The organism is Nocardia sputorum (assembly GCF_027924405.1).
Taxonomy (GTDB): domain Bacteria; phylum Actinomycetota; class Actinomycetes; order Mycobacteriales; family Mycobacteriaceae; genus Nocardia; species Nocardia sputorum.
In genome coordinates, this window is sequence record NZ_AP026978.1 from 5376733 (window position 1) to 5492075 (window position 115343).

General features: G+C 68.3%; 79 protein-coding genes and 3 tRNA genes (2 of these 82 only partly in view). 23 read left to right on the top strand and 59 right to left on the bottom strand.

Going from position 1 to position 115343, the window contains the following annotated elements:
* The 10 genes from QMG86_RS24330 to QMG86_RS24375 form a co-directional block, all read right to left on the bottom strand.
* Nucleotides 1-437, bottom strand: partial view of an ESX secretion-associated protein EspG gene (locus QMG86_RS24330; RefSeq protein ID WP_281874988.1) — the 5' end (the start) only. Its footprint begins 454 nt before the window's first position; the window shows 437 of its 891 coding nt (coding positions 1-437); it begins with the start codon at nt 435-437; the stop codon falls past the left edge of the window.
* Nucleotides 434-1798, bottom strand: a complete 1365-nt coding sequence (locus QMG86_RS24335; RefSeq protein ID WP_281874990.1) for a PPE domain-containing protein — start codon at nt 1796-1798, stop codon at nt 434-436. Before QMG86_RS24335 ends, QMG86_RS24330 begins: the two co-directional genes overlap by 4 nt.
* A gap of 30 nt (nt 1799-1828) precedes the next feature.
* Entirely contained in the window at nt 1829-2140 is a 312-nt protein-coding gene (locus QMG86_RS24340) for a hypothetical protein (RefSeq protein WP_281874991.1), read from the bottom strand.
* Between the two features lie 369 nt (nt 2141-2509).
* On the bottom strand, nt 2510-2827 hold the full coding sequence (locus QMG86_RS24345; protein ID WP_281874992.1) for a hypothetical protein: 318 nt from the start codon (nt 2825-2827) through the stop codon (nt 2510-2512).
* Nucleotides 2828-2870: 43 nt separating this feature from the next.
* Nucleotides 2871-3179, bottom strand: a complete 309-nt coding sequence (locus QMG86_RS24350) for a WXG100 family type VII secretion target (RefSeq protein ID WP_281874993.1) — start codon at nt 3177-3179, stop codon at nt 2871-2873.
* A 453-nt stretch (nt 3180-3632) separates the two neighbouring features.
* Nucleotides 3633-7640 (bottom strand): type VII secretion protein EccCa, encoded by a 4008-nt coding sequence (gene eccCa / locus QMG86_RS24355; protein WP_281874994.1) that lies wholly within the window; start codon nt 7638-7640, stop codon nt 3633-3635.
* A complete protein-coding gene (gene eccB / locus QMG86_RS24360; RefSeq protein WP_281874995.1) occupies nt 7637-9190 on the bottom strand; it encodes a type VII secretion protein EccB in 1554 nt (517 codons plus the stop codon). The genes eccCa and eccB overlap by 4 nt, the downstream gene beginning before the upstream one ends.
* Nucleotides 9191-9293: 103 nt before the next feature.
* On the bottom strand, nt 9294-11054 hold the full coding sequence (gene eccA / locus QMG86_RS24365) for a type VII secretion AAA-ATPase EccA (protein WP_281874996.1): 1761 nt from the start codon (nt 11052-11054) through the stop codon (nt 9294-9296).
* 583 nt (nt 11055-11637) lie between these two features.
* The gene (locus tag QMG86_RS24370; protein WP_281874997.1) at nt 11638-13305 is read right to left on the bottom strand and encodes a WXG100-like domain-containing protein; all 1668 of its coding nucleotides are present in this window, start codon (nt 13303-13305) and stop codon (nt 11638-11640) included.
* A gap of 24 nt (nt 13306-13329) precedes the next feature.
* A complete protein-coding gene (locus tag QMG86_RS24375; protein WP_281874999.1) occupies nt 13330-14280 on the bottom strand; it encodes a C40 family peptidase in 951 nt (316 codons plus the stop codon).
* A 245-nt stretch (nt 14281-14525) separates the two neighbouring features.
* On the opposite strand from QMG86_RS24375, the gene QMG86_RS24380 reads away from it, so the two are divergent.
* Entirely contained in the window at nt 14526-15593 is a 1068-nt protein-coding gene (locus QMG86_RS24380; RefSeq protein WP_281875000.1) for a hypothetical protein, read from the top strand.
* A 456-nt stretch (nt 15594-16049) separates the two neighbouring features.
* On the opposite strand, the gene QMG86_RS24385 is transcribed toward QMG86_RS24380, so the two are convergent.
* The 8 genes from QMG86_RS24385 to QMG86_RS24420 form a co-directional block, all read right to left on the bottom strand.
* Nucleotides 16050-17966: a type VII secretion target gene (locus QMG86_RS24385; protein WP_281875001.1), complete on the bottom strand. Its 1917-nt coding sequence runs from the start codon at nt 17964-17966 to the stop codon at nt 16050-16052.
* A 146-nt stretch (nt 17967-18112) separates the two neighbouring features.
* Nucleotides 18113-20683, bottom strand: coding sequence for a hypothetical protein (locus QMG86_RS24390; RefSeq protein WP_281875002.1), 2571 nt, complete (start codon nt 20681-20683; stop codon nt 18113-18115).
* 7 nt (nt 20684-20690) lie between these two features.
* Entirely contained in the window at nt 20691-21011 is a 321-nt protein-coding gene (locus QMG86_RS24395; protein ID WP_281875003.1) for a hypothetical protein, read from the bottom strand.
* A gap of 36 nt (nt 21012-21047) precedes the next feature.
* Nucleotides 21048-21431 carry a hypothetical protein gene (locus QMG86_RS24400; protein WP_281875004.1) on the bottom strand — a complete coding sequence of 128 codons (384 nt, stop codon included), beginning with the start codon at nt 21429-21431 and terminating at the stop codon, nt 21048-21050.
* The gene (locus tag QMG86_RS24405; protein WP_281875005.1) at nt 21428-22153 is read right to left on the bottom strand and encodes a hypothetical protein; all 726 of its coding nucleotides are present in this window, start codon (nt 22151-22153) and stop codon (nt 21428-21430) included. The genes QMG86_RS24400 and QMG86_RS24405 overlap by 4 nt, the downstream gene beginning before the upstream one ends.
* On the bottom strand, nt 22153-22488 hold the full coding sequence (locus QMG86_RS24410) for a YbaB/EbfC family nucleoid-associated protein (protein WP_281875006.1): 336 nt from the start codon (nt 22486-22488) through the stop codon (nt 22153-22155). Before QMG86_RS24410 ends, QMG86_RS24405 begins: the two co-directional genes overlap by 1 nt.
* 22 nt (nt 22489-22510) lie before the next feature.
* Entirely contained in the window at nt 22511-23980 is a 1470-nt protein-coding gene (locus QMG86_RS24415; protein ID WP_281875007.1) for a PPE domain-containing protein, read from the bottom strand.
* A gap of 39 nt (nt 23981-24019) precedes the next feature.
* A complete protein-coding gene (locus QMG86_RS24420) occupies nt 24020-25642 on the bottom strand; it encodes a hypothetical protein (protein ID WP_281875008.1) in 1623 nt (540 codons plus the stop codon).
* A gap of 1433 nt (nt 25643-27075) precedes the next feature.
* Between QMG86_RS24420 and QMG86_RS24425 the strand changes: the two genes are divergently transcribed.
* Entirely contained in the window at nt 27076-28128 is a 1053-nt protein-coding gene (locus tag QMG86_RS24425) for a C40 family peptidase (protein WP_281875009.1), read from the top strand.
* A 130-nt stretch (nt 28129-28258) separates the two neighbouring features.
* Here the strand turns inward: QMG86_RS24425 and QMG86_RS24430 are convergent, their stop codons facing one another.
* A complete protein-coding gene (locus QMG86_RS24430; RefSeq protein WP_281875010.1) occupies nt 28259-29200 on the bottom strand; it encodes a transglycosylase SLT domain-containing protein in 942 nt (313 codons plus the stop codon).
* 312 nt (nt 29201-29512) lie between these two features.
* Here QMG86_RS24430 and QMG86_RS24435 point away from each other — a divergent pair, with 312 nt between their 5' ends.
* Nucleotides 29513-29659: a hypothetical protein gene (locus QMG86_RS24435; RefSeq protein ID WP_281875011.1), complete on the top strand. Its 147-nt coding sequence runs from the start codon at nt 29513-29515 to the stop codon at nt 29657-29659.
* A 230-nt stretch (nt 29660-29889) separates the two neighbouring features.
* On the opposite strand, the gene QMG86_RS24440 is transcribed toward QMG86_RS24435, so the two are convergent.
* From QMG86_RS24440 to QMG86_RS24485, 10 genes are all read right to left on the bottom strand, one after another.
* Nucleotides 29890-31026, bottom strand: a complete 1137-nt coding sequence (locus tag QMG86_RS24440; RefSeq protein ID WP_281875012.1) for a phage tail tip lysozyme — start codon at nt 31024-31026, stop codon at nt 29890-29892.
* A gap of 448 nt (nt 31027-31474) precedes the next feature.
* Nucleotides 31475-32335, bottom strand: a complete 861-nt coding sequence (locus QMG86_RS24445; RefSeq protein ID WP_281875013.1) for an NlpC/P60 family protein — start codon at nt 32333-32335, stop codon at nt 31475-31477.
* 83 nt (nt 32336-32418) lie between these two features.
* Nucleotides 32419-34830, bottom strand: a complete 2412-nt coding sequence (locus tag QMG86_RS24450) for a hypothetical protein (protein WP_281875014.1) — start codon at nt 34828-34830, stop codon at nt 32419-32421.
* Between the two features lie 47 nt (nt 34831-34877).
* A complete protein-coding gene (locus tag QMG86_RS24455) occupies nt 34878-37403 on the bottom strand; it encodes an ATP-binding protein (protein ID WP_281875015.1) in 2526 nt (841 codons plus the stop codon).
* A complete protein-coding gene (locus QMG86_RS24460) occupies nt 37403-37948 on the bottom strand; it encodes a hypothetical protein (protein ID WP_281875016.1) in 546 nt (181 codons plus the stop codon). Before QMG86_RS24460 ends, QMG86_RS24455 begins: the two co-directional genes overlap by 1 nt.
* Nucleotides 37945-38205, bottom strand: a complete 261-nt coding sequence (locus QMG86_RS24465; RefSeq protein ID WP_039796594.1) for a hypothetical protein — start codon at nt 38203-38205, stop codon at nt 37945-37947. Before QMG86_RS24465 ends, QMG86_RS24460 begins: the two co-directional genes overlap by 4 nt.
* Nucleotides 38206-38221: 16 nt before the next feature.
* The gene (locus QMG86_RS24470; protein ID WP_281875017.1) at nt 38222-39226 is read right to left on the bottom strand and encodes a conjugal transfer protein; all 1005 of its coding nucleotides are present in this window, start codon (nt 39224-39226) and stop codon (nt 38222-38224) included.
* A 67-nt stretch (nt 39227-39293) separates the two neighbouring features.
* Nucleotides 39294-40418 carry a GAF domain-containing protein gene (locus QMG86_RS24475; RefSeq protein WP_281875018.1) on the bottom strand — a complete coding sequence of 375 codons (1125 nt, stop codon included), beginning with the start codon at nt 40416-40418 and terminating at the stop codon, nt 39294-39296.
* A gap of 377 nt (nt 40419-40795) precedes the next feature.
* Nucleotides 40796-41689, bottom strand: coding sequence for an ROK family protein (locus QMG86_RS24480; protein WP_281875019.1), 894 nt, complete (start codon nt 41687-41689; stop codon nt 40796-40798).
* A gap of 50 nt (nt 41690-41739) precedes the next feature.
* Nucleotides 41740-42072, bottom strand: a complete 333-nt coding sequence (locus QMG86_RS24485; RefSeq protein ID WP_281875020.1) for a hypothetical protein — start codon at nt 42070-42072, stop codon at nt 41740-41742.
* A gap of 387 nt (nt 42073-42459) precedes the next feature.
* Between QMG86_RS24485 and QMG86_RS24490 the strand changes: the two genes are divergently transcribed.
* Nucleotides 42460-43182, top strand: coding sequence for a MerR family transcriptional regulator (locus QMG86_RS24490; protein ID WP_281875021.1), 723 nt, complete (start codon nt 42460-42462; stop codon nt 43180-43182).
* A gap of 398 nt (nt 43183-43580) precedes the next feature.
* On the opposite strand, the gene QMG86_RS24495 is transcribed toward QMG86_RS24490, so the two are convergent.
* Together QMG86_RS24495 and QMG86_RS24500 are read right to left on the bottom strand one after the other, a co-directional pair.
* A tRNA-Pro gene (locus QMG86_RS24495) sits at nt 43581-43657 on the bottom strand.
* 49 nt (nt 43658-43706) lie between these two features.
* Nucleotides 43707-43780: transfer RNA gene (locus QMG86_RS24500), tRNA-Gly, on the bottom strand.
* 1039 nt (nt 43781-44819) lie between these two features.
* Here QMG86_RS24500 and QMG86_RS24505 point away from each other — a divergent pair.
* Nucleotides 44820-45770 carry a GGDEF domain-containing protein gene (locus QMG86_RS24505; protein WP_281875022.1) on the top strand — a complete coding sequence of 317 codons (951 nt, stop codon included), beginning with the start codon at nt 44820-44822 and terminating at the stop codon, nt 45768-45770.
* Between the two features lie 27 nt (nt 45771-45797).
* On the opposite strand, the gene QMG86_RS24510 is transcribed toward QMG86_RS24505, so the two are convergent.
* A complete protein-coding gene (locus QMG86_RS24510) occupies nt 45798-46610 on the bottom strand; it encodes an Fpg/Nei family DNA glycosylase (protein WP_281875023.1) in 813 nt (270 codons plus the stop codon).
* 23 nt (nt 46611-46633) lie between these two features.
* A complete protein-coding gene (locus QMG86_RS24515; RefSeq protein ID WP_159842340.1) occupies nt 46634-47107 on the bottom strand; it encodes a ribose-5-phosphate isomerase in 474 nt (157 codons plus the stop codon).
* A gap of 175 nt (nt 47108-47282) precedes the next feature.
* On the opposite strand from QMG86_RS24515, the gene QMG86_RS24520 reads away from it, so the two are divergent.
* Nucleotides 47283-48389, top strand: coding sequence for a M48 family metallopeptidase (locus QMG86_RS24520; RefSeq protein WP_281875025.1), 1107 nt, complete (start codon nt 47283-47285; stop codon nt 48387-48389).
* Between the two features lie 39 nt (nt 48390-48428).
* Here QMG86_RS24520 and QMG86_RS24525 read toward each other — a convergent pair whose 3' ends face one another.
* Nucleotides 48429-49070 (bottom strand): mycothiol-dependent nitroreductase Rv2466c family protein, encoded by a 642-nt coding sequence (locus tag QMG86_RS24525; RefSeq protein ID WP_281875026.1) that lies wholly within the window; start codon nt 49068-49070, stop codon nt 48429-48431.
* Between the two features lie 182 nt (nt 49071-49252).
* Here QMG86_RS24525 and QMG86_RS24530 point away from each other — a divergent pair, with 182 nt between their 5' ends.
* From QMG86_RS24530 to QMG86_RS24545, 4 genes are all read left to right on the top strand, one after another.
* Complete coding sequence (locus tag QMG86_RS24530) at nt 49253-50488, top strand: NAD(P)/FAD-dependent oxidoreductase (protein WP_281875027.1); 1236 nt, start codon at nt 49253-49255, stop codon at nt 50486-50488.
* Between the two features lie 106 nt (nt 50489-50594).
* Nucleotides 50595-50996, top strand: a complete 402-nt coding sequence (locus tag QMG86_RS24535; RefSeq protein WP_201298038.1) for a YciI family protein — start codon at nt 50595-50597, stop codon at nt 50994-50996.
* Nucleotides 50993-52258 (top strand): RNA polymerase sigma factor, encoded by a 1266-nt coding sequence (locus tag QMG86_RS24540; protein ID WP_281875028.1) that lies wholly within the window; start codon nt 50993-50995, stop codon nt 52256-52258. The genes QMG86_RS24535 and QMG86_RS24540 overlap by 4 nt, the downstream gene beginning before the upstream one ends.
* Before the next feature lie 83 nt (nt 52259-52341).
* Nucleotides 52342-52818: an NUDIX hydrolase gene (locus QMG86_RS24545; RefSeq protein WP_281875029.1), complete on the top strand. Its 477-nt coding sequence runs from the start codon at nt 52342-52344 to the stop codon at nt 52816-52818.
* A 3-nt stretch (nt 52819-52821) separates the two neighbouring features.
* On the opposite strand, the gene QMG86_RS24550 is transcribed toward QMG86_RS24545, so the two are convergent.
* On the bottom strand, nt 52822-53658 hold the full coding sequence (locus QMG86_RS24550; protein ID WP_281875030.1) for a phosphoribosylaminoimidazolesuccinocarboxamide synthase: 837 nt from the start codon (nt 53656-53658) through the stop codon (nt 52822-52824).
* A gap of 208 nt (nt 53659-53866) precedes the next feature.
* Here QMG86_RS24550 and pepN point away from each other — a divergent pair, with 208 nt between their 5' ends.
* Complete coding sequence (gene pepN, locus QMG86_RS24555; RefSeq protein WP_281875031.1) at nt 53867-56449, top strand: aminopeptidase N; 2583 nt, start codon at nt 53867-53869, stop codon at nt 56447-56449.
* Nucleotides 56450-56504: 55 nt separating this feature from the next.
* Here the strand turns inward: pepN and QMG86_RS24560 are convergent, their stop codons facing one another.
* The 4 genes from QMG86_RS24560 to QMG86_RS24575 form a co-directional block, all read right to left on the bottom strand.
* Entirely contained in the window at nt 56505-56969 is a 465-nt protein-coding gene (locus QMG86_RS24560) for a DUF5130 domain-containing protein (RefSeq protein WP_281875032.1), read from the bottom strand.
* Nucleotides 56956-57234, bottom strand: a complete 279-nt coding sequence (gene ctaJ, locus QMG86_RS24565; protein WP_063025042.1) for an aa3-type cytochrome oxidase subunit CtaJ — start codon at nt 57232-57234, stop codon at nt 56956-56958. The genes QMG86_RS24560 and ctaJ overlap by 14 nt, the downstream gene beginning before the upstream one ends.
* A 104-nt stretch (nt 57235-57338) precedes the next feature.
* Nucleotides 57339-58943, bottom strand: coding sequence for a glycoside hydrolase family 13 protein (locus tag QMG86_RS24570; RefSeq protein WP_281875033.1), 1605 nt, complete (start codon nt 58941-58943; stop codon nt 57339-57341).
* Between the two features lie 205 nt (nt 58944-59148).
* The gene (locus tag QMG86_RS24575; protein WP_281875034.1) at nt 59149-59553 is read right to left on the bottom strand and encodes a globin; all 405 of its coding nucleotides are present in this window, start codon (nt 59551-59553) and stop codon (nt 59149-59151) included.
* A gap of 243 nt (nt 59554-59796) precedes the next feature.
* Here QMG86_RS24575 and QMG86_RS24580 point away from each other — a divergent pair, with 243 nt between their 5' ends.
* Entirely contained in the window at nt 59797-60501 is a 705-nt protein-coding gene (locus QMG86_RS24580) for an HNH endonuclease (RefSeq protein ID WP_281875035.1), read from the top strand.
* 4 nt (nt 60502-60505) lie between these two features.
* On the opposite strand, the gene QMG86_RS24585 is transcribed toward QMG86_RS24580, so the two are convergent.
* Nucleotides 60506-61072: a helix-turn-helix domain-containing protein gene (locus tag QMG86_RS24585; protein ID WP_281875036.1), complete on the bottom strand. Its 567-nt coding sequence runs from the start codon at nt 61070-61072 to the stop codon at nt 60506-60508.
* A gap of 676 nt (nt 61073-61748) precedes the next feature.
* Between QMG86_RS24585 and QMG86_RS24590 the strand changes: the two genes are divergently transcribed.
* Nucleotides 61749-62444 (top strand): AzlC family ABC transporter permease, encoded by a 696-nt coding sequence (locus QMG86_RS24590; protein ID WP_281875037.1) that lies wholly within the window; start codon nt 61749-61751, stop codon nt 62442-62444.
* Nucleotides 62444-62752, top strand: coding sequence for an AzlD domain-containing protein (locus QMG86_RS24595; protein WP_281875038.1), 309 nt, complete (start codon nt 62444-62446; stop codon nt 62750-62752). Before QMG86_RS24590 ends, QMG86_RS24595 begins: the two co-directional genes overlap by 1 nt.
* 155 nt (nt 62753-62907) lie before the next feature.
* Here the strand turns inward: QMG86_RS24595 and QMG86_RS24600 are convergent, their stop codons facing one another.
* The 8 genes from QMG86_RS24600 to QMG86_RS24635 form a co-directional block, all read right to left on the bottom strand.
* Nucleotides 62908-63573 carry a DUF8185 domain-containing protein gene (locus tag QMG86_RS24600; RefSeq protein ID WP_281875039.1) on the bottom strand — a complete coding sequence of 222 codons (666 nt, stop codon included), beginning with the start codon at nt 63571-63573 and terminating at the stop codon, nt 62908-62910.
* A 40-nt stretch (nt 63574-63613) separates the two neighbouring features.
* The gene (locus tag QMG86_RS24605) at nt 63614-64066 is read right to left on the bottom strand and encodes an acyl-CoA thioesterase (protein ID WP_063025023.1); all 453 of its coding nucleotides are present in this window, start codon (nt 64064-64066) and stop codon (nt 63614-63616) included.
* An 8-nt stretch (nt 64067-64074) separates the two neighbouring features.
* Entirely contained in the window at nt 64075-69015 is a 4941-nt protein-coding gene (locus QMG86_RS24610) for an NAD-glutamate dehydrogenase (protein WP_281875040.1), read from the bottom strand.
* A gap of 193 nt (nt 69016-69208) precedes the next feature.
* On the bottom strand, nt 69209-69331 hold the full coding sequence (locus QMG86_RS24615; RefSeq protein WP_281875041.1) for a hypothetical protein: 123 nt from the start codon (nt 69329-69331) through the stop codon (nt 69209-69211).
* A gap of 326 nt (nt 69332-69657) precedes the next feature.
* A complete protein-coding gene (ettA, locus tag QMG86_RS24620; RefSeq protein ID WP_159842372.1) occupies nt 69658-71334 on the bottom strand; it encodes an energy-dependent translational throttle protein EttA in 1677 nt (558 codons plus the stop codon).
* 80 nt (nt 71335-71414) lie between these two features.
* The gene (locus QMG86_RS24625) at nt 71415-71912 is read right to left on the bottom strand and encodes a single-stranded DNA-binding protein (protein WP_281875042.1); all 498 of its coding nucleotides are present in this window, start codon (nt 71910-71912) and stop codon (nt 71415-71417) included.
* Nucleotides 71913-72071: 159 nt separating this feature from the next.
* Nucleotides 72072-73022 (bottom strand): serine/threonine dehydratase, encoded by a 951-nt coding sequence (locus QMG86_RS24630; RefSeq protein WP_281881113.1) that lies wholly within the window; start codon nt 73020-73022, stop codon nt 72072-72074.
* Nucleotides 73023-73036: 14 nt separating this feature from the next.
* Nucleotides 73037-75070 (bottom strand): bifunctional copper resistance protein CopD/cytochrome c oxidase assembly protein, encoded by a 2034-nt coding sequence (locus QMG86_RS24635; protein WP_281875043.1) that lies wholly within the window; start codon nt 75068-75070, stop codon nt 73037-73039.
* 201 nt (nt 75071-75271) lie between these two features.
* Between QMG86_RS24635 and QMG86_RS24640 the strand changes: the two genes are divergently transcribed.
* Nucleotides 75272-75345: transfer RNA gene (locus QMG86_RS24640), tRNA-Arg, on the top strand.
* 363 nt (nt 75346-75708) lie between these two features.
* Here the strand turns inward: QMG86_RS24640 and QMG86_RS24645 are convergent.
* The 5 genes from QMG86_RS24645 to QMG86_RS24665 form a co-directional block, all read right to left on the bottom strand.
* Nucleotides 75709-95769, bottom strand: a complete 20061-nt coding sequence (locus QMG86_RS24645) for a CdiA C-terminal domain-containing protein (protein ID WP_281875044.1) — start codon at nt 95767-95769, stop codon at nt 75709-75711.
* Between the two features lie 9 nt (nt 95770-95778).
* On the bottom strand, nt 95779-96429 hold the full coding sequence (locus QMG86_RS24650; protein WP_281875045.1) for a hypothetical protein: 651 nt from the start codon (nt 96427-96429) through the stop codon (nt 95779-95781).
* Nucleotides 96430-97406: 977 nt separating this feature from the next.
* On the bottom strand, nt 97407-98816 hold the full coding sequence (locus QMG86_RS24655) for a hypothetical protein (RefSeq protein ID WP_281875046.1): 1410 nt from the start codon (nt 98814-98816) through the stop codon (nt 97407-97409).
* A 534-nt stretch (nt 98817-99350) separates the two neighbouring features.
* Entirely contained in the window at nt 99351-100607 is a 1257-nt protein-coding gene (ectB, locus tag QMG86_RS24660; RefSeq protein ID WP_281875047.1) for a diaminobutyrate--2-oxoglutarate transaminase, read from the bottom strand.
* A 170-nt stretch (nt 100608-100777) separates the two neighbouring features.
* On the bottom strand, nt 100778-101455 hold the full coding sequence (locus QMG86_RS24665; protein ID WP_281875048.1) for a DUF4389 domain-containing protein: 678 nt from the start codon (nt 101453-101455) through the stop codon (nt 100778-100780).
* Nucleotides 101456-101684: 229 nt separating this feature from the next.
* Here QMG86_RS24665 and lpqS point away from each other — a divergent pair, with 229 nt between their 5' ends.
* From lpqS to QMG86_RS24680, 3 genes are all read left to right on the top strand, one after another.
* Entirely contained in the window at nt 101685-102101 is a 417-nt protein-coding gene (gene lpqS / locus QMG86_RS24670; protein ID WP_281875049.1) for a putative copper homeostasis (lipo)protein LpqS, read from the top strand.
* A gap of 233 nt (nt 102102-102334) precedes the next feature.
* A complete protein-coding gene (locus QMG86_RS24675; protein ID WP_281881115.1) occupies nt 102335-103387 on the top strand; it encodes a PLP-dependent cysteine synthase family protein in 1053 nt (350 codons plus the stop codon).
* Nucleotides 103384-104622 carry an MFS transporter gene (locus QMG86_RS24680; RefSeq protein ID WP_281875050.1) on the top strand — a complete coding sequence of 413 codons (1239 nt, stop codon included), beginning with the start codon at nt 103384-103386 and terminating at the stop codon, nt 104620-104622. Before QMG86_RS24675 ends, QMG86_RS24680 begins: the two co-directional genes overlap by 4 nt.
* Nucleotides 104623-104665: 43 nt before the next feature.
* Here QMG86_RS24680 and QMG86_RS24685 read toward each other — a convergent pair whose 3' ends face one another.
* Nucleotides 104666-104986 (bottom strand): hypothetical protein, encoded by a 321-nt coding sequence (locus tag QMG86_RS24685; RefSeq protein ID WP_281875051.1) that lies wholly within the window; start codon nt 104984-104986, stop codon nt 104666-104668.
* 389 nt (nt 104987-105375) lie between these two features.
* Here QMG86_RS24685 and QMG86_RS24690 point away from each other — a divergent pair, with 389 nt between their 5' ends.
* A complete protein-coding gene (locus QMG86_RS24690; protein WP_281875052.1) occupies nt 105376-105906 on the top strand; it encodes a DUF4254 domain-containing protein in 531 nt (176 codons plus the stop codon).
* Here QMG86_RS24690 and QMG86_RS24695 read toward each other — a convergent pair whose 3' ends face one another.
* The 3 genes from QMG86_RS24695 to QMG86_RS24705 are packed head-to-tail and all read right to left on the bottom strand — an operon-like array spanning nt 105907 to nt 108530.
* Nucleotides 105907-106242 (bottom strand): hypothetical protein, encoded by a 336-nt coding sequence (locus QMG86_RS24695; RefSeq protein WP_281875053.1) that lies wholly within the window; start codon nt 106240-106242, stop codon nt 105907-105909.
* On the bottom strand, nt 106243-107391 hold the full coding sequence (locus QMG86_RS24700; RefSeq protein ID WP_281875054.1) for a fatty acid desaturase family protein: 1149 nt from the start codon (nt 107389-107391) through the stop codon (nt 106243-106245).
* A 20-nt stretch (nt 107392-107411) separates the two neighbouring features.
* Nucleotides 107412-108530 (bottom strand): ferredoxin reductase, encoded by a 1119-nt coding sequence (locus QMG86_RS24705; protein WP_281875055.1) that lies wholly within the window; start codon nt 108528-108530, stop codon nt 107412-107414.
* A 171-nt stretch (nt 108531-108701) separates the two neighbouring features.
* Between QMG86_RS24705 and QMG86_RS24710 the strand changes: the two genes are divergently transcribed.
* On the top strand, nt 108702-109322 hold the full coding sequence (locus QMG86_RS24710; protein WP_281875056.1) for a TetR family transcriptional regulator: 621 nt from the start codon (nt 108702-108704) through the stop codon (nt 109320-109322).
* A 19-nt stretch (nt 109323-109341) separates the two neighbouring features.
* On the opposite strand, the gene QMG86_RS24715 is transcribed toward QMG86_RS24710, so the two are convergent.
* On the bottom strand, nt 109342-110706 hold the full coding sequence (locus QMG86_RS24715; RefSeq protein WP_281875057.1) for an MFS transporter: 1365 nt from the start codon (nt 110704-110706) through the stop codon (nt 109342-109344).
* Nucleotides 110707-110829: 123 nt separating this feature from the next.
* On the opposite strand from QMG86_RS24715, the gene QMG86_RS24720 reads away from it, so the two are divergent.
* The 3 genes from QMG86_RS24720 (at nt 110830) to cmrA (ending at nt 114313) form a co-directional block, all read left to right on the top strand.
* Nucleotides 110830-111411, top strand: a complete 582-nt coding sequence (locus tag QMG86_RS24720) for a PadR family transcriptional regulator (protein WP_281875058.1) — start codon at nt 110830-110832, stop codon at nt 111409-111411.
* Nucleotides 111408-113438, top strand: a complete 2031-nt coding sequence (locus tag QMG86_RS24725; protein ID WP_281875059.1) for an NADPH-dependent 2,4-dienoyl-CoA reductase — start codon at nt 111408-111410, stop codon at nt 113436-113438. Before QMG86_RS24720 ends, QMG86_RS24725 begins: the two co-directional genes overlap by 4 nt.
* 71 nt (nt 113439-113509) lie before the next feature.
* Nucleotides 113510-114313, top strand: coding sequence for a mycolate reductase (gene cmrA, locus QMG86_RS24730; protein WP_281875060.1), 804 nt, complete (start codon nt 113510-113512; stop codon nt 114311-114313).
* A gap of 25 nt (nt 114314-114338) precedes the next feature.
* On the opposite strand, the gene QMG86_RS24735 is transcribed toward cmrA, so the two are convergent.
* Nucleotides 114339-115343, bottom strand: the 3' portion of a protein-coding gene (locus QMG86_RS24735) for a helicase HerA-like domain-containing protein (RefSeq protein WP_281875061.1). The gene runs 690 nt beyond the window's last position; only the last 1005 of its 1695 coding nucleotides appear in the window; its start codon lies beyond the right edge, outside the window — the gene reads right to left on this strand; the stop codon is at nt 114339-114341.

Genomic DNA, 115343 nt, shown 5'->3' on the forward strand with positions numbered 1-115343 from the left:
ACCGACTGGATGACGACATGATCGTCGGAGCGCACCGCGAGTACATGGGTCTCGCCCGCGCGCACCAGTGACATCCGCAGCATTCCTTTCGGCTCGCCGTCCAAGCCGGTGTCCAGGATCCGTACCGCCATTTCCACGTCCGGCCGGTACAGGCACTGCAGCCAATGCTCGACGACCGGGTGCACGCGTCCGTCCTCGAGCACGCCCACTTCGGTGAGCTGCTCGGCGACCACGGCATATACCCGATCCCGATCCTCGATGCGGTAGATGTTCGGCAACAGCGCCAATACCGGCGGATAGGACTCGAAACCGACCAGATGCTGTAACAGCAGGGCGGCATCGACATTCAGGTCGATTGCGACCGGATCGTCTTCCACACCTTCCTCGAATGCATTGATCATCTCCTTCGACTGGATATCGACCTCGGTGCGCTTCACCGAGGACGTTCTGCGGAGGCGAGGACCGCTTCGTCTTCGTTGTCGTTTCGCTCGATAATGCCCACCGCCGGCACCGATTCGAGCATCGGCTCGTCTCGGCCGTCCCGGTCCTCGTACTCGATTACCCCGATGACGGGAGGTTGCTCGAGTACCGGGACATCCTGCGGTTCGCCCGGGACGAATACCTTCGACGACCTCTTCTCGTCGTCGCGGCGTCGTCGCATTCGAGCCTTGGGCGCGACCGCACCGCGCGGCGGTCCCTTCCGGGCCATCGGCCCGGATCCCGCTTGCTGCGGCATGGCGCCGAATGCCCGTCCGGCTCCTGGATTCCAGCTGGCGGGCAACCGGAAACCGGTCGCGGCGCCCGGCATCGATCCGAGGCCGCCGCGGGCCATATTGAGCGCGACGAGACTCCCGGCCCCACCACTCAACGCGGCCAACGTCGGCGAGCTCTGCGACGTGCCGTACAACCAGGACTGGTCCGTGGCTCCGTCTCCCATGCCGTTCATTCCCGAATCCCCGGACCAGCCATTGGCGTTCGGGTCCGGCGACAATTGCTCGGGATTGGTGGCGGGGTCCAGCGTATCCGCCGGCTGGGTCGGATCCGCAGGCTGAGTGGGATCCGTCGGCTGGGTCGTATCACTGGGTTGCGTGGTATCGCCGCCGGGTTTTTGATCGCCCGTCCCGGTGTTGTCCGATCCGGTCGACCCATCGCCCGTCGACGTGTTCGATATATCCGTCTGCTGGGTGAAGTCGCTACCGTTGTAGTCGGTCGGGTTGTCGTAGGACACGTTTTGCGTCTGCGGGCCCGGCCCTGGTCCGCCGGTCACAATCGGCGGCGCCTCGAGCGGTGGCGGCAATGCGGCCAGTGTGGGCACCAGCGCGTTGGCGTAAGCTCCCATCACACCTAGCGCAGCCCCTCTGAGCGCGAGCAACTCGGCTTCGGCTTCGAGTAGGGCCGCCCCGCTCAACGGCCCGAAGCCGCCGCCGAGCGCGATACCCTCTTGGACCCGGACCTGGGCGGCCTTGGCGGCGAGGACCGCCATGGCGGCCTTCGCCGCGGTGGAGATATCAGCCGCTCGGTCCAGCAACTGGCCGGTCGCCTCAGCCACTGCCGCCTGCTCACGCAACCATGCCGCATGTTTCCGGAACGCCGCCTGCGCCTGGTCGGCGGTGAGCGCTTGGAACGTCGCACTCATCTGGAGCATCGAACTGTCGGTGTTGGCCGCGGCGGCGTTCAATCGCGCGGCCATTGCCGTATAAACCTTGGCGGTCGCCCGCGTCGTGGCGACCCCATCGCCGGCGAGCACCGGGGCGATGATCCCCTCCGGCCCCAGCGCGCCGAGTACCACAGCAAGCATCTCGTCAGCTTTCGCTCGCGCTGTCCGCGTCTAGAACGCGGCTACTCTGCTGATCACCTGGGCATGGCCGATCACGTCGCCGGCTGCGAAAGCGGCACCTATCTCCGGTAGAGCGACCGCACCATCGGTGCCGAGGGCGATTCCGTTTGCCGTGGTGGGGAAGAACAACCCCGCCTGCTTGGCGCAGGCGACGGGGATGAGCGCGCTCACGTCATCGAGACCCGGCGGGGCCGGGACAGCGGCGGGAGCGGCCGCACCCAGCATCAGCATCAGATCCTCCGCGCTGACGCCCAGTTGCGAAGCGATAACCGGGAGATGATCCCAATCGACAGCGAGATGCATGGAAGTCTCCTAACGACCAGTACCCACTCTTGGCGAGTAGTACATCGACATCGAGCGGTGCAATCAGAACGTTAGGCTATTCCCAGAGATGGGGATGCGGCGCGGAACTCGTACTCGCCCTGCCGATCACCTCCCTCGGCGCCTGCAGAAGACACTTGGCACACGAGTGGACGCGTCACGTGACATGAGTCGTCCGCCCATACCGCCAACCGGCATCCCGGACATGCGATCGCCCTCGACGATGTTCGCGAACGAATTCGTCGAGGGCGATTGCATTCGATTTCCGACCGGCTGCGGCACCGGCACAACCCGAGCGCCGCGTCCGTGCTCGATCGACAATCCCCGGACCGGAGATGGCGATCTCGGCTACTACATAGCCCCGCCGGTTCCGATCTGCGAGAACCGCATCGCCTGACCCGTATCGACGACACGGAACTCACCGTCGATGCCGGACACGACCTTCGTGGCCGCCTTGAGATCGGTCAGTGCCGAGTTGTACTGTTCGATCAACTTCATGATGCGAACCTGCAGGGCATAGTTCTCACTACCGGCGTCACCCTGGAAGTTCTCCGCGAGCAGCTTGGCGAGCGCGTCCCGCTCGCCCGCGTCGATGGTCATGTCGCTGAGCACCTTGTCGGTCCGGATGACCAGGCCCTCAACCGCATCGTAATCATTCTTCAAAGCCATTTTTCGAAACCTTTCCCGGTTGCATTCTGGCGTGAACCGCGAATCAGAAATTCATGTTGTATTTGTTGACCTGCGCCGCGTTTTCTTGGTCTTTGCTATCGAAGTTCGCGCCGGCGGAATTCAGCACGTCGACGATCTCCATGAAGGTCTGGTGCAGCTTGCCGCCCTTGTCGAGAGCACCCTGCATGGCCGTCTGAATGGCGTTTCCGGTTGCGCCCTGAACGGCGGGCGCATACTCCATCTTGATGCCTTCGAGAATACCCAAGTGGTTTCGGAAGGTGTCGGCGTGCGTGAAGAACTTCTTCGCGGCTGCGGTGATCTCGGCCGGGTCGCCGGTGTATCCGGTTGCCATATCTATTCCTATCCTGTAGGCGTTTACCATGCCTCGGACGGATTCGCCGAGGACGTTGACAGCGTGTGTGCCGAAAGCGTCGATGCGCGACTCAGGCCATCGACCGCCTCGGCCACACCGATTACCGGGGGTTTCTCCAGTACCGGCACCTCCTGGGTTTCTCCGGGAACGACTGCCGCCGCCGGATCTCGGATTCCCGTCGTTTCGGTGACGTCCCGATGCGGGGCGGTAGCACCGTGCGGTCCGTAGCCTCCCGGCAGAACGGCGGCGCCCTCACCGACTTCCAATGGCGTCCGGAATGGGTCGGTCGCGGCCTCCCGCACGTCCGGCGGCGCGATGCCGAGATCCGGGAGTGCCATGGTGAGACTCCAATCGAGCGTGACTACCAGCTCGGATCGAGCGGCTGCTAAGGAAAACGGTAATTTATTCCCAACCTTGGGATGGGCGCCCAAGTCACATCTGCTGGGGCACCCAGGCCACCTGGACGAGATCTCGGCGAGAAGACATGGGCTCCACGAAGATTCCCCGGCCCGGCGGCTGCTTGGTGGGGCGCACATCGCCGATCAGGATGCCGTCGAGCTTCGAGCCGTCCATGATCAGACCCGAGGAATTGAGGTTTTTCATCTGGCCGATCACGTTGTCGTACAACGCCGTGTCCGCTTGGGCGATGTTGCGCGCCGCGATGACGTGCAAGCCGGTATCGCGACCGTCGACGATGATCTCCTTCAACGGTTCCAGCGGATTCATCCCGCCACGTTGCACCACCATGTGGTAGTCGTCGATCACGACGAAGACCTCGGGCCCGGACCACCAGGAGCGCTCCGCGAGCTGTCTGGGCGTCACGTTCTCCGGTGGGCGCCGCGAGCGCATCTTCTCCACCAGCGCCGGCAGCGCCTCCCGCACATCCCGCTCGCTGGTCACATGGCCGATGAGCATCTCCTGCGGCACCGTCTCCAAATGCCTGCGCCGGTAGTCGATCAGCAACACGCGCGCCTGCGACGGGTCGTACTGGCGTCGAATGGATTCCAGCAGTGCGGCCAGGGTGGTGGACTTCCCCGATCCCGTCGAGCCGAGCACGATGAAATGGGTCGACACACTGAAATCGATCGTCGCCGGGCTGAGATCGGATTCCCGGACGCCGAACGGCACGACCAGTCGCTGAGCGAGCGTTTGCGGCACCGGCCATCCGGCACGCACTTCGTCCATGCCCACCTGTGGCGGCAGCAATTTCACCTGCGGCGCACGCCTGCCCGGATAGCGCTGCGTGATCTCGGCGGCCGCGGCGGCGAGGCCCTCGGCGGCCGAATTCGGATCGCCCACCCCATCGATGCGAGGCAATGCCGTGAGCATGTGCAGGCCCTCGGTCGAGATACAGCGACCCGGCCGATTGGCGGGGATCGCCGCGACAACGTTCCGGTGGGTATTGAACGTCGTATCGGCCAGGTCACCCAGCCGCATCTCGACGCGGGTCTGCATCAGGTCCTTGATCGCGGGGCGAATCGCGATCCAGCGCGAACTGCTGACCACCAGGTGGATGCCGTAGTTCAAGCCCTGGAGGGCGATCGACTCCATCACCGGGGTGTATTCGTCGTAGTACGGACCGTTCGTACCGAACCCGACGTCCCATCCGTCGATGACCAGGAAGACGTCACCGTAGGGATCGCGATCCTGCCACGGCGGCGTGCCCCCGCCGTCGCGCAGCGTGCGGAACTTCCGGATCGAGTCGATGCCGAACTCGGTGAACATCGACTGCCTGCTCTCGAGCAGGTTCGTCACCAACGCGATCGTGCGCCGGATGCGGTCGCCGTCCCGAGCCGCGGCGACCGATCCCACGTGCGGGAGGTTCGTCAGCGCCGCCAAGCCGCCGCCGGAGAAGTCCAGGCAGTAGAACTGCACCTGTTCGGGGGTGTGGGTCAGCGCCGCCGACAGGATGAAGGACTGTAGCGCAGTCGATTTGCCGGACTGCGTACCGCCGACGATGGCCATGTGCCCGCCCGCGCCCGACATGTCGACCGACCAGACGTCCTGACGCTGCTGCCGTGGCTTGTCGACCAGCGCGACCGGCATCTGCAACGCTCCCTGCGGCACCGCGCGGATCATCCGCTCCAGGGTCGGCGGCGTAACCAGCGGCGGCAGCCACATCTTGTGGGCGGGCTGGCCGTGCCGAGCCAACTGCTGCAACACCGCTTCCATCACCGTGATCGACTCGCCGTCGGCGGCCTCGGGCGTCTCCTGCGCCACCATCGGCTCGACCACAGCGGGCCGGGTGTCGGCGATGTGGCCGGTGGTGAAGCGCTGCGGCGGCCGGTATCCGCCACCGGGTCGTCGCGCGCGCTGCGCGGAGGCCGCGGAGACCTGCGCGGGCGGAGTGTATTTCTCGCCCACATACGCGGCTTGGAAGCGCTGGAGGTCACCGGAGCCGACTCGCAGGTAACCAGACCCCGGCTTTTTCGGCAGGTGGTAGGCGTCCGCGGTACCGATCGCGTCACGTGAGTCACTGGTTTGGTTGGTTCGCAGGGCAACTCGGTAGGAGAGGTGCGCTTCCAACTCGCCCATGCGGTTGGCGGGTACCTTCTGCGACGCGAGCAGCAGGTGGATGCGCAGTGATCGGCCCAACCGGCCGATGGCCACGAAGAGCTTCGAAAAGTTCGGATGCTGCTCGAGCAGTTCGGCGAACTCGTCCAGGATGATCAGCAGTGTCGGCAGCGGTCGCAGGTCCGCGCCCTGCTCCCGGGCACGCTCGTAATCGGCGACGCTGGCGAAATTGCCCGCGTCGCGCAGAATTCGCTGCCGCCGCGCCATTTCACCGTTGATGACGTCTTCCATACGGGTGACCAGGTCGGCTTCCTCTTCCATGTTCGTCACGATGGCCGTCACATGCGACAGCCGTTCGAAACCGAGGAAGGTCGCGCCACCTTTGAAGTCGACGAGCAGCAGGTTCAAGACATCCGGCGAATGGGTCGCCACCGCGGAGAGCACCAGCGTGCGCAGGAATTCCGATTTACCCGATCCGGTCGCGCCGATGCACATGCCGTGCGGGCCCATGCCTTCTTCGGCCGATTCCTTGATGTCGAGATAGACGAGGCTACCGGCCGGATCGTGTCCGAACGGAATATTCAACCGAGCCCGATCCTCGTCGCGCCGCCGGACCCACACCTGCTCGACGCGGATGTTGCCGGGGTCGGCGATGCCGACCATCTCCTCCCACGACGTCCCACCGCTGGCCTGCTCGGCGGCCACCGCTTCGACCACCGTGGACAACCGGTACGGCGAGAGGCTGCGCGCCATCGCCGTCATCGCCGCCGTGGACAGCGAGTCGGCCACGCCGACCCGACGCAGCCCGCGCACGGTCACCTCGTTCAGCGATCCGTCCTCGGACACGGCGAAACGCAGCGCGCGCGGCAGATTCTGCTCCGTGGCCCCCAGCCGTAGCCACGTGCAACCATCGATGCCGGAGATGTCACGGTCGCTCGCGGGCCCGGCCACGTCGACGATCAGCAAGTAGTGCGTGCGGTCCAGGGTGGGCTGCGAATTGGCGGAGAACGGACCGCGATTGAGCCCGGCGAGCACCTTGGTGCGGAGCTCCGCGACGGTGCGGTACACCATCCGGCTGGAGCCGATCGCGTCGTTGTCGCTGGGATGCTGGCTGTGCGGCAACCACTTCAGCCAGGACCATTCCGGCGCGTCCGGGTCCGACAGCACCGCGGCGACCGCCACCTGGTCCGGTCCGTGCAGCACCGCCACCTCGGCGATCATCGCACGGACCAACCCGGCCACGAGTTCCGGATCGCCGTCGATGCCGACTTGCGGCGCCGACAGCAGATTGATCGCGACCGGCATTCCGCCGACCGTGGAATAGGCCTTGGCGAAGCGAGTCAGCTCGACGACGCCGACCGGGTCCAGATCGGAGGTGGGCGCGGCTTCCGGAACGATCACGCGCACCTGGTTGGCGATGCGCCCGCGACCGACCCGCACGCGCAGGAACTGCGGGCTCGCGACCTGCACCTCCCACATCCGCTTGCCGCCGATCAGCCGGGCGATCTCGTCCGGGCCGGGATGGGTGTAGCGCAGGAAGGCATGGAGTTCGGCTTCCGCCGCGTGCACCGTCTTGCGGTTGTCGGTGATGCTGCGCAGGTAATCCTTGCGTTCCTCGTTCAGGCCGGCCGCGCCGCCGCTGGAGTTGCCCGCGAACGCGCCGCCCATCATGCCGAACATCGACACCAGCATCATGGCGGGGAACATGAGCATCATCGGGTTCATGGCTCCGCCGCCGCGGAACATCATGACCATCATGCCGCACATGGCGGCGACCATGACCACGGGCATGATCATCCGCATCCGCGACGGCGGGACCGGCTTGGGCAGCTCGGTCGGTGGTTGCAGCCGCAGCTCGGTCACCGCGGGGGCCTTGGGGCCGCGCACCATCCGGGCGGGTCGTACGAACCGGCGAGTCGTGGTCACTGCGTACCACCGAGCCCGGCGACGATCTTGTTGTTCGGGATTCCGTCGTGTTGGATGCGAGCTTCCTTCTGGGACAGGGCGGGCCCGACCGCGAACAGCGAGATGATGCTCCACGGCGCGGGAACCGGTGTACGCATCCCGAGCGCGGTCAGGGTGGGATCGGTGCCCCCGCCGTTCGGATCGGTGATGATGCCGTAGCGCACCCCGCTGTCGGAGACCCAGTAGAGCGATTCGCGCAGCGGCGATCCCGGTTCGGCGCCGGTCACCTGCACGAAACGCCCGGTGTCCCTCGGCAGGTACGCCGCGTCCGCGGTGGTGCCGCGCGAAGCGGAGGAGGTCACCAGATCGACCGCGCGGCCCTGCTCGTCCTGCGTGAGCGGCAACTGCCTGCCCACCAGCAGTTCGGTGGTCGCGTTCGGATCGTTCCCGGAGCGCGACCAGTGCAAGCAGGTGACGCCGGACCGTTCCGGGTCGACCAGGCGAATGGGACGGGTCGGGTAGGTCGCGGTGCCGGGCCACTGTCCAGGGCGTAGATTCGCCGCGATCACGTTGGGTCCTACGGTGCGAGTGGTCACCGAGCCTTGGGCGTCCGCATTGCGGACCATCGCCGCCAGCACCGAACTGATCCGCACCAGCCCGGACTGGGAGACGAGGTAGTACGAGACGCCCTGATCCGGTGTCGACACGGTGACCACCGACCCGACCGGTGTGGTGAAGCCGTTGTTGAGCGAGATGGTCTCGCCCTTGCCCGGCACGTCGGGGACCCGGAGCGGCGGCGCTTCGGGAATCGCGTTGACCAAGCCCTTGGAGGCCGCCATCACCGGAGCGGTCGAGTCGATGCCGAGCGCCATGGCCACCGCGGTGTTCGCGAGATCGATCGCGGCGCGCACCACACCTTTCTCGGCGTCCGCGTACACCAGCCAGGTCGTGGTGTCGTCGCGTAGCAGGCGGGCCTCGCCGTCACCCAGCGGGCGGTTGGCGTCGCCGTCGATGGTGAGCGGGCCGCCGATCGCCGTCGTCCGCACCGCGGAGCGACTCACGGTCGGCAGACCGGTCGCCGGGTTCACCGGCGCCGCCGCACCCGTGCGCGCCGTATCGCACACCGTCCACGAGGAATCCTTCTCGTTGTTGTCGACGATGCTGCCGGGCGCACCGGGAATGCCGACCCACGGCCCACGCGGATATTTCGACAGCTCGTCCCGGGACACCTGCACCGGATTGTCGGGGGAACCGACGATGAGCCGAGCCGACGTCAGGTTCAGCGCGGGGAACAGCCGGTTGTTCAGGCGCACGAACAGCGCCCCGGTGTCCTTCTCCGCGACGATCTTCGAATCTCCCACTTTCTTGGCGGGTTTGAAGAACGCCAGCACGGCGGCGCCCGCGATGATCACGCAGGCGAGCGCGATGCCGATGGACAGCGCGGTCGAACGACCGCGCTGTGGGTCATCGATCATCGACGCGTCTCGGCGGACCAGCGCGTGCTCGATCCGTCGCAGCAGAAAACGCCAGCCGGAAATCTGGTGTTTGGTCACAACCCGGAAGCGCGCCACCGGTTCTCGTTCCTTCCGCCGCCCTCACCAAACCGTAACCAGCGGTCACAGCATGAATACGACCGCTATTCCCAGCACCGGGGATAGCGGACCAGCGGACGCCTCACACCCGCGTGCTCGGCGCCAAACCCTCCAGCGCCGCGGTGACGTCGAACGCGTCGATCGTCATGAGCTCCTCGTCGCTCATCGCGGCGATATCGGCGTTCTCCCTGGTGAAGCGATAATCACGCTCGGCTTCGGCGGCCTCGACCACGTTGCGCACGAAACGGCCGTTGCCGGCCAGATCGATCAGCCGCCTGCCGTTCTTGGTCTGTCCCGCCAGCTCCTCGCACCTCAGGCGCAACACCTCCCGCGCCTGCTCGGACAGGATCGAGTCCTTCTTCCGCGCGATGTGTTCGGCGATCTGCACCAGTTCGTCGGCGTCGTAACTGGCGAAACGGATGCGCTTGGTGAAACGGGAGGCGAGGCCGTCGTTGGACGCCAGGAACCGGTCGATCTGGTCCTCGTATCCCGCGATGATCACGACGAGCTTGTCGCGATCGTTCTCCATGCGAGCCAGCAGCGTGTCGACCGCCTCCTTGCCGAACGCGTCCCCGCCGGAAAGGCCTTCCTGGATCAGCGTGTACGCCTCGTCGATGAACAGCACCCCGCCGAGCGCCGAGTCGATCAGCGCGTTGGTCTTGGGCGCCGTATGGCCCAGGTGGGTGCCGACCATGTCGTTGCGGGAGACCTCGATGACCTCGGCGTTCTCCACGACACCCAGGCCGGCGAAGATCTTGGCGATCACCCGGGCGATGGTCGTCTTACCGGTGCCGGGCGGGCCGGAGAAGATCAGGTGCTGCGACTTCGAATCCACGGCGAGCCCGCGCTTGGCGCGCACCTGGTCCATCAGCACGCCGGACTTGAGCCGGTCGACCTGCTCCTTGACCGAATCCATGCCGATCTGCGCCTGCAGCAGATCGGAGGCTTCCGCGAGGAGACTCTCGCGCTCCGCGCGCGCCGCGCTGGCAGCCGCCTCGCGCGGATCGTCGCCCGTCTTGGGATCCCACCTGTTCGTCCGGGAGGCGATGAGTTCCGCGGTGACGACCTCGAATCGGTACGCTTTATCGCGCACCGCGCGCTGCCATTCCTCGCGGTCCGGCCAGAGGGCCGAGCCCTGCAGCCCTTTGAGAACCTTGTCGGCGGCGTCGTGATCACCGTTGTGCCGCATCAGCATGCCGAGCAGGAAGTGCGCATCGGCCCAGATGTAGGACAGACTGCCCGAGGAGCTGTCCTCCACGATTCGCTGCGCGCGCGGCATGGCTTCGCCGAAGCGGCCCAGGTGCGCCAGCGACTGCGCGGTCATCAGCTCCGCGGCGATGTCCAGCAGGCCGTCCTCCAGCACCGGCCGCGCGTTGCGCAACGCGAGCACCTCCGGCCATTGCTTCGTCCGGAAATACAGCGACATGCGCACGAAATCGGAGACGTCGTCGCGCGGGACCTCGTCGAGTATCGCCGCGGCTTCCTGCCACTCACCGCCTTCGGCGTACGAGCACGCCTGTGCGATGGCGATCTGATCGCGATCGGCCATCGCGACGCGCAGGCCGTACATGCCGATCTCGACCTGGCACCACAGGGCCCGGTCGACCAGACCCGCCCGCTGCTGGTCGCGGTAGAGGTTGTGCACCGAGCGGTAGGCGCCGTAGATCACCTCCGAGGTGACCTCCCCGGCCATGGCACGCCCGAGCCAGGCATCGCACATGTCCGGGTCGAGATCGGTGGCAGCCCGAAACGCCGCCGCCGCGTGCTGGTCGTTGCGCACGCCACCCGCGACCAACCCAAGATTCTGAACACCCGTGTAGAACGCGTCCTCGGCCGCTGACACTCGGACTTCCCTTCCGCCGATCTAGCCTGCTCGAACGATAGATTCCGGGGGTCACACCCAGGACTCGGTCACTTCCCATCCATGGGAAGCAATCGGGGCGGGCATCACGGCCGACCGACATGCCAATTTTGAACGTGCCGTCAGTTAACGGTATGTTCACCTCGGGGTCGGCAATCATCCGCCTGCAGACGGCCCCTTCGGCGGCGGCTGGCCAGCCGCGATCCGGTCCACCAGCCGCCGCGCAGCAGGCCGGAGCCCGAACGAAAATTTCTTGCCGCTATTTAGGTGCACGCTATTGAACGTTCCGACAGAAGAGGGTACTGTCTGAACACAGATCGTCAGTCCCTCATCCTGACGATCTGAACCCAATAAGCAACGGCCGGTGGCACCGGCAGGCCACCGGCCGTTGTGGGGGGAAGGACACCCCGGGCGGTAGCGTGTTCTTCTACGTCTACCACTCCGGCCACCTCCACTCCGCAACCCATTCCCGCGCTTGGGAATGGGTTTTCTTGTCGGAGTTCCTTTTTCGGTCGATGGCCCGTGACCCGCGCGCGAGGGCGGCAGGGTCCGTTCCGATCGCCCGTCAGCCGTGCGAAGGCGGCGAATCCGTGCGATCGGATGCCGGAGCCGTCACCCGCGCCGGCGCGGGTGACGCGTCGGCGAGACCGGTGCTGTTCGCTTCGGACTCCTTCTCCCGGACCAACCGCAGTGGCGGCCGCGTCGCCGGAGCGTGCACCACGGCCGGGACATCCCGGGTACGACGAGTTTTGGTCCACGGAGTGACCGCGGGCCTGCGCGCTTTCGACGTGGCCTTCGCCGGACGCTCGGACTTCGGTGGCGCGGGGTCCGGCCTGCCCGGCTGCGGCACGGCTCGGCCCCACGGGGTGGACGCCGCGCCCGGACTCTGCCGCGCAGGAGGCGGCACTCCCAGCGAATCTCCCAGGTCTGGGCCCGCCACTGCGGGCACGTCCGCTGCCCGCACACGGTCAGCGGGTCCAGCCGCTTCGGACGACCAGCCGGACCGGTGAGCCTCGGAGTCGACGACCTGCCGCGCCGCAACCTCGGACGCCGCGCCGCGGGCAGCGACCGGTCCGGCATCCGCTCCAGCGTGCGCGGACAGCGCGGATGGGCGCTCGACTCCTGCCGGTCGGTCCGCCGCGTTCACGTCCACACCGTTCGGTACGGGCCCCACTGCCGCAGTCCTTTTCGCGGACTCCCAGACAGACTCGCGAGGTTCGGACCCAGCCGGCGAGGGAGATCGCTCGCCGGTCGGGACCGGCGTACCTGCGCCGGCGGGGAATCCGTTTCGATCCACCGGCCGTTCCGCGGCGCCGGCCGCGTTCGGGGCATCGCGCAGCCCGACCGGGACGCGCGCGTCTTTTGGGGGTCCTTCGAGACCGGTGTTCGCCGCCGATGCGTTCGGACCGAAGGGCGGCACCGGCTGTTCGCCGCGCTGGAACGGATTTTCGCGCTCTCGCACGGCGGGACCATGCGGAGCGTTCGCGTCCGTCGCGGTGGGCGGCGCCGCGTCGAACGGTGTCGATGTCGTGAAATCGAGTGTCGAGACGTTCTCGGCGAATGTCGCCGCGTGCCGCATGATGTCGTCGGCGTGATCGTCGAGCACCTTCGCGAAGTGCTGCACCGCGTCGGGATCGATGCGCAGCGGCGCCGGCCGGCCCGACGACGGGATGTCGAGCGCGTCCCGGGTCGCGTCGTAGACGATCCCCTTGACCATGTCGTCGATGGCCTTTTCGAGCGGTTCGATCGCCTTGCCGATGACTTCGGCGACGATGTAGCCGATCAGATACTGCGCCATCTCCTCGCACAGCCTGCGAGCCGCCGCGGCGACCAGCGGCGCGGAGGGCGCCAGCGGCGGCGTGATCATCATCGAGGCATAGGCCGCGGCCAAGGCGGCGAGTTCGGCCAGCACGGCGACCTTCACCACAGTGATCACCGTCGCCGCGGCGTCGAGCGCTTGCCCCACGATCTTGCACGCGCTGTCGAGTTGCTGCATGTGGCTGGCGCTCATGCCCGCCCAGGTGGCGACCAGTTGCTGATAGGACTCACCCGAGTAGAAGGCGCCCATCTGATCGATCACGCCGGTCGCCGAGTCGTGCGTGTCCCGCACTTGGGCGGCGAAGGTGCGCACATGCCCGGCGAGGGCGCGGACATCGTCCTCGTTGATATCCGGGTAGGGGATGCCGCAGATGTTGAGAAACAGCGCGACCTCGCTGGGGATGTTTATGGCCACGCGATCCTCCCCCTGGTCACCGCGTCACAGCACCCGCACGACGACGGAGTTGCTGTCCATGCGCGACCACTTCACCGTCGAACCAGTGTAGGGCGCCTCGATGACCATGCCGTTGCCCGCGGCCAGCTGCACGTGCTCCGGCCCTCTGGTGCTGAAGGAGGAGCCTGGAAACACCAGGTCGCCGGGACGTACGTCGTCGGGGTGCACCCGGACCCCGCTGTAGATCTGCTCGTATGTGGTCCGGGGCAGCACCACTTCGCCGTTGCTCGCCTGGGCGATGGCGTACTGCGTGAGACCCGAGCAGTCGAATCCGCCGCCGCTCGGACCGCCCGCGCCGCCACCGCCCCACACGTAGGGGGTGCCGAGCCAGTTGCTCGCGGCCAGCACCGCGTTGCCGCCCCTGGTCCCGTCCGAGCGCACGGCGCTCTTGCGGCGCAGCCGGGACGAGGAGCTGGACCTGGAGCGCGTCCGTCGCCGCCTGCGTGGCGCCGTACCGTGCCTGGCCTGCCGGGTCGCCGGCGTCGCGGGCGGCATGATCTGCGCGGCCTGCTGCCGTGCGGCGGCGACATCGGCGTCGACCTGTTTGGTGGCATTCGAGATGGTGGTCTGTGCGGCATCCAGCAGCGCGGGCCCGCTGAAGCGGGTGTCGGCCACCGAAGCGATCGCCTGTATCCGGCTCTGGAAATCCGCGATGTGGTTGTTCAGACGACCGCGGCCGTTGACCGTTCCATCACCGGACTCGCCCACGGCTTTGCCGACGATGCTGTCCTTGCCCGCATGGGATTCCGCGATCGACATCTGCATGCCGTGCGCCTCGCCGTACCGTTGTAGCGCCACCGCCCCGGACTGGGGACGCAGATCGGCGGCGAGAGCCTGGGTGGTGGTCGCCGCCTGGCCGGCGGGCTGGCCGTCGCCGTACAGCGCGAGCAGCGATCGGAGTACTCCGTCCAGGTCGTTCGTCAGTGCCGGTGCCATTCGACCGACTCGCCATCGCTCATCACCGACCGCCTCTCACACTCTCCAGCTATTGTGTCGCCCGAACCGAATCGGTCGTATTCCCATCCGTGGGTGGGTAATCGAACTATGCGCCACTTCCCATAATCGGGAAGCCGAGACAATGGGTGTGACTTCTGGAAGGCGGTGGCGACGGTATGGCCCCAACGGCAGCGGAGACCAAAGCCAAAAAAGCATCGGCGCTGGCGTCCAGCCCTCTGGCCAGTGTGGCCTCCGAGGTCAAGCATTTCTGGCCGGTCGACCTGCATTGCCCGCCCGGAGCCTCGGAGGGGCTGCGCGCCTATATCGCGATGGCGGACACGGCCATTCAGACCGCCGTAGACCTACTCGGCCGCGGCATGACCACTCCCCCGCCGAAAGTCTCCGACCTGCTCGAGCCCGAATTCTACAAAGCGCTCGGCAAGGGCGAGGCGGACGACGAATACCGCAAGACGATCGACAAGGTCGAGGCCAGGCAACTGCAGTTGCTGCAGATGGACGACAAGGTGGTCAAGACCTCTGTCACGGTGGCCGCCGAACAAGTGTCGGCGCTGCGGTCCATCAAAACCATCGTGGCCGAGCTCAACACCAAGCTGAAGGCCGCGGGCACCGGCAAACTGAAGCCCGCGCAGGAGCTTCCGTTGCTCGAGGCGGTCGCCGCCGCCGTGGAGGCGGTGTACGACAAAGTCACCGCGATCGCCGACCTCAACGAGGATATGGCCAACGGCAAAGGGAACGGCAACTCGAACGGCGGCGGCCAGAACGCCGGGGGCGGCACGGCCGGTGGCACCAGCGGCGGCGGTGGCGGCGGTGACGGTGGCCTTTCCTCGCTGCTGCCGATGCTCGCGATGCTGCCGATGGCCGCGATGCCGCTGATCTCCCAGATACCTGAGATGTTGCAGAACGCCGAAGAGGACAAGGCGAAGAAGGCCGAGGAGAACCAGAATCACGGGGCCCCGGGTCAGCCCGGGCAGGCGCCGCCGCCCGGCAATCAAGGCCAGCCCGCGGCCGCGCCGCCGCAGGGCGATCCGAATGCGCAACCGGCCGCCGCGCAGCCGGCCGCCGCGCAGCCGGAAACCGCGCCGCCCGGCGGCATCACCGCGGCACCGGCAGCCAATACCGCGCCGCCCGCCGAGCAGGATGGAGCTCCGGCCGCTACCGCGTCACCCAGCGTGATCCCGGCTCGGCGGACCAGGGACGGTTCCGCGACCGCCCGGACGGGCAGCGAGACCGCTCAGGAGGCGGAGGCCGAGGGCGAACCGACTCCGGAAGAAACGCCCGTCATCGAGGCGTAGCCGCGTCGAGCCGCCGTCGGAGAGCACTCGAAGAGGTCGAGTCCGTCGGCGGGTTCGGCATGTCGAGGCTCGGCTGCCACGCTCACCGCGTGCATCGATCACCCGATCGGGTACCGGCAGCCCGGTAGCAACGTGGTGCCGCCGTGCGGATCGCCCGCTCTATCAACGCTGCCGAATCGGCGGCGGTGACCGTGCGCATGATGTGCGCTCTCGTACACGATTGCGGTACCCAGTAGCCGTCCGGGGCCGGAATCCCGCCGAACCTGGTGAACGGCCGCCACGCTCCGGTCAGTGTCCGTGGACCAGCCCGAGGCGATGTGTGGTCCCCAGGCAATGGCCCGACTCCCCGGAAGAACCCTCAGCGACAGACCTACCGACGTCCGGCACGCGGCGCGGCGGGATCGCACCCACCACGCCGCGCCCGGATCAATGAAATGACCTACGCTCGTGGCGCTTTCACGACTGCTCCGGAGGCGCCACCGGCGGCGGGGTCGAAGGCGCGGCCACGACGGTGGGCGGCGGTCCTCCGGCGACCTCCGGCGCGGTGACCGAAGGAACCACTGCGGGCGGGGCGACACGCTCGGGCTGCACGGCGGTGGACACCGGCGCCGGCGTCGAGACGAACTGTGGATGCAGCGTGACCTGTTCGTGGGCGTAGACGGCGTCGCGCAGGGTCTGCCTGCTCGTCTCGTTCGCCAGCAGCAGCACCAATTCGTTGCAACGCCGCTCGAAAACCATGCTACGCAAGGGGGATGCCCCTTCCAGCCGCAGCTGCCCGATCTCCACCCGGCCCACGTCGACCCGCTGCCCCAGCATCGAGGCCGCCAGGAGATCGTCGGCGTCCCGCAGTTCGTCCCACAGCTCGCGCGGCACCGGCCTTCCGGCTTGCAGCTCGGCGAGAATCCGTTCCCGGACCCGGCGCGAAGTCGCGGCTTCGACGGGCGCCGGTCCGGAGCGCCCGACCTGCCCGTGGGCGTCGAGGGCCAGTTCCACGCACCGCGATCGCACCTGCGCGTCGGGTACCGACGAGACTTGTTCCAGGCCGGCGATCGAACCGGCAAGGCCGAGCCGGTCGGCCGTATCCGGGGTGAACTCGCGCAGATCGACGTCATAGGACGGAGCGACGAGCCCCTCCATCGCGGCTTCACCGAAGCGGTTGCGCAACCCCGGATCGATCGGGCCGGAGGACACGAGGGCAGACAGACTCGCGTTCGCCTTCGCACCCCAGGCCAACCCGAATTCCGCCAGAACCCGGGCCGGATCGGTGACTCCTTCCCACGGCGATCCGGCGCCGTCGTCGGCGGCGAGCAACTCGTCCCAGTTCCACGGCGTGGAAACCTCACGTGGCAGGAACAATCCGGCGGGCAACCACCCGCGTCCTTCGTTCGACGTGATGAAGACACCCGTTCCACCGGGACCCCGCATCACCGAGACGGCCCAGGCCATGCCCACCGGGGAGTCCACCGCGGCGAGCACGCTCCCGAGCAGCGTCCTGGCCAGCACGAGATCGTCGTTCACCTGGCCGCCCACCACGTACGCGGGTTCGGCCTCCTTGTCCTTCGCCGACGCCACGGCGGCGGCGAACGGGCTCGCCACCGGCATCGGCATGGGCGGCAGGTCCGACCGGCCCGTCGCGCCGGTGGGCGGCTGCGTGGCGCCTCGATCGTCCGGGGCCCCGTTGAGCGGGCCGACCCCGGCGGGCGGCATGCCGGCCGCCGACGGCGCTGTCACGCCGGTGCTCGACGGGCCACCCGGTGTCGTCGTTCCCGTCGCGTTCGGCGTGCCGGTGCCGTTGGTGCTCACCGGGTCCGTCGACGCGGCGGTCGCGCCGGGCACGCCCGCTCCGGTCGGGGACGCCTCGCCGGGTTTGCCTTGCGAAGCGGCGAGCGGGTCGGTCTGCGTGGCGTCGGGGGCGGCCGAATCGCGACCGGAGGAAGCGGGACCGGCCGTCACCGGGCCGGCATCGGGCGACGAACCGGGCGTGGACACGGACGGTGTCGTGGGGCGGTCCGTGCCGAGCGGATCGGGCGAGCTTCCCGGCACCGGAGACGGTTGATCGGTGAGGCCGGCCACCTGCCGGATGTACTGGGCGAAATCGTCGTCGGATTGCTCGTAGGCGTCCGCGGACGCACGCAACGACTCCGCGGTGCGATCGTGTTCACTGGCCAGCGCCTCGCCCGCGCGCTGCCGTGCGTCGTAGTATCGCTCCAGCGCTTCATAGACCGGGTAGGCGATCTTGCCGTAGGTGGGCAGGAAGTTCGCCAGCCAATCCGTCGGCGGTTTGGCCCATTCCCTGGTGTCGGCGGCGACCCGACTGTGTTGGTCGGCCAGCTGACGCAAAACCGCAGGGTCGATTTCCATGCTGTTCGGCATGCTCGATCAGATCCTTTCCCACCACACGTCCCCCTATTGTCGATCCTTCCCAGGAATGGGGAGCGCGGTGCGGTCACCCGAATCTGCACTTGCGCAGCGGCATCGGGTGGCGACGCTTCTCGACGATGGCGGTGTCCAGCTACTGATCAGCGGCCTGGCCCCGCGGTGATGGTCGGGCGGCGCGGCGGAGCCGCGGCGGGCGCGGGAGCCGGTGCGACGAAGCCTGGATGACCCACGATCTGCGTGTGCGCGTACATCGCGTCGCGCAGCGCCTGTCGTGTCGCCGCCTCCGCCAGCAGCAGCACGAGTTCGTCGCAACGCCGTTCGAAGACCATGGCGCGCAGGCCGCTCATCTCCGACGCGTACCGGCCGTCACCTTGGTCGGCGCGCAACTCGCCCAGCGCGACCCGCGAGACATCGGCGCGCCGCGACAGCATCGTCGCGGTGAGCAGATCGTCGGCATCCCGGAGCTCCTCCCACCACTCCTGTGGCACTTCCCGGCGCTGCCGCAGCGCGCCGAGGATCCGCTCGCGTGCCGCGGGCGCTCCCAGCGCGGCCGGGGAACCCAGACCGGCGCTGCGCACCCGAACGTGCGCGTCGGAGGCCAATTCCCAGCATCGCAGCCCGATCTCCGACTCCGGCGTGGCCGCGGCCCGCTGCACCAGCGCCGGGGCCGCCACCAGTTCGAGGCGGTCGACCAGACTGGGTCGCGGCGCGCTGAAATCCATCGCCGACGAGGCGGCCACTTCCCCTTCGATCGGCACCTCGCCCAACTGCCGTCGCAGTTCGGCGTCGATCCCTTCGGAGGAGACGACGGCGGTCAGCCGAGCACCGGACTTGCGCCCCCAGGCGAGGCCGAACTCGGCCAGCACGCGCGCGGGGTCGGCGACGCCCTCCCACGCGCTTTCGGCCACCTCCCACACCCACGGCGTGGACATCTCACGCGGCAGGTACAACCCGGCGGGTATCCAGCCGCGTCCCTCGTTCGAGGTGACGAACGCGGTGATCCCGCTCTGGTGGCGCATCACCGACACCGCCCACCCGAGTCCGAGGACCGCGTCGCCGCCCGCGGCCAGGACGCCCGCGAGCAGCGTGCGGGCCAGCACCAGGTCCCCGTCCACTCGCGCGCCCAAAACGAACGCGGGAGCCGCCGCCGAGGTCATGGCCGCACCGACGACATTGCGCATCGAATCGTCGCTGTCGTCCGCCTCGTCCTTGCCCGCGTCCGCGCGCTGCTCGGTCCGCTCGGGCGGCTGTGTCTTGCCCACCGCGCCCGCGCCGGGGGGCGGTCCCGCGCTCACCGCCGTGACCTTGGGCGCGGCTGCCGGTCCGCGCGATTCGCCGGGTGGAACCGTGGTCTGCTTCGCCTGCACTTGCGGCGGAACCGAGCCCGCCTGTGCCGCTGGAGCGGAGACCGCCGGTCCGGACGGACTGCTCGGGGCCGCCGCCGCGGCGGCGGGCGCCGGTGCCGGTGGCGCCAGGTAACCCGGCGTCACCCCGGGCGGAGGAAGGACGAAGGGCGGTGCCACCGACGCCGCCGGGTCGGCCGCGGACACAGAGACATCGGTGATCCGCTCGGGTGCCGCGGCGTCGTGCGTTTCCGCCACCGAAGCGGTGGTGGAGCGGTCATGGGTTCCGGACTCGGCCTCGTCGGCCGAGACATCCGAGCCTCTTCCGTGCGGATCCTGCGCGTCCGAACCGGGCGCATCGTGGTCACCGCCGTCCGCAGGGGCTCCCTGATCCGATGCGATGGGCTCGGTATCCGTGAGCTGTCCGCGAGGCGGGCCGCCCGCGGCGGTCAAGCCGGGTCCCGCGTCGGAGGTTCCGCCGGGCGTATTGCTCACGGGGACGGTCGTCGTTCCGCCGGGCGGGTACTGGCCGGGCACCGGGCCCGTAGCCGGAGATTCGGTCGAAGTGTCCTGGCTCGTGCGGGGATCCGGCTGCCGCCCGACTTCGTCTCCGGGCGACGACGGGTCGGCGGTATCGACGACCGGCTGCTCGTCCACGTTCTCCGGGAACACCACAACGGGCGTATCGTCCTTCGGCCGATCGGTCCGCGGCGATCCGTTGTGCCGTGGATCGCCGGAGTGGTCGGTCGCGGGCCGGTGCTGTCCCCGGTCGTCTCCACCGTGGTCGTTTCCGCTGTGGTCGTGCGCATTACGATGGCCCGGCTCCCAGGGCCCCGGCTGTCCCAGCGCGTCGGCGATCAAGCCCAAACTGGGCAGCCCCTGGGGGCTGATCGAATTGAGCGCCGCCCGGACGACATCCTCCACGTCTTCCCTCGCGGCGGCGATCATTCCGGGAATCCGGCTGCGGATGGCCTGAGCGTCGGATTCGTCGTCCTCCGCCGCGGCCGCGCGCTTGGTCGCGTTGACCCGCGCCGTAGCCTCCTCGACGATGTCGAGGATCTTGTTGCGGGTCCGGTACACCAGGTCGGAGAAGTCCCGGAAAGTATCCGCCGCGGCCTCCAGCGCGTCGGCGAATGCCTGCGGGTTCATCCGCTGGCGCACCATATCGTCCTTGACCGGTTGCAGCCCGGCACTGGAACGGGCCCGTTCGTCGAATTCGCGTCGTCTGCGGTCTGCGTCGAGCAGGTCCAACGCCCCCGCACCGTCCCGCGCGAGACGTTCCAGCGCACTCCAGTCCCCCGGCGAGATCGCCGGCCAGTTGTCGCCGACGATGGCGTCCCAGTACGGACTGTCGCGCTCCGGTTCCATCAGCGAGTCAGACGAACTCGGTACGGCTGCGCACCGCCGCGGCGCCCGCACGATCGGCGTCACCGTGGGTGTACGACACTTGGGCGGTGACCGCTGTCGTCGCGTCCACACGGCGGCCGTTGGCCCGCACCGCACGCTCGAACGTGGTCTTGATCCACTGCGTGTGCGCCACCAGTCGCCGATCGATCTCCGATTCCGGTCGCCGTGGCGCGACGAAACCACCGCTGATCTGCTGGACTTGGCCGCCGACCGTGGTGATCGCGGTCCGGAACTTCTGCGCGGCGGCGACGACCTCGTGCGGATCGTCGGTATCGAATTTGTCGGTCATGTCGCTGTCCTGTCTCGCCGTTGCGGCGGTCGGCACTCAGGTGTCGCGTCGGAACTCGGCTTCCTCCATGGCGCGATACGACGCCTCGGTCGGAAGGTCGAACGAATCGATCGTGTAGGAGCGGGTGCCCTTGTACTCCATCTCCGCCCGCAGACCCACGCGCGACTTCGCGTGCGCCAGCCGCGCGAGCTTGACGATCTGCGACGCCAACCACTCGTCGCCGTTCTCGCGGGCGTCATCGGTGAGGTACAAGCCGATGATCTCGCCATCCCGGTCGCATCCGACGCCGACGGTGTGGTCGGGGTTGAACACCTCGTAGGTCATCTTCCGCCAGTCCGGCGCGACGGCTTCCCGCTCGTCGACCTCATCGACATCGTCGACGTCGTAATCGTCCATGTGGATCGGATGTATGTCGGTCATCGGCTGCTCTCCGAGAATCGTTCACCGGGCTGCGGATTGATCAAGTAGTCGGCGTCGTCGGTCATGGATTCCAGGCGCTCGGCAAGCGCGGACCAGGCGGCGTCCTCGATGCGCATGATCTGGCGCATCTGCCAGAACCGGGCCCCGAGGTACAACTCGCCGGTGCCGTCCGGGGCCACGTCGAGATGGTCGGGGCCTTCCGTGGCGGGGTTCAACGTCACCGCCGTCACCGGCGGCCGGGTGTCGTCGACGTTCACCAGCGTCGCGCCGCCGCCCGGGATGAAACTCTGCCGCAGCCTGGCACTGCTGCCGATCGCGACGCCGGCGCTGTTGGTGGTGATGGTGACCTCCGGATTCAACAGCAGTTGCAGCACCCACGAGCGGGCCGTCTGCTCAGGATGGTCGGCGTTGATCGCGATCGTCAACGTCGCGGCCAGGTCGATCACCAGGACCGCGTCGGTAGTGGTGACACCGGCGATCACCAGACGGCGGGCGGTGCCCGTCGGATACGGCAGGTCGTCGGCGGCCAGGGACACCACGTCCGCGCCGGCGCCGCCACCGGTGGCGGGATGCGCGGAGACGGTTCCGGTGGCGACATCGATCGTGTAGGCGACGATGATCTCCGAGATGCCGTCCGCCACCCCGGCCAGCCGGACCAGCCCCTCGTCGTGCAGCCACCGCACCGTATCCGCGACGGTGACCTCCGGTGCGGGCTCGGTCATCAGGCCTGCCCCGAAGCGGTGCCGACCGGCTCGTCGGCGTCGATGGGGTTCTCCATGACGCTCTGATACTGCCGCGCCGCGTCGGCGGTGCTCTCCCGGATCGCGGCCATGATCTCGGTGACCAGTTCGGGGCAGGTGAGCCGGTCGGCCGTGCCCGGCGCGAGGTAGAGATCGGTCAGCCTGCCCATCGCGTCGACCTCCGGGATGACCGCGCCGCTGGGCGACGGCCTGCGGGCGCGAATGTTGTCGATCTTCTCTCGCATCTCGGCGATCCGGTGCCGCAGATCCCGGGCGGCGTCCAAGGCCGCCTGCACGTCCGGGTGGATGGAACTCACGACGCCACCTCGCTGCGCTCACTCATGCGTTACCTCCGGGTTGGGAAGGGGTTTGATTGCTCGGCGCGGGCGTCGGCGGCGTCACGGTCGGGGCAATGGTCGGCCGTTCACCGATCACCGCTTCGGTGTGCGGCGTGTCGTCCACGTACATCAAGCGGTCGGGATGCCACGCCACGACGCGGTTGCGGTCGTTGTTGCCACCCGAGTTGCCCATGCCGGGCGCCATCGGCATGTACGGCATCATCGGCGATCCGCCGCGCGCGGCGGCGGCGTTGGCCGCCGACGACGTACCGAGAGGTTCGATCACCGGTGTGCGCGGCATGCCCGAACCCAGGCTGGCCGCGGCGGCCACCGGCAAGGCGCTCGCCGCCGCAACGGTTTCCGCTTCGACATCCGGGATGCCGAGGCCAGGACTGCCTGCGGGCATCCCGCTCGGGCTGCCCGTACCGAGTCCGCTGGGGATGCCGAGGTCGTCGTAACCGTAGTCGTCGAGGCCGTAGTCGTCGTAGGCGTCCGACGTATCCGACTGTCCGAGCTGACTCAGCGGCATCCCGGCCGAAGCCATCGCGCTCATCAGGGCGGGCAGCATCTGGGTCAACGCGCTGCTGTCACCGCTGCCGCTGCCCTTTCCAGCGCTTTCGCTGGTTCCTTCGCTCGCGCCCACCTTCGAGCCGACCTCGGTGGAGTAGCCGGTGATCGTCTCCGCCGAACGCGCGTTCTGCTCGTTGAACTTCGCCAGGGCGGCCTGGATGCCGACCTCGTTCTTGGAGCGCATCGCCGCGATGAGCTCCTTGCGCGCGGCGATGATCTCCTCCGGCGTGGGGTGTTTGGCTTTCGCGGTCCGGAATGCGTCGCTGTAGGTATCGATTCCGTCGGCCAGCATCCCGAGGCCGAGGCCGAGCTGGTCCAGCCACCCGCGGCGCTGGCCGAGCTCCGCTGCGGCCGCGGAGCCGACCGGTTCCCAGTTCTGCATCGACTTCGCCGCCGAGGTCACGCCCTCGATCGCCGCGAGATGCGGACCGCCGGCGAACTTGCGCAGCGCGTCCGCGAATCCCTTCGCCGCACCCGGTCCGGGGCCCGAGTGCAGCTGCTGCGCGAACGTCAACGGGTCGACCGCGCCGCCCGCGGCAGGGAACCGCAGACCGGGCGGGCGTCGTTGGCCGATCTCCTGCACTTCGCCGACCGGGTTGGCGAGGAGTTCACCGCCGCTGCCGTTGATGGTCCGAGCGCCGTCGTCGTCGGCCGCGGTGTAATCGGCGGCGGCCGCGCCGATGTTGTACGCGGTCCGCTGGATATCGGTGAGAACGCCCGCCATCCCGTTGAACAACGACGCGGCCTGCGCGTTGAGTTGCGGCACCGCGGCGGCGGAAATCGGGTCAGCCCCCGCGGGCACGACCCAACCCCCAGGCATCGCCGCGCCGGTATCGCGCGCCATCGCGGCGAGTTTCGACGCCGCAGCGACGAGTTCCTGCGGATCCACCTTCAGCGCCATCGCGACCTCCTCTCCTCATCTGCCGCACTGCTCGCGCGATCAGCCCGCGGGTGTCGCGACAACCGGCATTGCCGCGGCCGCGGACTGATCGGCCGACCCCGGCGTACCCGAGGGCGCGCCCCCGTCCGCCGGCGCGGTCACTTCAATGCCGTTCGGGTGCGCGAAGCCCTCGAAAGTGTTCGTCTCCGACGCGATCTCGGGCATCTTCGGGTCGAAGGGCTTCAGCTCGCCCTTGACGATGACCTCCAATGTGCCACCTTGGTCGGAAGGGAACACAACCAGGATCGCGGTCGAGTTCGTCCACGTGGCGACGTCGCCGGTCATCAGCTGGTAATCACCCACACGTTGGCCGATCTGCTTCTTGTCCGACCACTTCGCCGGCGTCTTCTCGTATGCCTTCTGCCCGTCGGTGCTCGCGTGGTTGCCGAACGCCGCGTCGAGGACTTGGGCGACCATGGCGGACACCTTCTGCGTACGTCCGTCGGGGAAGGTGTAGGTCACGCTGCCGTCCGCGTCCGGTGTTCGTCCGGGCGCGACCGCGGGCTGGGTGGACGTCGTGCCGGTGGGGGCCGTGGCGTGCTGCGTCGCCGGGGCCGTCGTGGACGGCTGCGCGACGGCGGGCTGGGCCGTGACCGGCGGCGCGACCGGCGGCGGGGCCACCGCATCGAGCTCGTCGTCGTAGCGGCTCGGGTCCAGGTCCCTGCGGCGACTGTTCAAGTCCTGGTCGGCCATGTTCCGCATCATCGCCTGCTGCATCATCATCGGCAGCATGGAACTCATCAGGTCCATGCCGGAGCCCATCGGTGACGTGGCGGGGGTCACCGGCACGCTCGGCGTGGTGGGTGTCGTCACGCCCGGCGTGGTCCCGCTGGGGTCGAGGCTGCTCGGCGTCTGGCCGGTCGAGCCGGGGCTGCCGGGGGTGTCCAGATCGGGCAGCGTCGTACTGGGACTCGTCGGATCGTCGAGACCGTCCAGGCCAGGGGGGAAGTCACTGTTGTCCACGGCGGGGGGGACAGTCGGGTCGGTGACACCGGGAGTCGTCGGCCAGTTCGATGTGTCGACGGGAGGCGGAGTGCCCGCCGGGTTGTTCGCCGCCGCCTCCAGCTTCTTTATCTGATCTTGTAGTTCCTTGATCATCTTGGTCTGATCATCGATGTCCCTGGCCACGCCGCTCTGCCCCTGCCTGACGGTATCTATCTCGGTAGCAAGGGAATCGTTGGCGGCCGTCACCCAAGTCAAGATGAAACTGTCGATCTGTATGCCCTGGGGCGGTGCGGTAGGCGCCATCGCCACAATTTTCTCGTCGATCACCTTGTTGGTCACCTGCTGTCCCGCCTCGGACCATTTTCCGGATTCTCGTATCGAGTTCACCAGTTCGGTGACGTTGCTGTTCAGGTCGCTGTACGACCGCTTCAGTTGCACCGCCACTTCCGCGTAGTTCGTGAAACTGCCGATATTCGCAGGGGCGACCTGTGGCACATCCGGGGCTTTGGGGGGATCACTCTTCGAATCTTTTCCGAGACTCTTCCAGATCCCATCGAAGTTTTGATACAGGCTCTTGAAGCAGGAATCGGTGAAAACCGAGAAGACCCATTCGGCCGGATAATTGCCCTCCTGGATCTTCTTCCGGTCGGGCATCAGCATCGGGTGCATGTCCACCATAGAACTGCCCCTCAGCTAGTGCTGAATGTTGTCGATGCATTGAGTGGCTTGGTCGGCAACGTCGCCGGATATGACTGCCCTTGTCCCGGGGCCGACCCCGGACCCCCGGAATGCCCGGCGCTCGAAAGACCGGCACCTACGCCGGCACCGGCCAACCAACCGCGAGCCGCATTCAAGGACGCGCCTCGCGCGGTCCATGCGGCTCCGACGTTCGCGGCCGGGTTTCGAACAGCCGGGTGAATCGCACCGTCGAGCATCCGCCTCGCCAGATTGCGCCCACCCAGCGTCGCGAACGCACCCCGGGCGGCACCACCGGCCCCGCCTCCGAGCAATGCCAAGGCGCCGGATTCGGCGCCATTACTCGCTGCCTCGCCCCAGTCGCCAGTGGCGAAGCCGTCCCACAGCGTCTCCGACAGGAAGGCCCCCGCCGAAGCGCCTAACGCGGTGCCGACGCCTGGAATGGGAATAAGCGACCCGACCGCGCCACCAGCAACGGTGGCAGTTGTGGTCAACGCGAACTTGGCGACATTCGTCCAAGGAATACCGAAGAAGCCCATGAGATCACCTCCCGGTTGCTAGGCGGCACGCCGGTGCGCGGCGGTCGACCGGTCATCACTTGCGTCCATTGCGGCCGACACCACCTGGGTCAGAGGCTCGCAAGGCTCGTGCCTCACCACGGCAAAGTCCGCCTTTCGATCGAACTCCCCATCGTCGAACGGAGCGGGTGTACGCGACGATCGACCATGAGTGAGACCTACTTTCGACGTCTTCATTGTCGAGGCTTCCCAACTGCGGGAAGCGCGGCGCTGGCAGAACCGGGGAGGCCGGTCCGGATCCATCTACACTGACATGCGCGAATTGTCCAGGCTGCCAGATCAGTTCACAGCGACTTGTGAGGACGGGTTGGATGAACGTCTGCGACCCATTGCTCGAACCTACCGCTCGGGCATCCTCCACCTGCCGACGGCACCGACAACCGGGGGACGATCATGACCTCTGCTGAAATCTGGCCCACCGAGGTCGAGGTAGCAGCGCAAGAGCCGGAAACGGCGGAAGATCAGCAGACCGGCCCGGCGACGCCGTGGTCGAGCCGGCCGGATCAGCAGCGGTCACGGCCGGGTACGGGCGTACCGGGACAACCGGCTGTTTCCGCTCCGCCGGGGCAAGTGGGCGCTCCGGCACCCGGTCAATCCAATGGCGCCGGGCAGTCGAATCCGTCCAACTCGCCGGGTGTTTCGGGTTCGCCTGTGCCTGGTCAGGTCGTGCCTGGTCAGGCGGGTCAGCCGGGTGGTGTGCCGGGTCAGCCTGGTGTGGGTGTGCCTGGTGGGCCGGTGCCGGGTGGTCCGGGTGGTGTGGTGGCTCCGCGGGTGGAGTCGGCGCCGGGTCGGGGTGGGGGTGCGGGTCGGGAGGAGGAGCGGGAGCCGGAGCCGTTGGTGGATCCGGAGGTGGTGGCGGGTGTGCTGCCGATGGCGGGGATGATGGCGATGGGGATGTTGCCGATGATCGCCTCGGCGTTGGCGGGTTTGGGTGGTGGGGGTGATGGTGGGGGTTCGGCGCCGGTGGCCTCGGGTGTGGGGAGTGATGGTTCGGGTGCGGTCGCGGGGGGTATGTCGCCGGAGGCGGCGCGGGCGATGGATGTGTTGAAGCAGTTGGAGGGGGTGTACGGGGAGGGGGAACCGGTTGATCCGCAGGCGCGGGAGTTGCCGCAGCAGTCCGGCGGTGTCTCGGGTAGTGGTGCGACGACGCGGGCGATTCGGGCCAAGCGGTTGTTCCAGCGCAACGCGGCGAAGGCGTTCAACAATGTGGACAACCAGTTGGTGTCGTATGTCCAGGGTTTGAAGGGGTCGAACAAGGTCGACAAGAAGGCGATCATCAAGCTGGTGCGTGAGGTGAACGTGGCGTTGGCGGAGTTGGGGCCGCAGGCGTACACGAAGGCCGGGCAGCAGAAGGTGCATCAGATCCTGACCGCGGCGTTGCTGAAAGCGCAGTCGATCGTCTCCGGTGGCAGCGCCACCTCCAGTGACACCGCTGCCGCGATCAACCGGTTGACCAAGCAGTACCTGTACAACATCGCGGGCAAGAACTACACACCACCCACCGGCACCAACGGCAGCACCGGCGCGACCGGAGCCGCCGCCAAAGCCATCCAGGTGGCACTCGCCCAACTCGGCGACCCCTACGTCTACGGTGCGGAAGGGCCGAACGCTTTCGACTGCTCGGGCCTGATGCAATACGCGGCGGCAGCCGCCGGGGTCCGGATTCCCCGAGTCGCGGCCGACCAATACCGCACCCTGCCCAAGGTGAATCCGCGAGACATCAAGCCCGGCGATCTCATCTTCCCCTCGAGTTCGTTCAAGGGGCCGAACAATCCGGGCCACGTCATCATGTACATCGGCAACGGCATGTGTGTCGAAGCTCCCCGTACCGGCGGCCACGTCCAGTACCGGAAACTGCCCAGCAGTTACGCGGCCGCGCGGTGGGCGTGATCGGCAGTCGATCGCGCCCGGCGGACACCTCGCGCGAACGAAGCCTCGCGCGTGCCGCATTCTTCCGATCAGCTGGACCCGCGTGCGCTGCGTTCCCGGCCCGATCGGACGTGATTCGCCGCAACCGGCATCAATACCCCACGTACGAGCCGCCGCCGCGCATCTGCACGATTCCCGGCACATTGCTGACCGACCCGTAACGTTCGATGGCATACCGAACGCCCGCGACGATATTGTCCACCGGATTCCAGATATCACGATGCCCCGGAACGGAATACGCGTTGAACGTCGGATCGATCGTCTGCATCAGGCCTTTCGACGGAATTCCGGCCGCGGCGTTGCTGTCCCAGAGATTGATCGCGTTCGGGTTGCCGCCGGACTCGTGCTGGATGATCGCCGCGATGTCGGCCGGATCGATCTGGCGCGTGTCGTAGCCGTGCTGGCGCAACACCTGCAAGGCTTCGTTGATCCATTGCCCCTGTTGGCCGGACGGCCGCGAGCGTGGCGGACCGCCGCTGGGCCCGTGCACGCCGGAGTGCGCCGTGCGGCGGGGCCGCCGCGGCTGGACGGGACGCGACTCACGCAGGTAGCGGTCGGCCAGGGCAGCCACCCGATCGGCGGTGAGCACTGCCGCGGCCTGCCCCTGGCCGAGCACGGTTCCCGCCCGTTGCAAGGCGTTGTCCAAGGTGGAGATCACCAACTGCCTGCTCGCGTTGGCGTCCTGGACATTGCCGAGCGCGGTCAGGGCGGTGTTCACCTCGGCGATGATCGAGCCGATCGCGGCGCGTCCCTGCGTGCTGTTGTCCACCGCGCCGCCGAGGATGCGTTCCAACTCGGCGTTCATCGACTGTGTGGCATCGCCGTGGCGTGCTCGATTCAGATTGCTGTCGGCGTACCGGGAACCGAGCGCACCGTCCCACACGACGGGTCCGCTCGGCCGTGCCGCGTCGAGATCGGGCGGCGCGTACGGTTGTCCCGTCACGGCAGTCGGCGGGCCGTCACCGTATTGGGCGGCGATGGCCGCCAACGCGCCCATCGCCGCGGCCGCCATGGGCGTGGACGAGCCCCCCATGCCGAGCGCGTCCGAGCGCGGAACGGAGGTGGAACCCGAAGCCGGGGAAGTCGTCTCGGATGCCTGCGGTGCATTCTGCGCGCGCCCCTGAGCCGTCGCACTGGTCGGCGCCGCGGCAGCCGCACCTGGCTGTGGCCGCGGGATCGGGGTGGGAGCGCCGCGCGTCGCGGACTTGGCGGGGCGGTGCGGCGCGGTGGTAGTGGCGCTCGCGCGCACGTCGCGAGGATCGCCGGGATCATGGGGATCTCGCTCGGGGCCAGTACGATCCGTCGGAGCCATCAGTTTCCCCGATGCGCGCGGACACTACGCACGGTGACCACAGAGGCAGCCATGATTCACCTTCCGCCGGATGCCCCGGTACGCGCACTGCCGATCGCCGGACACGATCAGTGCGTGCTGGAGCCGGAGGAGTGCACAGCCGACGCGGCAGCGACGTCGCTATCCGCGCCGATGCGGTGAACTCATGCCGCCTTGCCCGGCTGTCGGCTCATCCGACTCGGAATGCCTCTTCCCCGGCACCCGCCCTGGAGCGTATCCGCAGCTTAACGTAAGTATCTCCGGAGCACGCCTATTCTGTTCCCGCTTACGGGAATACCGGGCGTCCCGCGTCCCGGCAGCGGCCGGGCGACAACCGCGAGGCGCCTTGGTGGGAAAAAGGCACCGAGCGACCGGGCGAAGGCCGGGCGGCGTCAAACGGCGACGTTGCGCATCGCCGAGGCGATGCTGTTGGCGTAGGCGATGCGCTGCCCTCTCGCCTCACCGGAGCTTCTTTCGTAATACTGATCGAAGACGGCCGCCGCGTAGGCGGGCGTCTGCGCGGCCCGGAGATATCCGTACGCGGTGGATTCGTTGCTGCGCAATTCGGCCATCATGAAATCGACCTGAGTCTTCCAGTCGGTGACCGGCTTACCGCGAGCTGCCGCGAATCGCTCCAGGGCCTGCCGTCGCCCACCCCGCCATTGGCACAGACCGATAGCGCCTTCGCCCGAGTTGTACGCGCTGGTCTTGAACCCCGACTCGACCTGAATATTGCCCACGATCCCCGCGGCCTGTGCGGGCGTGAGTCCGTGTTTCGAGATGAGGTAGCGATAGATGTCCGCCGGGTTGGCGTTCGAGCCCCCGGGAATGTTGTCGGCGCTGCCACTCGTGCCGTTGGTGCCGGTGGGTGGTGTGTAGTTCTTGCCCGCGATGTTGTACAGGTACTGCTTGGTCAACCGGTTGATCGCGGCAGCGGTGTCACTGGAGGTGGCGCTGCCACCGGAGACGATCGACTGCGCTTTCAGCAACGCCGCGGTCAGGATCTGATGCACCTTCTGCTGCCCGGCCTTCGTGTACGCCTGCGGCCCCAACTCCGCCAACGCCACGTTCACCTCACGCACCAGCTTGATGATCGCCTTCTTGTCGACCTTGTTCGACCCCTTCAAACCCTGGACATACGACACCAACTGGTTGTCCACATTGTTGAACGCCTTCGCCGCGTTGCGCTGGAACAACCGCTTGGCCCGAATCGCCCGCGTCGTCGCACCACTACCCGAGACACCGCCGGACTGCTGCGGCAACTCCCGCGCCTGCGGATCAACCGGTTCCCCCTCCCCGTACACCCCCTCCAACTGCTTCAACACATCCATCGCCCGCGCCGCCTCCGGCGACATACCCCCCGCGACCGCACCCGAACCATCACTCCCCACACCCGAGGCCACCGGCGCCGAACCCCCACCATCACCCCCACCACCCAAACCCGCCAACGCCGAGGCGATCATCGGCAACATCCCCATCGCCATCATCCCCGCCATCGGCAGCACACCCGCCACCACCTCCGGATCCACCAACGGCTCCGGCTCCCGCTCCTCCTCCCGACCCGCACCCCCACCCCGACCCGGCGCCGACTCCACCCGCGGAGCCACCACACCACCCGGACCACCCGGCACCGGCCCACCAGGCACACCCACACCAGGCTGACCCGGCACACCACCCGGCTGACCCGCCTGACCAGGCGCCGCCGCACCCGGCACGGTCGGACTACCAGGCACCCCAGCCGAACCCGGAACCCCGGCGTCACCGCCACCATTCGGCTGACCGGATCCTGGCTGACCTGCTCCGGGAGGCTGCCCCGTCCCGGGAGAAGGACTGCCGGGCGATCCCGGCACCCCACCCTGCCGCGGCCGCTGCTGATCGGGCCGGTTGGACCACGGCGTCACCGGTACCGGCGGCGCCTCGGCATCCTCGCCGGCTTCTATCTGGGGCTCTACCTCTGTTGGCGGCATCGCTTACTCATCACATCCCGCTGCCGAGTACTCGTTTCACCCGCACGTCGTTCACGCTCGGGATGCTCAGTTCGACGAATTCACCGGTCGTCGCATCGGTGGTGACGAGCCGCGTGTCACTGACCGCGATGCCGACCTGGGTCGGCGCGTTGTTTCGGTAATTCCAGAACACCAGATCGCCGGGCGATACCGCGACGGGATCCACTCGCTGGCCGCACGCGGCCTGTGCCGCAATGGTGTTCGGCAACACGACTACCGATGCTTCGCCGAGCTGTCCGCATGCCCGCCGCGCCGGAACGCTCGGCTGAACCGCGCCGTCCCCAACCGACGGCTGCGCCACCGCCGCCTCGGTAGTCGCGCATCGACCCGTTATCTGCGCGGCCGATGCCTGGTAGATCACAGATCTGGTGAACTCCGTGGCGCCGGCTCGGCTACCGGAGCCGGTGCCGGCCCCGCTCGCCGTCAGCTGTGCCAGAGCGAGCTGACGCGCACACTCCACACCGATGCCCCCGTTGACGTACAGCAAGGCAGGATCCTGGCGTGGCGCGTACTTCATCGCCGTGGCGCAGGCACGATCCCAATCGGAGGCGTGGGTGTCGTCCGGTGCGATGGTCAGCTCGGCGTACGGATTCGTGGTGGGAGTGGAGGTCGTTCCACCCACCGGTGCGCTCTTCGCGGTCGGCCGCGCCGCTGTCGTCGCGCGGCTGGGGGTCACTGTCTGCGAGGGGTCGGGCCCCACCGCACTGTCGCACTGATAGTGCAGGTCGGAGGCGATCGCCGACGTCGCGCCGCCGATGACCACTAGCAAAACCATCATCGACACGAGCAGGACGCCCACGCCCCCCAGCACTACCCATACCCAGATCGGCATGAGTACGAGCGTTAGAAGACGACCGATCATCGCGTGCCTCTCTGTGATATCTGCCCCACTGTCTTGCCCTTATCGAGGGATGATCAGCGGCCGCGCGGGTTCCTGAGGGGATTCAGGATCCGGTCCGGGATGTCGGGCAGCGGATTCGCCGCGGGGTCCGGCTGCGGGAGCGAGACAGCACCGGTGATATTGCGGCCCGCCTGCCATTGGTCGGTCTGGGCAGCTTTGTCGATTTCGGAACGCAGTCTTCGAATCCGATCGAAGTCCTGTGGATTCTCGGCGACCCAGTTGGTGGCCGCCTGGATCCGCAGCGCATGCTCGTTCGCGATCCACTGCCTCAACCTGTCCGCATCGTTCTGAGAGAGGTCCTGGCCATTGACCCGCAGCCGCGCGGCTGACGCGTCCCTGATCGGCCCCGATGCATGGGCCTGCAACGCATCAATCCATTCTCTGGTCGGATTGTCGATGTAATCCCTGCCGAGCTGGGCCAGTTCATCCGAAATTCGCACACCGCCCTGGTAATCACCTCGATACCGATCGACGCTGGCCTCCAACCCGTGGAACCTGGCCATCATCATTCTCGGATTCGTATGGAAGTCCCGCTCGAAGTGCTTGTGCGCCGCGACGACCCGGCCGAGGTGCTTCGATGCGAGCGGCTCGTCGTCCGCGTGCCGGATGATATCCGCGCGCGCGATCGTCGCCCGTTGTCCTCGAGTCCAACCGATACCGGCCATACGGAGGGCGTACTGCACGCTGCCCATCATGCCTGTCATATGCGCGACATTCTCCGCGGCGTAGGCGGCAGACCTTTCACTATTCCGGCGCGACCCGGACCTGGTTATCCCCTCCCGGGCATAATTGGCAGCAGCCACACGATCGTATGCCGAGGCGTGCGCGGCCTCCCTCAGGTCGCGAGTCCTCAGGCCCCTCGCTTTGTTCCTCTTGTCGATCTGGTCTACCCGGGAGAAAGGATTGAGGGGATTGAGGCGGCCACCGGCCATCCACGCCGTGACCGGCGAGCTGTTTATGGTGCTGATCGCGCCGAGCATGGCGAGCGGGGTCATCGAGTTGGCCGCGCCCGAGTTGCCCATGCCCAAACCCATACCCAATGGGGCGCCGCCAGCGGCACCCTGCGCCGTTCCGGGGTTCTGGATCGCCGCGCCGATGCGGTGGGTCACCCAATCGTTGGCCTCGTCGATATTCCTGCTCAGACGCCGCACCTGGACGATGGCGACGATCTCGACGCCCGCCCCGATCACGAACACCACCATGATCTGACCGTTCGCCGCTCGGAACAGACTGCCCAGCAACAGCTCGTAGATGCCGAGGCCGATGACGAAAAAGGCCATTTTCCCACCGGCGATGAAGCCGTGTACCACACAACGCACGGTGAATGTCTGCGTGGGACCGTAGATGTAGCCCCCGGCGGCGAACCCGAAGATCGACGCGAACCCGTAGTAGATGAGGTCGAGCGCGGCCCACATGATCTTGAAGGACAGGTACGCGGCGAAGGCCAGGAGAATGAGCGCGCACAGCAACAGCAGCAGTCCGGCTCCGATCTGACCGACGCTCGGATCCCCCATCGCGGCATACGCGGCGCTGTCACCGCACGACTTCATCCCGTTCCGCACCCGGTCTTCGCTGCCCGCCGCCATGCCGGCGGACCACGCAGCCCGGCAAGAAGGGTTGTTGTCCACTACGTGCCCGGTATTCCAGACCTGCAACCCGAGCCGGATGATATTGGTTGCCATGGTCGCTTGCAGCGTGCCGACCAACTGGTCCGGATTCGGGTTGTTGTCCCCGTTCAGACCCGCCGCGACCGAAAGCCCCACGTTACGGCCTTGCACCAGCACGCCGTGGTCGGACAACGCCTCCGCAAGCGGGTTGGTCAGGAAGAACACGCCCGCGATCGCGAAGGCAATCATCGTCACGACCTGTGCAACGGCCTTCGCGTATAAGGCGCGAACGATGAAATAGCCCACGAAGAACGCACCGATCGCAAGCGCCGTCGACGCCAGCAGCGGCGTCGCGATCTGCGCCGTCAGGTTGCGGGCCATCGCTTGCAGCGGCGCGCTGATCAGATTCAGCCACTGGAAGTCCAGCGCCTTGCCAGGCAGCCAGACCCCGGTGATCGTCAAGAGTTGCCATACCGCGAACAGCGGCATGAGGATGATCCACAGCGCGAAATTCCCGATGTTCAGCACTCCGCCGCGATCGACCACCAACATGTAGCTCGACACATTGACGCCATAGGAGTCCTTGACATTCATCCAGCTCGTCGCGCTGTTGGGAGCGGCCCCTTGGGTCGCTGTGCCTGTCTGCGCAATGGACACCGCGTGGACGAGGCCCGGGAAGACGAACAGCACGAAGAGGGCCACGACGATCCACGCGATTCGCCTACGACGGCGCGACGCGGCGATCCAAGCGCGGAATCGCCGGAACACCATCTGCGGTCGCCAACGGTCGGCGTCCCAGAACTGCGGTTCCCAAGGCATCCCGAAAGACTGTTCGGTGCGAATTCTGGAGCCGAGTATCGCTCTCATCAGCGTCCCAATCGCTCGGGCAGGGCCGAACGCGCATTGTTGACGCTGGTCGGCGTACTGGTGATCGCCGCGGCTCGGTCCGGCCGCGCCGGACCGAGCACCTTGCCGCGGCCGATGCGGTTCAGCGCGTCACGCATGAACATCTCGCCACGACGCTCCTCGGGAATCTGACGACCCGGACCGATGGGAGGCGAGGTCTCCTCGCGGAGAATCTGCAAGAGGAACGGGGCTTCCTCCAGATCGACGCCCAGCCACTCCAAGCTGTTGCGCGCCAACGTCTCGTCGCGCTGCCGGAAGACGAATCGGTTCGGGATCAGGTTGTGGGCCGCGCCCTGGAAGTCGGTGGCCGGGTCGTGCGAGGCCAGCCCGATCGCGGCCAGGTGCTTACGGCCGTCGCGGCTGAAATCCGAGGTGACCGCCGAGCCGACCTGCGTCTGCGTGAAGTGGTGCGCCTCGTCGCCGACCAGCAGGCCGAACCTGCCGTTGTCGGAGAGAAACGCCTCTCGCGCCGCCACGCCGACCAGTTCGTACAGCGCCGTGCCGAGCCGCTTCGTCAGCGGCAACCGGTTGTACAGGTGCGGCGTGGTGAGTTCCTCGGCACTCGGCAGTTGCAGATTGTGACTGCGGACGACGGTCGCGGCGGCGTCGAGGCGCAGCGGTCGCAACTTGGGGTCGAACAGCACCGGCACCCGCTCCACCACGGTGCCGAGTCGCGCCGCGAGATCGGCGTACTCCTCGCCGCGCTCGGGATGCTCCCGTAACCGGCGCACCACTTGGTATAGATCGAGCAGGCTCTTGATCTTGTGCTCGGCCATGCCTCTGGGTGACAGCAGATTGCTCGCCGCGGCGCCCGCGCCGGAGGTCGGCGACAGATCCAGCAGCGGAAGGATCGAGTCCAGCGCGCGTTCACCCGCAATCCGCGGGTTGAACAAACGCAACGGATCCAGCGACACCGTGGGATTGGCCAAGTCGATGATGACCGCGTCGTCGATCGACCGCGCGAAGTGCTCCCACTCACCGACCTGACTGCGGTCGATGGCGAGGAACTGCCCGCCCATGTCGTGGACGAGCACCGCCATCAGTTTCAGGAAATACGACTTGCCCGAGCCGAGTTCGCCGGTCACGGCGAACGAGGCGGACAGATCGTGCAGCGCGGCCTCCATGATGCCGAAGTGGATCGGCTCGAAATGGCCCGACAGCAGGTTGACACCGATCACCGGCCCGCTGTCGTCGCCGATCTGGCTGGTGGTGAACGGCACGAAACCGGCCCACATGTCCGAGGGAAGGATATGGGCGAAGTCGTCGAAGGCACGCCGCGGTGGGCTGCCGGGAATCAGCATCGACCACAGGTCGACCTGCGCGCCGACCGGGGCGGTCATGTCGACCTGGAACCGCTTGTAGCGCCGCTTGAGCGTGTTGACCGCGTCCATGGTGGCGTCCCGCGTCGGTCCGCCGATGGCGATGACCGTGGTGAACGAGACCTCCGATTCCCCGCCGTTGACCTCGAAGTGCTGGTTGTACTCGCCGAGCATGCGGGCTTTCGAGGCCAACGTGTTCTGTGCGAACGAGACCTCCTGGTCCCGCTGATCCATCTGCTCGCCGAGCCTGCGCAAACTGAGTTCGTTGTTCTTCAACACCTGTTCGGCGGGCTTGGTCGAGATCCGCATGCCCCAGTCGACGGTGACGTCGCCGAGACCCTCGAGCACGTTGAGGAACTCGCTGCCGCCGGGAAAGGTCATGCCCGCGTAGGGGAAGGAGTGCGGCGTCAGCATCGCCTGGTAGGACGGGCGGTACTCGAAATCCGGCTGTACCACCTTGATGACGGGAACGAACGAGGGACGGATACGCCGATTGCTGTCGGCCTGTGCTCCCTCGTCGAGCGCGGCGGAGCGGAACACCGCCGCCGTCGCGTCGTCCAGTGCGCCCGCACGCGTGGGCGCCACCGGGTCCCCTGCGGCGCCGCGCGAGAGATAGTGCTCCCACAGCCATTGGAACAGGGCCGCCGGCACCGGAGCCGGATCGAAGTCACCGCCGATCCTGGACAGGATCTCGTTCGCCTTCTCGTCGTATTCGTCCAGGTCGGCGCGCGAGATCGCGGTCGCATCGATCGTGGGGGTGCTGCCACGCCACAGGCGCGACAGCGCGGACATGCTGGAGTTGCTGGCTCCGACCGGGATCGACAACAGGAAGATGCGGGTCTGCGGCATGATCGCGTGCACGCGTTCGTAGGAGGCCACCACCTCGTCGGCGTAGTCCTCGCACTCGTCCAGGTCGACACCCTCCACCATCTTGGTGAGCACGTCGATCGTGTTCAGCCGCGCCTGGATGCCCAGCAACAGCGATCCGCTCGGCAAATTGGTGACCAGCGCGTGATGCGCCATCTTCACGTCGTACTTGTCACCGGCCTTGCGCAAGCCGTAGCCGAGCGGGTTGATGAAGTAGGTCGCGGTGACCAGACCCGAATGGGTGAATTGAAGATTGCCGCGAATCGCCGCGGTGGGCTGTAGATCTCGTCCGAGTGCCATCAGGGGCGTCCTCCGGAGGCTGTGCCGTTGCTGTCGCCGTTGTCGTTGCCGTTCAGTCGCCGCCACAGGTCGGTGGCCTTACCGCCTCCACTCACCACCTCGAGCAGGCGGATGCCGGATTTCGGCTCGGCGGCCACCGCTGCGCCCGGGCGATCGGGCAGAAGGAGGACCACGGTCTCCTCGATGAACATGGTGTGGCGCACGGAGTCACTGGTGATCGGCATCCCCGAGGCCGACACCGGCTTGCGGTACACGATGAGCCTGCTGAGCCAGAAAGCTCGCGAGAGCATCCGGACGCCCGTGTACGGCACGAGCCCGAGCACGAAGACCGCCAGGATGGTGATTGCCAGACCCGTGATGAAAGTGACGGCCGGGTTCAGCGGCAACGCCATCGCGCCCACCGACGTCACCGACATCATCGCCACGGCGGCGGCGACCTGCGGCAGGGTGTAGGGGCCGAACGGCAGCTTCTGCCCGTTCTGCGCCTTGCCGATCATCGTGGGCACACGTTTGATCGGCGTGAACACCTTGATCACTTGGGTCATCGATAGCCACCGATGGGGTGATCAGGAACGATGAGGTTCGCGTCCGTTCGCGCGTAATTGATGGTCGTGGGCAGAATCCAGATCACCACCCCGGCCATCAACCCCGATCCGAAGACGACGATGATCCGCGCCGGCGACAGCCTGGATTTCGCCGCCTCGGAGATCACCACACCGATCGTGACGATGGCGATGATGATCATCCCACCCCATCGGACAAAGATCAGAATGCCATAGAGGATGTTGCTCAGATTACCCATCGGGCTGCCTCTCGGATCAGTTCTGTGTCGCCGGCGGAATCGTCACCGACGGCGAGGAAGACGAGGTGGAGGTGGGCGGCGCTCCGCCGCGCGAATCCTGACCGACGACCACCGCCAGCGGACTCGCCAAGGCGGGAATCGGATCGATGGACACCACTTGCCACTGGCCCGCGTTGCGAATCATGGTGAGCGGGTAGGCCAGTGTCGAGGTGGCGCCCGTGTCGGCTTTGGGGTTGACGGTGGCCAGCACTTGGGCCTTCGCACCACCGGAGCCGCAGCTCGAATCGTCCGTGGTGAGCGAGGTCAGCTCGACGGCGGTGAATGGCGGCGGCTTCAGCGCGGCCAGCCCGGCATCCGGGGTGGTGTAGCGCGCCACATCGCCATTCCCGGCCAGCATGGCACTCAGGAAGCCCGCGGCTACCTGCCCGAGGGGCGTATCCGGTGCGCAAGGCGCGCCATAGGCGAGTTTGAGGTCGACGCCCTTGCCGGGCGGCTGGACCACCGCCGGCGTCGACAGCGCGCGCAACCGCCCGTCGGAGAACGAGACCGCGACACGATAGAACTGACGCTGGTCGGACGGAGCGGCGGTCGCGGCTTTGCCGACTCGGACCGACACGGTCACCGACCAGACCTCGAGCCCGCCCGCCGCGAGCGCACGCGAGACATAGACGACCGACGGGTCGGAGACGTGGCGCGCGGACGACGGCAGCGTGATCTGCTGATTGGAGCCGACGAATTCGCCGAGCCGATCCTGCTGTCCCGCAGTGGCGGTCAGATAGGTGACGACGAACTGCTCGGCGAAAGACCCGGCCAATTGCGCATGCCCGACAATAGCCGTCGTCGAATCATCCGACGGCGCGGGCGGACCCGAATCGAAGACGCTGAGAATCGCGTGGCCGCCACCGAGTACGGCGAGTACCGCGAGCACGGCGACTACGATGTTGTCGCGACGGCGGCGGGCGGCCATCCGGCGAAGCAGTGCCTCACCCGAATCTGCCGGTCCCCGAACCACTGTCCTCACTCCCGAAATGGTAGAGAGCACAGGCGTTCTTAACCGGCCGGTAGTTCCCAGTCGTGGGAATCAATCGTCAGCAGGCCGGGCTGCTTTTCATCCGCCCCGCAAGCCAATGCCGCAATTGTTCGTCATAGCCGATCGGCGCGCTGCGCTGCCGCGGTTCCAGGACCTGACGATGGGTTTCCAGCAGCGGAACGTCGTCGGCGACCCGGACCAGCTGAGCGATCGCCAGCTGTCTGCTGGAGTACCCGGGATAGGGATAGAGGAGCAACGAGGTGGGCGTGTAGCCACCGCCGTAGTTGAGTACTCGCAACGTCACGCCGCAACTGTCGCCCGACCGCAGCCGATCGCCGAGTTCCGCCAGCTTGGGACGGTCTTCCGGATGGAAGACGTCGACGGGCCGGAAGAGATAGTCCCACCGCACCCACGGCGCGGGGTCCGTCAGCCAGTGCGAGATGCTGGTGTGCTCGAGCTGGACCACGGCCAGATGCGTACCCGCCCGGCGATGCGCCTCACGCAATCCGATGCGCTCCAAGGTGGGCCACGCCGCGGGCGCGTTCTCCGAGGTCACATCCTCGATCAGCCACCACGCACCGCGCGTGCGCTCGTCGTCGCGGGCCCGGATGGTGATCCGCCACTGGGCCGGGCGTCCGAATCCGTGCACCACGGTGGTGTCGAACTGCATCCGCTCACCGGGCTTGGGGTCGTAGAGGAGATCGAGGACCTCCGCGTGCCGATCGAAGCTCGAGACCCGGTGGAACAGTTCCGCGATCGACATCCGAGGGACGTACTGTTCGACGGTGCTGCCGGACAGTCGCGTGATACCGCTGGGCTGCTGGATCGTCTGACTGCTCAGGTCCCAGATGGCGCCCACCGCGGGGCGCGGCGCGGCAACGCGCTCGGATGCCGGTCCGAGCCACAGTCGGACCGCGTGCACGTCGCCGGCCGGGCCGAAGATCGGGCGGATGAGTAGCTGGTGCCGTCCCGCGCGCGTCTGAATGGCCAGATCGACATCCTGCGCCTGGTCGTGCGCGGTATGGATCGCCTCGGTCAGGCCCGCGGTCGTCAGCTTGTCGTACAACGCGGGCGTTTTGGACAGCGTCCGCTGCAACACCCGCTGCCAGCTCGCGAACTCACGCGGTGCGTCCCCCACCGAGGCCACGGACATGCCGTCCGGCGCCAACGTCTCGATCGTCACCCAAGGAATCACTGCGCCACTTCGCTTCGCACTTGCCCGACCAGCCGTTCCTCCGGGTCCGCCTCAACCCGGATGAGACATCTTGTGACTCAGGCAATGTACCGTTATTTAGCGGCTCAATCAACCCGTGAGAGAACCGTCCGTTCTCATGAAGTCTCCGTCATGTTCATGGGACACACGCAGGCGTGTTCATTTTGTTCACGTTAAGTTCGGCCGAGGCCCCCTCATACCGGCGCGCAACGCGACGGCACATCCGCCGCAAACCAGCGCACAAGATCAACAGCAGCCGCCATCCGAGGCCCGTAGCATTCTCGTGGCTAGTTTGGCCCGCAACCGGAACCCTTTCTCGCCCAGGGCTTGTGCCGCAGCGCGAAAGATCAGGCGTTCCTTCCAGCCAGCGCCAGCACACCTGCACCCAAGACCGTCGCGATGTCCCCGAGCTGCGAAGGAATCACGCGCAATCCGGGCAGGAAGCTCAGCCTGGCGTGCGTGGCGACGGCTTCGCCCAGCGGTTTCCACAACACGGGTCCGGCTCCGGCGAGCGAGCCGCCGAGCACCACGAGGTCGATATCGAGCAATGCCGCCACCGAGGCGATCGCCCGGCCGAGCGCCGTGCCCGCCCGCCCGAGCGCCGCGGCCGGTATGTCCTCGCCCACGCGCGCGGCATCCAGCAATTCCGGCACCGACGTGCCCGCCCAGCCCTGCTCCCGCGCCCAGCGCACCACGGCCAAGCCGCCGGCGACCGCCTCCAGACATCCGCGGCCGCCACAGGAGCACCGATCGTCGAAGCCGGGAACCAGGACATGACCTACGTGCCCCGCGTTGCCGGTACGCCCCACCAAGCTGAAGCCGCCAACCACGACCCCGCCGGTGATGCGATCGGAGACCCCGATCGCCAGGCTGTCCATCACTCCGCTCGTCGCGCCGAAACCTCGCTCCGCCAACGCCAGGCAGACGCCGTCCAGCGCGAGCGGAACCTGCGCGTCCGGGAACAGCTTCCGCGCGGCTTGCACGATCCCGAAACCCGCTCGCCACTCCGGAACATCGGCGGGAGCGATCACCCCGGCCGCCATGTCGATCGGCCCGGCCGAAGCGATGCCGAGGGCGGTGACCTGGTCACCGCCCGCGACCTCGAGCAGCAGCTCCTGGCATCGGTCCCAGGCGCCCGTCGCCGGGATCGGGATCCTGCGGATGTCGTCGGTGTCGACATCGTCGGCGACCCTGGTCGCCGCGAAGCCCGACGACCCGATCTCCAATGCCAGCACTGTCATGAGTTACACACCACCGAAGGACTCGACGCGAAAAGGTGCACGCAGCATAGTCACAGACCGTCGGTGCCGGTCGGTTTCAGCGGTTGCCCGAGCACGATGTGCCGACGGGGCGCGGGAAGAGTGGAGACGGTGCGCAGCGGACGCGGTCCGGTACGGATGATCCGCATGGGGCGCTTGTGGTCGATCGGCGCGGCGCGGTGGCGGTCCAGGTTCTCGATGACGCCGCCGGAGTTGTCATAGGCGACGCCGGCCCAGATCATCGCGCGGGGGCCGTCACCGCGGGAGGTCAGCGCCTGCGCCAGCTGTTGGCACTGCACGAGCAAAGGGCAACTCTGGCAGGTGCGCACCGCTGCTCGCCAGGCATCCGGATTCCCGGTGTCCATGTCCCAGTTGTCGGGGACGTCGGCGCACGGGGGCCGCTGGTTCGACTTTGCCGGAATCGACGAGACCTTTGCTGACGCAATGGATCCCGTGTCCATCGGAAGGGTTCGCGTAATGCTCATAGCCATCTCCGGGGATGCCGAGCACACACCTCTGGCAGGTGCGTGGCCCATGGATCGGACGGTCATCAGGGCTGCTCAACAGTCCCCGGAACCCAGCCGCGATAAGCTGGTCTACGCACGGTAGCCCACTGTTGCCCAGCACACAACCTCTTGTGCCGCTATGTAACGGCTCGTTGACCTTGAAGCAACACCCAGCTACCGTCTTTAACGGCACGTTATGAAACGGACCGTTTTCCACGGGGGCCCGACTATGGTTTCCTTTTAAACATGGCTGCAGACTCTGAATTCACGATCGACGAACTGGCACGGGCAGCCGACACCACCGTGCGCAGCGTCCGCGTGTACCACGAGCGAGGGCTCCTGCCCTCGCCGGAGGTGCGCGGGCGGATCGGGTATTACGGGTCGGACCACCTCAACCGGCTGCAAACGATCAGCCGCCTGCTGGGGCGTGGCATGAAGCTGAACGGGATCAGGGAGCTGCTCGAGGCCTGGGACCGCGGCGACGGACTCGCCGATGTACTCGGCGTCAAGAACGCGAACGCAGCCGAACCGGATCCGGAAGCCACCACCGAGCCACAGGACAGCTACGCCGAGTTGCCGGACTACGCGAAGCAGGCGCTGGCCTCCAGCGAAGACCCGCTCGAGGCGTACCGGGTCACCAATCCGCGGTGCTGCGATCTGGCCACCCGGCTCGCCGACACCGGGCTGCCGATGCAGGACACGTTCCAATTGGTCGAGCGACTGCGCGCGGACTGCGATCGCATCGCCGACCGCTTCGCCACCGAACTGTTCTACCGTCTCGCCGGGCAGACCTACGAAGAATCCGCACGGACCCCCCGCGATCGCACGAAGCTGGAGACCGATCTGGCGATCGCCCGGTTGATCGTCACCCGGGCCACGTCGGAGCTGATCGACCAGGCGTTCGCCCGGCACTCCGAGCTGCCGCCGCCCACGGTGGCCTCCAGCCCGCAGATGCAAGCGGAGCAGTGACGGCACGGCCGCGAACCGACCGTTCTCCTATTTCCATCCGGCACTGTCCAATACTTAGGTAGATAAATCCGTTCGGCTCTTTCGAGCGGTGCGCCGACAGTGCCGGAGCGAAAATCCGGTGCGCTCGCCTTTTGCGCATCGAACTCGGCTCCCCGCGAACCTGTGCGCATACCCGGGCTTGACCAGTGCCGAAGAGTTGCCAGGAGGTGCCCGGCGGCGGCTTCCCGGGACCGGAGCGGTGAACCCACACTCCCGCGGCGGCGCGAGCGTCCGCGCCTCCGCAGAGGCGAAACCTACTGAGATACGTAGGTATATCGATGCGCCGAACGAAGACGGCGGAGTGATGCGACCACCCCGGCGTCGAACGAGATTCGGTCCCGAACCAGCCCCCCGAACGATGGTCGGGGTGACAGGATTTGAACCTGCGACCCTCCGCTCCCAAAGCGGATGCGCTACCAAGCTGCGCTACACCCCGTGGCCCTCGCGGCGACCGGGGCGGGCCGCCGACGAGGATGAATACTCCGTGGAGCGGGTGACGGGAATCGAACCCGCACCATCAGCTTGGAAGGCTGAGGTTCTACCATTGAACTACACCCGCAGGCATACGACACCGATGGGATCGCCACGATGTCGTGTGCGATCCGACTGTACCGAACCCGGCTTCCGAAACGCCAATCAGCCCCCCGCGCAGCACGATCTCGCAGGTTGCCCGCCGGAGCGCTCCGGGGTTGCCGCACCCAGTGTCGCACGACGGGGCCACCGGAGCCCGGCGGCGCGCTCACACGAAATTTTAAAGGCTGTTTTTCATTGAAACTCTGGCGTGTCGGATTCCGGTGGGCGAAACTCGAATGACACACCTGTCACCCCAGGAACTTCGCTCGAGGGAATTCCGATGAGGACCGCACGACTCGCCGTTACGGCCGACGCGCTCGGCATGTCGCCGAGCCACGGCCGATGGACCCGGAGGGAGTCGATGCGGTGCGCTCCGGGAGCGAGTCCCTCGCATGGTCCCCCGGCCGATCGCGCCCCGACTCCGCCTCCGGAGGCGCCTGCGCTCCCGCGACCCGGCCGGACGCTCATCGCCCACCCGGGCGGGCCGTGCACCGACATCCCGCCCGCGAGCGGTGGCCTACCGGAGCCGCGCCGCCGCGGGCGGATAGCGAGTAGGCGCCTGCCACCGGAACGCTCGGCACCATCATCCGGAACTCGACAGGGAAGACAAGGACGTCGCGTGCGAGAACAGATCCTCGTGAAGCGGGCGGCACTGGGCCGGTCCGGGCCGTCCCCGCGACTCGCGCACCACTCGCCGCTCACTTCGTACCGCGTGTCGCCAGCGCGTCGCGGCGCGATTTTGCGGCAAACCGGAATCGGGTGTAACACCAACGCGACGGGAACGATCACATACCCGATCGCCATTCGCCTGGCATCGAGAACACGTTGCAAATCGCCACTTTTCGATGCCGAGTGGCTTGCTAGGATCCTTTTTGCCGGACGGGGGTATCTGGAAAGGGGGCGGTGAGCGTGCGCCGAACCAGGTGGACACAACCGCGTAGCAGTGGGAACGATCAGGGTGACGCCGGCACCTGTGCGCGTACAGGGCACCCGGGTACCGACGTCGCTCACACCGGGTGAGTCCGATGTCGGCCGATATCGAGCCCCCGGTAGCCGCCATGGCCCGCGCCTGGGCCCGTGCGGTCTGCGCCGAGCCCGGGGCGGGCGCGGCGCCCCAGCAGTTGGAACCCGTGCTGATCGAGATCGTCGAGCGCCTGCTGACGCTAGCCAGGTCGGAGCCGTTCCCGGTGCCCGAAGCGCGGATGCTCGGGGCCCGGCTCGCCGAGGCGCCATTCGACCGGATCCGGATGCTGGCACAGGCCACGCGCTGGCTGCTCGGTTTCCCATCCGGCGCGCCCGGTTCGCTGGTGGCCACCCGCTGGCCGTTCATCGCCAGTCAGGCCATCGACAGTTACGCCCAGGCGCTGCAGGAGCGCGCTCTGGCGCAACAGGAGCAAAACCTGTCGGCCAAGGTGTCGCTGCGGGTGCAGGAGATCGCCGCGTTGCAGCACCGACTGCGCCACGAGGCCACCCACGACGCGCTCACCGACCTGGCCAATAGGACGCTGCTGCAGGACAAGGTCCGCCTGATGGCCACCGACCCGACCCGCGGCGTCGGGCTGCTGCTGATCGACCTGGACCGGTTCAAGCAGATCAACGACGGATACGGCCATGCGATCGGCGACGAGGTGCTGGTCGAACTGGCCGGCCGGTTGCGCGAAGCCTGCCCGCCGGACACGGTGATCTGCCGGTACGGCGGCGACGAATTCGTGCTCGCGACCAATCCGCACCACAACAACCTCGGTGATCTCGCGCACCGGATCGTGGCCGCACTGCGTGACCCGGTCTGGTCGTCGGCGGGGCCGGTACCCGTGTCGGCCAGCGTCGGGACCGCCTACAACCCGCCGGGCAGCCCGCTGGATTTCACCGATCTGCTCCGCCGCGCCGACCGGGCGATGTACTCGGCGAAGACGGCCGGTGGCCGCCGCTTCGCCCTCGCGGACGAGCCGGACATCGACACCGCCGTCGCCGGCTGACCGGACCGCCGCACGGCGGCGGTACGGTCAGCCGGGTTGGCAGCTGGGGCACCAGAACAGATTCCTGGCCTGCATCACCTGGTGGGCGATCGGCGTTCCGCACAGCCGGCACGGGGCGCCCTGGCGGCGGTAGACGTAGGTGCGCGGACGATCCGGGGCATAGGAGGGCTCGCCGTGATCGTGTTCGGGTCGCACCACGACCATCTTCCCGACGCGCACGCCCACCCGCATCAGCGCGACGAGATCAGCCCACATGTCGGCCCATTCACCCGCGGACAGATCCGTTCCGGGACGATGCGGCGAGATCTCATGCCGGAACAGCAGTTCCGCCCGATAGACGTTACCGACCCCGGCGATCACCTGCTGGTCCATCAGCAGCGCACCGATCGGCCTGCGGGAACGACGGATGCGCTGCCACGCCCGGTCCGGATCGGCGCCGCGCCGCAGCGGATCCGGGCCCAGCCGGTCGGTGAGCGCGGCGACCTCCGGCGGCAGCAGGATCTCGCACGCGGTGGGTCCGCGCAGGTCGGTGCCGAAGCCCGGCTGTCCGTCCGGCCCGCCGAACATGCGCATCCGCACCTGCCCGACCGGCTCTCCCATCGGCAGCGCGGACTCGGTGAATGTGCCGTACAAACCCAGATGCACGTGCACGACCAGGCCCGAGTCGTAGTGATGCAGCAGGTGTTTGCCCCACGCCTCGGATTTCGTCAGCACCTGCCCGTCCACCCGGGCCGCGCCCGCGGCGAACTTGCCCTGCGGGCTCGACACGCGCACCACACCGCCCACGAGCCGACGCTGATGCAGCCGCGCGAGACGGTGCAGTGTATGTCCCTCCGGCACAGCCGGTTACAACCTCCGTGCGCTCAGTACGCGGGAACCGCCGGGGCGATGCCGGTCTTCTCGTACTCTGCCAGGATGTCGATGCGCCGCTGGTGGCGCTCCTCGTCCGACCACGGGGTGGACACGAACGCGTCCACGATGGCCAGCGCCTCCTCGGTCGAGTGCATGCGGCCGCCGATGCCGATCAGCTGCGCGTTGTTGTGCTCGCGGGCCAGCTTCGCGGTCTCCACGCTCCAGGCCAGCGCGCAGCGGGCGCCGGGCACCTTGTTGGCGGCGATCTGCTCGCCGTTGCCGCTGCCGCCGAACACCAGACCGAGGCTGCCGGGGTCGGCGACCGTCCGGCGGGCCGCCTCGATGCAGAAGGCGGGGTAGTCGTCGAGCGCGTCGTACTCGAGCGCGCCGCAGTCGACGACCTCGTGGCCCGCCTGCTCGAGATGGGCCTTGACGTGATTCTTCAGTTCGAAACCGGCATGGTCGGCACCCAGGTAAACGCGCATGGCAGGCATTGTGTCAGGCGTCCGCGACGCGACGGCAACAGGGCACGCCCCGCGATTAACACCGCGGTGGGCCCGCGCGAATCGACCGGTACGACAGCTGTGTTCGCGGCCACAGGGCCCGGTGACACGGCCGACGCGCCAACCCCGTTCCCGGCAACTGAATAGAGTTCATCGCATGCAGCCGTTCGAACCCCAGCCGCCCGACCAGGCGGGCCGACAGGCCGACCCGTACGCCCCGCAGGGCGGGTGGGTCCCGGCTCCGGACACGCCTGCCGCATCCTACGGCCAGCAGTACACCTCGGGCTCACATCCGGCCGCTCCCCCGATCGGGTACCCGGCGCCGTACGGCTCCTACCCCGGTCTCCCGGTGCCGCCCCCAGCGCCGCCGCAGCGGCAGCCCCGCGGCCTGTCGCCGTTCGGCATGCCCGCCCGGCACAGCTGGGAGATCCCGATGCTGGTCGTGGTGGTGGTGCTGACCGTGTTCGCGTACCTGATCGCGCTGGTGCTGCTCGCGACCGGCAACTTCGACCAGTACGTGCTGGCGTTCGCGGCCGCCCCCCTGCTGCTGTGGTTCGGCCGCGGCATCAACTACGCCGGTCAGCGGGTCAACGGCGTGAAGATGTCGCCGACCCAGTTCCCCGAGGGCTATCAGATGGTGGTGGACGCCGCCGCCCGCTTCGGCATGGCGAAGGTGCCCGACGCGTATGTCGTGCTCGGCAACGGCCAGATCAACGCGTTCGCCAGCGGCCACGGCTTCCGGCGCTACGTGGTGGTCTACAGCGATCTGTTCGAGATCGGCGGCGCCGCACGCGAACCCGACGCGCTGGCGTTCATCATCGGCCACGAGGTCGGCCACATCGCGGCCGGGCACGCGTCGTACTGGCGGCAGCTGGGCATGTTCCTCGTCCCGTTCCTGCCGATCATCGGCAACAGCCTGATCCGCGCGCAGGAGTACACCGCGGACAACCACGGTTACTGCAACCGGCACACCGGGGCCTCCGCCGCCATGGGCACCCTGGCCGCGGGCAAGTACATGAACCGGCTGATCGGCTTCGACGAGATGGCCGATCGCGCGGCTGTCGAGAAGGGATTCTTCGTCTGGATGGTGAACGCCCTGTCCAGCCACCCGGTGCTCACCTGGCGGATGTGGGCGCTGCGCGACCGCAGCAGGCACGGGAAGCTGTTCCTGCGCCCGGCGCCGCCCGCGGGCGCGGGCGTGCCCGCGGGCTACGCGAGCTCCTACGGTCAAGTACCCGCGAGCCCGCCGAAGTCCGTGCTCTGACCGATGCGGGTGCCGCCCGGCGGCACCCGCGCACACTGCTCAGTCGAACGACGGATCTTCCGTCCGCGTGCGCTTCAGCTCGAAGAAGTGCGGGTAGGACGCCAACGCCACGGCGCCGTCCCAGAGCTTGCCCGCCTCCTCTCCGCGCGGGATCCGGGACAGGACCGGACCGAAGAACGCGGTCCCGTTGATGTGGATGGTCGGGGTGCCGACGTCCGGGCCCACCTTGTCCATCCCCTCGTGGTGGCTCTTGCGCAGCGCCTCGTCGTAGTCGGTGCTCTCCGCGGCCGCGGCCAGCTCGGCGGGCAGGCCGACCTCCGCCAGCGAGTCGGCGATCACCGCGGCGAGGCTTTCCTTGCGGTTGTCGCGTTCGTACTCGGCACGGCGGTTGTGGATGCGCGTGCCCATCGCGGTGTAGAGCGGCAACAGCACTTTGTCGCCGTGCTCCTGCGCCGCGGCGATCGCGACCCGGACCGGGCCCCAGCCCGTGTCGAGCAGCTCCTGGTACTGCGGCGGCACATCCTTGCCTTCGTTCAGCACCGACAGGCTCATCACGTGGAACCGGGCTTCGATGTCGCGCACCTGCTGGACCTCGAGAATCCAGCGGGACGTGATCCAGCACCACGGGCACAGCGGGTCGAACCAGAAATCGGCGACGTCCTTGGTGACTTCGTCGGTCACGGGCGGCTTCCTCTCGATCGCATGCGGACGGACGGCGCGCACACTTCGCCGCCCTACCTCGACCAACCACGGCGGCTGCCGATTCGTTCCCACCCGGGGAGCCGTTTTCCACCAGCCGCGCGCACGGCGGCCAGTAGGGTTGATCGGCAGGAGCTTGGTTCCCTTCGGAGAAGGAGTCCGCTATGAGTCCTGACCAGCGTTTCGTCATCGTCGGCGGCGGACTGGGCGCGGCCAAGCTCGCGGAAGCGTTGCGCGCCAAGGATTTCGACGGAAGCGTGACGCTGATCGGCGCCGAGGAGCAGCTGCCCTACGACCGGCCGCCGCTGTCGAAGGAGCATCTCGCCGGGAAGAAGGCGCTGCCGGAGTTCACCGTCGTTCCCGCGCAGTGGTACCGCGACCACCACGTCGACGTCCGCCTCGGTACCACCGTCACCGGGCTCGACCCCGCGGCGAAGACGATCACCCTGCCCGACGATTCCACCCTGCCCTACGACAAGCTCGCGCTGGCCACCGGTTCGACGCCCCGGACGCTGCCGGTCCCCGGCGCCGACGCGCCCAACGTGTACACGCTGCGGACCATCGAGGATTCCGACACCTTGATCGAGCTGTTCGCCAACGCGACGCGCCGGATCGTCATCATCGGAGCGGGCTGGATCGGCCTGGAGGTCGCGGCGGCGGCGCGGGCGGCGGGCGTCGAGGTGACCATCGTCGAGCGCGCCGATCTGCCGCTGCTGGCGGTGCTCGGGCCGGAGATGGGCCAGGTGTTCGCCGACCTGCACCGGGCCAACGGCGTGGATTTCCGGTTCGGCGCCCAGGTCGAGGCGATCACCACCGAGGACGCCATCGCCACGGCGGTCGCCAACGGCGTCCGGCTCGCCGACGGCAGCACGATCGAGGCCGACGCCGTCCTGGTCGCCGTCGGCGCGCGCCCGAACGTGGAACTGGCCGCCGACGCCGGGCTCGCGGTGGACGACGGCGTGCTCGTCGACGAGCGGCTGGCCACCAGCGACCCGGACATCGTGGCGGTGGGCGACATCGCCGCGCAGCAGCATCCGGTCCTGCGCCGGCGGATCCGGGTCGAGCACTGGGCGAACGCGCTCAACCAACCCGCGGTCGCCGCCGCGACCATGCTCGGCCACGAGGCCATCTACGATCGGCTGCCGTACTTCTTCACCGACCAATACGACCTGGGCATGGAATACACGGGGTTCGCCGCGCCGGACGAGTGCGCCAGGGTCGTCGTCCGGGGTGACACGGCGAAGCGCGAGTTCGTAACCTTCTGGCTGGACGCGGACAACCGCGTGCTCGCCGGGATGAACGTGAACGTGTGGGACGTGACCGACCGGATCAAGGAACTGATCCTGTCCGGCGATCCGGTCGACCCGGACCGGCTGGCAGACGCCACGGCGCAGCTGTGATGTGGATCACTGACTGGACATGTCGAATCCGCGCGCTGGGCTCCGACCTCTTCGCGAGCGCCACCGGGGCGCTCCACGCGACCGAACGCAGGAGAGGAAACGAATCATGAAGTACATGCTGCTGAAGACCTACGGACCCACCGCGTACTGCGACACACCGATCAACGAATGGTCCCCGGAAGAGATCCAGGCGCACATAGACTTCCAGCGCGCGCTGGGTGCGCAGCTGGCCGAGGCGGGCGAGCTGGTGGACGCGCAGGGTTTGGCCGGGCCGGAAGAGGCGCGGATCGTCAGTTCGGACGGTCGATCGGCGCCGGTGGTCACCGACGGGCCGTTCCCGGAGACCAAAGAGTTCTTGGCGGGATACTGGATCGTCGACGTGGACAGTCCCGAACGGGCCTACGAGATCGCCGCGCAGGCCTCCGCCGCACCCGGCCCCGGCGGTAAACCGATCGGCGAGTACATCGAAGTGCGCGCGGTGATGGGCGCCCCCGCCACCGAGCAATGAGCGACCGGCGTGCGGTGCCCGACGACACACCGCTCCCGGCGAGCACCGAGGACCTGCTGCGCGCACTGGCGCCGCAGGTCCTCGGAACGCTCGTTCGCCGGTTCGGCGACTTCGACACCGCCGAGGACGCGCTGCAGGAGGCGCTGCTGGCGGCCGCGACCCAGTGGCCGCGGGACGGCCTGCCGGACAATCCGCGGGCCTGGCTGATCCAGGTCGCGCAGCGCCGCATGGCCGACGCCGTGCGCGCGGAGGTGGCCCGGCGGCGCAGGGAGACCACGGCCTTCGACCGCGAGGTGACCGACGCGGTCCCGGTGGACCACGACGACACCCTCACCATGCTGTTCCTGTGCTGTCATCCGGCGCTGTCGCCCGCCGCCGCCATCGCGCTGACGCTGCGCGCGGTGGGCGGACTCGGCACCGAACAGATCGCCCGCGCCTTCCTGCTGCCGGAAGCGACGATGGCGCAACGGATCACGCGGGCGAAGAAGAAGCTGGCCACGGTCGAGCGGCCCTTCGCGCAGCCGGGTGACCGGCACTGGCGGGAACGACTCGGCGCGGTCCTGCACGTGCTGTACCTGATCTTCAACGAGGGCCATACCAGCAGTTCCGGGCCCGCGTTGCAGCGGACCGATCTGTCCGACGAGGCGATCCGGCTCACCAGGGCCGTGCACCGGCTGCTCCCCGACGACTCCGAGGTCACCGGCCTGCTCGCGTTGATGCTGCTCACCGACGCCCGCCGCGCGGCACGCACCGGCGCGCACGGCGAACTCATCCCGCTGGCCGAACAGCGCCGCGCGCTGTGGGATCGGACGCTGATCACCGAAGGGACGACCCTCGTCACCGGCACGCTCGCGGGCGGACTGCGCGGCCCCTATCAGATCCAGGCGGCCATCGCGGTTCTGCACGCGCAGGCGCCGCGGGCCGAGGACACCGACTGGACCAAGATCCTGGCGCTGTACGAGCGGCTCGAACAGCTCTCGGACAATCCGATGGTGACGCTCAACCGGGCGGTGGCGACGGCGATGGTGTCGGGCCCCGAAGCCGGTCTCGCGCTGATCGAGACGCTCGACGACCGGCTGCAGGGGACCCACCGGCTCGACGCCGTGCGCGGACACCTGCACGAGATGGCCGGCGCGGTGGACGCGGCCATCGGTTGCTACACCAGGGCCGCCGCCCGCACGACGAGCGTCCCGGAGCGGGACTATCTCACCATTCGCGCGGCGCGGCTGCGCCACGAAGCGCGTGCGAATCTCGCTGGGTGAACCTGCCTTCCGGTGCTCCGGCGACGCGCCGGGCGATAGCGGGCGAGGACGCTCGCCGATCGCGACCGGGCAGACTACGCGGTGTGGCAGGCAAACACAGTGCGGGAGTCCTTCTCTTCCGCCGGACCCCGGACCGCGCCGTCGAGGTGTTGCTCGGGCATATGGGCGGTCCGTTCTGGGCGCGAAAAGATCTGGGCGCTTGGTCGATTCCGAAGGGCGAGTACGAGCCGGAGGCCGAGGACGCGCGGACGGCGGCGCGCCGCGAGTTCACCGAGGAGCTCGGACTGCCGGTCCCGGACGGCGCGTGGCTGCCGCTGGGCGAGACGCGCTACAGCGGCGGCAAGAAGATCCTCACGGTCTGGGCCGTCGAAGGCGACCTCGACCCCGCCGCCGTGGTGCCGGGGACCTTCGAGCTCGAATGGCCGCCGCGCTCCGGCCGGTTCGCGCAGTTCCCGGAGATCGATCGCGCGGAGTGGTTCGACGCGCCCACCGCGCGAGCGAAGCTGGTCGCCGGCCAGCGGCCCTGTGTGGACCGGCTGGCCGAGTTGCTCGCGGACTGACCGTCAGCGCGGCACGGCGGCCCAGGCCCGGCCGGTGATGAGTTCGTAGGCCTCGACGTACTTCTGGCGCGTCGCGTCGACGACGTCCGGGGGGATCTCCGGGCCGGGCGCCTCCTTGTTCCAGCCCGTGGAGGTGGACCAGTCGCGGACGAACTGCTTGTCGAAGGAGCGCTGCGCGCGGCCGGGCTCCCACTCGTCGGCGGGCCAGAACCGCGACGAATCGGAGGTCAGCACTTCGTCGCCGAGGGTGAGCACGTCGCCGTCCCAGCCGAATTCGACCTTGGTGTCGGCGACGATGACACCACGTTCGGCGGCGTGCGCGGCGCCCCGGGCGTAGATGTGCAGGGTCAGGTCGCGCAGCCGCTCCGCGACCTCGCGCCCCTCCTGGTTCACCACGTCCGCGAAGGTGATCGACTCGTCGTGGCCCTCGGACGCTTTGGTGGTGGGTGTGAAGATCGGCTCCGGCAGCTTGTCGCCCTCGCGCAGTCCGGGCGGCAGCTCGACCCCGCACACCGAGCCCGTCCGCCGGTATTCCACCAGCCCCGACCCGGTCAGGTAACCGCGCGCGATGCACTCCACCTGGACCATCTTCAGCGGCTTGACCCGGATGCCACGACCAGCGAACTCGGCGGGCACGTCGGTGGCGGAGACCACGTGGTTGGGCACGTCGGTGAAGTACTCGAACCACCAGTTCGACAGCTGGGTCAGCAGCGCGCCCTTGTCCGGGATGGGCGTCGGCAGCACCACGTCGTACACCGAGACCCGGTCGGAGGCGACCAGCAGCAGCGTGTCGCCGTCCTCGTACAGGTCACGCACCTTCCCGGCGTGCACATGCTTCAACGTCGAGCCTCCGAATCCGTGCTGGTGAACCGTGCTGTACCAGGCACAATACCGCCGGCCCCGAGCGCGGCCGTCGCGCCGTCCGCCGTCCCGGCGCGCAGGGGCCGACGGACATCGGGGTTTCTCGGGAAAGTCCCGCGCGGCCCGCCGCACCGAAGTGGCATTGTGGGTGTCGCCCGTGCCAGTTCTTCGACCCCGAAGGAGCCTTATGTCCGCACCCAATCTCACTCGCGACCAGGCGATCGAACGCGCCGCGACGGTGTCGGTCGAGAACTACCGCGTCGAGCTGGACCTCACCGACGGTGCGGGCGCCCCGGGCGAGCAGACTTTCTTCTCCCGCAGCACCGTCACCTTCACCGCGACGCCGGGCGCGAGCACGTTCATCGACATCGTGGCGCGCGGCGTGCGCTCCGCGGTGCTCAACGGCACCGCGCTGGACGTCTCCGGCTACGACGAGTCGACCGGGATCACGCTGACCGACCTGGCCGAGCGCAACGAGCTGGTGGTGGAGGCCGACTGCGAGTACTCGCACACCGGCGAGGGCCTGCACCGGTTCGTCGACCCCACCGACGACGCCGTGTACCTGTACTCGCAGTTCGAGACGGCCGACGCCAAACGGATGTTCGCCTGCTTCGACCAGCCCGACCTCAAAGCCACGTTCGATCTCGCGGTCACCGCACCGGAGGACTGGCAGGTGATCTCCAACGCCGCCGTCGTGCAGACCGTCGCGCCGGAGCCGGGCAAGCACGTCTTCCGCACTACCCCGCGGATGAGCACCTACCTGGTCGCGCTCATCGCCGGCCCGTACGCGCAGTGGACCGACGTCTACACCGACGACCACGGCGACATCCCCCTCGGCATCTACTGCCGCGCCTCGCTGGCCGAGTACATGGACGCCGAGCGGCTGTTCACCGAGACCAAGCAGGGTTTCGGCTTCTACCACCGCAACTTCGGCGTCCCGTACGCGTTCGGCAAGTACGACCAGCTGTTCGTCCCGGAGTTCAACGCGGGAGCGATGGAGAACGCGGGCGCGGTGACCTTCCTGGAGGACTACGTCTTCCGGTCCAAGGTCACCCGGGCGTCCTACGAGCGCCGCGCCGAGACCGTGCTGCACGAGATGGCGCACATGTGGTTCGGCGACCTGGTCACCATGAAGTGGTGGGACGATCTGTGGCTGAACGAGTCGTTCGCCACCTTCGCCTCGGTGCTGTGCCAGTCCGAGGCCACCGAATACGCCAACGCCTGGACCACGTTCGCGAACGTGGAGAAGTCGTGGGCCTACCGGCAGGACCAGCTGCCGTCCACGCACCCGATCGCCGCGGACATCCCCGATCTGGCCGCGGTCGAGGTGAACTTCGACGGCATCACCTACGCCAAGGGCGCCAGCGTTCTGAAGCAGCTGGTCGCCTACGTCGGCCTGGAACCGTTCCTGGCCGGTCTGCGCGCGTACTTCGCCGACCACGCCTACGGCAACGCCACCTTCGACGATCTGCTGTCGGCGCTGGAGAAGTCGTCCGGACGCGACCTGTCCACCTGGGGCGCGCAGTGGCTCAAGACCACCGGGCTGAACATCCTGCGCCCGGAGTTCGAGGTCGACGGCGACGGGAAGTTCAGCTCGTTCGCGGTGGTGCAGGAGGGCGCGCAGCCGGGCGCGGGCGAGCGGCGCGTGCACCGTCTGGCGATCGGCGTGTACGACGAGCGGGACGGAAAGCTGGTGCGCACCGAGCGGGTCGAACTCGACCTCGAGGCTGCCGAGCGCACCGAGGTGCCCGCTCTGGTCGGCGTGCCGCGCGGCCAGTTCGTGCTGGTCAACGACGACGACCTCACCTACTGCTCGATCCGTCTGGACGCCGATTCGCTCGACGTGCTGGTCAACCGCATCGCCGACATCGCGGAGCCGCTGCCGCGCACGCTGGCCTGGTCGGCGGCCTGGGAGATGACGCGCCAAGCCGAGTTCCGCGCCCGCGATTTCGTCGCGCTGGTCGAGCGTGGTGTCGGCGCCGAGAGCGAGATCGGCGTGGTGCAGCGGCTGCTGATGCAAGCCAATACCGCGCTGAGCAGTTACGCCGATCCGGAATGGGCCGCGACCACCGGCTGGCCGGAATTCGCCAATCGGCTGCTGGAGCTGGCGCGTGAGGCGGAGCCGGGTTCGGACCACCAGCTCGCCTTCGTCAACGCGCTGACCGGCGCGAAGCTGTCGGCCTGGCACACCGAGGTGCTCGGCGAACTGCTCGACGGCGACCCGGCCAAGGTCGGGCTGCCCGGCCTGGTGATCGATACCGACCTGCGCTGGCGAATCGTCTCCGCACTCGCCGCCGCGGGCGAGCTGGACGCCGAGGGCCTGGACACGCCGGTCATCGACCAGGAACTGGCCAACGACCCCACGGCCGCGGGCAAGCGGCAGGCGGCCGCCGCGGCGACGGCGCGTCCGATCGCCGAGGTGAAGGAGCAGGCGTGGGCGACGGTGATGGGCGACGACACGGTGCCCAACGTCACCGCTCGCTCGATCGTCGGCGGCTTCGCGCCCGCAGGTCAGGGTGAGCTGCTCGCCCCCTACGTGGAGCGGTACTTCGCGGAGGTCCCCGGCGTCTGGGAGCGTCGCTCCAGCGAGGTCGCCCAGACCGTGGTGGTCGGCCTCTACCCGCACTGGGCGATCAGCGAGGACGCGGTGGCCGTCGCCGACAAGTTCCTCGCCGGCGACCATCCTCCGGCGCTGCGCCGCCTGGTCAGCGAGGGCAAGGCGGGCATCGAACGCTCGCTGCGCGCCCGCGCGTTCGACGCACAGCCGTGAACGAAACCGGCGCGTCCACCCGGTTCGGGTGGACGCGCCGGTGCGGCGTTCCTTATTACCTTCCGATGGCGGCGGCCATCACGCGGACCGCGGAGACCACGCCGTCGATCAGCTGTCCCTGCCGGAACGAGCTCAGCGCGGCGGTGACGCCGAGCTGGCAGACGCGGTCGTTCGCGCGGTCGGCGACCGCCCGGCCCGAGCGCACCTCGATCGCCTTGTCGTTGGGCGAGACGGCGATGAGCACCGAGTGCGCCGCCTCTGGCGTACCGGGGAAGATCGCGTCCGCACCCGCGGCCGGATCCTCACCCAGATCGCCGATGTAGACGTTGAAGCGCACCTTGGTCGCGCGGGTGGCCTCGGTGAGCACGTTGTCCATGGTGAGCCGCTCTTCATCGTTGAACGGCGCTTCCTTGAACACGTCGCCCGCCTCGTGCACGCCGGAGACGCGGCCACTGCTGGTGATCGCGTATCCGTGCGGCAAATCGGCTTCGACCACCGCGGGCCACTTAGAACCTGCCACTTGCCCGTCCTCCGATCAGCTCCACCTCGGTGGACTCGATGGCCGCATGCAGTCCATGCGGGGTTTCCGCGAAGTGGTGACCGGAGCCGATCACCTCTTCGGTGGCACTCCACAGCACCGGCTGCTGGGTCCACTTCTGACCGAGGGCGAAGTGGACCGGCTTCTCGCCAGGCAGTGGCTTACCGAGGAACGACAATCCGGCGATCACGCCGTAGATCACCAGCGGGATGCCGGCGAAGATCAGCACTGTCTCGAGAATGCTCACGGATCAAAGGTAGACGATCCTCTGTAGTAGTTCTCCGCCCGGTCGAGCCGGACCGCCGTCCGTGTCGGTCGAACCCGTGCCGAGCTGGGGTTTTCCGTCGTAGCTCAGACCAACCAGGCGGCCGCGTTCGGCGGCAGCTGGCCTCCCTCGGCCTGCGCACTGGCCAGCAGCAGGTCTCCCGGCGGTAGCTGGATGGGTGCGTCGGAGGCGTTGAGCACGCAGACCAGCCCGCCCGGGCGGCGGAACGCCAGACAACCCGCCGGGCTGCCGTACCACTCGATCCGGTCCCCCGCGAACTCCGGCCGCAGTGCGCGCAGTTCGATCGCCAGGCGATACAGCGACAAGGTCGACCCCAGCTCCTCGAGCTGCGCCTCGACGGTCAGCGGCGCCCAGTCGGGCGGAATCGGCAGCCACGGTGTCCCGGTGGTGAACCCGAACGGCGGCGCGACGCCCTCCCACGGCAGCGGCACCCGGCAGCCGTCGCGGCCGCGCTGGGTGTGCCCCGACCGTTCCCACACCGGATCCTGCAGCACGTCGTCCGGCAGGTCGTCGACGTTGGGCAGCCCCAGTTCGGAGCCGTTGTAGATGAAGACCGCACCCGGCAGCGCGAGTTCCACCAGAACCATCGCCCGTGCCCGCGCGACGCCGAGCGCGCCGCCGCCGTACCGGGTGACCTCCCGCTCGATGTCGTGGTTGGACAGCGTCCAGGTGGGCACGGCGAAGACCGGCGCCACGGCGGCGAGCGAGTTGTCGATCGCGTCGCGCACGGCGTCGGCGTCGAACGCCGATTCGGCGAGCCGGAAGTTGAACGCCAAATGCAGTTCGTCCGGGCGCACGTACTCGCCGAAGCGGGTGTTGTCGTTCACCCAGACTTCGCCGATGGTCACGGCGTCCGGATACTCGTCGACCACCTTGCGGATCCTGCGGTGAATGTCGTGCACGGCGGGATTGTTGAAGCGGGGGTCGCTGTCGTCGTGCGCGAGCAGGGCCGAGACGGACAACTCGGGCATGTCCGGCAGACCGTCGGGCTTGGCCATGCCGTGCGCGACGTCGATCCGGAAACCGTCCACACCGCGGTCGAGCCAGAACCGTAGCGTCTGCTCGAAATCGGCGGCGACCTCGGGATCTGCCCAGTTCAGGTCGGGTTGCTCGCGGGCGAAGATGTGCAGGTACCACTGGCCGGGCCTGCCGTCGGGTTCGGTGATCCTGGTCCACGCGGGACCGCCGAAGATGCTCGGCCAATTGTTCGGCGGCAAAGCGCCATCGGGGCCACGGCCGTCGCGGAAGATGTACCGGTCGCGTTCCGGGCTGCCGGGAGCCGCCGCCAGCGCCGCCCGGAACCATGGGTGCTGGTCGCTGGTGTGGTTGGGCACCAGGTCCATGGTGACCTTGATCCGGCGGGCATGCGCCTCGGCGATCAGCGCGTCCATCGCGGCGAGCCCGCCGAAGAGCTGGTCGATGTCGCGCGGGTCGGCAACGTCGTAGCCACCGTCGGCCATCGGCGAACGCATCACGGGGCAGATCCACAGGGCGTCGACGCCGAGCAGTTCGAGATAGCCCAGTTTGTCCCGGACTCCGCCGAGATCGCCGACCCCGTCGCCGCTCGAGTCCGCGAAGGATCTGGGATAAACCTGGTAGAACACGGCGGACCGCCACCACGACGGGGTGGTGGGATCCGCCGGCGCCGTTAAGGCTGGTGCATCACTCACATCGCAATAGTGCCAAAGTTTCGACGGTCGAGTGCTCGCGCACTATGACGATTCAGAGCATTGGCAAATGATCAGCACTGCCAGCTGTCCAAGCGAAAAGCACTGCTCCACCACGTTTCTCACGCGCGAGGGTCCGGTCACCGGCTGGCGATCAGCGAATCCGCCGCCACCACAACGCGGTAGAAAACACACCGGCGCCACACGGTCAGAAGGGGGCGTTCACCAGCGAATTGGCCGCCATCTCCAGGTAGTCGAGCAGCGCCTTGCGATGCTCGTCGTCCAGGATGTCGGGCTCGATCTCGGCGACCGCGATGCGCATACACCGCAACCACGCGTCCCGCTCGATCGGGCCTATGGTGAACGGCATGTGCCGCATGCGCAGGCGGGGATGGCCGCGTTCGTCGGAGTAGGTGCGCGGACCACCCCAATACTGCTCCAGGAACATCCGCAGACGACGCTCCGCCGGGCCGAGATCTTCCTCCGGATACAGCGGGCGCAGCACCTCGTCGGTGGCCACCTCCCGATAGAAGGTCGCGACGAGCCGCCGGAACGTCTCCGCCCCGCCGACCGCTTCGTAGAACGACGTCGCCGTTTGCTCGCCCGAAGTCATAGACCCTCTCGATTCACCGGATGCGTCGCCGTCCATTGTGCCCGCGCCGGGTCACTGCCGCCGCACCACCCATCCGCCGCCGCTCGGCAGCCGGAACATCGCGCCGGAATGGCACTTCAGCCACAGTTAACCGGACATTGTCGAAAATCACCGTGCAATGCCCGACATTCCATGGTCAACTGGGTGACAGTCTCTGCTTTGCAGATACCACATGATCCTGCCAATCATGAAATCGAGGTCGAGATGAAGCAGCGGCACGGCGCCCGATCACACGAGGCGCGAGCGCACCGACAACTCGAGCCCGCCGACGTCCACAATCGTGGGTCGGGGGCTACTCCGCTGCACATCTTGTCCGAACGATATCCGGGTGGACATCGTGGCCATCACGACCACGGCCCCCGCCCCACCGCCCCGCCCGCCGAGGGCACGAACTGGCTCAAGAGCCGGGTGCTGCTGTTGAACGCCACCTACGAGCCGCTCACCGCTTTGTCCGCGCGCCGCGCGATCGTCCTGCTCATCTGTGACAAGGCCGACGCGATTCATCACAACGACGAAGGCCCGGTAGTGCACTCCGCCGAGACGTCGGTGGCCATTCCTTCGGTGATCCGTCTGCGCACCTACGTCCACGTCCCGTACCGCGCCCGGGTGCCGATGACCCGCGCCGCCCTCATGCACCGGGATCGCTACCGCTGCGGATACTGCGGCGGCAAGGCCGAGACCATCGACCACGTCATCCCGCGCAGCCGCGGCGGAGCACATTCCTGGGAGAACTGCGTCGCCAGCTGCGCGCCGTGCAACCATCGCAAAGCCGACAAGCTGCTCAGCGAGCTGGGCTGGACGCTGCGGGCCCCACTGGTCTCCCCGAAGGGACCGCACTGGCGCCTTTTGTCCACCACCGCCGAACTCGACCCGGTGTGGTTGCAGTACCTCGGCGAAGGCGCCGCCTGACGGATCAGGTGTACTCCACCACCAGCGTCGCCCAAGTCGGCGACGCCAATGCCTCGAACACGTGCGGCCGATCACCCGGGTAGGCGATGTAGTCGCCCGGGTGCAGCTCGACCGGTGCGTCGACCGGCCCGACCAGCGCGCGGCCTTCGGCGAGCAGCACGTGCTCGACCACACCGGCGATATGCGGATCCGATCGGCGTGCATGTCCCGGTTCCGCGGTGATGCGGAACAGGTCACGGCGGGAGTTGGCCGGCCCGGCCGCCAGCAGGGTCGCCCGGTATTCCGATTGCTCGGCTGCCACCACCGGGCCTTCACCGGCGCGGATCACGTGGACTTTCGGGCGCGGCGGGTCGAGCAGCCGGGAGAACGGCATGTCCAGTGCGACGCACAACGCCCACAATGTCTCCAGGCTCGGGTTCCCCGCTCCCGATTCCAGTTGCGACAGCGTGGACTTAGCGATGCCCGCGCGGCCTGCGACCTCGCTCAACGACAATCCGGCCCGAGTGCGCTCGCGGCGCAGCGCGGCGGCGATCACCGCCTGCGGTGTTGTCGTCGCGTCCGGCTGCGTCATTCCCACCTCTGTTGTTCGGCCGCGACTGCGTCGCGGCGTGTTCGCGGCCCCTTTATGGCTCGCGGGCCGCGAACGGACGATGCTAGGTCTCGCTTCGCTCGAAACCTGTGATCGGGCCGTGTGGTTGCGTCCGGCGGTTTCGCCAGCAACCACGTTTCAGCGGGTGACGCCGCCTGCTCGCGTTCCCGTAGCTGTGCGCGCGGCTTGCGTTGCCGCTGTTGCGCTGCCTACCGACATTGCCACGGTGTACCCCACCTGCTGACGTTGCCATGGTGCCGCGGTACGGCGTTACCACCATCGCGCCGCCTGCCGACATTGCCACGGTGTACCCACCTGCGCGCGTTGCCATAGTGCCGCGCGGTACGCCATTACGCCTTGCGCCGCCTACTGACGGTGCCACGGTTGCGCCGTCCGCTTGGTTCGGCCGTGGCGCTACCCCGATCAGGCTGTCGCCGTTGGTCCGCCTGGTTGCTTGCCGTGATTGTGCCGTCCGATCGCGTCCCCAGGGTTGTTTACGTGTTCTGCTGCCGTGATTATGCCCTGCTTTCGGGGGCTGTCGGCGGGGTGGGCTGCTGGATGGTTTGTGGTATAGGCCCTGTCGCGACGTCGTTTGCCCGGCCGAACCGGGACAGAAAGCGGGTTGACGAAGCACTCCGCCGTGTTCACCATAAACAACATGCGTTCGACATGGCGAACACTCGGCCGGTACGAACTGGCCGGCATCGGAGCGGTGTGCCTCGCTGTCGGTGTCATCGGGATCTCTTATGGGGCGACCGCGGTCGCGGCGGGCTTCCCGGTCTGGCTGCCCGTCCTGCTCGGGTGCGTGGTGCTCGCGGGGAGCTCGGAGTTCCTCTTCCTCGGGATAGTCGCCGCGGGTGGCAGTCCGATCGCGGCGGTGCTGGCGGGACTGCTGGTGAACGCGCGGCATGTGCCGTACGGACTGTCGGTTCCGGACGCGGTCGGGACCGGGTGGCGCCGTTCGCTCGGCGTTCATCTGATGAACGACGAGTCCGTCGCGATGACCATCGCGCAGCCCGACGCGCCACGCAGGCGGGCGGCCTACTGGATCACCGGCGCGGGTGTGCTGCTCGCCTGGCCCGGCGGCGCTGCCATCGGGGCGATACTCGGGTCCGTAGTCACCGACACCTCGGCGCTCGGCCTCGATGCGGTGTTCCCGGCAGTCCTGCTCGCGCTGGTGCTGCCCGCGCTGCGCGATCGGACCACGCTCGCAGCGGTCGGTGCGGGCAGCTCGATCGCGCTGCTGAGCGCTCCTTTTCTGCCCACGGGGCTGCCCGTCCTGCTCGCCTTGGCCGGAGTGCTCGTCGCGGCGCGGGAAAAGCCCGAACCCGCGACCGCGCTGGGAGCGGCGTGATGCTGGCGGCCGGAATCGTCGCACTCGCCGCGGGCACTTACGCGTTTCGCTGGGCCGGGCCCGCGCTGCGCGACCGAGTGCGCCTTCCGACGCGGGTGGTGCGTCTGCTGGAGATCGGCGCTGTCGTCTTGCTCACCGCCCTCGTGGCCGTGACCACCCTGCCGCTCGGCACCGCGGACCTCGGATACGCCATGCCCGCAGGGGTTCTCGTCGGCGGAGCGGTGGCGTGGTTCCGACGACCCATTCTGTTGGTCATTGTCGCGGCCGCCGCGACAACGGCGCTCCTGCGCGTGCTCGGCGTCTCGTGAACGCCCCGAATCTGCGCCGCAACCGGTTCCACCACTGAGGCGGCGCCGTCCCCTCCTGCCGACGGCGCCGCCCGACCTATCGATCGCACCCGTGCACGTTTGTGCTACTTCGGATTTCAGTCCGTGATCCGGCGACGTTCGTCGGATCCGCGCGGTCAGTGCGGCAGCAGCGGGATTGCTCCGCCCAGACGGCGAGCCACCGAACCGTAGCGAGCGTCGAGCCGCAGCCACGTCTTCGTCGCCCGGACGCGCACGATCTCGGACGGCGGGATGCGGCGGGGGTCGGCCTTCTCCCCCGAATGCGGGATGAAGTCCATCGCCGTGAGCGCGAAGACGACTCGCATCGGCACCTCCACCCGGGTGCCCGCGCCGGACACGGTCAGCACCGCCTGATCGAGCAGCGAGGCCGGCGGGCCATGGCCACTGCCGTGTTCCTTCGCCAGCTGCGCACCCTGCTCGGCGAGGTCGACGAGGGTGCGCGCGGGCACGTCATCGACGTGCGCGAACCCGTCCGTGGGCGGCAACGCGCCACGCCACGCGGAGTCCATCGAGTATCCGAGGTCGATCGGGCTGCCGCTCGCCGAACCGGCCAACACGAGATCGGCGCCGACCGTCACGTCGTCGACGCCGAGTTCGGCCACCACGGTGCGCATCGCCAACGCCTCGAAACCCGTCGCCACCCAGGCCGCGACGTACTTCTCCCCGCGGCGGCGCAGACGCACCACCGTCGCCGGGTCCAGCCGCACGGCCCTGGTCAGAAACGTCGCGAGATTCTCTCGCTCCGCCGGATCGGGCACATGCAGCACTCGTTGTTCCGTCATCACGGCCGCTCCGCCGTCGGTGTTCGACCAGCGCCGACGCTCACTCCATCCATTCGGACAGGTAATCACGCTCGGCATCGGTGAGCCTGCGCAACCGCTGCGCCCGCATGTCGAACGCCGCGATCTGCGTGGACGCGACCACGGCGGCGGGCGAATCGGGCTGCGCGCCCGCCGCCCGCACCTCGTAACCGATGGTGAAGTCGACCGCGCGCAACTGCTCGATCCACATGGCGATATCCAGCGGCGTGTCCTCGTGCCGCAGCTGACCGCGATACCGGACCCGCAGGTCGGCGAGGACGCAACCCTCGCGCAGCGGGGCGGTCGGGCGGCCGTCCTCGAACAGCCACGGAATCCGCGCCTCTTCCAGCAGCGTCACCATGCGGGCATGGTTGACGTGCTGGAACACGTCCATGTCCGACCACCTGACGTCCACCTTGGCGTGGAAACGCCTGGGCAGCACGAGACTGCCCGACGCTTTTCCGCTGCCGCTCACCGAACTCGTCAACGTGGTACCTCCGATTGAGCGCCCACCCCGCTCACCATGCTCCGCACTTGCCGCGCTGCAACCGACAACGTGGCGAGATCGTGGGTTCCGGACTCGAACAATTCCGACAGCGCCGCCCTGGCTCGGCCGAGGCGGGACTGATTCTTCGACTCCCAGTATGCAATCTTCTCGTCGGCCGTCTCCTCGGGGTCGCCGCCGGACAGCACATCGAGGGTCAGCGAGCGCAGCGATCCGTACATGTCGTCGCGCAACGCGAGCCGCGCCAGCGCATGCCAGCGATCACCGCGTTCGAGGTGGCTGACCGCCTGCAGCAACCAGTCGATCTTGAGGTGATCGTTGAGCGCGTAGTACAGCGACCCGACCTCGTCGCCGTCCCGGTCGGTGATGTCGGCGATGTCCACGATGTCCAGCAGCGGGAACAGGTGCAGCAGGCCGAAGACCTCGGTGGCCAGGTCGGTCGGCGCGCCACGGGCGATCAACTCGGCGGACCGGTCGGTGAGCGTGAACACGTGATGTCCGCGCAGCCACCCCGGCACCTTCGGGGCGAGAGCCCGCACGTCGGCGCGGTACCGGCTGATCTCCGAACCCACCGCGATCGGCTGCGGCCGGTTGCTCAGCAGCCAGCGGGACGCCCGGTCCAGGGTGCGCTTGGTCTCCAGTTCGAGCAGGTCACGCACCGCGGTGGGCGCGTCGCAGGCGCGAATACGCGCCCACCTCTCCTGCAGGTCGAAGATTCCGCTCGCCGCCGCGAAGGCGCGCACCGCGTCGGTGGTGGTGGCGCCGACCTCCTCGTTCAGCCGGTGCGCGTAGGTGATGCCGCCGTAGTCCACCATCTCGTTGGCGATCATCGTGGTGACGATCTCCCGCCGCAGCCGGTGTCGCTTGATCGCCGCGCCGAATCGGTCGCGCAGCGGCGTCGGGAAGTAATCCGGCAGCCGAGTGGCGAAGTACTGGCTGTCGGGCAGGTCGGAATCGAGCAGATCGGACTTGAGCGACAGCTTCACATGCGCCAGGAGATTGGCCAGCTCCGGCGAGGCCAGTCCGGAGCCTTCCTCCAGCCGGCGCTTCATCTCCTGATCCGAGGGCAGCGCCTCGAGTTCGCGATCGAGGCCCCGCCGCTCTTCGAGATCCTCGATCAGCCGCATCTGCACGCTCAGCATCTGCGTCGCCTCGGTGCGCGAGATTCCCATGAGGAAGTTCTGGGCCACGTTGTCCCGCAGGACCATCTGCGCGACCTCGTCGGTCATCGAGGCCAGCAGCGGATTGCGCTCGTCCGGCGGCAGTTGACCGCCGGAGACGACGGCGTCGAGCAGGATCTTGATGTTGACCTCGTGGTCGGAGCAGTCCACGCCCGCCGAGTTGTCCAGCGCGTCGGTGTTCATCTTGCCGCCGTTGCGGCAGAACTCGATGCGGCCCAGCGCCGTCGCGCCCAGGTTGCCGCCCTCCCCGATCACCTTGACCCGCAGCTGGTTCCCGTTGACGCGAACCGGGTCGTTGGACTTGTCGCCCACGTCGGCGTTGGTTTCGGTGCTCGCCTTGACGTAGGTGCCGATACCGCCGTTCCACAGCAGATCGACCGGGGCCAGCAGGATCGCGCGGACCAGTTCCGGCGGCGACAGCGAGACGACGTCATCGCCCAGGCCGAGGGCCGACCTGGCCTGTGGGCTGATCGGCACCGACTTCACCGTGCGGTCCCAGACACCGCCGCCGGGGCTGATCAGCGAGGTGTCGTAATCCGCCCACGACGACCTGGGCAACGCGAACATCCGCTGCCGCTCCCGATAGGAACGCGCCGCATCCGGATCCGGATCCAGGAAGATGTGGCGGTGGTCGAACGCGGCCACCAGGCGAATGTGCTCCGACAACAACATCCCGTTGCCGAACACGTCACCACTCATGTCACCGATACCGACGACGGTGAAATCCTGGGTCTGAGTGTCGATCTCCATCTCGCGGAAATGCCGCTTCACACTCTCCCACGCGCCCTTGGCGGTGATCCCCATGGCCTTGTGGTCATAACCCGCCGAACCACCCGAAGCGAACGCGTCGCCCAACCAGAAACCATAACTCTGCGCCACGTCGTTGGCGATATCCGAGAACGTCGCCGTGCCCTTGTCGGCGGCCACGACCAGGTAGGTGTCGTCACCATCGCGCCGCACGACCCGAGCAGGAGGCAGCACCTGCCCGCTGGCGCGGTCCACGTTGTCGGTGACGTCCAACAGGCCCGAGATGAACGTGCGATAGCACGCGACGCCTTCCGCGCCCAACGCCTGCCGGTCGGCAACCGGATCGCCCGTGGCCGCGGGCGGTTGCTTGACCACGAACCCGCCTTTGGCGCCCACCGGCACGATCACGGCGTTCTTCACCGCCTGCGCTTTGACCAAGCCCAAGATCTCGGTGCGGAAGTCCTCCAACCGGTCCGACCACCGCAGTCCACCGCGGGCCACCGGTCCGAAGCGCAGATGCACGCCCTCCACCCGCGGCGAGTACACGAAGATCTCGAATTGCGGCTTCGGCTTCGGCAATTCGGCGATTTCCCGAGGTTCGACCTTCACCGAGACGTAGTCGCGCGGGTTTCCTTCCACGTCGGTCACGTAGTAGTTGGTGCGCAGCGTCGCCTTGATCAGACCGAGGATCGCGCGCAGGATGCGGTCCGCGTCCAGGCTGACCACCTCGTCGATCCGCCCGCGCACCTGGGCATCCAGTTCCTCCGCGCGCTCGGGAGAGACGGTGTCGGGATCGAAACGCGCCGCGAACAAGTCGACGAACAGGCGCGCGATATCCGGATAGGTGAGCAGCACCCGGCAGATATTGGCCTGGCTGTACGGAAAACCGGCCTGCTGCAGGTACTTCGCGTAGGTACGCAGGATCGAGACGGCCCGCCACGGCAGCCGGGCGCGCAGCACGAGTTCGTTGAGACCGTCCGCCTCCGCGCGCCCGTACCACATGGCCTCGAAGGCTTCCACGAACCGCTCGCGCAGCCCGCGCACCTCCGCCTCCAGCACATCGGCGCGCTTGGAGGACTCGAGCAGTTCCGCGTCCAGATCCCGATCGAGCGAGCTGCGCAGCAGCTCCGGGCGGGCCAGCAGGCCGAAGTCGTAGATCCACCGCTCACCGCCGGCTCCGCCGTCGGCGGCTGCCTCCAGCTCGAGCTGGTACGGCCGCTCGTCGACCACCTCGACGCCGAGGCTCTGCAACAGCGGAAGCACCTGGCTCAGGGAGATACCGCTGCCGCCGACATACAGCGTGAAGCGCCAGGAACCCGGCGCCGAGTCCGGCTTCCGATACAGATATTGATCGATCCGTCCGTCGCGCAGCCGCTCCAGCCGCACGATGTCCGCCAGCGCGCGGGCCGCGGCGAAATCCTGTTTGTAGCCCTCGGGGAAGGCTTCCGCGTACCGCTGGACCACGGCGGGATCGAGCACCGTCGACGTGCTCACCTCGTCGTTCAAGCGGTCGTCCCAGGTGCGGATGGCCTCGGCGAGCAAAGCCTGCAAACGCAGCCGGTTGGGCTCGGACGTGTCGGCGGCGGGCGTCGTGCGGCGCGGAACGCCGAGTTCGGCCTCCGGCATGCGCACCGTGAAATACACCCGCGCCAAGTCGCTTTCGCCCACCCGCGCGGAGTAGTCGATGGACACCCCGCCCAGTTCACGGACCAAGATGTCCTGCATCTCCAGTCGCGCCCTGGTGGTGTATCGGTCGCGAGGCAGATAGACCAGGCAGGCGACGTAGCGCCCGTAGGTGTCCGCGCGCAGGAACAGGCGCACCTGGCGGCGCAGGCTCACGCCGAGCACGGCGGTGGCGGTGCGGCGCAGCGTCTCGCCGTCGGCGGAGAACAGCTCGGTGCGCGGGAAGGACTGGATGACCTCGAGCATCGCCTGGCCGGAGAACGAATCCAGGTCGAATCCGCTCTCCTCGATCGCCGAGCGGACCCGGCGCTCGATCACGGGGATGTCCAGGACGTTCTCGTGCACGGCGGTGACGGTGAAGACACCGATGAACAGGTGTTCACCGACGACCGTCCCGTCGGCGTCGAAGTCGGCGACGCTGACGAAGTACGGGTACACCGCACGATGCACGGTGGCGGGGACCAGCCCCTGGGTCAGCGTCAGCAGCGGGCGGTCACCGCCGTTGACCGGCACGTGGAAGTCGGTGCCCACGTCCGGCCGCAGCACGCCGAGGCAGGTGGCGGGCAGGACGGTGGACATCTCCCGGCCCTGGTCGGTGTTCAGCCGGTAGCGCGCGTAGCCGAGGAGGGTGAAGTTCCCCCCGGCCAGCCAGCGCAGCAGCTTGGCGGTGTCGGTCAGTTCGGTCGGCGCGAACGGCGCGGACCCGGATTGCGCGGCCAGGTCCAGGTCGTCGGCCAGCTTGCTCTGCACGTCCTCGATGGCTTCGGTGTCGCCGATCACCTGGCGCACGTCGTCCACCACGTCCGGCACCGCGGCTTCGACCTTGGCCAGCAGCGCCGCACTCGTCGACGGGTGCAATTGCACGTGCATCCAGGATTCGCGCAGGCCCGCGGCGCCGGTTCCGTCCACCTCGTGCGCCGCGGCGTGCGTGAGCTGTCCCTGCTCGTCCCGCTCGACCTCGAAGATCGGATGGATGATCTCGCTGACGCTCACGCCGATCCGGCTCAGCGATGAGCTGATCGACTCCACCAGCAGCGGCATGTCGTCGGTGACGATCTGCACCGCCGCACCGATTCCGGAGCCGTCATCCGGGTGATACACCCGCACCAGCGCGCGACCGGGGCGGCGCGTCACCGCCAGCTCGAGGTGCCTGCGGAAGATCTGGGTGATGCCGGTGATCGCACAGTCCACATCGCCCGCGTCGACGTGGCGGAAGTACGCCTCCTCGAGCGCAGCGAGTTCGCCGCGCAGCGACTGCGGCAAACCCGCGGCCCACGCCGCGCTGGACAATTCGGACGAGACGGTCATTTTTCGCCAACTCCCTCGGATATCGGTTCCGTAACAAAGTGACGCCGGTCCGAGGGTATCTGTGCGCCGATGACGCGTGGGTGAAATCCCTTTCGACATCCGGGTGTTCACCACGACCGCGGAATTCGCCGCTCGTGTGCCGGGGTCGCAGGCGACGACCTCGGACCACAACACAGAATCGGACCCGCTAACGTCAGGTGAGCGCTACAGGTCGCATCCGTGGCGGCAGCGGCGCCGCACCGGTACCTCGGGTCAGCTCGACCACCGCGCCGGCGGCCGAAGCCACCGATTGCTCGAACTGCGCCTGCGCATTCACGTCTCCCACCCTAGCGAGCTACGCACGGGTAGGTGTCACTCCTGTTCCGCGTTCGCGACAAAGACTTTTCGCGCCGTCCCCCCGCGAGCGTTCGATTCCCCTTCCGGCTCTGCTCTCCGGCTTCGCCGCCTCCCACGGCACATCAGCAAACACCAGGCAGTAGCCGCCCCGACGCCGTACGCACGCCCGCAGTGGCAGCGGGTTCGCACACGGCGAAATCGACTCGCCGACATCCGGTCCGGCCGTCGCCCATATCGAACGGGGACGGGCGCGGAGAGTTGCCGGGGCGGAGTGGGTGCGGCCCGTGCACCCACTCCGCGGTGAAATCAGCCCCGGGTCAGCTTGCGGTGCGTCACCCGGTGCGGGCGGGCCGCCTCCGGGCCGAGCCGCTCGACCTTGTTGGCCTCGTAGGCTTCGAAGTTGCCCTCGAACCAGAACCATTTGGCCTCGTTGTCGGAGTCGCCCTCCCACGCGAGGATGTGGGTGCAGGTGCGGTCGAGGAACCAGCGGTCGTGCGAGATGACCACGGCGCAGCCGGGGAACTTCTCCAGCGCGTTCTCCAGCGAGCCGAGGGTCTCTACGTCGAGGTCGTTGGTCGGCTCATCGAGCAGGATCAGGTTGCCGCCCTGCTTGAGGGTCATCGCCAGGTTCAGCCGGTTGCGCTCACCACCGGACAGCACGCCCGCGGGCTTCTGCTGGTCGGGGCCCTTGAAGCCGAATGCGCTCACGTAGGCCCGCGACGGCATCTCCTGCTGGCCGACCTCGATGTAATCCAGGCCGTCGGAGACGACCTGCCAGACCGTCTTCTTCGGATCGATGCCCGCGCGGTTCTGGTCGACGTAGCTCAGCTTGACCGTCTCGCCGACCTTCACCTCGCCGCTGTCCGGCTGCTCGAGCCCGACGATGGTCTTGAACAGCGTGGTCTTACCGACGCCGTTGGGACCGATCACGCCGACGATGCCGTTACGGGGCAGGGTGAACGACAGGTCCTTGATCAGCTGGCGGTCGCCGAAGCCCTTGTCCAAGTGCTCGACCTCCACCACCACGTTGCCCAGGCGCGGGCCCGCGGGGATCTGGATCTCCTCGAAGTCCAGCTTCCGCATCTTCTCGGCCTCGGCCGCCATCTCCTCGTACCGGCCGAGACGGGCCTTGTTCTTGGCCTGCCTGGCCTTCGCACCGGAACGCACCCAGGCGAGTTCTTCCTTGAGCCGCTTCTGCAGCTTCTGGTCCTTCTTGCCCTGCACCTCGAGCCGCTCGGCCTTCTTCTCCAGGTAGGTGGAGTAGTTGCCCTCGTACGGGTAGGCGCGGCCGCGATCCAGCTCGAGGATCCACTGGGCGACGTTGTCCAGGAAGTACCGGTCGTGGGTGACCGCGAGCACGGCGCCCTGGTACTGGGCCAGGTGCTGCTCGAGCCAGTTCACGCTCTCGGCGTCCAGGTGGTTGGTCGGCTCGTCGAGCAGCAGCAGATCCGGCTTGCTCAGCAACAGCTTGCACAGTGCCACCCGGCGGCGCTCACCACCGGAGAGGTTGGTGACCGGCTCGTCCGGCGGTGGGCAACGCAGCGCGTCCATCGCCTGCTCGAGCTGGGAGTCCAGATCCCACGCGTCGGCATGATCCAGATCTTCCTGGAGCTTGCCCATCTCCTCCATGAGCTCGTCGGAGTAGTCGGTGGCCATCAGCTCGGCGATCTCGTTGAAGCGATCCAGCTTCACCTTGATCTCGCCCATGCCCTCCTCGACGTTGCCGCGGACGGTCTTCTCCTCGTTGAGCGGAGGTTCCTGCTGCAGGATGCCGACGGTGGCGCCGGCGGCGAGGAACGCGTCGCCGTTGTTCGGCTGGTCCAGTCCGGCCATGATCTTCAGCACGCTGGATTTACCCGCGCCGTTCGGGCCGACGACGCCGATCTTGGCGCCGGGAAGGAAGTTCAAGGTGACATCGTCGAGCACGACTTTGTCGCCGTGCGCCTTGCGAACCTTCTTCATCTGGTAAATGAACTCAGCCATAAGTGTGAAGCCTATCGGTGCGAGAGATGAGCGGACGAAGCAGAGCTACCCTGCCGCCAGGACGAAGACCGGTCGTGCGATCAAGCGTCGACAGGCTCGGGCGCGCTGCCGCGAGCCGGCGCCGAACCGGCGGTAGCGACATTCTCCCCCGGCGCGTCACCGACCGGCACCCGACCTTCAGCGCTGGAAGCCTCGGAAGTATTCCGTGACGGCAGGTCGGACCACCGCGTCACCTGCGCGGTGCAGCGGGACAGGTCGGGTCCCACCGCGGTCGCGCGCATCTCCAGATCCCGTCGTTCGACGCCGTCTTTGCTGCGGTACTCGTGCGAACGCAGCTGGCCGTAGGCGATGATCGGATCGCCGCGCCGCAGGGACGCGTCGACACCGGCCACGAGCCTGCGCCAGCAGCTGACGGTGAGATACAACGTTCCGTTGTCCACCCATTGCCCCGACGTGTGATCCAGCCGACGGGAATTGCTCGCCAGCCGGAAGGTGACCACCTGCTCGCCATTGGTCAGATCGCGCTTGACCGGATGGGTGGCGATCGTTCCGATCACGGTCGCGTTCGCCTCGTACATGATTACGCCCCTTCACATTCGGATCCGGGTCTGCCCGGATTTCCTCCCCCTCCAGGAGGCACTTCCAGGGTGCGCCGATTCCGCGAAAGCCGAGCGACCCGTTCCCGGAATGTGCACAACTCCCCTGAATGTGAAAAACGAGCTTTCACGCTCGCGCGGTCAGAACACCGCCACGTCGGTATTGGCTCCGCAGAGGACGATCACCGGTCGCTCGTCCGGCGCGGGAACGTACGCGCCGCTGTGCACGGCCGCCAGCGCCGCGGCGCCCGCCACCTCGACCAGGATGCGGAATTCGCGCCACAGATACTCGCGCGCCGCGGTGATCGCGTCGTCGCTCACCAGCAGCGACCGCACGTCGTGCCTGCGGGCGAGGTCGAGCGCGATGTCACCGATCCGCGTCGGCCCCAGGGTGTCGACCGTGATTCCGGACCCGACGATGTCGACGGGACGGTCCTCGGCCAGCGCTGCGCGCAGGACCGCCGCGCCCTCGGGCTCGATCCCGATCACCTGCTGACGGCGCCCGATCGCGGCCGCGATCCCGGCCACCAGTCCGCCCCCGCCCACCGCGGCCAGCACCGGCGGACGCCCGCGCACCTGCTCTTCGAGTTCCAGCCCGACGACGCCGATGCCCGCGACCACCGCGGGCAGGTCGTAGCCGTGCAACAACAGCGCGCCGCGTTCGGTGGCCAGGTCCGTCGCGTGCGCCAATGCCTCGGCGTAGGTGGTGCCGTGCCAGAGCACTTCGGCGCCGTGCGACCACATCGCGGCGACCTTCGTGTGCGGCGCCGTCTCCGGGACGACGACCGTGCAGCTCTTGTCCAGCCGTGCCGCGGCCAGCGCGGCCGCGATGCCCGCGTTGCCGCCGGAGGCGATCACCACCTCATCGACGCCCTCGCCCGACTCCAGCAACGCGTTGAGGCTGCCGCGCACCTTGAACGTGCCGCCGTGCTGGAGGTGCTCGAGTTTCATCGTCACCGGCACCGGGCCCGACGGGCTCGCCACGGACGTGTGGAAGACGGGCGTCTTGCGGATCCGGCCCGCCAGCCGCTTGCGTGCCGATCGCACGTGCGACCGTTCCACCCGCCCGGCCGGTCTGTGTGGGGAGACCATGGTGGCGCGTTCACTCACTTACGCACTTCTCCATCTCGCTTGGCCAGCTCGGCGAACATCGCGTTGTGTGCGGCGAGAGCGGCGTCGTTGTCGCGTTCGGCGGCGCGGTCGGTGCGCCGCGCGAGCCGCTGGTCGCTGCGCGACCATTGGATCAGCAACGCCAGCATCACCACCACCAGGGGCACTTCACCGCTGGCCCAGGCGAGGCTGCCGCCGGTGCGCTGGTCGCCGAGCAGATCGCCGTTCCAGCCGAGACCGAGACCGCGGTAGAACCAGCCGCCGAGCACCGTGGTCATGCTCATCAGCGCGATGCCGAAGAACGCGTGGAACGGCAGCGAGCCGAACACCATGGCCAGCTTGGTCAGCGGCTCCACCTGCCTCGGCTTGGGATCGATGCCGATCACCACCCAATAGAACAGGTAGCCGCTGAGCAGGAAGTGCAGGTTCATCAGCAGGTGCGCGGCGTGCGAGTCGGCGTAGGCGTCGAAGATTCCGCCCAGGTACAGCGCGTAGAACCCGCCGACGAAGATCGCCGAGGCCACGATGGGGTGGGTCAGGAAACGCGACACCGGGTTGTGCACCGCGGCGAGCAGCCATTCCCGCGGACCTGGCACGCCGCCGCGACCCGCCGGTGGCAGCGCGCGCAGCGCCAGCGTCACCGCACCACCCAGCGCGAACAGGATCGGCGCGAGCATCGACAACGCCATATGCGCACCCATGTGCACGCTGAACATCGCGGGCGAGTACCGGCCGACGCCGGAGGAGGTCGCGACGAGCAGCACCACACAGCCGGACAGCCAGGCGAGCGTCCGCCCGGCCGGCCACACGTCACCCCGTGCGCGCAGGCGCCGCACGCCGAGCAGGTAGAGCACCGCGAGCACGATCGACAACGTCCCGAAGATCAGATCGAACCGCCAGTCGAACAGCAGGCGGGCGACGCCGGGCGGCCCGGCCAGGTCGTAGCCCAGTTCCACCTCGACCGGAGTCGGGACGGAATCCGGCGGTGGCGGCGGCGTGCGACCGAGCCCCACCGCCAGGCCGATGGTCGCGGCGAAGATCAGCACCTCGACGCCCGCGTACCGGATCAGCGCCGTGCGGTCGCCGGGATCGGCCGCCAGGGCGGGCAACGCGGCGCGGCGCTGCAGATAGCCGAACGCGCCGAGTATCGCCAACGCCACGGCTTTGGCCAGCACCAACCTGCCATAGGTACTGGTGAAAAGCTCGTCCAGCGGCACCCGGACCCAGGAGTTGATCACGCCGCTGACGGCGATCACGGCGAACGCGACCGTGGCGGTCAGCGAGAAGCGCCGCGCCGCGACGTCGGTGTACGCGCCCCCGCGCACGGCATGCGCCAGCACCGCGAACAGGCCGCCGACCCACACCGCGGAGGAGACCAGGTGCAGGATCAAGCTGTTGGTCGCCACGTCGTGCGACCCGCCCGAGGAGGAATGGCCGGTCAGCGCCAGCGGCATCATGGTGGCGATCGCGGCGCCGAGCAGAACCGGGGTCCAGCCCCAGCGCAGGGCGAGCCGGCAACCGACCGCGACGATCAGAGCGAAGACGACGGTCGTCCGCCAGGCCCCGGCCAGCTCGATCTGACCGATCGCCCGCCACAGACCATCCGGCCGCAACACCTGCCCCACCGGCTGCCCCGTGGTGTCCGAAACAGTCAGCGGTACCAAGAGCGCCGCGCAGCACGCCCACAGCACCGCGAAGTTGGACGCCCGGCGCACCGCGCGGTACCCGCCGACGTCCAGCAGCCCGTTGCGCTGCGGTGGGACGAGGAAGGCCGCGAATAGCAGCGAACCGACCGTCAGCGCCGCCGACAGATCGGCGAGCGCCCGGATCGCGGGCAGGCCGTAGGTGGTCGGCGCGCCCGGGTCGGGGATGCCGAGCAGACTCAGCGCCTGCGCCGCCGACAGCCCCACCACGAGCGCCGCGACCACCGCCGCGATGGCGCCGGCCAGCGCGGTGACCGTCGCGAACGTCGCCCCGGACCGGGCAGCCTCGGCTCGGGGAGCGGCGGACGAGGGGGGGACGGACGACATACGACTGAGCGTAGTTCGGCGAGTATTCCGTGGCCCGGTCGGGTTTGTACCGATATCCTGGCCGCGGATCACCACCGGCGCGTCACCTACTGTCTCGGGATGGCTGAAACGTTGCTAACGCTAAGAACCCAGCCACCTGGACGGTCGCTATAATCGACGCGCTGGACAGCACGGCCAATGTCGGCCATCGTGGAACCCGCTGCCTCCGTAGCTCAGTTGGATAGAGCAAGGGCCTTCTAATCCCTAGGTCGCAGGTTCGATTCCTGCCGGGGGCGCAACCACCCCTGTGACCTGCTTATACGCCAGGTCACAGGGGTATTACCCACCGAGCGCAATGCTCAAACACCATGCAACTCGGCCTGTGGACGTTCTGCAGGGGACGATCCAGCGAGCGCCGGCCGAGGACTTCGCGAGCGAGTTGCGGCAGCACAACAGGTCGTCGGGAACGATCGACACCTGCTGCCGCGAAGTCATGCCGGGCTTGCGCTCAGTTCAGCCGGACAGCGAACGCGATCGAGCAGCAGTCATCCGCTCGATTCGATTCCGCCCCCTCGCCGACCCGAGGACCCGGACCGCGGGGCGGCCCTCGGTGGATCTTCCGCTGGTGATGGCGAGCGCGCGGAGGCCGGGTATGCCGATCACACTTCGGGACGATGCCGCTGATACGCGTCGACGTGTAGCGGCCTTATCTCCGGCGGTTGAAGTTTTGTGACGTACTCGTGGATGACCCACTGCGGCGTGCCGACGATAATGCCGTTGATCTCCGCGTCGGCGAATCCGACGGCGATGGCCTCTCGTGGATCAATTCTGGTCTTGGTCGAATCTTCGAAGGCGTATGCGGGCAGGCGACTGCGCCATTCCCCGTAGCTCTCGGTCAAACCGTATCTCTGCAACATTCCGTGGGCGTCTTTCAGTACAGTGACAAGATCATCGCTGAGCGCAAAGTGGGTGGCGTGATCGATAGCGTGGGCGAATTCGTGGCAGACATCGTCCGCATATGTTTGCGCACTGCTCGGATGCAATCCATATAGGCGACGGCGGTCGCCCTCCGCGAGAGCCATCTTCCGATCGGATGCATACTGCAAACTGACTGTCAATATAGTTCGGGCAGGGGAAAGCTTGCCGGTCTCGACGTTCTTCGTCCATAGACCGCGGGCAGTGGCGCGCGCCCCCACCAAGAAATCGATCTTCAAGACGCGGATGTTGGTCATGAGCTTGCGGAAACCGGGAGCGTACTGATATCTGCCGAGCAGGTCATCCAATTTCCCCAGGACTTCCCGTACCGTTCTCTCCGGGATATGAGGACTGATGAGCCCGGACAGCTCGATATAGGGGTGATCGAGCTCGAAGTTCGCGACCAATCTGGTCTTGGCCTGTGCTTCATCGTCGAGCCCGGCCGTCCACAGCGGATGCTCGGGGGCGTGCTGCGCCACCTTCTGCAACGCGGACATAGCCGCCATCTGCGTATCGAGCACTGTCCTCGAGATCGACTCGGGAAATGCCAGTCGTGCCAGCGAGTCCCCAACGGACTTCACCAGCCGTCCGATCTCGACGATGTCTTGCCGATGGAGGTGGTGGTCCTGCCACACTCTGCGGCCGTTGACGTCGCGAACGAAGACGGCGGCGAAGGGGCTCGGTTTGCCGGTGATCGCCGCGAAGAGGCCCAGCATGTCGACTGCGCGGGGGTTGTCGAGCGCTCCCTCGGCCACGTAATCCCGGAAGAGGACGTGGTACACCGGTGGCTCCAGTCGCACCTCGGCGATCGGCGCGCCCATCGATCTGCCGATTATCGCTTTCGTCCACTCCGCCATGGCCTGATCGACATCGTCGTAGACCTCCCGGAGGACTTGTATGTCGTCCTCGAAGGTCAGCAAGTCGATCGTGACACCCGGGCGTCCCCGCATCGCCTGGATCTGCTTCACATCGGGCGTCTCCGCGACCTTGTCGAGCCCTCTCATGATTTCGTCGGCCTGTTCGAGCGACCTCGCCTGTTCCGACGATGAGCTGTCGGTCGGCAGGGACCACGGAGTGGTACCCGACGGCTCGGGGCGATGGGTGGAATCCGCCGGGTCGGACGCGCCGGTCCGATTGGTCGAGCGTGACCACGGCGTCGACTGATCCTGGGGACGGTTCCCGAGGAGCCCGGATGGGCGATCGCCTTCCGGCGACTCGACGCCCTCTGGTTCGGCATGAACGGGATCCGGCATCGCGGGTTCGATACGCAGCGCGGGATCCTCGTGCACCGGCCGCCGACCGACTGGCTCGGGCGCGGACTCCGACGGGCGGTTACCGATCCGGCCACCGGGCCGGTCTGTGCTGGTGCGCGGGGGACCGTCGGCAGGCGTCGCCGACTTCGGCCACGGCACCTCCTTCGCACTCTTCGCAGTCGCGCCTAGCCGGTAGAGCTGGGCAAGACGGTCGGGGAGGCTCACTTTTTGTCGCTTGGCACGCTTCTGGATATTGAAGACCAGTCTGCGAGTTTGTTCGGCGGCCGACTTTCGGATGGTCCCGCGCATCGCGGGGCTGTTGACGTATTCGCGAGCCTCCTGCGCGGCAAGCTCGGGTGTAGCCGCGTGCTCGTCCTCGAGGAGACGCCGGCGGACTGCCTGTTCGGTTTCTTGTTCCCGCTGCCGGTATTCCTCGTAGCACTTCATGACGAAACGCGTCGCGTCCGGCGCGATGGCCGGGTCACAGTCGACACTTCGGACCATCTCGAGGGCTTCGGCGAGGGCCTTCGGAACGGACCCGGATGCCCCGGCGGTCTGCTTGCTTCGGTGTTGGGGATCGGCCGGGTCCGAGATGTCGGGCGGCCGACTTCCGATGAACCCGCCGGGCCGGTGCGGGCCGGGCGGCGTGATGGTTTCGTCGAACAGCGTGGGGGGCTCGTAAGCGACACCCTCGAGCGGAACGGTCGCCAGCATTCGCACTCGCAGCCGCCCATCGTGCGCCTCGACCGCCAGCGCGCCGGTGTATTTCAGGCCACCCCAGCGCCGTGATGCCCGCCCGACCGCTGCGGATACCGCAGAACTCACCTGGTCTGCACCGAAATCCGTTGCCAGCCCCGCGAACTGCGCGGAGTCTACGGCTACGATGCTTTTTCGAGTTACCCACAGGTGCACCGACCAGGACTCCGTTTCACCTGCCCGAGCCCGCCATTCGAACGTGCCGAACCCTTTGCCCAGCAACTCCGACTCGAGAGCTCGACGGGCGCGGACCACGGTCGATCCGGACAGCGTTCCGAGGACCGTGATGCCGTTGTCGTCGTCTCTGCTCGACAGCGAAACTTCGACGCTGTCGCCGGCCGCGGCGGCCAGACCGTAGTTCACCAGCGACGCGGCGACATCGACCAGTTGGGTGGGGACCGAGGTGGTGGCCGCTGTGAGAGAAGTCAACGACTCCGCCAGCGAAGTACGTACCTTTGACGCAGGTGTATCAGGTGCGAACACCGCGGATACGCGGCGAGGTGAATCGTTCGAATCGGCTGGGGAGTCCGGTGGGCGGCTGCCGATGATGCCGTCGGGGCGGTCTCGGAAGCTACCCGGAGGATCTTGTGGCTGAACGAATGTGGCGACCACATCATCGGTATCGGGGTGGAACATGACACCGTCGGACTCGGATACCCACCTCGTCATCCGCTCGTGAAAGGCCCTGAACACCGGTGAAACCTGTTCGGCTTCGGCACCTGGGTCACAGTCGCGGTACTGCACGATGATGTGTTCGCCCTCACGATAGACGACTACATCGACGTGTCCGGGCGCTCGGCGCAATGGGCCGAGTGTCAGCGGCACCCGCACCTCATCGGGGCTTTGGGTGATGTCTTCGCGATCGGTCCGCACCCAGAAACGGTCGTCGTACACGCCGAAGGTCGCCTCGATGCTGTTCAGCAGGCCCCACTTGCGCATAGTGAACAGATCCGGCAGCGATGGCAATTCGCCCTGCCACAGCCGACCGAGGGATTCGTTGTTGAAACTGGTGTCGGTGAGGTCGAATCCTGCTCGTATCAGCACATCGCGTAACTGGGTTGTGCACATCGGGTCGGACAGGCCGCCCAATGCATAGGGATACAGTTGCCCAACCGGGCGGCCGTCCTCGTCGGTGTAGACCACCCCCCAGGCGGCCGCCTCGTCCCCCATGGCAGCCAGCACGTGCATGATGTGGGCGTGTTCGTTCTCACCGACCATCCGGCCCCACCGGTCCATGACAAAGGAAATCCCTTCTGCCCCGGTCCGTAGTGGTTCGAATGACGTGCCTTGCAGCGTGAGGAATTGCCCGTCGCGTACGCCGAGCACCCGAGGATGAAAATTCGCGCCGATGGCTTCCCGATAGTCGTCGTCGGTGAACGGTTCCTCGGACGTCACCGGATGCGAGGCATAGGCGGGCCGGATAGGTCTCGGCGTTTCCGAACCGTGGCGGGCCAGGACGGTGAGATCATCGACGACCCGGGTCACCCTCTGCGGCAACAGTGGATTCTTCTCGAGCCCGCGAAGAGTGCTGGACCGCATCTCGGATGCCGCCGCGTCGGCCGCGTAGGCAAGGGCTTCGTGAATATCGATGCGCAGCTGGAGGAGCGACAAGCCCGCGTCGGCGGCGGGCCGGGACGATCCGAGACGATCCACCGCTGCCGCGACCGCGTGGTCCACCTCGCGAAGCCGATCCACCGCCTGATCGACATCTCGGGTTCGGGTGAGGAAATACAGTGCCGCGCGGTAGGCATCCGGAATGTACTGCGCGGCCGCCGCGCCGAAGGCGCGATCCGAGCCGGTGAGCGCGTGCGCGAATTCTCCTGCCTCCGCGGGCAGCGACCGCAGCGACCGGATCAGTTCCGCATCCCAGTCGCCGCCTCGGTGTTCGGTCAGGAAAGCATCGGCGCGTCGCGCCCAGTCCCCTGCGTCGGCCCCGGCTGCCTGGCCCCGCTCGGCGGCCATCAGCAGCCGCTCCGGGAATCGGGTCAGCAGGTCGAGCAGACCATCGGGATCGTCGGTGGACGCCGATAGCGGCGTCGCTGCCATCGGGAGCGCTCCAATGAGGTGGAAGACGGCGGTCGCGGCGTCGGCTGCGGCCTGGGCATCGGCGATCGACGGTCTGGCACCGCTGTCGGTGAGCCGCCGCCATCGCTCTGTCGCCAAGGCGATCTGTGCTCGCGCCGTCCCGATGGCCACGTCGACCGCGGGTGGTCGGCCGCGATGCACGGCTGCCATATGAGCCGACGATTCAGCCTGCCTTTCGGCGAGGAATCGCTGTACTGCACCATCCGACAGCTGGGCGGCCCAGTCAGTGAGTTCCTGGTGCGTGGCATACACCGGGTCCGGCATCGAGGCGTCGTCCCGGACCGCTGAATCTTCCTCGACGGGCCGCCGACCGTCCGGCTCCGGTGCGGAACCCGGTGGGCGGTTGCCGAGAGAGCCGTCGTTCGTGGTCGGCCGGCTCGGCGGCTCCGCAGCGGAGGAGTCCTCCGGCCTGCTGCCGATATAGCCGCTCGGTCCGGCATCGAGGCTTGTGGACGAGCCGACCACTCGGCCGTTCAGCTGCCGTCGGATGAGGTTCAGCAAACGGCGGCGGCTGCCCGCCTCGAGCTGCGCACACCACTGCGTGAGCACATCGCCCGGGTACTCGGGTGCGTACGGCTGCATGAGCAGACGCCACCGGCCCGATGGGTCCTTACCGACCGTGACACGCGCTGACATGCCACCGAGGTCGAGCACTTCGCTCGAGCGCTCGGTCAACGGCGCCTGTTGTTCCGTGATCGGTGTGGAGCGGACGATATCTCCGGGGGCTTCGAGGACGATTCGGCGCAGCGCCGCCAGGGCGCCGTGCGGATCGTCGGGGTCGTCGGCCCGGGTTGGCCTGCACGCTTCCTCGACCGCCCGGTCGGTCAGTAGGTGGCCGCTGGACGTCGTCGTGTAGGCGGTGTCACCGGGGCCCTTGAACACCCTCGGCGGGAGCGCCGCTATCCACTGCTCGAAACTCGGTCGCTTCGACGCTTTCCCAGGTTTGGTTCCCGGCTTGTCGAGCGCTCCCACGCTGCACAGCCGCAGGTACTCGTGCAGCAGCCGGCCCGGGACCAGTCTCCGGCTCGGATCGGCGTCGTCGGGCCGCAGATGCTCGTCGCGGACCTCGCCGTCGGACCGCAGCCGCACGGCGGTGTACGAGATCCGCAGGCGGCCACCGTCGCGCGGGATCGTGTCCAGCAGGTCCGGGCGTTCGGTGAACAACTCGCGCAGGACACGGCCGTGCCCGCCCATACTCGCGACGATCAGGCCGGTCGGCTCGCCGTCCCGGTCCATCCGTACCGCCACCTGCGGGTGCCCCTCGATCGGCAGCACGGTGGGCGACCGCAGCGTCTCCTCGATCAGCGCGCCCGACACGTCGGCGTCGACCAGCTCGGCCAGTCGCGTCGGCGCACCCGCGGCATCCTCGGCCCGCTCCCACTCGTCGAACCTGGCAATCAATCGCTGTGCGTCGGGCCGTCGTTGCACCCATTCGGCCAAGCCCTGGAACTCACGCCGCCAATTCTTCTTGTTGAACGGCAGGAAGGCCCGCGATTCCCGGCTCGGTGGCACGCGCAGCTCCCCGCCGGTCGCCGAGGGCTGCGTCCACAAGCCGGGTCCGAACTCGACCCGTACCGTATGTGACCAATTCGCCAGCATGGTTTCGCTGAGGGCCGCGATCGTCGTAAGTTCGACCCCGCTCAATTTGGTCGCGCCGCGGCGCGGCTGAGACACCAGCCAGGAGCAATCGGCGCCGAACGAAAGCACGGAGGCGGAGTCAGCCCTGCCATCGGCATTGCCGTTTGCCACCGCGGCATGCATCAACCGCTCCGGTCCGCCCGGCTCACCAGCGCCGAACCACATCACCACGTCACCCCGCTGTGGGCGTGGCCCAGTGTCTGGGTCGGAGAGGGTTTGCCGTCCGGACGGAACGAGGAGGTCGGGTAGTTCGCGCACCCAGCGCTGGGCGAAGTCGTCGGGATCGTTCCAGTTGTAGATCGCCGGGACCTGCTCGCGCCCGAGTGCACCGGCGGCGACGCCGGCGGCCACCACCATGTCGATGCAGCTGCGCGGCACGTCGTCGGGGAGCCGTTCGTCACTCGACCAGCCCCAGTCGGCGAAGAGGCTGTCCGGATCGAGCTGACACCAGTAGAACGTGTCTTTCCGGGTGACGTACCCGAGCAAGAACTCCACGACACCGGCCGGCGCGGGTACCGCGGGGTCTTCCACCGCGTCGGCCCCGACCATCCCAGCCGTTTCTCCCTCGCCGCCGAGCCGCGCCCACGGCGTGGGCCTGTCTGCGGAATCACCCGGGTCGCGCGGTCTGCTCCCGATGAATCCGCCGGGCCCCGTCCCGCCCTCGCCTTGCGCGGAATTGCCGCGCGACACCGGTGGAATCGGTGGGTCATCCGGCTGTGCCCTCGCCGTAGTCCACGGCGTCGGCCGGTTCTGCTCGCTTGTCTCGATATCGGACTCCGGTTCACCGGCCCGCTCTCGCGGTCTGCTACCGATGAATCCTTGGTCGTCTGTGGCGGTCGGGCTGACGACGACAGTTACGGGTCCCGGCGCCAGCCGCAGCACAGTACCGTGCCGGTCGATCGCCAGTACTTCGCGCAGGTTCGGGATGAGGTGCCGACGCAGTGCCGAACTCAATTCGGCCGGGTCCACGGCCGAGTCGGTCAGGTTCACCACTATCCGATCGGCCTGGCGTTTCACATACACCTTGCGGCGGATCTCGAAGCAGATATTGCTGACTTTGCCGGTAGTCGGCGAGTAGCAGTCGAAGATCCGACCCTCGATACGGAAGTCGGGCAGCCGCGCGCCGGATTCGTCAGGGTGCTGCTCGACCCGGAAGCCGGCCCGAGCGAGGACAAACGCCGCCTCGTTCTGCCGCTGCAAGCCCCGCTGTGCGTGCCGGAAACCGGGCGGCACGGGACCGGGGCCGAGGACCGGGACGACCGCCTCCGATCCGGATGGCACCGCATCGGGTTGGGAATCACGAGACGGTCTGGTGAGGCCGGCGCCGCCCGCATCCTCGCGGTACCTGGCCGAGGCGGGTTCATTCTGCTGCGCCGGGAGGTCCCGTGGCGGGCCGCCGGGCCGAGGCGTGGATTCCTCGGGGCGGCTGCCGATGTGGCTGTCCGGCCGGTCCGGTCCGGTGGGCTGGTGCCCGGGAGCGCCACTGTCGGCGGTCCTGGTCCCGCCGATGCCGGGAAGGAGAGATCCGACCGCGGCCGCCACCACCGGCGCGAATCCGGGCAGGGCGGCGATCCGCTCGGACTCGCCTTGGGCGGACCGTCGGCTTCCGGTCCTGGTGTTCCGGCCGGAGAGGATCCGATCGGTGACGACACCGGTGACGGCGGAGGCGAGCAGCCGGGCGGTGCGGGCGTCGCCCTCCGCGACCACGTCGTCGAAATGCGCGGCCAGCATGGCCCGGTGCCGGTCGTGCAGCCGGTGCGCTCCGGGGCCGGGTGCGAACAGGTCCAAGTGCAGCACGCGGGCCTCGTCCGGATGCGCTGCGAGGGCGGTGAGGTAGGCGTGGACGGCGGCCCGCAGCCGTGCCGACGGGTCGTCGGGCACGGCGGCCGGCATCGCGGCCCGGACGGCGATCCGCACCCGTTCGACGGCCGCCGCGCAGGCGGCCTCGAAACCGTTTCGCTTGTCGGAGAACAAGTTCTGATACGTCTGAGGTGATACTCCGGCGCGCCGCTGAACGGTCTCCGGAGACATGTCGGCGTAACCCTGCTCGGCCGTGACCGCGATCAGCTGTGTGAGGATCCGCTCCCGCTCCTCGGGTTCCGCCCGTCCCGCCGAGCCGCTGCGCTGTTCCCGTGCCGAGCCGGCAGCATCGGCCGGGTCGCCGGCCGCCGAGCCCACTGCCGGGGCCATCGTGCCCTTTCGGAGCAGATCGAGGAGTCCTCGGCGAAGGTCAGGCACGGCGGTGGCGTCGCCGGTCGCGGCCCAGTCGGCGAGCACGCCGCGGACCGCCGCCGCCAGGGCGCGGCGTCGCGGGGTCGACGTGTTCGAGTCCTCGAACACGGTCGCGAGCGTGGCGGCGATCTCCTCGACCACGCCCACCTCGAGTTCGGCGCGTGTCCCCGGATCCGCGGCGAATCCCTCGACGAGCAGGAGGCGCGCCGTGGCCGGGCGTGCGGCCAGGGCGCTCACATACGTATCCACCGCGGTGGTGACACGGGCGGCGCGGTCGGACGCAGGCACGGCAGCCACTTCGTCGACGACCAGTTGGCTCAGGTTGCTCAGGGCCTCCCGGTGTGCCTTGGCCAGAGCGCTGGACGTGGTCAGGAAGTGGTCCAGGAAGGCGTGCGGCGAGATCCGCCCGCGCCGGCAGACCTCGTCGATGGTGGTCGCGCCGAATCCCTGCGCCGCCACCGTCGCCACGAATGCCTGCAGGATGCCGGCGCGCGAACCGTGAAGTCGCGCGGCGGTTTTCGCGGACCGACAGAAGAGCCACTCGTCCACCGGCGCCGCCGCGAGCCGGATGGGCAGCGGGTCTCGCGTCGGCGCGAACTTCACGACCGTGTAGCCCATGACGGCCCGCCGTACCGCGGGATCGGTTTCCATCGCGTCGGCCACGTCGAGTATCAGCTCGTAGTCGGTTCCTTCACCGCGTACCACCACATGCCCGTTTTCGAGCGACACCTGGGCGCGAGACGACCGGATGTCCCGGGGAGGGTGTGGATCGGCGTTCACGGCGGCATGCACGAGCATCTTCGCGCTGCGTTTGCGGGTGAACGGTTGCAGCAGTTGCTGCAGCCGGCCCGCGGTAGCCCAGGCCGCAGGCACATCGTCGAGTACCGAGCCGAGCGCAGCAACCCAGATGTCGATCTGCGGCGCCGCACCGAGATGCTGCTCGACGATGTTGAACCGTTCCGCCTCCTCGCGATACTCGCCCAGCTCGGTGAGGAACCTGCCCACTCCGCTGGACGACGGCACCACCACCGGCACCCCCTGCTCGATCGCCTCGACGGCCACCAAGCCGAAACCCTCAGCGCGCGAGGGCATCACCACGACCGTCGCGGAACGGATATCCGCCTGCAGCACCGCACGATCCGAAGTCCGCGGCGCCACCTCGACCGCGTCCGGGTGGCCGACCAGCCTGACCAATTCGGCGCGGGCCGAATCGACACCGCGTCTCGGATAACCGCGCACAACCAGCCGCACGTCTCGCCCGCCGGCCCGAAGCCGCCGCACCACGCGGGCGATCTCCGCAACCCCCTTCAACGGGTCGTCCGCACGTCCGAACAACAGGATTCGGGCCGGGTCCCCCGGCGCGGGGACCGGCGGCTGTTCGGCCGGCAACAGACCCGGCTGCAGTTCGTGCACCGAGCCGTGCCCCGCCATGACCGCCGAGGACAGCGCGTCGGCAGCGAGCACCGGTCCCAGCCCTGCCACCAGATGTGCACGCCGCGCCAGATAGACATCGGCCGCGAGCTTGGCCCGGCCACGTTCCGGATTGTTGCCGAGGGTGTGAAACAGCATCGGCGTCAGATGGTTGACGCGAACGAGCTTCGCGGCGGGGTACCGCTCCTCGGCAGCCAGCGCAGCGGCGAGACCGTCGCCCGCATCGTGCACGATCACCAGATCCATCGATTCCGGCAGTTCGTCCCAGTTGGACAGCATCCGCTCACGCGTGAGAGCGAACGGCCCGCTTTCGCGGTGGCCGATCACCTGCACACCCTGGATCCGGGGAGCGCGTCCCACCTCTCCTGTCCGAACCGTCACCGCGTGCCCGGCCTCCGCCAGTGCCTGGCACAGCCCCACGGTCAGCGTGGCCATGCCGGTTCCGCCCAATCCCCACTGGGGGCAGCACACCAGAATCCGCTGTCTGGTGAAGTCGAAGCGCAGTCGATGCCAGACCTGGCCCGCAGGCACGGGATCGGCGGTCTCGATGTCGATGCGGCAGTCCGCCTCGGACAGCTCGCTGCGCAGTTCCGTCAGGGTCACACCAGGATCGGGGTCGGTGGCGTCCGGCCGGGTGTAGTCGAACTGAGCGACCAATCGCGGCCGGCCGTCGGTGTCCTGTGCGGAGGTCACGACGATCACAGGAGCATCCCCGGTCCGGGAGCGGGCGATCTCCGCGATCCGCGGTATCGCGTCGATCACGCCGTCCGACATCCCCGACGAATCCGATTCGGGCAATCGAGCCGCGACGGTGGCGGCCAGCATCGCGGGGTCGGACATGTGAGCGCCCGGCCCGACAACCACCTGCCAATGGAAACCGCTGTACTTGTCCCGCATCTCGGCCGCGTGCGCGCGGGCGTCGCGGTAGGCGTCCATCAGTGTGTAGATCGAGTCGATCGCCAACCGATCGGCGATCTCCCGCAACTTCGCGGCGTGGTCGCGGCGCATGTCCCGGTTGGCCAGCAACCACCCGTCCGGCGGCCGGTATCCGCTGTCGGGATGAATGAAGCCGGCACCGCCGCGCAGGCGGTTCACGAAGGCCTGACGCACGGTGACATGGCCGCCTTCCGGCGGCATGCGCCCGAACCGGTCCGCGACCCGGAGCGCTTCGTCGACGTTGTGGATTCGAGTGCCCCATTCGGAAAGCACTCGCCCGAAGACACGCGCCGGGTCGAATCGGCGCGACATGAGGTCCTCGAAGGCCAATTCGATGCTCTGCACAACCGCGTCGGGTTCCGACAACGTCTGCAGGTCCGCGGCGGCGACCCACCGGGCAACTCGCAGCGCGGCGTCGAATTCGCCGTCGGTCATCGCCCCCCAGCGCTGCCGCATCTCCTCGACGGCCACGGGTGAGGCGATCATCTGGGTACCGGCCCGCTCGTCGAAACTGGTGCCGTGCACGGCGAATCCGAGCATCCGGGCTGTGCTCGCGTCACAGCCGTGCGACAAGGCACGCTCATGGAGCAACTGCGCCGAGCGCAACTCGTCGTAGCCCTCGGGGTTGTCGCTGCGCCGACCGCCGCCGTAGACGAGATCGCTCCACGCGTCGGCGGCCAGCGCCGCGACGATCTCGCGCAGGTCGGCCCCCTGGAGGACACCGTTGTCCACGATGTGGCGCAGGTCCTCGGCCACGCCCATGCCGTTGTGGTACAGGGCTGTCACCCCGAATTCCCGCAGTTCGAAGGCGTCGTCGTGGAGGTGGTTGGCGCGGCCGACGTCCGGATGACCGTACAGCGTCCGGTTGGCGAAAAGTCCTTCGGCGGCCAGCCGTATCCCGCGCCGGATCTCCGGATCGGTGAGCTGTTCCCGCGGCACCCGCGCCCGCAGCATCTCGGTGACCTCGTCGATCTCGCGCGCGATCACCGCGACGGGCAACGGCGGAGCGGCCGGACTCAGCAGGTGATTCTTGATCCAATCGGTAGCCGCCCGGTCCTGCGTCTCCTGCATCCAGGCATAGACATCGGCGAGCAGGGCGACCTTCGATTCTCCCTCGGCGGGCTGCCACGACCGGTTTGCCAGATCTTCGTGCGACACCAGATCGGTCCCGACGCCGGGCCAACCCACTGATACCCGGAACCGCCCCCGCGCCAGCACCGAGCGCCGTCGGTCGTCCTGTGCCCAACCTTCCGCCGCGCACCGCCGGTACAGCCATTCCGGAACCGACAGTTCGACGACATCCGGGTCACCCGACACGTCCGAACCCAATACCCGCGCCGCCGCCGCACGTCCCACCACGACACCGTGCTCGGCCAGCAGCCGACCGAGCTCACCGGCATCGATCGGACCGTCCGATCCCGGTGTACCGGCCTCCGCCGTTCTCCGTTCGGCGCCACCTTCCGGATCGAGCGATGGCCGGCGGCCGATGAGACCGTCCGGGCCGCGCGGCCGGGCACGCTGTTCGGAGTCGCCATCACTCGACTGCCCCGCCACCGCCGCACGGAGTTGCTCTCCGGGCGCTGTAGCTCGGTCGGCAGGTGGCGCGGTCTCCGGACGCGAATCACGCGGCCGGCCGCTTTGATTCCACTGGGTGCTTTTGCCCTCCGGCTTCTCCGCACCACTGACCGGCGGGTGCCGGTCGGCGACGATCAGCCGTTCGATGGCGCGATCGAATGTCGAGTAGTAGCCCGCCCGCGTTGTGCCGTGCAGATCGAGGGTCTCCCATTGCCGCCCGTGCTCGGTGGTCAATGGGACGACGAGTCGATCCGTGTACGTCCCATCCTCGGCCATCCGCCGCTTGATCTCGTCCTGGGCATGCCGGATCAACCTTTGGGTACGGTCGTACTCCCCGTGCAGGGCGCGAGTGTCGGGGTCCGCTGCGATGCGTTCTGGTAGCTCGATGACATGCCGGTCGATCCAAGCCTCGTCGTATCCGGCGCGGCGAAAGGCGTCGCGGATGGGCTCGGCAACCGGTCGCACGATTCGTTCCCCGGTATCGGGATCGATGATCAGACGCTGCTCCCGAGAGACCTGCAGGTCGCTGTAACAAGGAATGACGTAGGCGTCGTCGAGGGGGTAGGCGTATCTGGGACTCCCGTTCAATGGACGGAACGTGGCGTCGCTGGCCAGATGAGCCTCGTCCGATGCGGTCGTCTTGGCTTCGTTGCGTAACGGCGTCGTCTCCGTGATCGCGCCGAGCGGCAGGACGACGATCGCGCCGAGCGGGTCGGGCAAGACAGTGCCACTGAGTGTGCGGCGGAGTCCGGCGTATCCGACGTACATGTTGAAGTCTTCCGTGCCCTGCCAGTCCCCAGGCTTGATGAAATGCACCCCGACGGAATGGGCGGCCGTGGTGTTGACGACCTCGTCGTGTGCGCCGGACCGAATCATGCCCGCTGTGGCGATGGCGCGAATATTCGGGGTGAAGTGCAGATACAGTGTGTCGGCCGGATCCACGAAGGTGCCGAAATCGGATCGGCGCTCCGCCGACTCGTCTGCTACTCGGGTGTACAGATCGGGGGCGGTCTCGGGAATACGCACCATGGTGCGCACGCGGGCAATGGCGTCCGCCAGAGCCCTGACGTTCCTCGCATCGTGATCCCGGAACACGAATCCTCGTATCGACGATTCGGCGAATATGCTTACCGCGGACTTTTCGACAGTCCTCAGTGCGTCATCAACGATCATGGTGATGGGCCGGGGCGCGGCAATGGCGGCTACCGCTTCGACTGCATCTTTTCTGCTACGCAGACCTCGGGTGATCTCCGACAGCAACGGTGCAAGTTCATTTTCCGGGATATCCTGCCAGCCGACGCTGATCTGCCGACGCGCCGCCGATATTTCGGACCGCATCGCGTCGATGCCGTCGAGCAAACCCCGGATCGTCCTGCGCGAACCGCGGTCATAAAGCACTTCCGCCGCGCGGTCGAGCCGGCCCTGGATTCCGCGCTGCAAACGCCGTATCGCGTCATCGGCTCGGAAGAACTCCGCTCGACGCGAATCCAGTTCCGCAAGCCGAACCAGAGCCGCCGTGCGTAACTCCTGGGCATAGCGATCTCGCACCCCGGGAAGCGACGCGATGAGTTTATTGCGCTTGACCGGGACCATCTCGGCAAGCACCCGAATATCCTGCTCGTCGAGACTCGGGTGCGCAGTGATCTCACGCAGGGTCGCGATCATCTGATCACGCTGTCCCTCTGCGGTTTCGGCGTATTCGACCAACCGCCGGCCCAAGAATGCACTCAGCTGATCGCGGACACCCATCAGCGACACCATGTCCACCGTTCCCGGTTCACCGACCAGTGGCGCGAGCGCGTGCTCCAATTCGCGCAGCTGTTCGGTGATTCGGTGGACTGCCTGATCGCGTTCGGTCAGTGCGTCCGACAGTGCGACGGCATGCTCCTCGGTGAGCAGAAGCTGCCCGGGAACGACAACAGGCCCTGTCATCTGCTCAGCGGCGAGATCCCCCGCAGGAAGAAACGAAATCGCCTCGGGTGATCGACCGCCGATCGAGCCCTCATCTGCGAGGTGTGGTTCGCCATCACTGTCCTCGCCGGAGTGGCCGATGGAGTCCGCTCCCGTGCCGCGACTTTCCGGCTCGTCGGAGCTCCCCGGTAACGAGCCGTCGCCGACCGGGCGATGACCGGCGAGTGCGAACTGGTTCCGTCGCAGCGGTGGGGCACGGCTCGACCAGAGCGATGGTGGAGGGAGTCCTGGGTCCTGGGAGGCGACAGCAGAACGCCGTGTGGCGGAAAGGCGGACGAGGGGTTCGCCCTTGTGGTCGAACTCGATGGCGAAAACGCGGCGATCGGCCTCCGTCAGTCGGTCGATGAACGCTTGCTGCTCACGCCGCCACTGCTGGAACGGGACCGCCTTTTTCAGCAGCGCGGGCCGGGCCGCCAGATCCGCCGCGGTGATCGGAGCCTGTCCGGGGGCGGCCGCGATGTCCAGGACGACCAGGTTCGGGGCCTCCGCCCGGTCACTGGCGTTGACCAGCAGCACCAAGTGACTTTCTACTTCCCCCTTGTTCATCCACTTGTAGACAAGGGCCTGGCTACCCCAGGGCCGCTCTTCCAGCGATTCGGCAGCCTCGTCCAGCGACCGGAATGCCCGGAAGGCGCCGCCGAAGGCCCGCTCCGTGGCTTCGGCGTCGTGGCCCCGCAGTGGCATGTCGTCCGGGAGGTGGTAGGCGTGCTCGTTGTCCGGGTACAGCACCCGCATCATCGTCACGCCGTTGTTGACGCAGCTCTTCGGGCTGCGCTGGTGAATGGCGACGGCGAGGTCGAGCAGGGCGGCGACGGCCAGATAGGTGGAAGCGGCGAGAACGAGAAGTTCGGTGGCCGGGTCGTCGGCGATCTCGGTGCGGGCGAGCAGGCGTGCGACCGCGTCGGCGAGCACATCGCGGGCGGTGGCGGCGTTCACCTCGGTGACGGGAACGTCCAGCAGGACCGCCAGCTCTGCGCGGGCCGTGTCGACTGCGGCGCCGACCTGGCGCACCCCCTCCGCGCCTGCGACCTGGGCGGGTTCCCAGCCCAGTTCGGCGGCCAGCCGGTTGCGCTGCGGCGTCAGTCGATTCAGTGCTTGCTCGTCGGTAAGGGTGTCCGCCCGCAGCACCGCCGCGGGCGGGGCGTGGTCGAGGTGCTGGTTCAGCGCTTCCACGGCGGCGGAGGAGACGCCTGCTCGTTCCAGCAGTCGGCTCAACGGGTCGTCGGCATCGTCGTTGTCGAACACAGCCGCGGCCGCCTGGACCGATGCCGGGATCCCGAGCCACCCGGCCAGCCGTGCGAACCGGTCCCCCCGCAGGTGCGGTTGGACGGCATCAGGACCGGCGTGCAAAGCCCGCATCGCGGCACGGTTGATATCCGCTCCGACGTGGCCGGTGTCCGACCTGCTCGGGCCGGTGTCTGCCCCGGTCTGTCCGGCATCAGCCGAAGTATGGGCAGTGCCCGGCTCGGTGTGGAGGGTGCCCGGAGCGACAGTGGTCTGGGACGAGGGGGCGGCGGGAACAACTGCGCTCGGGGGCGCGTGGGCCTGATTGGCGCGGCGCATCGCACGCTCCAGATACATGCGGTCGGCCGCGTCGTTCTGCAGGGTGGATGTCAGGCTGCGCATCTCCCGCTCGGCCGCGGCGACATCGGCCGCGGTGGCCGCGACCTTCGTCCGCGCCGCCTGCACGGCCTCACCTGGTCGGGCCGCATCCGTACCGCCCACCCGGCGGACGGCTTCGGTGTATTCCGCGGTGGCTTCGGCGTGCTCGGCCAGTGCGGTCCGATAGTGGGTGACCGCGACGCGCGCACCATGCTCCTGCGCGTCGCTGTAGAGGCGGTCGGACGCGGCGACGTTGAAACAGAAGCTGCCGTTGCGGCCGTTGCGCCCGGCCCGCGCCGACCACTGATGATCCTCGTCCGGGTTCGTCGGCGAACGCCCCAGCATGTGCGCGTGCACCCCGCCCAACCGGTCGACCTCGTCGCTGATCGATACGTCGAAGCCCCGGCCGAGCATGCCCGTGCCGACGGTTACCGCGCCCCGGACACCCGCGGTGTCCTTGACCGACAGCAAGTGCTCCTCCGCGGCATTGTTGTCGCGGTGCTCGGCGAACCACCGGGCATCGATCGCAGTGTGTTCCACGTCCGCCTTGGTCAGCATCAGCGAGAATTTCCGCGCCAGATCATTGAACGGGCAGATCACCAGCACCGGCCGTCCCTCGGCCTGCAACTGCTGTACCCGAGTCACCGCGTCCCGCAATTTGTCCGGCTCGGTGAGGAATATCCGATCCTCCTCCCCCGCCAGTTTCGACCGCCCGAAGTCCTCCACCTTCGCCAGACCACCCTCGACCGGGAAGTTCTCCTTGATCTCGGCCGCGGTCCGTTCCAGCGTGCCCGACATCAGATGCAGATGTTCGTATCCGCCGAGGACGTCCTCCACGGTGACCTGTTTCGATCCCGTCCCATCGGAATACACCGGGGCGCCGAACATCGCTTCGACCATTTTGTGACGGCCTCCGAACCACCGGCTCTCGGTGCCGATCTTCGGATCGCTTCGCGGCTTTCCGTACTCGTCGAGAATCTGGATCTTCTTCTCGGCATCCTGTCCGAAGATCTGAAAGTCCCGATTCAATTTCAACCGGCCCGCTCTGACGTCCAAGAAGGCACGGGCCATCTCGGTTTCCTCGGCGGTGAATGCCCGCCCGGCGTGGCTTTCCCACAACCTGCTCACCGTATCGAGGCACCGCTCGGGTTGCTCGCGCAGCAACCGCGCTGTCAGCGTCCGTGCCGCCCCGACTTCCTCCGCCGACAGCGGCCGCGCCGCCCCGCCCTCCGCCACCGACAGCGGCCCGTCGTGGAGTGCTTCCTCGAGATGCACCGACAGGTCCTCCGCCGTCGTGATTCTGCTGCGCAACATGGCTTTCAAGAAGTCACGCACCCGGTACACCGCGGCGGCCTCCACCTCCGGGGCGAGCTCCCGCTGTCCGTCGGACTGGTAGTGCACCGTCTGGTTGTGCACCAGCACCGCATCCGCCTCATCGATGGTCGCGGTCTTCCCCGGCGGCGGCCGGTCGAACAGCTCGGCGGTCGCGCGCTCGTCGTAGGTCATGTAGTACACGGTCGGGCGTTCCGTCTCGCCCGGCGGGTTGTGCGGATCCCAGCGCGCGACCTCGTACCCGAGACTGCGCAGCATCGGCGCGAATTCCCGGACCCCCTCGTTGGCCAGCACCTCGGTCGTGGTGATCACATGGTGCACCCGCACCGGCTTTCCGCTCGCCTGCTCCACCGGCTCCCCGCGCGACAACTGCCGCAACGTATCCAGGGCACCGACCATGGATTTGCCCTGCCCCGTGCCCATCTGGCGCATGAACCCGTGCTCGCCGAGCAGGAACGCCTTGATTTGATTCCACCGCGGCGTCTTCCCGGTACCCTCGCGCATCGCGTCGATGTACCGCAGCAGCGACTCGGCCCGATCACCATGCTCCATCGCGTGCCTGCGCTGCTCCCACGACTCAGCGGCCAGCTCCTCGTGCCGCAGCCGATACAACGCCAGCGCCTTCTTCGCCGCAACTTTGAATTGCGTCTGCTGGTCGGCGGTAAGGTCTTGCTTCGTCGCCGGATCCGCCGACGGCAACCCCGCTAGCTCCGCTACCAGCTCCGCCGCCGGGCGGTCGGGTCCGTCGTGCACGGACGGGCGAACGTCAGCGGGCACGGCGTCCTTGGACGGCTCCACAGCCGGTGGCTCGTGCACCGGTGGTGCGTCGGCGTACTTCGGCGCCGTCACCCGGGCGAGGCCGTCAGGACCCGCACCGTGGCGGCCCGACGCTTCGCCCACCTGCACCGGCGGATCGAGCTTCCCCGGCCCCCGTCCCGGCCGCGCGACCGCCGGCTCGTGCCCAGCCACACCGTCGCTGGCCGGAACCCGGGCGCGCGGGCCGCCACCGGCCGCACGCGCGTGGTCCCCGCCCGGGGCCGGCGAGTGCGGCGGTTCCGAACCGGAGTGTTCACCACCCGCGCTCGACACCAGCGCAGCGGAAGCCATACCCCCCGCAGCCTGCGCACCCCCAGCACCGGGGCCAGGACCACCGGCGTGCGCATTGCCTCCACCGTCGGCGCTGTGCGCACCACCGGCCTGTGCACGGTCGGCTTGCACACCGCCACTACCCGTCTGCCCACTGTCCCCGGTTCGCGCATTGCCGACGTCACCGGCTCGCCCACCGCTGCCCTCGTGCCCATCACCGCCCTGCGCACCGTCACGGCCCTGCGCGCCATCACGGCCCTGCGCGTGAGCGCCATTCTGCACCTCGTCATCGGCCTGCGCGAGATCACCGGTCTGCGCAGCGCCACTACCACCCGGCACGTCCGCACCGGCCCGCGCGCCGCCGCCAGAGGTCTCATCGCGACCGGCGGGAAGGTCTACTCCGGGTTCTCGATCGCCGGCATGGTCTGCCGCTGCCCGGTCGCTTTGCCGCGCAGGCTCACCCGGTGACCCATCCGCTCCCGTCCCACCGTCCGTGTGGTCCGCTGGGGCCGGAGCCTGCTCACCCGATTCCGAATCGGCGAGGCGCTGTGCCAGGTCCCCGGCCTCATCCGGCTGGTGCCACCCATCACCCGTCGCTTCCGGTGGTCCGGACGAAACCAGGTTCCGTCCAGGCTCCGATCCTCCGGCATCCGTAGCGTGGCCGGGCACGGCCGAGGTCGCGAGCTGCAGGGTGGTGCTGTCCACCGGCCCGGCAGGCGGAGCGGGCGTCAGCGATTTCACACCCTGGGGAGCCCCCGCCAGTCCCAGCACGGCATCCTTGCTGAGACTCACCGTGGATGGATCCGGAGGAACGTAGGCGCCGCCGCCGTCGACCACCTCTGCGAGGGAGGAACCGAGATCCGGGTGGACGCCACGGTGGACATCCACGACTCCGCCGAATCCGCCGCTGAGCAACGACGCCAGGACGTCTTCGAAGTGTTCCGGCCAGCCCGTGACCAATGCCGCCGCACCCAGACCGGACACCGCGCCCGCGACCCCTTGCACCAGTCCGAGTGCCGAGCGGCTGGTCTGCAGCCGGGGAAGAAGCTTGGGCGCGACCTTGCCCGCGGCTATGCCGCCCACCGCGCCTCCGGCGCCCGACACTGCTGCGGCTTCGACCGACGTCAGATCGATACCCCTCGGGTTCTCCCCGTTCGGGCCCTTGACGGTCGCGGTCCGGTCGCCTGACTCGACCTGCGCGATCTGTACCCCGAGATCCACACCCGCGGGCAGCGCGGCGGCTGTGCCCACCGCGAGAACGAACCGGTGCGGCCCCAATGCCGCGAGTCGGGTCGCCGTCTTCGCCGCGCCCGCCTTGTATGCCTGTTCCAGGCCCGCGCGCATCAGCGCGACCCTGCCTCGGCCCTCGATCAACATCGACTCCACCACGGGAGCCGCCGCAACCTGCCCGGCCGGACCGGCCGCGGCGGCTGCCGCCAATGTGCTGATGATGCGCCAGGCCAGTTCGACGCCGAACGCGAACATCACGCACAGCGTCTTCTCCGCATCGTTGGCGGCCCCGTGAGCTTGATCGGCCAAGGCCAGCGCTTCCTCCCGCAGCCTGGCCGCGCCCTCCTGGTGCAGATGCAATGTCTCGCGCACTCGGTCACCCAGGCTGCCGAGCGAATCCTCCTGCGCGAGTAGGTTTCCGGCATCCTCCGCGTGCTCGTTCATGGCGTCGGCCTTGGCCCGCAACTCCGCGGCCATCCAGCGCATCCTGGACACATCGGCGCGCGGCAGGTCTCCCCCGAAGACCACCAACTCGATCGGGCGACGCACCGCGCTGGGCAAACCCTCGAACAAGCGGCGCAGCTCCACGACCGGGTTCAGCGACAACGAACCGTCCACCGGCACCGCCTACCCCCGCCGCGACGTCGCGTCGACCAGTACCGCGTGCAGTGCTCGCGCCTGGCGGCTCGCCTCGTCGCCGCGCAGCACGACATCGGCGAACGCGGCGCCGAGCGCCCGGCTCACGTCGAACTCGCCCGCGTCCGCAGCGTCCCCGGCCAACACGGCGCGCCAGCGCCGGTAACCGCGAACCACCTCGGCGAGTGTGCTGTCGCGTCCCGCCTCCAGACGCAGGTACTCCGCGATCAGGACGCGCTGCGCCTGCCTGCGAGCGAGACCGCCACCGGCGCAGTCGAGTGCCCGGCCGAATTCGCGCAGCGTCGCCAGGTAGATTGCCGGCTCCGCCGACTCGGCCTCGGACTCCGCGGTGCCGGTCGCTCGCCTCGTATCCAGCGCGGTCCGCTGGTCGAGGGTGATCGACCGGCCTGTGCTGGTACCCCGCGTATCGCGTGGGTCGGGACTCCACCGCACCGGCCCCGATCCGGCATCGAGTTCTGCCACCGCGACGACGTCGAGAGCGATCACCGGGTAGTCGGTGAGCACCTGGTCCACAGCGGCCACGAATTCGCGCACGACCGGCACTTGCAACCCAGGGGTATCGAATCCGGCCACCCGCACGTCGTGGTGCTCGGCCAGCATCCGCGCCAGCCAGCCGACCACGGGATCGGCGGCCGGCCGTGCGCCGGAGCGACGCCGATCGCGCTCCCCCGACGATTCGTCGGTGGGGTTCGGCCTCCGCGGCGGCGAACCGAACCGAGGGCCAGGGGGTCTCGGCTCGGCACCGGCGGGTGGTCCGGCCGCTCTGGGTGGCTGCCCGGACCACGGGGTGTCTCGTCGTCCCCCACCGCCCGGTGAGCGTGCCCCGGCCTGCCGCCCGCCCGGGGCAGGAGGTGCATCCCGGGTAGCGGCGGGAGGGAACACCGCGGAGGCCGGAGGACGGCGACCGGAGTCAGCGGCTGAAGCGCGTGCGGCGGCCGGAGGGGCCGTCGTGGAGGCCGGAGAACGACCGGGGTCTGCGGCGGGCTTGCCGGAGTTGCCGCTGCCCGGTCCGCCTGCTCCCCGTTTCCCCTCTCGGCCCGCTGCCCGATCCGAGGGACCTCGCTGCGGACCGCCCTCCGGCGTGGAGCGTCCCACGGACGCATCCGGTGTCCGTGACCCGCCGGGGATGGGTGATTCGGCGGGGTCGGCCCGATCCGTGGGATACGCCGGGTTCGCCGCCGCCGGAAAGGTCGTCGGGGGATCCGCCGTCACGGGTCCCTGGGGGCCTGCGGGCGAGGACGAGCTGCCCTCCGGCCAGGGCAGCGTCGGCTCGCCGATCGGGGCCAGGGAGGCGGCTGTGGTGCTGACCCGGCTGGCGCCGAACCTGTCGTGCGCTTCGAATTGGCCGGCGGCGTCCACTATTCCGGCGGCCGTGCCGCGCAGACTCTCCTCCATGGCCCGTACGCCGGCCAGCAGATTGTCGGCCTGCGGCTTGAACTCACGGGCGAACGCGACACCCAGATCGTCGTCGCCCCAACTGCCTTCAGCCTGCGCCAAGGAATCGCGCAGTCTGGCATAGGTTTGCCCCACGCGGTCCCCGAGCTCGGCCAGCCGCGCTCCCCGATTTCGCAGGCTGTCCGGATCCAACCGGACTTGGTTCACGTCGTGACCCCCTCCGGCGTGTTGCGGCCGTTCCCGCGCAGCCGGAACCGTCGCTCGAAACCGGTGACGAACGCAGACAACGGCACCGACGTGGTCGAGCGCTCCACAACACCATCGTCGGCGACATAGAAGACCGCCCGGTCCAGGGCAATTTCGCCGTCCGGCACCGGCGAACGCACCACCCATCCCACGCTGATGCGATCAGCTCGCAACCTCGACAGCGGGTATCCCGTCGTCTCATAACCCCGTCGTCGGATGTGATCCCGGACGAGGTCGAGCGCATCCGCTTCGCCGATCCCCTCCGCGTGGTTCGCTGCCAGATCCGCGAGCACGAACTGGAACATCGCGCCATCGATGTCGGTGGCGTCACCGAAAGCCTGCGCAATGGCCTCGCGGGTCACCGCACCGGCCTGCGCAGCCGACACCAACAACTCGGCCGCGGCCGACGTACCGCTCGACCGGTCGTCCAGCAGGTTGCCGACGACACCCGCCACGGTGCCGACCGTCCACACCGCGGGCAGCGCCGGCGCGCACTCCGGTATCGGCGCGGACTCACCCCGATACCACCGACCGGCCTCCCACCAGTAACAAAACGACAGCAGACCGGTTGTCGCCCGCGGGTTGAGCACCGGATCGGCCACCCACGCCGGCGCTCCCGCGAACAAATCCGGCATCGCAGCGCCCGCGTTGTACGCGGCGTCCAGGACTGGCGCGTCCCACACACCACCCGACAGCACAGCCCGGTCACCGGGCAGTAGGGTCAACGTCGAACCACTGCGTCCCCCGCCTTCGAAGATTCCCACCGACGGACCGATTCGCGGCCCCTGCTTCGACCCCACCGCCACGAAGGCTGCCGCCAGCACAGCCCACCGTGCCCACAACACGGCCAGCTCCGGCAGTTCGTTGTCCACGGCCACCGCCCGCAAACCCGCACGCCGGTCCGCACGCATCGCGTCCGCGGCAGCGCGCGGCGACCGTGTTCGACGTTCGCCGCGACCGAGGTAGGCCGCCAGCCAAACCGGCAGCCGATCCCGCGGATAGCGTTCCAAGTCGGCGAGATAGGCTTCCGGTGCGAACAATTGCTCGCCCGGGAACGGCACCGCACCGTGATCGGCGACGGCCTCTACACCGTCCACATCGATGCGCACCAGCAACCGCCACCACGGCCCGCCGGCGGCCCCTGCCGACACCTGCCGGTGTCGGCGCACCGCATTCCACACCGCATCCGGTACCTGGCACCGGAACGACCGGAAACCGTCGTCGACCACCAGCAGCGCCGATTCGGCGACCACGGTCATCGCGAACCACGCCTCCAGCCGCTGCCATCCGGACGGGGCCACCGCACGCAGCCCATCCGCGATCCGCTCGGTGAACCCGGCGAGATCCTCATCCCCGGCCCGCGTCACGGCGCTCTCCGCGTTCCGGGAACGACGAACGCGCTGAAGCCGCCGGAGGCGCCGACGCACGACATCGACCGCAAGCAGTTCACGAGCAGTTCCCACATTCGCCTGGATTGGTTCTCGTCAGGATCCGAATGTCCTAACCTTCGAAGATTTCGCACTTCGGGTCCGGGCGCAATGCGCGTATTCACCAGCTATGGCAAGACCACACGTTGCCGACACCTCGACCACCGCAGGCCTGCGACAAAAGACCCGAGCAGCAGCCGACCGACACCCCGATCGACTGACAGGCTAGCGTCGGCGCCGGCTGCTGCTCCACCGACGCATACCCCCGACCCGGCACCGCCGCTGCGGACGGCGCGCCGAAGGTTGTCCCAAATCGAACCGAGTTTCGATCACCGCCGACGGCCCGATAACCCCGAATCCCCCGGGCTCCCCTGTCGACATTCCCGCCGCTGGGCCCTCACGGGCGAGGAGCCGATGTCGTCGGTCAGCGGACGATGGCGGCCAGGATGGTTCGGCAACACGCCCGACCAGCGTTCACGCGCAGATCGTCTCCATGGCTCCGGCCAGCAGCCGGATGCCGTGGTCGATCTCGTCCTCGGCGATCGTCAGGGGCGGCATCAGTTTGACCACCTCATCGGCCGATCCGGAGGTCTCCACCAGCAGACCGCGGTCGAAGGCGGCCTGCGCGACCTTCTCCCCCAGCGATGCGTCCTCGAAGACGACGCCGTGGACCAGGCCACGTCCACGAGCAGAGACACCGGGGAAGGCCGCGGTCAGCTCGCTCAGGGCCCGCGCGATCCGCTCACCTTTGGCAGCGGTCGCGGCCTCCAGCGCGGAATCCGACCAATAATGTTCCAGCGCTACTCGTCCGGTGACGAAAGCCGCGTTGTTGCCTCGGAAGGTGCCGTTGTGCTCGCCCGGCGCCCACTGATCGAGCTCCGGCCCGAACAGCACCAGCGCCATCGGCAGGCCGTAGCCGCCGATCGATTTCGACAACGTCACGATGTCGGGCACAACGCCGGCGACCTCGAAGGAGAAGAACGGCCCGGTGCGGCCGCAGCCCATCTGGACATCGTCGACGATCAGCAGGATCCCCCGGGACGAACACAACTCGGCCAGCCCACGCAGCCATTCCGCGCGGGCGACATTGATGCCCCCTTCGCCCTGCACCGTCTCCACGATCACCGCGGCCGGTAGATCCAAACCCGACGACGGGTCGTCGAGCGCCTTGCGCATCCACAGCAGGTCGTCGGCGATCCCGAGGTAGCCGTCGTAGGGCATCGGCATGGCATGCCCGAGCGGCACCCCGGCGCCCGACCGCTTGGCGGCGTTCCCGGTGACGGCCAGCGCGCCGAGCGACATCCCGTGGAAGGCGTTGGTGAAGCTCAGCACGGTCTGCCGCCCGGTGACCTTGCGGGCGAGCTTCAACGCTGCCTCCACCGCGTTCGCTCCGGTCGGTCCCGGGAACTGGACCTTGTAGTCCAGGCTGCGGGGGACGAAGACATTGTCGCGCAACGCTTCGAGCAGCCGCCGCTTGGCGACGGTGGACATGTCGAGCCCGTGGGTGATGCCGTCCTCGGCGATGTAGTCCAGGAGTGCGCGTTTGAGCACCGGATTGTTGTGGCCGTAGTTGAGCGAGCCCGCGCCCGCGAAGAAGTCCAGGTATTCCTTGCCGTTCTCGTCGCGTAACCACGCGCCGCTGGCGGTGTCGAAGACGGCGGGCCAACAGCGACAGTACCCGCGCACGTTCGATTCGAGTGTTTCGAAAACAGTCATCTCGGCGACGGTCATGGCGATCCTTACTCGTCGTGCGCGAGCGCTCCAAAATCTGAAGTGACAGTGTTTCTAACACCGATGCCTGCCGGGTGTGGCCTTTTCCGGAAACAGCGCCGAACCCTTTCCGGCCCCGAGCGCGCGAATCCGCCCGCTGACAGGGCGGGCGGATCCGGCAAATATCGAGTTCAGTCGGACTCGCGAGCGCCCTGGTCGAGCCGGAAAGGCGGGTACTCGTCCCGCATCAAACCGGCGTAGGCCTGCACGCGGATGATCCAGCGATTGACGCCCATCACGAAGTCGTAGAGGCCCTGCGGGTAACGCGCCGTGACCAGCAACGCGACCAGCGCGACGAGCAGGAGGACGCCGAGCAGCGAAATGGAGGCGCCGCCCCAGTCGTCACCGTCGCCGCCCGCGAACGCGACGCCGCCGCTCACCACCGCGCCGACGATGAGGTAGTGCGGAATGGCCAGCAGCCACCACTTCACCAGTACCAGGCCGCGATGCAACGTCTCCGGGTAGTCGATCTCCAAGTCGGCCGGGTAGTCGGCGTTCGCCCGCAGACTGAACGGCGGGTACTTGTCGGTGCCGAGTACCGACAAGGCGTAGAAGGTCACCCGCCATCCCCAGCGCATGACGCCGACATTGAAGTCGAACAGCCCCCGCGGGTACTTGCCGGTGATCAGGATCGCGAAGAAGGCGACGACCGTGAGCACCGCGTAGGCGATGTGCAGGAAGAGCAGCACGATGTAGTGCGGTATCGCCAATAGCCACTTCACCAGCCACAACCACCGCGACAGCGCGGGATCCAGATCGCCGCGCACGCGAATGGGGTCGGACGGGACGACGGGCTTCTCGAGTTCCATGAGCGATGCTCCTTACGGTTGCTGTGATCCAAGCCACAACCAGTAGGTGTCCTGATTGTCCCGTATTCGGCCGTTCGAGAACGGCACCATCTGATACCGACACGCCAACGAACAGGGTTCGAGGAGGGTGGCTGTGGCGCACGGCCGGGCTTGAGCCGCAATCGAATCGACCGCGCTGCCGCGCACACCGGCGGATCGTGCCGGTGCCGGACTTGTACCATCGGGAACCGTGACGTTCGGCGCGCTGCGACTACCGGTTGCCCGGGTGCTCGTGGCTCTCGCGTACACCGTCTGGGTGGTCGCCATGGCGGTGCCGCAGTGCCACGTCTTCACCCATGCCGTCGCGCCGCACGCGCACATCGAAGCGTCCGGTCCCGTCATGGCCTCCCCCGCCGCTCCGGCGATCCTCCTCGACCGCCATCAGCACGCCGCCGAGCCGGACCGGCACGTACCCGCCGACATGGTGCTCGCCGCCCTGCCGCGCGCTGCCGCGCTGCTGGTGCTGCTTCTGGTCGCCGCGGTGCCGCTGTTCCTGGCGGCGCCCGCGGCCTGGCTCGGCGGCGGCGTGCGGGCGCCTCCGGTCGCGGCCCTCCCGGTGTGGCCGGGCAGAGACAAACTCACGCGATTCGGCATCGATCGGAACTGATCGGTCAGCGTCAGGCCGGAGCCTGCCGGGGCCCGGCCGGTGTTCGTGCGACGTCCGCACTCACACCGTCGCTGTACCCAGCGACCGCACAGAATCGACGATTCCTCATGACTTCTGCGCTGCAGAACCCGGCTGTGCCCGAACCCGCTCCGCGCGAACCGGCTACCCCGGCTCCGCTCGTGAGCCCGGCGAGTCTCCTGACCGCCGCTCAGCGCTGCCCGCGTCCGGACACCATGGTGGGCAACACGCCGGTGCTCTGGATCACCGAACCACTCGACAGCACAACGCGACCGGACGGCCGCGGCTTCTGGGCCAAGCTCGAAGGCGCCAACCCCGGCGGGATGAAGGACCGGCCCGCGTTGCACATGGTCGAGCGCGCCAGGGCCCGCGGCGACCTCGCACCGGGCGCTCCGATCATCGAATCGACCAGCGGCACCCTCGGTTTGGGCTTGGCGCTGGCGGGCATGGTGTATCACCACCCGGTCACGCTGGTCACCGACCCCGGCTTGGAGCCGCTCATGCGACGCATGCTCGCCGCCTACGGCGCGCGGCTGGAGCTGGTCACCGAGCCGCACCCCACCGGCGGCTGGCAGCAGGCGCGGCGCGACCGCGTCGCCGAACTGCTGGCCCGGGACCCGCGAGCATGGTGCCCCGACCAGTACCGCAACCCCGACAACCGCGACGCCTACGAGACCCTGGCGCTCGAGCTGGTCGCCCAGCTGGGACGGATCGACGTCCTGGTCTGCTCGGTCGGCACGGGTGGGCATTCCGCGGGGATCAGCCGCACGCTGCGCCGGTATTTCCCGCACCTGCGCTTGGTGGGCGTCGACACCGTGGCGTCCACGATCTTCGGGCAGCCTGCGGGCCCGCGACTGATGCGCGGGCTGGGGTCGAGTATCCACCCGGACAACGTCGACTATCCGGCGTTCGACGAGGTCCACTGGGTCGCGCCGGCGGAGGCGGTGTGGACCTGCCGCAGGCTCGCCGCGACCCACCACGCCGCAGGCGGCTGGAGCGTCGGCGCGGTCGCCCTGGTCGCGGGCTGGCTGGCCCGCACCAGCGACCCGGTCACGCGAATCGCCGCGGTCTTCCCCGACGGTCCGCTGCGCTACTTCGACACCGTGTACAACGACGAGTACTGCCGTGCGCACGGCTTGCTCGGCGCCGCCCCGCCCGCCGCGCCGCGCCACATCGCGCATCCGGGCGACGCCGTCGCGGAGTCCTGGACCCGGTGCGCCACGGTCATCGATCCCCGTGGCGGCGCACGCGAGGAGGGGACGCGATGACCGACCTGATCGCCGCCTTCCGCGGCTTCGATCGTCCCAGCCGCATGCTGATGGTCAATCAGTTCGCCATCAACACCGGGTTCTACATGCTGATGCCCTACCTGGCCGGGTACCTGGCCGGCCCGCTCGGGCTGGCCGCGTGGGCGGTGGGGCTGGTGCTCGGCATCCGCAACTTCGCCCAGCAAGGCATGTTCCTGCTCGGCGGCACGCTGGCCGATCGGCTCGGCTACAAACCGCTCATCGTGGCCGGATGCCTGCTGCGCACGGGCGGTTTCGCGCTGCTCGCGGTCGCGGAGACGCTGCCGGCGCTGCTGGTCGCGTCGGCGGCGACCGGTTTCGCGGGTGCGCTGTTCAACCCCGCGGTGCGCGCGTATCTCGCGGCGGACTCCGGCGACCGGCGGGTGGAGGCGTTCGCCGTGTTCAACGTCTTCTACCAGGCTGGCATCCTGGTCGGCCCGATCGTCGGGCTCGCGCTGATGGCCGTCGACTTTCGCGCGACCGCCACCGGCGCCGCGGTGGTGTTCGGCGTGCTGACGCTGGCCCAGTTACGCGCGCTCCCGCAGCACGCGGGCGAGCCGAAAACCGGCTCGGTGCTGGACGATTGGCGGGTCGTGCTGGCCAACCGCCCGTTCCTGCTGTTCGCCGCGGCGATGATCGGCTCCTCGGTGCTGGCCTTCCAGGTCTACCTGGCGTTGCCCGTGCACGCCGCGCGGATCGCGGGCGACTCGGCGACCGTGCTGATGACGACGGTCTTCGTCCTGTCCGGACTGATCGCGATCGCCGGGCAGCTGCGCATCACCCGGTGGTTCGGCCGGCGATGGGGACGCGCGCACAGCCTGGTGGCCGGGCTGGCGATCCTCGCGTCGGCGTTCGCGCCACTGGTGGCGATTCCGGGCACCCGCTTCGGCGTCTGGCCTGCGATCGGCGCACTGCTGCTGACCGCCGCGGCGCTGGGAATCGGTGCCGCAGCGGTGTTTCCGTTCGAAATGGACACGGTGGTCGCGCTGTCGGGCAACCGCCTGGTGGCGACGCACTACGGCCTCTACAACACCATTGTCGGCATCGGCATTCTGCTCGGGAACCTGGGCATCGGAGCGCTGCTGGACGCCACGCGCGAAGCCGGGATGAGCGCGCTGGCGTGGGCGGTGCTCGTCGCCGTCGGCGCGGCCGCGGCGGCGGGGCTGTTCGCGCTCGCCCGGTCCGGACGACTCGACGCGCCGGTCCCGGTCGGCTGAGCAGTGCGGCCGTCCCGGATGTGTGCCATCCGGGGCGGCCCGGTCAGGCAGGCCCGCTCGACTGCGCCGAATACAGGCTGACCTCGCCGTCTTCGCTCAGGAAGGCGTTGACCAGCATGGTGCGGGTGGCCCGCAACTCCTCGTGATCCGGCGCGGCGGTGGTGATCGAGATCTGCGGGATGACCGCCCAGTTGACCACGTAGCGCTCCGGCGGGCCGTCGTCGTCCGACAGCCTGGCGAGACGAAAGACCGAGACGGTTTTGCGGACGATCAGATTGCGCACGACCTCTGCGATTCGCTCGGGGTCTTCCAGCGCGAACATGAAGCCGAATGTCAACTCGGGCGATGACACATAGGCGGGCACGAACACCGAGGCTAGCGGATCGGGCGGCAGCGCGCAGCGCTCGCGGCGAATCGGTTGCTGCTCATGCGCTCGAGGAATGGGAGAACGCCGGGCGACGAACCGCGCCGGTTGACCGATCCGTAACGGAACATAACGATTTCCCGGCAGCTCCCGGATTCGCAGAGCAGAGTGTTGCGCGGATTCGGCTACCGCGCTTTCCTGAAAGTGTCCCGATTTTCTCGGACGTCTTCTCTCGCATCGTCGCGGATTTCCCGGTTTCTCTGCCGTGCTGGTGGACCGTGGGACGACATCCGGTTGCGGGACTGCGCCGGAGCCGAGGGGCGCCCCTCCCCGAAATCCCCCTCGGCCCTGGCGTATCCACGGAGTCGTCAGGTCGCAGAGGTACGCCCATGCCCACCGAATACGCTCAGCGCAGTTTCGGAACCGAAGAGCTACCACCGCCCGCCGCACTGCTGCGCGCGATCCGCGAGCCCGGTGAGAACCAGCACCGCCACAGCGTGCTGCACGCCGCGCGGCAGCTCGTCGACTGCCACGAGCGGCGGCAGCGCACGCTGACGCGAGCGCACGCGCCGGGGGCGTCCAGCACCAGCGTCGCGGCGTGCAGCCAGCAAGTGGAGGACATCGACGGCTGCCGTGCCGAATGGATCGGACGGATCGACGCCTGGGTCGCGGCCAACGTGCAGCACCGGGAGGGCGCATCCCTGCATACCGAGACCCTCGGCGCGGTCATCGATCGAATCGCCGCGAAATGGGTTGCGGCTCGTCACACTTTGGGCGACGAGGTCACGGCGGGGCCGCAGCCCGCGCAGGCGGGCGACGCGGCCCACCTGCAGTGGACCAGGCTGGCCGAGCTGATCGACGGCTACCAGGATCTGATCACCGACGTCATCGCGCATCGGCGCAGGCTGCCGGTGTGGTGATCAGCGCGGCTCGTCGACCTCGGGTTCGACGACCTCGGCGTCCAGGAAACTCTCCGTCCCCGCTGCCTGCGGTTTCGTATCCGCCTGCGGCTTCGTGACCGGGACCTCGGCCTCGTCGCCGAGGTCACGATCGAGATCGCGCTGCGCCGCCGCGTCCCGGCGCGCCGCGGCCGCCGCCTCGTTCATCTCGATCGCGTCGGTGATCCACTCACCGATCTCCCGGGTGACTTCGGCGACGGTGCCCGTGATGATGTTGGCGATATTGCCGACATGCCGGGCGCCGGAGGACGTCAATTCCTGAATGAGGTCTTTGTTGCTTTCGAATTTCCCGATCATTCACACGCCCGCTTCGCTAGCCTTCCGCTGTCGCATCACGATAACACCGGGAGACGGCTCGCTCTCGACCCAGCGCGGCGGCAGTGCCAGCTTGAAAATCTTCTTCCACACCGAGCCGATCTGCTTACCGAGCGGGCCGGTGTTGTACGGCAAGCCGTACTTTTCGCACAATGCGCGCACGGTCGGCGCCATCTCCGGATAACGGCTCGCGGGCAGGTCCGGAAACAGGTGGTGTTCGATCTGGTGCGACAAATTCCCGGACATGATGTGGAACAGCTTGCTCCCGGTGATGTTGGCCGAGCCGAGCATCTGCCGGATGTACCACTCGCCGCGGGTCTCGTTCTCGGTCTCTTCCTCGGTGAACGTCTGTACGCCGGCCGGGAAGTGACCGCAGAAGATGATGGCGAAGGCCCACACATTGCGCACCAGGTTGGCGGTGGCGTTACCCGCCAGGGTGTGGAAGAACAGCGGTCCGGTGAGCGCGGGGAACACCAGGTAGTCCTTGAGCACCTGCTTGCCCGCCTTGCGCCACTGGCCGAGCAGCAGCTTCTTGACCTCCGGCCACTTCTTCTTGCCCGCCAGGATGTTCTCGACTTCCAGGTCGTGGCCCATCACGCCCCACTCGAACAGCAGCATGAGCACGAAGGCGTACAGCGGCTGCCCGAGCCGCAGCACGTTCCACTCCTGGGCCTCGTCCATGCGCAGGATGGAGTAGCCGATGTCGCGGTCCTTGTTGTGGATGTTGGTGTAGGTGTGGTGGAGGTAGTTGTGCGAGTGCTTCCACTGATCGGCCGGGCAGACCGTGTCCCACTCGAATACCCGGGAGTTCAGGCCGGGCTCGCGCATCCAGTCGTACTGGCCGTGCATCACGTTGTGGCCGATCTCCATGTTGTCCAGGATCTTCGACACACTCAGCGCGGCCACCGCGGCCAGCCAGAACGGCGGAAGGAAGCCGAGATACATCAGGCCGCGGCCAGCGATCTCGAAGCCGCGCTGCGCCTTGATGATCGAGTACAGGTATTCCCGGTCGCGCTCGCCGAGGTCGGCGACGATCGCGGCGCGCAGCTCGTCGAGTTCGCGGCCGAGTTCGTCGATCTGGTCCGGGCTCAGGACCAGCGGTCCGTGCTCGGTTTCGGTCAGGATGGTCATGATTGGCTCCCCTTCGTTCTTCAGATGTCGATCTCGACGTCGCCGACCGGCGCGCTGATGCACAGCTGGATCGGCTGGTCGGGGTCGCTGTCGGTCTCGCCGGTGCGCAGATTGCGCGTGCACCCGGAGCGGCGCACCGCGGTGCAGGAGAAACAGATCCCCATGCGGCAGCCGTACTCGGGACTGAGCCCGGCGGATTCGGCCTGTTCGAGCAGCGTCGCGCCGTTGTTCGGCGCGCTCACGCCACTGGCCGAGAAGTCGACGGTGCCCTGCGCGTCCGCGGCGTCGGCCGGGGCGAGCGAGAGTGTGAACTCCTCGGTGTGCAGCCGGTCCTCCAGCTGCTCGGCCTGATAGATCGTGCGCACCGCGTCCATCAGCGACTGCGGACCGCAGACGTAGGTCTGCGCGTCGGCGAACCACGGCGCGACGCGCTCCAGTTCGTCGTAGTCGAAGTATCCGCTGCCCTTCGGCTGGTGCAGGTCGACCCACGGCGCGGCGGGATCCACGCCCGTCACGTCGCGGGTGCGGTGCGGATAACGCAGCTCGATGCGAAAGTTCGGGTGCCGCTGGGCGATCGCGTCCAGTTCCGCTCGGTGCGGGAGCACCGCGGGCGACTTCGCGTAGTGCAGGAACACGACCTCCCCCGGATGGTCCTCCGCGGCGAGCGTGCGCAGCATGGACAGCACCGGCGTGATGCCGCTGCCCCCGCTGATCAGCAGCAAACGCTGCGGCCGCGGCGCGGGCAACCGGAACACGCCGTCGGCGGGCGTCAGGTCGACCACCATGCCCGCGGTGGCGTGGTGGTACAGGTACTGCGAGACCAGGCCGCCCGGATGCGCTTTCACGGTCAGCTGGATGTGGCGATCCCGCCTGCTTTCCGGATTGACCGGCGAATAGCACCGCGTGTGCCGCACACCGTCGATCACCACGCCGATCTGGACGTATTGCCCGGCGGCGTGGCCCTTCCACTGCCGGGTCGGGCGCAGCGTGAGCGTGACCGAGCCCGGCGCCGAGCGGCGGACGTGCGTGATTTCGGCCCGCATGTCCCGCACCGTGAGGGTGGGGCGGACCAGCTCCAGATACCGGTCCAGCGGGTGTGGCGAGGTCAGGGTCTGCACCAGGTTGATGAGATCCACCATTAGTTCTCCGTGCCTCTTGTCGGGCTGACGACGTGCGACCTGTTTTCAGTGCACGTCTGTACACTCAACTAGTGTGACCGATGACCCGGGCCAGGTGTCAACCGGCGAAACATGTGACTCGAACTACATCTACGGATAGGTCAAATGGTGAACGGATGTATGCTCACCGGGATGAATGAGCAGGCAGCTACCCGAGGCGAGCGCAAGGAGCGGACCAGGCAGGCACTCCTGGACGGCACCCTCGCGCTGGCCGCCGAGCGCGGATTCGCCGCGCTCAGCCTGCGTGAGATCGCGCGCTCGGCCGGCATCGTGCCGACGGCGTTCTACCGGCACTTCGCGTCGCTGGAGGACCTCGGCGCCACCTTGGTCGACGACGGCGTCACCGCGCTGCGACTGGCGCTGCGCGAGGTCCGCCGCAACGCGGACGCGAGCCTGTCGGACACGGTGCGCTTCGTATTCGCACAGGTGGGCCCCAAGCGTGAGCTGTTCGGCTTCCTCACCAGGGAGCGCCACGGCGGGTCCGCGGCGCTGCGCACGGCCATCGCCAGGGAGATCCAGCTGATCGTGCGCGAGCTCGTCGCCGATCTGTCCCGGATCCGGGCCCTGGACTCCTGGACGCCGCGCGACCTCGAGATCGCCGCCGATCTCATGGTCACCACGGTGACCGACGGAATCGCCGCCTATGTGTCGGCCGCGCCGCGCGACGCACAGGCGATCATCGACCGCACCGTCCAGCAGATGCGATTGATCGCTCTCGGCATGGGCGGCTGGCGGCCACCCGGGCGGCGCTGATCCGGGCCGCGTGCGCGCCTCACTCGGCCGGGCGGGGCCCCTCGGCGTCGCCACGGACGACGGCGACCGGTTCCGGCGACCGCAGCGGCAGCAGCATCGCCAATCCCGCCGCGAGCACGATCAGCAGGCCCGCGATGCCCGCGCGGTCGGCGTCGAACAGCCAGACGAACGCGCCGAACAGGCTCGGCGCGAGGAAAGACACCGCGCGCCCGGTGGTCGTGTACAAGCCGAACAGCTGACCCTCACGGCCCGGCGGCGCGAGGCGGGCCAGGAACGACCGCGCCGCCGCCTGCGCGGGACCGACGAAAACGGTGAGCAACAACCCGAAGATCCAGAACATCAGCGGTCCGGACACCACGAGCAGCGCCAGCCCGCACACCAGCATCGCCGACAGCGACACCACGATGACGACCTTCGGGCCGTTCCGGTCGTCGAAACGCCCCGCGACGATCGCGCCCAGCGCCGCGACGACATTGGCCGCTATGCCGAACAGCAGCACATCGGAGTCGGCGATGCCGTAGACGCGCACGGCGAGCACCGCGCCGAAGGTGAACACTCCGGCGAGACCGTCCCGGAACACTGCGCTGGCCACCAGGAACCCGACCGTGCGCGGGTCGATGCGCCCCAGCTCGCGCAGGTCCCGCCACAGCACCCGGTACGAGCCGAGGAATCCGGCGCTCGCCGCGCCGGGATCGGCGCCGGTGCGCGGCAGTTCCGGGACCGCGAACAGCACCGGCAACGCGAACGCGGCGAACCAGACGGCGGCCAGCACGGCGACCAAGCGGATGTTCAGTCCCTGGTCGGTGGGCACGCCGAGCAATCCGCGATTGTCGCCCTCTCCCGCGATGAAGCCGAAGTAGCAGATGAGCAGCAGGAAGATGCCGCCGAAATAGCCCATGGCCCAGCCGAATCCGGAGACCCGGCCGACCGTCGCGGGCGTGGAGACCTGCCGCAGCATCGCGTTGTAGGGCACATTGGCCAGCTCGAAGCAGGCCGACGCGAACGCCAGCAGCACCAGACCGAGCCACAGGTCGCGATAGTCGTCGTGCACGAAGAACATCAGCGTCATCGCCGCGATGGTGAGCGCGGTCAGCGCGCCGAGGGAGCGTTTGCGCTTCGCGGACGCGTCGAACCGCTGTCCGCTGATCGGCGCGGTCAACGCGACGATCAGGCCCGCGAGGCCCAAGGCCCACCCCAGCCACGCGCTGGCGGAGACGTCGCCGGGTAGGTCGTCGCCGACTTTGTCGGTGAGGTACACCGAGAACACGAACGTGAGAATCACGGCGTTGAATGCCGAAGACCCCCAGTCCCACAGCCCCCACGCCACCACCTGCCCGCGCCCGGCGGCCTGTCCTACTGTCGCCCGGGCGTTCACCTCGGTCATGCCGCGCAGCTTAATGCGCGCGACCGTCGCGAGTGCGGCGGAAATCGCAACGGACCCTGGTTCACGCAGGGCCTGCTATGCACCTAGTTGCATAGTACCGGATGTCACGGCTATCCTCACCGCATGGCACTCGAGCATGCGTTGCTGGTATCGCTGACCGAGCGCGCCGGCTCGGGGTACGAGCTGGCGCGCCGCTTCGACAAGTCCATCGGCTACTTCTGGAGCGCGACCCACCAGCAGATCTATCGCGTCCTCAAACGCATGGAGGAATCCGGCTGGGTCGACGGTGAATCAGTGGCGCAGGAAGGCAGGCCGGACAAGAAGGTGTACTCGGTGAGCGAGGCCGGCCGCGCCGAACTCGCGCGCTGGATCGCCGCACCGAGCGATTCGGGCACCCCGCGCAACGAGCTCGCGGTGAAGATCCGCGCGGCCGCGTACGGAGACATCACCGCTTTGCGCGCCGAAGTGGCCCGCCATCGCGACCAGCACGCCCAGCGCCTCGAGCTGTACCGGCACATCGAGAAACGCGACTTCCCCGCCCCCGACCGGCTCGGCGGGACAGCCCTGCACCAGTACCTCGTCCTGCGCGCGGGCATTCGCGTGGAGTCGGGGTTCGTCGAATGGTGCGACGAAGTTCTGCAAGCACTGCACCCGCGCGCATCAGCCCCGCACGCGGTTGACGGAGAAAGGCGACCTCACCCATGAGCTCCTTCCCCCATCTGTTCGAGCCGCTCGATCTCGGCTTCACGACCTTGCGCAATCGAGTGGTCATGGGGTCGATGCACACCGGGCTGGAGGACCGCGCCTGGGACACCAACAAACTGGCCGCCTATTTCGCCGAACGCGCACGCGGCGGCGCGGGCCTGATCATCACCGGCGGCTACGCGCCCAATCGCGCGGGCTGGCTGCTGCCGTTCGGCGCCAAGCTGACCAACAAAACCGAGGCGTACCGGCATCGCACGATCACGAAAGCGGTGCACGCCCATGGCGGCAAGATCGCCATCCAGATCCTGCACGCGGGCCGCTACTCCTACATGCCGGGCAGCGTGTCGGCGTCATCGATCAAGGCGCCCATCAACCCGTTCCGGCCGCGCGCTCTGTCGGCCAAGGGCATCGAGCGCACCATCGACGATTACGCCCGCTGCGCGAAACTCGCTCAGTTCGCCGGATACGACGGCTGCGAGATCATGGGCGGCGAAGGCTATTTCATCAACCAGTTCCTCGCGCCGCGCACCAACAAGCGCACCGACGCGTGGGGCGGATCGCCGGAGAACCGGCGCCGGATCGCGGTCGAGATCGTGCGCCGCACCCGCGCCGCCGTCGGCCCGGACTTCATCATCGTGTTCCGGCTGTCCATGGCCGAGCTGGTGGAGAAGGGGCAGACCTTCGACGAGATCGTCGCGCTGGCACAAGAACTCGAAGCCGCCGGGGTGAACATCCTGAACACCGACATCGGCTGGCACGAGGCGCGCGTGCCCACCATCGTGACCTCGGTGCCCCGCGCCGCCTTCGTCGAGTTCACCGCGAAGATCACCGCGCGGGTGGGCATACCGGTCTGCGCGTCCAATCGGATCAACATGCCGGAGGTGGCCGAGGAGATCCTGACTCGCGGTGACGCCCACCTCGTTTCGCTGGCGCGTCCGTTCCTGTCCGATCCGGAGTGGGTGAACAAGGCCGCGCAGGACCGCGTCGACGAGATCAACACCTGCATCGCCTGCAACCAGGCGTGCCTCGACCACGCCTTCCAGCACAAGACCGTGTCGTGCCTGCTCAACCCGCGCGCGGGTCACGAGACCGAACTGAAGCTGCTGCCGACCCGCCGGAGCAAGCGCATCGCGGTGGTCGGCGCGGGCCCGGCCGGTCTCTCGGCGGCGGTGAACCTCGCCGAACGCGGCCACCGCGTCGACCTGTTCGAGGCCGACGACAAGATCGGCGGCCAGTTCGACATCGCACGCCGCATCCCGGGCAAGGAGGAGTTCAGCGAGTCGATCCGCTACTACAACCGGATGCTCGAGCGCACCGGCGTCACAGTGCATCTGAACAAGCGGGTCGGCGCGGACGAACTCATCGCCGGAGGCTACGACGAGGTGGTGCTGGCCACCGGCGTGCAGCCGCGCATCCCCGACATCCCCGGTATCGATCACCCCATGGTGCTGTCCTACGCGCAGCTGGTCCGGGAGGAGAGGCCGGTCGGCAAGCGCGTCGCGGTGATCGGGGCGGGCGGCATCGGCTACGACGTCAGCGAATTCCTGACCGTGGAAGGCCATCCCACGCTCAAGCTGGACGAGTGGAAGGAAGAGTGGGGCGTCACCTCCGACGACGAGCAGGTCCCCGGGCAGCTCACCGCGCCCAGACCCGCTCCCGCGGCGCGGGAAGTCGTTCTGCTGCAACGCAAGACGACTCCGTTCGGCAAGGACCTGGGCAAGACCTCCGGCTGGGTGCACCGCGCCGCGCTGAAGGCCAAGGGCGTCGAGCAGCTCGGCGGCGTCAACTACGAACGCATCGACGACAACGGCCTGCACATCAGCTTCGGCGAGAAACGGCAACGGCCCCAGCTGATTCCCGTCGACAACATCGTCGTCTGCGCCGGCCAGGAATCCGTGCGCGACCTGGAGGCCCCGCTGCGCGCGGCGGGGGTCAGCCTGCATCTCATCGGCGGCGCCGAACTCGCCGCCGAACTCGACGCCAAACGGGCCATCGACCAGGGCACCCGGCTCGCCGCCCGGCTGTGATCGGGCGGCGCGGAGACTTCGCCGGGGATCGTGCGGCGGGCCACCGCGCCGGATCGCCTAGGCTGCACCGGGTGAGCCTGCCCTCCCCCACCTCCGAGAACCGCGCGGTCGTCACCGGCGCCTCCTCCGGCATCGGTACCGCGCTCGCCGCCGAACTCGCCGCCCGCGGCTACTCGCTGATCCTGGTCGCCCGCCGCGAGGAGCTGCTCACCGAGCTCGCGCAGCGGCTGACCCTGGCCCACGGCATCACCGCCGAGGTGCGCCCGGTCGACCTGGCCGACCGCGAGCAGCGCGGTGTGCTGGTGGACGAACTGGCGAGCCGCGACATCGCCGTGCTGTGCAACAACGCGGGCATCGCGACCTTCGGCGCGGTCGCGGAACTCGACCCGGCCTACGAGCGCGCGCAGATGGAGCTCAACGCCGTCGCCGTGCACGATCTGACCCTGGCCGTGCTGCCCGGCATGCTCGCCCGGCGCGGCGGCGGCATCTTGATCAGCGGGTCGGCCGCGGGCAACATGCCGATCCCGAACAACGCCACCTACGCCGCGAGCAAGGCGTTCGCCAACACCTTCTCCGAATCGCTGCGCGGCGAGCTGAAAGGCTCGGGCGTGCACGTCACGCTGTTGGCGCCCGGACCGGTCCGCACCGATACTCCCGATCCTGCCGAAGCGTCCATCGTCGACCGGATGGTGCCCGACTTCATGTGGGTCTCCTCGGAATACACCGCCAAGGTCTCCATCGACGCGCTCGCCCGCAACAAGATGCGCGTGGTCCCCGGCCTGATCAGCAAGGGAATGAGCGTGGCGGGGCAATACGGCCCACGCGCGGTCACCGCTCCGATCGCCGGCGCTTTCTACAAGAAGCTCGGCAACTGAGCGTCAGCGACCACCACCGCCGCACTCAGCGGCGCCTGGTGCCGAACAGGCTGCGGGTGATCTGACGGCCGGCCGCCTCGGCGGCCGAACGCAGGAAGCCGCGCACCGCGGGGTTGTTCATGATCCGCTCGGCCGCGGAATCCTCTTCCGCACGGGTCGCGGCGCGGCCGGGCACGGATGCGGCCTCCGGCTCCGGCGATGCCCCGGCCACCTTGGCGGCGAGCAGTTCGTAGGCCGACTCCCGATCGATGGTCCGGGCGTACTTCGAGGCCAGCGAGCTGGACAGGGCCCGCGATCGGATCGCGTCCGCGCCGATGGCGTCCATCAGCGACCGGGGCGGCCGCAGCCTGGTCCAGGCCACCGGCGTCGGTGCGCCCTGCTCGGAGAGCACGGTCACGATGGCCTCGCCGGTGCCGAGCGAGGTCAGCGCCTGCTCCAAGTCGTAGACGCCGGTCCGGGGATAGGTGCGGACGGTCTTGGACAACGCCTTCTGATCGTCCGGGGTGAACGCGCGCAGCGCGTGCTGGATACGCGCGCCGAGCTGGGAGAGCACCGGATTCGGGATGTCGGTGGGCAGTTGGGTGCAGAAGAACACACCCACCCCTTTGGACCGGATCAGTTTGACGGTTTGCTCCACCTGATCCAGGAACGCCTTCGAAGCGTCGGCGAACAACAAGTGGGCTTCGTCGAAAAGGAAGACCAACACGGGCTTGTCCTCGTCGCCGACCTCGGGCAGCGTCTGGAACAAGTCGGCGAGCACCCACATCAGGAAGGTCGAGAACAGCACCGGCCGCGCCGCCCGAGCGCCCAGCTCGAAGAGCGTGATCACCCCCTTCCCGTCCACGACGCGCACCAAGTCGGCCGGGTCGAGTTCGGGCTCGCCGAAGAACGTGTCGCCGCCACCCGCCTCCAGATTCACCAGCGCGCGCAGAATCACCCCGGCGGTGGCCGCGGAGACGCCGCCGATGCCCTTCAGGTCCTCCTTGCCTTCGGGGCTGGTCAGATGAGTGATCACGGCGCGCAGGTCCTT

Coding starts and splice junctions, on each gene's coding strand:
- QMG86_RS24335 (WP_281874990.1), bottom strand. CDS start 1,798: ATGCTTGCTGTGGTACTCGGCGCGCTGGGGCCGGAGGGGATCATCGCC.
- QMG86_RS24340 (WP_281874991.1), bottom strand. CDS start 2,140: ATGCATCTCGCTGTCGATTGGGATCATCTCCCGGTTATCGCTTCGCAA.
- QMG86_RS24345 (WP_281874992.1), bottom strand. CDS start 2,827: ATGGCTTTGAAGAATGATTACGATGCGGTTGAGGGCCTGGTCATCCGG.
- QMG86_RS24350 (WP_281874993.1), bottom strand. CDS start 3,179: ATGGCAACCGGATACACCGGCGACCCGGCCGAGATCACCGCAGCCGCG.
- QMG86_RS24375 (WP_281874999.1), bottom strand. CDS start 14,280: ATGGCACCGGCACTGACGAACGACCTGGACGGAGTACTCCGATCGCTG.
- QMG86_RS24385 (WP_281875001.1), bottom strand. CDS start 17,966: ATGCCGAACAGCATGGAAATCGACCCTGCGGTTTTGCGTCAGCTGGCC.
- QMG86_RS24390 (WP_281875002.1), bottom strand. CDS start 20,683: ATGGAACCGGAGCGCGACAGTCCGTACTGGGACGCCATCGTCGGCGAC.
- QMG86_RS24395 (WP_281875003.1), bottom strand. CDS start 21,011: ATGACCGACAAATTCGATACCGACGATCCGCACGAGGTCGTCGCCGCC.
- QMG86_RS24400 (WP_281875004.1), bottom strand. CDS start 21,431: ATGACCGACATACATCCGATCCACATGGACGATTACGACGTCGACGAT.
- QMG86_RS24405 (WP_281875005.1), bottom strand. CDS start 22,153: ATGACCGAGCCCGCACCGGAGGTCACCGTCGCGGATACGGTGCGGTGG.
- QMG86_RS24415 (WP_281875007.1), bottom strand. CDS start 23,980: ATGGCGCTGAAGGTGGATCCGCAGGAACTCGTCGCTGCGGCGTCGAAA.
- QMG86_RS24420 (WP_281875008.1), bottom strand. CDS start 25,642: ATGGTGGACATGCACCCGATGCTGATGCCCGACCGGAAGAAGATCCAG.
- QMG86_RS24430 (WP_281875010.1), bottom strand. CDS start 29,200: ATGGGGGGCTCGTCCACGCCCATGGCGGCCGCGGCGATGGGCGCGTTG.
- QMG86_RS24445 (WP_281875013.1), bottom strand. CDS start 32,335: ATGCCGATCTGGGTATGGGTAGTGCTGGGGGGCGTGGGCGTCCTGCTC.
- QMG86_RS24450 (WP_281875014.1), bottom strand. CDS start 34,830: ATGCCTTGGGAACCGCAGTTCTGGGACGCCGACCGTTGGCGACCGCAG.
- QMG86_RS24455 (WP_281875015.1), bottom strand. CDS start 37,403: ATGGCACTCGGACGAGATCTACAGCCCACCGCGGCGATTCGCGGCAAT.
- QMG86_RS24460 (WP_281875016.1), bottom strand. CDS start 37,948: ATGACCCAAGTGATCAAGGTGTTCACGCCGATCAAACGTGTGCCCACG.
- QMG86_RS24465 (WP_039796594.1), bottom strand. CDS start 38,205: ATGGGTAATCTGAGCAACATCCTCTATGGCATTCTGATCTTTGTCCGA.
- QMG86_RS24480 (WP_281875019.1), bottom strand. CDS start 41,689: ATGACAGTGCTGGCATTGGAGATCGGGTCGTCGGGCTTCGCGGCGACC.
- QMG86_RS24485 (WP_281875020.1), bottom strand. CDS start 42,072: ATGGACACCGGGAATCCGGATGCCTGGCGAGCAGCGGTGCGCACCTGC.
- QMG86_RS24490 (WP_281875021.1), top strand. CDS start 42,460: ATGGCTGCAGACTCTGAATTCACGATCGACGAACTGGCACGGGCAGCC.
- QMG86_RS24505 (WP_281875022.1), top strand. CDS start 44,820: ATGTCGGCCGATATCGAGCCCCCGGTAGCCGCCATGGCCCGCGCCTGG.
- QMG86_RS24515 (WP_159842340.1), bottom strand. CDS start 47,107: ATGCGCGTTTACCTGGGTGCCGACCATGCCGGTTTCGAACTGAAGAAT.
- QMG86_RS24520 (WP_281875025.1), top strand. CDS start 47,283: ATGCAGCCGTTCGAACCCCAGCCGCCCGACCAGGCGGGCCGACAGGCC.
- QMG86_RS24530 (WP_281875027.1), top strand. CDS start 49,253: ATGAGTCCTGACCAGCGTTTCGTCATCGTCGGCGGCGGACTGGGCGCG.
- QMG86_RS24535 (WP_201298038.1), top strand. CDS start 50,595: ATGAAGTACATGCTGCTGAAGACCTACGGACCCACCGCGTACTGCGAC.
- QMG86_RS24540 (WP_281875028.1), top strand. CDS start 50,993: ATGAGCGACCGGCGTGCGGTGCCCGACGACACACCGCTCCCGGCGAGC.
- pepN (WP_281875031.1), top strand. CDS start 53,867: ATGTCCGCACCCAATCTCACTCGCGACCAGGCGATCGAACGCGCCGCG.
- QMG86_RS24575 (WP_281875034.1), bottom strand. CDS start 59,553: ATGACTTCGGGCGAGCAAACGGCGACGTCGTTCTACGAAGCGGTCGGC.
- QMG86_RS24580 (WP_281875035.1), top strand. CDS start 59,797: ATGAAGCAGCGGCACGGCGCCCGATCACACGAGGCGCGAGCGCACCGA.
- QMG86_RS24585 (WP_281875036.1), bottom strand. CDS start 61,072: ATGACGCAGCCGGACGCGACGACAACACCGCAGGCGGTGATCGCCGCC.
- QMG86_RS24590 (WP_281875037.1), top strand. CDS start 61,749: ATGCGTTCGACATGGCGAACACTCGGCCGGTACGAACTGGCCGGCATC.
- QMG86_RS24595 (WP_281875038.1), top strand. CDS start 62,444: ATGCTGGCGGCCGGAATCGTCGCACTCGCCGCGGGCACTTACGCGTTT.
- QMG86_RS24600 (WP_281875039.1), bottom strand. CDS start 63,573: ATGACGGAACAACGAGTGCTGCATGTGCCCGATCCGGCGGAGCGAGAG.
- QMG86_RS24610 (WP_281875040.1), bottom strand. CDS start 69,015: ATGACCGTCTCGTCCGAATTGTCCAGCGCGGCGTGGGCCGCGGGTTTG.
- ettA (WP_159842372.1), bottom strand. CDS start 71,334: ATGGCTGAGTTCATTTACCAGATGAAGAAGGTTCGCAAGGCGCACGGC.
- QMG86_RS24625 (WP_281875042.1), bottom strand. CDS start 71,912: ATGTACGAGGCGAACGCGACCGTGATCGGAACGATCGCCACCCATCCG.
- QMG86_RS24630 (WP_281881113.1), bottom strand. CDS start 73,022: ATGGTCTCCCCACACAGACCGGCCGGGCGGGTGGAACGGTCGCACGTG.
- QMG86_RS24635 (WP_281875043.1), bottom strand. CDS start 75,070: ATGTCGTCCGTCCCCCCCTCGTCCGCCGCTCCCCGAGCCGAGGCTGCC.
- ectB (WP_281875047.1), bottom strand. CDS start 100,607: ATGACCGTCGCCGAGATGACTGTTTTCGAAACACTCGAATCGAACGTG.
- QMG86_RS24665 (WP_281875048.1), bottom strand. CDS start 101,455: ATGGAACTCGAGAAGCCCGTCGTCCCGTCCGACCCCATTCGCGTGCGC.
- QMG86_RS24675 (WP_281881115.1), top strand. CDS start 102,335: ATGGTGGGCAACACGCCGGTGCTCTGGATCACCGAACCACTCGACAGC.
- QMG86_RS24680 (WP_281875050.1), top strand. CDS start 103,384: ATGACCGACCTGATCGCCGCCTTCCGCGGCTTCGATCGTCCCAGCCGC.
- QMG86_RS24690 (WP_281875052.1), top strand. CDS start 105,376: ATGCCCACCGAATACGCTCAGCGCAGTTTCGGAACCGAAGAGCTACCA.
- QMG86_RS24695 (WP_281875053.1), bottom strand. CDS start 106,242: ATGATCGGGAAATTCGAAAGCAACAAAGACCTCATTCAGGAATTGACG.
- QMG86_RS24700 (WP_281875054.1), bottom strand. CDS start 107,391: ATGACCATCCTGACCGAAACCGAGCACGGACCGCTGGTCCTGAGCCCG.
- QMG86_RS24705 (WP_281875055.1), bottom strand. CDS start 108,530: ATGGTGGATCTCATCAACCTGGTGCAGACCCTGACCTCGCCACACCCG.
- QMG86_RS24710 (WP_281875056.1), top strand. CDS start 108,702: ATGAATGAGCAGGCAGCTACCCGAGGCGAGCGCAAGGAGCGGACCAGG.
- QMG86_RS24715 (WP_281875057.1), bottom strand. CDS start 110,706: ATGACCGAGGTGAACGCCCGGGCGACAGTAGGACAGGCCGCCGGGCGC.
- QMG86_RS24720 (WP_281875058.1), top strand. CDS start 110,830: ATGGCACTCGAGCATGCGTTGCTGGTATCGCTGACCGAGCGCGCCGGC.
- QMG86_RS24725 (WP_281875059.1), top strand. CDS start 111,408: ATGAGCTCCTTCCCCCATCTGTTCGAGCCGCTCGATCTCGGCTTCACG.